This is a genomic window from Erythrobacter sp. S267 (genome assembly GCF_057365045.1).
In genome coordinates, this window is the sequence record NZ_CP200298.1 from 842,325 (window position 1) to 954,377 (window position 112,053).

Consider the following 112,053-nt stretch of genomic DNA (forward strand, 5'->3'; position numbering starts at 1 on the left):
ACTTAGGGTCAGGCCCAAGTAAACCCACCATTGAGGCGCCGGAATGACGAATATATCGGGCAGAAACGCGCGCCGGGAAGGCTTTCTGCCTTTCAAAGCGCGGCTTTTGTTCGAGATGGAAGTCATTCCGTCGTCCTGAAAGGATTTGACCAAAATGGCCCATCACAGCGTCGCGAAGGCTTGAAAGACCGCCGGTATTTCTGCGCCTTTGCTCCTCGTGCTGGACCATTTTGCTTCAAACCTCAAAGGTGGGTTTACTAGGTCCTGACCCTCACGGAAGGTCTTAGATGTAGGTGGGAAGGGGCGGATTTCCAGCGATCAGAGGTCGGCCTATCTGAACGCACCAAAAAACCTGCATGGTAAATGCAAAAGCCGGAGCAGTGCGCGTAACGCACCACCCCGGCTTCTAAGCACATCCACATGCCTGTGAAGCTTGGTTCCATAGGCGTATGGCTGGAACGACGGTTTCGTGTGGTCTTCGCCGTGTCACTGTCTCCAGCGACTGTGCCGGGATAGCTGACGTGCCCCTAACAAAGGGCCTCGGAACGGAGCTAATGCAAACTTAACCACGCTCTTGGCGAGGGGGATGCGGAGGAAAGTCTACAAAACAGACTTGCCAAGCGTTGCCACCCGTGCGAGCCATGCGGGCAATACACGGACCGGGAGAACAAGCCATGGCGAAACGCGCCGAACTGATCTTCGATATTGTCAGCCCCAACGCCTATTTGATCTGGTGGCCGCTGCGCGACATCATCAAGCGGACCGGGGCAGAGCTGGACGTGACGCCGGTTTTCCTCGCAGGGATGCACAAGCAGACGGGTAACGCGCCGCCCTTCATCCGCGATGCAGAGGTGAAGGGGAAAAACCAATATGCGATGCTGGAGATGAACCGCTACATCGCCAAGCATGAGCTTTCCAAGTTCAAGATGGCGGCGAATTTCCCGTTCAACTCGATCATGATCCAGCGTCTTTGCTACGCCGCCGATCAGGATGGTCGCGGGGTGCAATTTGTCGAGACAATGCTGAAAGCGGTGTGGGAAGAGGGCGTGGATGCGACCAGCCCAGAGGCCGTGATGGCCACACTGGGTGAGGCTGGCTTTGACACGTCCGACATGGCCGCGCGCATCCAGACCGATGAAGTCAAACAAGGCCTCGTCGCCAACACGCAAGCCGCCGTTGATCGCGGCGCCTTCGGCATCCCGACGATCTTCACCGGGCCTAAGGATGGCGAGCAAGAGATGTTCTTTGGCAAAGAGCGCCTCGCACAGATCGAGGAAGAGCTGGCAAAGGGGTGAATGCGGGCGCTCTCCCCTCTTGCCTTTTGCCAATGAATTCATAGGCTGACCGTTGCTCGTTTAACGGGGAACAGGGTTCGCAATATGAAGTTTCGCCGATGGGCGTCAGCGGCACTGCTATGGCTCGCCACTCCGGTTTTGGGGCAGGAGGCGAGCGAGCAGTCGCATCAAATCGACCACAACGGAGTGGCGGCGTTCGATCCCGAGGTAACGCGGCTTTCCGATCTGGCGATCAAAGTTGAGCCCGCGCGCCCGAGGCTAATCCCCACAGCACGCTTCGCATCTCGCAGCGCTCTGCGTAATTTCGCAGTCTCACCAGACGGGGTTCACCTTGCGGTCGAGCAGGTTTGGGATGGCGATACCAATCTGATCGTGATGGACACGCAGACACAGCGGTCGCTCCATGCTTACAACATCGCCTCTCACCAACGACTCGACTGGTTTGTCTGGGCAGGCAATGACAAGTTGATAATCTCGGTCTCAATGCCGGGGATTTACTTCGGTGTGTTAGGCCGTGTGAACCGTCTGTTTGCACGCAACATTGTGACAGGCGAGTCCTGGATGCTCGAAACGCCTGAAAGTCTGCTTTTTGGCGGTGATTTGGTCCATTTAGCTGAGGATGGCTCCTTTGCATTGGTCTCGCAGCAACGCTCCATCCGCAGCGCGCCTTCGGTGTATCGCTATAACCTTGAGCCGGGTGCTGAGCGGGAACGAATTGTCCGGCAGCGAAGAGGCGTCTGGACTTGGTATGCCGATGATGCAGGCGTCGTGCGGCTTGGGATGGGTTGGCGCAACAAACGGCTCCGAATTTACTACCGCAGGAACGCAGATGAAGACTTTGAATTGGTCGACAAACTGCGTGCCGATGACGAGCGGACGCGTTCTTGGAATGTGGCTAGGATCGTGTCGGGTTCCGATGAAGGCTTCGTCCTTGAGGAAAATGAAGCAGGACGGGTAGGCGTGCGGCGTTTCGATTACAGCACAGGCGAGACGATTGCGACCTTTTACGAAAATCCGGACTGGGACGTAACCGAGCTGTGGGTCAAACGCGACGGCAGTCCGCTTGCAGCCCTTTACACCGACGATCGCGATCAGATTGAATGGTTCGATGACGAAATGCGAACACTCTACCGCGATTTGGGCAAAGCGGTGGGCCTGCAGGACCTGCGAATTGTCTCGCGATCGCGGAACAATGAGACGATGCTGATATGGGGAGGGAGCGAGGCTGACCCTGGGGCAATATATCTCTTTTTCCCACAAGAGCGCAGATTGGATTTACTCAGCAATTCTCGCCCCGATATCGACTTCACGCAGCTCGTGCGGCCATTGCCAATACGCTACCGGGCGCGAGACGGGTTGGTCATCTCCGCCTATCTCACACTTCCACGCGGGCGAGAGCCGCGCAACCTCCCACTTATCGTCATGCCCCATGGAGGCCCGTTCAATGTTCGCGATAAGCTGGTCTACAATGACGAAGTGCAGTTGCTGGCCAATCGCGGCTATGCAGTTTTGCAACCTAACTTTCGCGGCTCTAGTGGCTATGGCGACGATTTCTACGAGCTGGGCGAGGGCGAGGTTGGCCGCGCCATGCAAGACGATCTTGACGATGCGATGGATTGGGCGGTGGCGCAGGGCATAGCCTCCCCATCGCGCGTCTGCGTCGTAGGCGGCTCCTATGGCGGATATGCAGCGCTTTGGGCGGTGCTGCGCAATCCGGAGCGCTATGTCTGCGCGGCGAGCTGGGCGGGGGTGACCGATCTGGTTGCCATGCGCCGGTATGACCGCAAGTTCCTGAGCCGCGAAGGGCGAAGGCGCTGGCGTCAACAGATCGAGGGTGATGACTACTTCAACCTGCGCGATGTCTCGCCTGCGCGCCAGGCAGAGCGGCTCAATCGTCCGGTGCTGCTGGCGCACGGGACGCGCGATGTCGTCGTGCCGTTCTCGCAATTTGTGAAGATGCTTGAGGAAGCCAAGGACGCGCCTATGCCGCCCACGGCTCTCATCGTGCATGGTTCGGGCCACTCCTTTGGCAAGCCGAGGGATGAGAAGATCTGGTACGACGCGCTCGATGCGTTTCTCGCTGAGCATAATCCGGCAGATCAGCTCGACGCTGAGGGGAATTGGGTTCCACCCGAAGACCCGCGCGAGGCGGGGCGCTTTACGCCGTTGGAGCTTCCGTCAGAGGCGGCGGATGAAGCGGCGCTGGATGAGACGGCTGACGCACCGGCAGCGGTTAACTAGCCTATAGCGCTCTCTAAATTTTGTGCGCCGCGCACAGATCAGGCCAATATTTGACCATGCGCGTGAGGTTGGCCGGCTGGTTCAGAAATCCAGCAAGATCGGCATGAAGTATAGTTTCAAGCCGGCTGAGTTTTTTACCAAAGGGTTGTGACAGGCTCCACAGAATTTGGTGCGAATACTTATTCACCGTCAACTTTTTGGCAATTTCTGGCAGTTTCACTGATCCGCCGAATGGCGTAGGCCACCCGGCGGAGTTCAGTTCACGGAGCCATTCTCAGTCCCGTTTTCGCCTCCCAGCCGGCGCCTAAACTGCTGAAATCGGGCCTTTAAAAATTTGCCGTTCGGCCAGGGGGATTTTGCGCGTCGTACGGCGTGTTGGCGGTGCCGGATGCCAGCTGGGCCGGGGTCTGGAACGCGATCCAGAAACCGCCCATTATAACTTTCATGGAAAGCCTTTATCATCTCGCCGCGACGACCAATGGGGTCACTGTACGCGTCAATGTGACGTATCTGGCTGAGGAATCGCAACCGCAGTCAGGCAAGTGGTTTTGGACCTATCACATTCGCATTGAGAACAACTCTGACGAGCATCTGCGTTTGCAGTCCCGTCATTGGCGGATCGTTGATGAGCGCGGCGGGGTCAAACACATCGATGGCGACGGCGTGCTGGGAGAGCAACCGCTGCTCGCGCCTGGTCAGAGCCATGATTATGTCTCGGGCTGTCCTTTGGCGACGCCTACAGGTTCGATGGAAGGGTTTTATGTTTTCACGAAGGTGGACAATACCCCGGTTGAAGTGCGCATTCCCTCCTTTTCCCTCACATCGCTAGAGAACGCATCAAATCGGGTTGAGAAGTAGACCCCCCCGTGCGCAGGATGTGCGCAGGATGTGCGCAGGATGTGCGCAGGCAGGCACAAAGGTCAGCTCCAAGCGAAGCTCTGACCTAACCGGGCTGACACTTCTTGACTTCATTGCCATTGCGCAACAGCCCGAGTGCCTATGGCTCCAGTAACGGTCTCTTTCACTTCGTCTGCTTCACTCTGGGTGGGCGCAGCGGAAAGGGCGAGATCGTGATGCACTTAGTGAGCTGGACGCGGAGCCTGTTGCGCGGTGTGCAACGTGGACCTGCCTGCCCAGATATTTATTCACCGGCGCACTTGCACGCGGACCACACTTCGCTACCTTCGAAGACATGAAAGGTCTTTTTCAGCACGCAGCGACCACCGACGGCGTCGTCGTCCGGGTGAATGTCACATACCTTCCCGAACAGTCTCACCCTGAAGCGGGGAAGTGGTTCTGGGTCTACCACATTCGCATCGAAAATGGATCGAATGAGCCTATTCGCCTCAAGTCACGCCACTGGCGGATTACCGATGCGCGCGGCGCTGTGAACCATGTGGATGGCGAAGGCGTGGTGGGCGAACAGCCTCTGCTTGAGCCGGGTGCAAGCCACGATTACGTCTCCGGCTGCCCGCTGACGACGCCGCATGGCTCGATGGAGGGCTTCTACGTCTTTACCAAGGCCGATAGCAGCCCGATGGAAGTGCGCATTCCCTTCTTCCCGCTGGCCGCGCCGGAAAAGGCGCAGGGCGAAGTCAACAAGTAATCGCCGCTTAGTGCAGTAGGGCCTAGCGAGGCTCGATCCGGAACTCTGTGCCATAGGGTTTCGCGTTCACCCAGCGCTTGCGGAAAGTCTTCCCGCCGAATTTGAGCGACCAGGCCAGCTCGATTGCGAACAGCGACAGCCCAACGCCCAGATCGAAGTCTTTCGCCTTTGCCGTGGCGACCCAGCGGTCGTGCAGCTCATCAACATGGTGCGGGTCCATCGCGTCTTCGATATCGGGCACGCCCTTGGCCTCCAACACCTGCCGCAAAATGCCGGTCAGGTGATGGTGGAGAATGGTCTTCGGGATGACCTCATCCGGGTCGAGGCCGGCGGCGGTGCACATTGTGTGGAGTTGCAATTTGACCATCTCGTTCATCCGCGCATGCCCTTCGAATTTGAGCATTGGGAAATAGAGCGACAGGCGATGAATCTCCCGGATTTCCGCAACTTGCTTGACCCAGGTCTGCTGGAACCGCTCAAGGTTCTGCGCCTTGCGCCCAGCCGCGATCTGTGCGGCGGCATTGGGGGCTGTTGAGGGGGCGGACGGCTCGATTGTGGTGACGAAGCCGGGCCGCAGCAGATCGACGAAACCCTGTTCCTCCGACAACCTCGTTGTGTGGGGCGATAGCGCAACCTGCAAACCACGACGTGTTGCGTTTTCCCGCACGGCAGGCACTAGGATCTGGACAAAACAAGCCGCAATCGCCCACAAACCCACCGCGTCCTCGGCGCGCCGAGATAGGGAGGCTGGATGTGGATCGTAAGGCCGCCTGATTCTGGAAAAGAGCTGGTCCAGACCCGTCAATCGCGCAGGGCGTTTTGCATTGTCCGTGATCCCGCTTCCCGTTGGAAACTCCTGCCCGTCTTTGATTTCGCGCAGCAAAAGGCCTTGGTCTTGGTCGGGAGTCGGAGCGCTGCGGCAAACAAGCCTGATCATGAAGGTTGCCTCTGACCGGAGCGCTTCCGAAGCTCGATCGAGCTCATCTGCAATATGGTCCCAGCCTTCAATCCCAGGTTCGAAAGTGTCAGGCGCGATCAGGGCTGCCAGTTTTGTAAAGCCATTCGCATCCGCTGCTTCCCCGCAGACGGCGAAAGCCCGCGCACCATGGCCGCCTTTGACCAGCCCGCGAACCCCCTCCTCAAACTTCGCCAGCGCCGTCTCATCAGCCAGCGCAAAGCGGCTCATCAGCCACACTCCAACTGGACGTCGACCCCGCTGAAGTCGAGCTGCTCAAGGTGTTCAGGCCGGATCCAGAAATAATACGCGCCCACATCGCCCCAGCACCAGTCCATCGCGTTGTCGCTGGCGATTTGGATCAGGAGCAGTTCCTTGTGGTTCGGGTCTTCAATCGGGTCGCTCTGCACCCCGTCATGATAGCCGCCCATGCGATGCGGCATGTTGTTTTCGAGCTTGCGCCACGATAGCTCGCGGGAAGCCGCGTAGCCTTCGGGCAGGAGGTGGCGCTTGGCGGGATCGAGGTAATATTCGGTCGCGATCTGCTCGATGCCCTTGGGCGAGGGGAGTGTGATCACTTCGCGGCGGTTGGAGAGGAAGACGGGGAAGTCATCCTCGGCATAGCGGCTGTGGCGCAGTTCCAGATAGTCGAAGCTCTTGCCTGCAAAGGTATCGCAGAGCTGTTGCCAGTGATCCTGTGACAAAGGCTCATCCGCTGGAGTCTTGCCCAGCATCGTGTCGATCTGGTCGCAGCCCTTGGCGAGCTTTGCGCGCCACGCCGTCCATTGCTCGAACCGGGTCTCGGTATCCGCGATGATCTGCTCGGCTGAGCTCTCGGCATATTGCGTGATGGCGCTCTGCGTGAAGGCGAGGTTGTCCTCATAGCTATCGTTGCGCTGATCGGGCTCCATGGCTTCCAGCCGCTCGAGCCGTTCGTGCAGTTTCACCATCAATTTGCGGTGACCGCCATCTTCAAGCAGCATTTCGCGCGCTTTGTCGTCGACTGGCGCTCGCTCCTCGCGCCGCAATTTCGTCGCCAGCGCCTGCACCGATTGCCGCGCTTGCCCAAAGGTGAGCGGACGGATCGCCGGAAGCTCGCCTTCGAAGTCTGGGCCATATTGCGGATCAGTGAGCGGCACATCGGCGTAGAGGATATCCGAGAAATTGTCCGGGCTGGCCTTTTTGTAAGTGTGGTGAGCGCCCTCATGCACGGTTAGCTCGTTGGGCATTTCGACAATGTCGAGCGGCCAGCGCCGCCAGAAGGCTGGGATATCCTCTTTGTCGAGCCAGCTATAGCTGCCGCCCGTATAGACGCGATCATGGACCGGGCCGATATCGAAGGGCGGCTCGCGGGTCTCGCCCAATTCGGTGGTGTAGATGACCCGCTTCTCGTCCTCGATATCCGCCCCGCAATTGTTGGGATTGATAAAGAACAGCAGCCAGCCGGTGCGCGGGCCTTTTCCGCCCCACAGGTCAGCGGGCAGGTCTTCGCAGGCAATCTGGGCGAGGAAGTGGTGGGGAACTTCGCCCTGATCGGGATATTCACTGTTCACACCGCGCGGCCACTCGACGCCTTCGGGCATCATCGGCAGCCCGCCCAGCCAAGAACGCGGTTCCTCGTCGCGCACGGGAACCTGACGGCGCAGGATAGCGGTGACGGGTTCGCCGTTGGGGTGGGTCGATGCAGCAGGCTCAGCTTGAGGGACAGGGGCCTCGACAGCGGGCGGCGCAACGTCCTCTACTGGGTGATCGAGCGGCTCTTCCGGCTCACTATAAAGATCATCGGTTTCTTCGAGTGGCTCAGCGGTCTCAAGCGGTGTTTCCGCTGCTGTGTTAGCGGCCACCAAATCCTCTGCCTGTGATGTGTCTTGGTCCTGCTGTGGCGGCATTTCCTGCCCTGTCCCTTCGGACTTGTAACGGCGCAGGCGCTCGCTCGCCGAACGCGGCTCTGCGGGAGCGGCTGGGACCGGTTCGGGTTCGGGATCGGGGGCAGGAGCCTCTTCAGCTTCGATCCGGCTCGCAGGCTCTGCCTCCACGTCAAAAGCGTCCTGCGCTTCTTCCGCGTATTCGGCTTCAAACTCCTCTTCGGCCTCTGCCTTCGCAGCGGAACGCTTGTCCCACCACTTGGCAAAGCCATTGATAAGCAGCCAGGCCACAATCAGCAGCACAAGCGGGGCAAATCCGTAAACGAGCTCCATGGCTCCAACTCCCTGAGGGTCCGTAAGGTGACGGTATCTAACCGGAAAACCTTCACAAAGGCCAAAGATGGTTAAGCCGGGGTTGCGGGCGAGCACAGCTTGCAGCGCGCCAACCGCTTCTATCTTGCAGAGCTGCGCGCACGGGCTTAGGCGTCTTGCCCGTGAAGCGGACCCATCTCCCCTTGAATGCCCTGCGCGTCTATGACGCAGCGGCGCGGCACCTGTCGTTTACGCGTGCAGCGGATGAGCTGGCGGTGACGCCGGCAGCCGTGGGCCAGCAGATCCGCGCGTTGGAGGATCATCTGGGCGTTGTCCTGTTCCGCCGCACGTCCAAGGGGTTGGAGCTGACGCCAGAAGGCGAAGCGGGCCTTGATGCTTTGCGCGAAGGCTTCCTGCGCTTTGAGGAGAGCGTCGCCGCGATGCAGGCAGGGCAAGCGTCCGACCGCTATACAATTGCCGCCCCGCGCGAATTCTTCGCCGCATGGCTCGCGCCCCGGCTCGCACCGTTTCAGGCGACGACACCGGGGGTGCAATATATCCTCGCGCCTGACGAAGGCTCTGACTTTACCGAGGCAAACCTTGACCTTGCGATCCGTTTCATCGCCGGGCCGGGGGAGTTGGAGGGTATCCAACTCGCGCCCGCATTGAAGGTTATGGTCGCGGCCAAAGATGCGCGCGATGCGTGGATCGATTGGCCCGAAGCAGGCCTGCCCGAGGACGTGAAGGCCTGCGTCAAGACCAGCTCAGCGGGGCAGGCGATGAGCTCGGCGCTCGCAGGCATGGGCCGCACGGTCTTGCCACTGGCGCTGGTTGAGAGCGCGCTGGAAGCAGGACGGCTGGAAGCACTGGGCGAACCCGAAGAGAGCAAGCGCGCCTACTGGCTCGTCGCTCCGCTGCCGCAATGGCGTAGCAAGAAGGTGAAGGCGCTGGTCGCGCATTTGGCCCCGCAATAGAACTCAGAAATCCCCGACGTCACATTGCAGGCAGGTGATGCCTCGGCGTCGCCACACGTCGACGACTTGTTGGCGTTTCTCGCCGGTGACCGCTTTCGCGCCATACGTCCACGAAAGCGGACCTTCTGCCTACGACCCAAGAGCGATAATTGCACGACGGCGTGAGAACCGGACAGTCTAAGTCCAGGATTTCCGCCGAAGAGGTATCACCCTGCTCGACTACCCCCACTATGCGTGCTTTCGTACGTGCGCTTTGCAGCCCGGGTGCGATTTGGCTTGCGGCCCGCAATGCCTTAGTCTGCCTGATTAAGGGGCGCACCGGCACCGCGCGGTCTGGCGGACTGCTCGCACCATAAAGAGGAGGACGCGCATGACAGCGAGGGTTTTTACGAGCGCAGCATTACTTGCAATGGGGTCTGTGGCAGCGCTCGGCGGGCCGCAAGCCGCCCGCGCGCAGCCGGTTGTCCTCGACGATGACGACAGGTGCGCTAAGCTCGGATGGCTAGTTGGGACGTGGACCTCCTACAGCCCCTACCAGAGACAGGTCCAGACAGGCGGCACGCTGGTCTTTTCGCTCAGCGGCGGCACCGCGGTCGGACGGATCGGGCAGCTCAATTCCGACATGGAAGATAGCGGATACACACAGGGCCAAGTGGTGTTTCGCGGCTTCGACGAGGTCTATTTCTACGGCGATGGCGGTACGACCCGGTTCCAGTCGTTCGACGGCGAATTTCTGCAGGTCGATGGCGACGCGTCCGAGTGGCGCTCGGACACGATCGGCGTCGCGCAAAACGGTCACCTTTACATGACCCCGCCCGCGATCTCGCACCTTGCAGGTGGCGGGCACTTCATGAAGTCGTCGGGCGCGCGAGCAGGCGAGGAGTGCGGGCCGGAGTCCGAGGCGCCGCCGCAGGAAGTTCCCACGCAAGCAAGCCGCGAGACGATGCTGCGCGAAATCCTCGAACCCGAAGACAGTCTGCCGCCGGTGATCCTCAATCCGGACCCTTGCTATGATGACGACCTTCCGCGCGAATCGCTCGCCGAGGTGATGCAGGATTGGCAAGACGACATCGAACGCGAAAAGAGCGAGGAAGTAAGGCGGTCACTCAACACCGTTCGTTACCCGCTGCGCGAGATGCTCGATTCGATCATTTTCGCCCTGATGTTCGAGCCTGTTCCTGAACAGCGTGTCGCGCTCAGAGAGCAAGGCGAGGAGTTGCGAGATATCCTGCGGCGCATCGATGACGAATATGCATCGGAAGCTGCATCCCCGACACCGCCAGAAGAACAACAAACCCGCAGTGAATGCCTGATCAAGACCGATACAGTTCTGATCGATCTTGAACGCAGAGCTGCAATACGCCGAACCGCGCAAGCGAGCGACGTGGGTCAGCCGGGTGATCAATCTCTAGAAATTGTCTCGGTGAGACAGGACGTGCAGGGGCTCGTACCAGGCCTTTACTTGGGCGAGGACGAAGAAACACAGCTTGCCAATCTGCGCGACCTTAAGACGCGCATCGAAAGCCTGCCTGCCGACGATCCGGCGAGCGCGGAATTGGAGCGCAACTACCGGCTGCGTTATTCGCGACTGGAACAGGAATATGCCGCGGTTCGCGAGCTTCAAAGATCGAGCGACCTGACCCCGGAACTGGCCGAAGATTATGCCATTCGCGAGAGACGACTCTTCGATCGATTGGAGGAATTCGGTCGGGAAGGCGATGCGGGGATCAACGAGGTGATCGAGAACATCAATGACGCTCGTGCGTCCGGCGATCCCCTGGTTGGTGAGGGTTTGAGGCGCATGACCGCGGACTACAGTGAGATCCTTGAAGAACTCGATCGAACCCCCGAAGACCTCCTGCGCTCACGCGCGGGGTCGCAGCTGCAATCCGCGCTCGATCGCGCATTCGTCGAAGGGTGGTCATACGACACGGACAGCCGGCAGATCGTTCCCAATTCGCCTTCACTGGAATAAAGGAACGGCGCGAAAGACACCTGGCGCTTTGTCGGATTTGACCTGGGTCGCCTTACCTAACAGGAATACGCCGCATTTCACGGCACCACAGACTTAGGATCCGGAACTCGCCTTGGCCCCTTTTCCTTGGCGGACGCTCGCTGGACGAGGTGTTCGCGCAGTTCGACAACGAGTACTATGTCATCTTCGAGCACGTGCTCGAAGATATAGCGCATTGCAAAACGCTTTAAGGCTCGACCGTCCGCTCCCACCCCCAAGAAAGGTCATTATCCGCTGCAATGAGTCCCTCGAAATCGGCCTCAGAAATCCCCGACATCGCATTGCAGGCAGGTGATGCCTCGGCGCCGCCACATATCGACGACTTGCTGGCGATCATCGACGGTGAAGAGGATGCGCTTACCCTCCGCCAATAGCTTATCGAGGATTTCCTCCTTGATGATGTGATCGGCGCGCGAATCCTTCTCGCGGCGCATCAGGATCCGGTCGAAGGGGATTTCGTTCCAGGTCAGCCAGCGCTCCGTAATGGCGCGCGAAGGCTCGCTTCGACCGGTGACAAGGATCACTTCGTATCCGGGCGTATCCCACAGCGTTTTGTACAAGGCGACGATGGGCGGGTTGGGCGTGTCGTCTCCCATTTCCGCGTTGAAGGCTTTCCAGTTGGGAGGGTCTTCGTCGAGGAAGGGCCTGCGATGCTCAATATCGGCCAGAGTGCCGTCAATATCGAACAGGACGGTCTTGGTGTGATCGGGTTCAGTCATGGGAGTGGCTTTTCTAACGTCCGGCCCGGTTTGGCCAGAGCGGACTGGCTTGCACGCGGGGGCCCAAATCGTAGATAAGTCTGCGCCATGACAGTCGCCACCCTTCAGACGCAGCGTTTTACCCTGCGCCCTTTGCAGCGCTCTGACGCCGCGGCGCTGTTCCCGACATTCTCGGACAGCGCGCAATGCCGCTACCTCACCCGCGACGTGTTCGGCAGTGAGGAGGAGCTGTGGGGCTGGCTCGCCGATCCGGATTGGAACGGACGGACTTGGATCGCTGAGGACGCGGGCGGAGCGGTCGCCGCGCGGCTGGTCGCGGTGCCGGGCCACGCTCCTGGCGTCGAGGAAATCGGCTACATCACCTGCATGGACCGCCAGCGCCAAGGCGTCGCGCGGGAATGCGCCAAGGCCCTGATCGCGCATCTGTTCGCTCTGCCGGAAGGGGAGGGAGGCGCCCGCAAGCTCACCGCCGAAGTCGACCCCCGCAACACCGCATCCGTCGCGCTGCTAGAGGCCCTCGGCTTCACCCGCGAGGCACACCTGCGCGAGCATGACGTGACCCATATCGGGGTGTGCGATGTCTATCTCTACGGGTTGCTCAAGGGGGAGTGGGCAGGGGCATAGTTTTTGGTTGTGTTCGCCCATCCGGGCGAACTCCTCGGTGCTGTTCCCTCCGCTCCTCTGCGGGGCACCTGCGGCTCGGCCGCGTGGCCTCGCGGTTCGCGTTGCGAACCGTTCTGGCGCTAGTCCTCTGGCTTGGTTGCCTCTCGCTCCTCCTCCCGTTCCGCTTCCCATTTGGCCTCAAGCTCCTTGCGCCATTCGCGCATCTTGCTGTTGATTGAGGCGTGGACCTTGCGGATCTGATCGGGGTCGGTGGCGCGCTGGCGCTGCTCTTCCTCGTAGTCGGCCTTCACCCGCTCATAAACCGGATGGCCGGGACCGATGTCGCTGAGCAACTGCGTGTTCGCATCATAGCGCTGCGCCCGCCGGTTCCTCAGGAAGAACATCACCAGCGTCTCATTATGCCGCACCTCGGTCCCCACGACCTTGCCGGCGGAGACCACCATCCGCTCCTCGCCCTCAATCGCGCGGGTGAGCGCCGCATCCTCCACCCGAGAGACCCCGCGATCCACCGCCTCCTCCCACGCGGCCCGAAACCCTTCCGCGCCCGGACGCTGCCGCAGCTTGTAGAGCGCCTCGATGCTCTTCCCGATATGCCGCGCCGCCGCCTGCACGATGCCCGTCGCGGCGAGATGCGCGATGAAGCGGCGCTGGAGATCAGGTGTGATGGAGTTCGAGCGCGGCGCGACATGCGGCACGGGGTCGAAGGCCAGCAGCGGATCGTCAGGCTCCAGCGGCGAGGGCGTGTAGGCGAGGGCGGAGGTCGCCTGACGAGGCGTCTTGCGGGTGGGGAGGGAGGTCATAGAGATTCCTTTGATTGGCGCCCTCAGACGCCGGGCGGCGGGCATCCGCCCGCCTTGGCTTCGCCGCATAAGCGGCGGCGCGCGGTCGCGCGCTGGCTCGCCTGGTCGGCTCGCGACCAGCGATACCCGAGCGGTTGGCACCAAGCGGCTGGGCGCGAGGTAGAGGCGTGGCACCCAGAGGCTAGGCGCAAGGTGGCAACGTAATCGCGGAGCACGGCGCGCAGCGCCGCAAGGGCGACCGCCCGCCCGGAGGGGTGGCCCCGCAGGGGTCGGGCCCCCGGAGGATAGCCTAAGGGGGGGCCGGATGGCCCCGCCGGCGCTTGAGGGCGATAACAAAAGACTCAGCGCCAAACGCTATCCTCTCGTCCATCGTCATCGCGAGATGCCGAAGGCGCCGTGGCGATCCAGCTTCTGACCTCGCGCCTAGGCGAACTGTCGGGAGCTGGATTGCCACGCCTGCGGCTCGCAATGACGAAATTGAGAGGGGGTGGCTCGGTTTTACCGACAAAAGAACCCCCGCAACACCGCCTCATTGCGCGCGCGGTTGGCGGCTACGCTGGGAGGGGTCGGAGGATTGTTCCCAATCCGCCCCGCCTCCACATGCGCAAGCCACGAAGCGGCATGGGCTGCATCATCAGGATCAAGCGGATTGTAATCCCGCCCCTGAAGCGGCCGCTGCATGGGATCGTGGGTGGGAGAGCGAAACTCGGGCGTGTTGCGGTATTCGGGCATGGGGTGGTCCTTTTGCTGTGGGGGTTGAGCGAAGGACTGGGGGATTAAGCAGATTTTTGGCGTGTAGGAAAATGCTAAGCTAAACCGACCGCTGCCAAGAATGCATTGGCGGTCATTGTTGGGAACGGTACATGCGCGCCCACATCATGAATCGTTGCAAATCTTGAAGATCGCGCGTCTGAGATGACACCGAAGGATTGCTCGATCGCGATCGCCGCCATGAAGACGGTCGTTTGATCATGCTTCCTCAAAGGCGGACAAAAGGGAGCATTCACGATGCTTCTGCATCGGGCGAACACGTTGCCCTGCTCGGGCTCGAAGAGACAACTCTGGGCCTTAGTAAACGGATCGCGGAGAAGCGGATGACTCTTGAAAAGCTCTTCTTCCGTATGACAAAAGTAGAGCGTCTTTTTTTCACACATCCTCGTGAAGAGGGAGATAGCCGCGTTATTTTGTGACTCGTACGCTGGAGCCGCGGTCCGATAGTCTATCAACCATCCCAAGGTTTGCGGAAGCGGCATCGGGTCTCAGCTCAACGCAGCCGCTATCCGTTTTTCTGCAAGAGTGAACGCTTTGTCCTGTTGTTTGAGGGCTAAACGTATAGTTTTGAAGACGTCACTACTGTCAATTTCCCGAGCTGATATAGCTCGGCTTGCTGCGTAAGCCGTAAGCGTGCCAATCTCACCTATTCTCTTGGCGTGCGGCACCCCATACGAGATGTTCTCCGCCTTCCGCTCTTCATCTTTCTCGAATTTATAAGAAGACCTCAGCTTAGTGAGTGTCTTTTTCAGCTGGCTTTCAGTGATGTAGTCCAGTTCTTTCAAGCGTATCGCAGCGGCAGAATTGCTAAGTAAGGTCTTTCTCGAAAGAAAATTTGCTAGGGTAAGAGGCTCCGAGATTTCAGCACGCCCAGCCTTCTTGAGAAGCTCCTCCACTTCCCTACTCGGCGCAAGAAATCTCGCCGCAAACTTGTTGCACTTAGTCTCGATCTGGTTCTGATGCTGGAAAGGGTCAGATACGCCTTCCTCGCCGAGGAGTGCATGCGCATACTCGTGAGCAAGAGTGAACAGCTGCGCTCGCTTGGAGAACACAGAACGATTTACGAAAATATTCGGGAAGGAATTAGACGGCGAGAAATAAAAACCTTTGTAGTCCTCAGCCGGTGCCTCTCCAGACCTAACAATTCGACCATGACACTCGATAAATAATTTGAGGGCAGAGTAGAACTTTGTGGTTCTCGATCCCGCAAGATTTAGTTGTTTCTCTCTTGATTGATACCATTCTTCGAATTCGCCTCTGAGGTCTTCGGCTGCATCTAAGCCAGCTACGCCTCTATAACGAGAGGATTCGATGGTTAAAAAACTGCCCGAAAAACTGCCAAGGAATTCAGCGGCAAACTCCGAAAGGGTTTCAGAGAAGAGAATTGCTCTATATCCTTTTGGCGATAACTTAGCCATTCTTGGATGCCGGTTCCTGAAATCCTTCGGAGGAGGAGGAACATTTGGGATTGAGCTCCCAGAAAGCATGTAGGCGGGGACGCCATAGGTCTGAGCAAGTCGACTTGTTTGTTTAAATGAAGGATAGCTTATGCCGGCCTCAAAATCACGCAACCGGCGAGCAGAGATATGTGTATGACTAGCGACGTCGATAAGAGACAGTGCTCTCTGTTCGCGAACACTTTTCAAAATTTTCGGGTTTGTTTCTACAGTCACGAGGTTTTCTATGGCTAATTTTGGCGACTTTTCAAGCCTTCTCGAGCTTGGGGTCGGAGTAGGAATAGGCTTAAGTTTTTTTCGTGTACCAGTCGATCTACGATTACGCGATATGGACAGAAAACTTACGGCGGAAATCGGTATGTCGGAGGGAGTTGAACATTCAAAGGCGATAGTTCGTGTCCGGGAGCTTCACGGATTGAGCGGTGAACGTCAGCTTTTGGAGCGGGATCTCGCTTGGCCGATCAGATTTTCGATTGGTTGGTCTATAGTTGGAGGGTTCTTGAATCTCGCGCTTCTCCTAGTGGCCGCATTCCATGTTGACTCCGAGGCGCCACCCATTTTCGCATGGTTGGTTATCGGGACGTCAATCGGTTGGTATGTCTTCCTTTATGTAGCTCTCGAGATACTTGCTTGGAACGAAGTTCGCCCTTTGCAACAAAAGATTGATAAGGCGATTGCCAAGAGCAGCGTCTAATCCCTTGACCCCACCCCTCACCGGCGCTAATGGCGCGCCTTCTGTTGGTGGGGTTCTCCCTTCCAGCGCATAGATTTGAGCTGAACAATGGCAGGCTCGCTTTCTTTAAGAAGCTGGATCCCGGATCAAGTCCGGGATGACGGTTTAAGAGGTAAGCACCTGGCAGAGTAATCCGGCGGCTTTGGCCATTTGTCGGGTGGAGCGTTTCAGGCTCGTGCATTTCCGGCCCGCGTTGCAAGAGCGGCGCTCGGCGCTTCGCACGATACTGTTTCTCCCCACTCGCCGAGACCAAGGACGCCAAATACGTTTGGTTTGCACCAAGCTGGATGGCCCTCGGCATTGCGCCGCGATCCCTTCAGCAAAAGTGGGAACCGGTTTGAGCTCATCAGGGAAAGTGGGAACCGGTTTCCCGCCCGGATGAGCGAAAAAGTGACGCGCCCGGAAGGGTCGCTAACGAGCGAAGCGAGTATATTTATATGCCTACTATCAACCAGCTGGTCCGCAAGGGCCGCACTCCGCAGAAGGCCAAGTCCAAGGTCCCTGCGATGGAGCAGAACCCGCAGAAGCGTGGTGTTTGCACCCGCGTCTATACTACGACGCCGAAGAAGCCGAACTCCGCTCTGCGTAAGGTTGCCAAGGTGCGCCTGACGAACCAGCGTGAGGTCATCTCCTACATTCCGGGCGAAGGCCACAACCTGCAAGAGCACTCGGTTGTCCTGATCCGCGGCGGCCGTGTTCGTGACCTTCCAGGGGTCCGCTACCACGTCCTGCGCGGCGTGCTCGACACGCAAGGTGTGAAGGACCGCAAGCAGTCGCGCTCTAAGTATGGTGCGAAGCGGCCTAAGTGACCTGTCCGGGGGACAGGTCATCCTGAAAAGCTCGCTTTCAAGCGAGCGCGGTTCAGGATCCATCCCCCGCGCCGAGGTTGCTGGATTGTAAACCAGTAAGATTTTTTTGCCGACCTTGCTCCCAGAGATGGATCCCGGCCTTCGCCGGGATGACGAGTTAAGGAAAGGCTGACAGGAGACACAAACATGTCACGTCGTCGTAGGCCCGAAAAGCGGGTTATTCTTCCCGATCCCAAGTTTGGTGATCAGGTTCTGTCCAAATTCATGAACAACCTCATGCTCGACGGTAAGAAGGCCGTTGCTGAGGGGATCGTGTACACGGCTCTTGATGCGGTTGAGGCGAAGGCCAAAGCTGATCCGGTGCAGCTGTTCCACGATGCGCTCAACAATGTGAAGCCTCAGGTCGAGGTCCGCAGCCGCCGTGTGGGTGGTGCGACCTATCAGGTGCCGGTTGAGGTTCGCCCCGAGCGTGCTCAGGCGCTGGCTATTCGCTGGTTGATCGGTGCGGCTCGCTCGCGTCCGGAAACCACGATGAGCGCGCGTCTCTCCGGTGAGCTGATGGATGCCGCGAACAACCGTGGCAACGCTGTGAAGAAGCGTGAAGATACGCACCGCATGGCGGATGCGAACCGCGCGTTCTCGCATTACCGTTGGTAAGAATTGTGGACGGGCAGGGGGCGGTGTCTTCCTGTCGTCACAAACGTAACTATATGGGGCGCGAACCCTCTCTCGCCCTTCCAAACCCAAGGAATTAGATATGGCCCGCGATTATCCGCTGGAGCGTTATCGTAACATCGGCATCATGGCGCACATCGATGCCGGTAAGACCACGACTACCGAGCGTATCCTCTATTACACCGGCAAGTCCTACAAGATCGGCGAAGTGCATGATGGCGCTGCGACGATGGACTGGATGGAGCAAGAGCAGGAGCGCGGGATCACGATCACGTCGGCTGCGACGACGTGCTTCTGGAACCCGGAAGATCCCGACATGGACCCGATGGGCGATCCCAAGGAGCTGCGCGCGAATACGCCGAAGCACCGGATCAACATCATCGACACGCCGGGCCACGTCGATTTCACGATTGAAGTCGAACGCTCGCTTCGCGTCCTCGACGGCGCGGTCGCGTGTTTTGACGGTGTGGCAGGGGTTGAGCCTCAGTCCGAAACCGTGTGGCGCCAGGCCGACAAGTACAATGTCCCACGGATGTGTTTCATCAACAAACTCGACCGCACCGGAGCTGACTTCAAGTACTGCGTCCAGTCGATCATCGACCGTCTGGGTGCGACGCCGGCTGTGCTCTATCTGCCGATCGGGATTGAATCGAGCCTCTCGGGCCTCGTCGACCTCGTCAACAACCGCGCTATCACGTGGAAGAACGAAGATCTGGGTGCGGAGTATTCCTTCGGCCCGATCCCCGACGACATGGCTGATGAAGCGGCAGAGTATCGCGAGAAGCTGATCGAGCTTGCAGTTGAGCAAGACGATGACGTGATGGAAGCCTACCTCGAAGGTGAAGAGCCCAGCGCACAGACGCTCAAGGCGCTGATCCGCAAAGGTACGCTGAACCAGAGCTTTGTTCCGGTTCTGTGCGGCTCGGCGTTTAAGAACAAAGGCGTTCAGCCCCTGCTCGACGCTGTGATCGACTACATGCCGTCACCGCTCGACGTTGATGCGATTAAGGGCATCGTCCCTGGCGCAGAAGAAACCGAAGCGGAGCGTCCGTCTTCGGATGATGCGCCGTTCTCAGCGCTCGCGTTCAAGATCATGAACGATCCGTTTGTCGGCTCGCTCACCTTCACCCGTATCTATTCGGGGCAGCTCTCCAAGGGCACCGTGATGAACTCGGTCAAGGAGAAGAAGGAAAAGATCGGTCGTATGCTGCTCATGCACTCGAACGAGCGTGAGGACATTGATGAGGCGTTTGCTGGCGACATCGTCGCGATTGCGGGTCTGAAGGAAACCACGACCGGTGACACTTTGTGTGATCCGGGCAATCCAATCATTCTTGAGCGGATGGAATTCCCCGATCCCGTGATCGAGCTTTCGGTGGAGCCGAAGACCAAAGCTGACCAAGAGAAGATGGGCGTTGCGCTCAACCGTCTTGCAGCTGAGGATCCCTCGTTCCGGGTCAGCACCGACCACGAAAGCGGTCAGACGATCATCAAGGGCATGGGTGAACTTCACCTCGACATTTTGGTTGATCGCATGAAGCGCGAGTTCAAGGTCGAAGCAAATGTCGGTGCGCCGCAGGTGGCGTATCGTGAATCGCTCGGTCGCGAAGTCGAAATCACCTACACGCACAAGAAGCAATCGGGTGGTTCGGGTCAGTTTGGTGAAGCCAAGGTTGTCGTCACCCCGGGTGAACGCGGCCAGGGCATCATCTTCGAAGACGAGATCAAGGGCGGCAACATTCCGCGCGAATATATCCCGTCGGTTGAAAAGGGCATGCGCGAGCAGGCTGAGAGTGGTCACCTGGTCGGCTTCCCGATCATCGACTTCACGATCCGCCTGATCGACGGCAAGTACCACGATGTTGACTCCAGCACGGTGGCATTCGAGATCACGGGTCGTGGCGCTATGCGCGAAGCGGCGTCGAAGTCTGGGATTAAGCTGCTCGAGCCGGTGATGAAGGTTGAAGTTGTGACGCCTGAGGAATATCTCGGCGACGTCATTGGCGACCTCAACTCACGTCGTGGTCAGGTGCAAGGTCAAGACACGCGCGGTAACGCGATGGCTGTCGACGCTTTCGTGCCGCTGGCCAACATGTTCGGCTACGTCAACGAGCTGCGTTCGTTCACCCAAGGGCGCGCGCAATACACGATGCAGTTCAGTCACTATGACGAAGTTCCGTCAAACGTGGCTCAGGAGATCAAGGAGAAGCTTGCGTAATAGCGCAAGCAAGGCTAGGGGCGGCGCCTGATTCAGCGGGCCCGCCTTTTCTCCCGCTAGAAGTAAATTCAAAAAGAAGGTTATTGAGAAATGGCGAAGGAAAAGTTTGAGCGTAATAAGCCGCACGTTAACGTCGGCACCATCGGTCACGTTGACCACGGCAAGACCACGCTGACCGCGGCTATCACCAAGGTCCAGGGTGCTGCTGTTGACTTCGGCAACATCGACAAGGCTCCAGAAGAGCGTGAGCGCGGGATCACCATCTCGACCGCCCACGTTGAATACGAAACTGACGCGCGTCACTACGCACACGTCGACTGCCCGGGTCACGCTGACTACGTCAAGAACATGATCACCGGTGCTGCTCAGATGGACGGCGCTATCCTGGTTGTGAACGCTGCTGACGGCCCCATGCCGCAGACCCGTGAGCACATCCTGCTCGCGCGTCAGGTCGGCGTGCCGCAGCTTGTTGTGTACATGAACAAGGTTGACCAGGTCGACGACGAAGAAATCCTCGAACTGGTTGAACTGGAAGTTCGTGAACTCCTCAGCGAGTATGGCTTTGACGGTGACGATATTCCAATCGTCAAGGGTTCGGCTCTGGCCGCTCTCGAAGGCCGCGATCCTGAAATCGGTGAAAACTCGATCAAGGAACTGATGGAAGCTGTGGACACTTACATCCCGCAGCCCGACCGTCCGGTCGACAAGGACTTCCTGATGCCGATCGAAGACGTGTTCTCGATCTCGGGTCGTGGTACGGTTGTCACCGGCCGTGTTGAAACCGGTGTTGTGAACGTTGGCGACGAAGTTGAAATCGTTGGCATCAAGGACACCACCAAGACGACCGTGACCGGCGTTGAAATGTTCCGCAAGCTGCTCGACTCGGGTGAAGCTGGCGACAACATCGGTGCTCTGATCCGCGGCGTTGGCCGTGAAGAAGTTGAGCGTGGTCAGGTTCTCGCTAAGCCGGGTTCGGTTACGCCGCACACCGAGTTCAGCGCAGAAGTCTACGTGCTGTCGAAGGACGAAGGCGGCCGTCACACGCCGTTCTTCGCCAACTACCGTCCGCAGTTCTACTTCCGCACCACCGACGTGACCGGCGAAGTGATCCTTCCTGAAGGCACTGAGATGGTTATGCCTGGCGACAACGTGACTATCGGCGTCAAGCTGATCGCACCGATCGCTATGGATGAAGGCCTGCGCTTCGCAATTCGCGAAGGCGGCCGCACCGTCGGCTCAGGCGTGGTTGCTAAGATCACCAAGTAAGCCGCTGCTCGCAAGAGCAACGTGAAATTCGGGGGCCGGAATGCGAGAGTGTTCCGGCCCCCAATTTATGTGAGGAGGATTCCGGTCAATCGCATCGGGTCTGCGCCTCGCCTGTTGACGCGAATTTAGCGGGACAAATGGGTTGCCAGAATCCAACAGTCCCGATATAGGCGCGCCAACCGCAGCGGAGATTCGTTTCCGTTGTAACGAAATTTGATAGGGCCGCCCGTTGATGGGAACTGAGACGGGGCCGGCCTTTTGTTTTTGAGAGAGGGCAACCTCTCTTTGGCTCTTTCGCATTGGTATAGGTAATGGAAGCACAGAATATCCGTATTCGCCTCAAGGCATTTGACCACCGCGTTCTCGACCAGGCGACTGGCGAAATCGCAGACACGGCGCGTCGTACGGGTGCTCTTATCCGTGGTCCCATTCCCATGCCGACGCGTATCGAGAAGTTCACCGTGAACCGCGGCCCGCACATCGACAAGAAGTCGCGCGAGCAGTTCGAGGTGCGCACCTACAAGCGGCTGCTCGACATCGTGCAGCCCAACGCTCAGACGGTTGACGCGCTGATGAAGCTCGATCTTGCTGCTGGCGTTAACGTAGAGATCAAACTGGCCTAAGCCACTGATCTCACCGTCCTTCAGGCAGGACGTTAAACCGCTCTGAGAATTTGGAGCTCCATGGCTCCGCTGGTCGAAAGACCCGCAAGACATATGGATACCGCCGGTTGTTACCGGGCTGAGTCCTCCGTCTCGCCAAACCACTCCAAATGGAGTGGGGCGGCATCAGCCCGGACGGGGCTCAGAAAAAATTTGGGTTGGCACGCACCTTTGGGATGGTCCTTTGGGTGCCTCTGTAAGGAGTAAAGACGATGCGCACTGGCGTGATCGCAAAGAAGGTTGGGATGACCCGCCTCTTCCAAGAGGACGGACGGCACGTGCCTGTTACCGTTCTCGCTCTGGAAGATTGCCAGGTTGTCTCACACCGCACCGCAGACACTGACGGCTATTTCGCCGTTCAGCTGGGCGCGGGTGAAGCGAAACAGAAGAACGTTGCAAAGCCGCAGCGCGAGCATTTTGGTAAGGCCGGTGTCGGCCTCAAAAAGCGCGTCGCGGAATTCCGTGTTGAAAGCGAAGACGGCCTTGTGCCGGTGGGCGCGCTGATTAGCGCTGACCACTTCCTTGCTGGGCAAAAGGTCGACATCACCGGCCACACCCAGGGTAAGGGCTTTGCTGGTGCTATGAAGCGTTGGGGCTTCGGTGGTCTTCGGGCTACCCACGGTGTCTCGATCTCTCACCGTTCGCACGGTTCGACGGGTAACCGGCAGGATCCGGGCCGCGTGTTCAAGGGCAAGAAGATGGCCGGCCACATGGGCGACCGTCAACGCACCCAGCAGAACCTCGAAGTGGTTCGCACCGACGCTGATCGTGGCCTGCTCTTCATCAAGGGTTCGGTCCCTGGTTCGAAGAATGGCTGGCTGCTTGTTCGCGACGCCGTGAAGGTTTCCGCTCCCGACGATCTGCCGTTCCCCGGCGCTGTTGTCGATACGAGCGCACCCGTGACGGAAGAGCCTGCCGCAGAAGCTCTGGTTGAAGAGACCGCAGCTGTCGAAGCAGTCGCAGAGGCTCCCGCAGCTGACACTCCTGCACCCGAGGCTGATGCCCCGGCTGCGGAAGAGAAGAAGGAAGACTAAGCCATGAAGGTGAAGGTCCAAAAAATCGACGGGAAGGCCTCGGGCGATATCGAACTGTCGGATGACGTGTTCGGTGTGACCCCGCGCGCAGACATCCTGCACCGTGTTGTCACTTGGCAGCTCGAGAACCGCCGCGGCACTGCTCGCCCAACGCGTGAGCGTTCGGACGTGGCCCGCACCGGCAAGAAGTTTGGCGCGCAAAAAGGTTCAGGTGGCGCACGTCACGGCGACCGTGGCGCTCCGATCTTCATCGGTGGTGGTAAAGCCCACGGTGCTCGCAAGCGTGACTTCAACCAGTCGCTCAACAAGAAGATCCGTGCTCTCGGCCTCAAGATGGCGCTCAGCACCAAGGCCAAGGACGGTCTGGTCGTTGTCGACAAGCTTGAGCTTAAGGATGCCAAGACGCAGGTCCTCAAAGGCCACTTCGACAAGCATGGTTTCGCAGGCAAGGTGCTGGTGATCGACGGTGAAGCCGTTGACGCTGGTTTCAAGCAAGCCGCAGGCAACCTGAAGGGCGTCAACGTCCTCCCGGCTGCGGGTGCCAATGTCTACGACATCCTCAACCACGACACGCTGGTCCTGACTAAGGATGCGGTCGCTAAGCTGGAGGCGCGCTTCAATGGCTAAGGCTAAAGAAATTGATACGCGGCACTACGACGTGATCCTCGCTCCGCACATCACTGAGAAATCGACCATGGCGTCGGAATCGAATGCGATTGTGTTCAAGGTGGCGCTGGACGCGACCAAACCGCAGATCAAGGAAGCGGTGGAAGCCATTTACGACACAAAGGTCGTATCGGTGAACACCACTCTCACCAAAGGCAAGACGAAGCGCTGGCGGGGCAAGCCCTACAAGCGCACCGACTTCAAGAAGGCGATTGTTCGCCTTGCCGAAGGTGAGGGCATGATCGACTACACTCTTAACCTTTGAGGCGGATCTAGATCATGGCACTCAAGAATTACAAACCGACAAGCCCGGCTCGCCGTGGCCTGATCCTGGTCGACAAGTCCGGTCTCCACAAAGGTGGTCCGGTCAAGTCGCTCACGGAAGGCAAGCGCAAGACCGGTGGCCGCAACAACAAGGGTCACGTGACCTCGCGCGGCATTGCTGGTGGTCACAAGCAGAAGTATCGCTTCATCGACTTCAAGCGTCGCAAGTGGGATGTCCCCGCGACCGTCGAGCGGATCGAATACGACCCTAATCGCACCGCTTTCATCGCACTGCTGAAGTACGAAGATGGCGAGCTGGCCTACATCATCTGCCCGCAGCGTCTCGCTGTTGGCGACACGGTGGTCGCTGGCGAGAAGACCGACACGAAGCCGGGCAACGCCATGCTTCTGGGTCAGATGCCGGTTGGCACAATCTGTCACAATGTCGAGATGAAGCCTGGCAAGGGCGGTCAGATCGCTCGCAGCGCAGGCGCCTATGTCCAGCTCGTCGGTCGTGACCGCGGCATGGTCATCGTGCGTTTGAACTCGGGCGAGCAGCGTTACCTGCGGGCCGATTGCATGGGCACGGTTGGCGCGGTTTCGAACCCTGACAACCAGAACCAGAACTTCGGCAAGGCCGGTCGCACTCGTTGGAAGGGCCGTCGCCCGCTGACGCGTGGTGTTGCAAAGAACCCGGTCGATCACCCGCACGGTGGTGGTGAAGGCCGCACGAGCGGTGGCCGTCACCCGGTTACCCCGTGGGGCAAGCCGACCAAGGGTGCTCGCACCCGCAAGAACAAGCAGACGGACAAGATGATCATCCGTTCGCGTCACGCGAAGAAGAAGAGGTAAGACACGATGGCACGTTCCGTCTGGAAAGGTCCGTTTGTCGAACTCAGCCTGCTGAAGAAGGCAGAGGACGCACAGGAAGCAAGCAACACCAAGCCGATCAAGACTTGGTCACGTCGCTCCACCATCCTCCCGCAATTCGTCGGGCTGACTTTCAACGTCTACAACGGACAGAAATTCATTCCCGTTTCGGTTTCGGAAGAAATGGTTGGTCACAAGCTTGGTGAATTTGCGCCGACGCGCAACTTCCCCGGTCACGCGGCTGACAAGAAGGGCAAGCGATAATGGGTAAGGCAAAGTCTCCCCGCCGCGTTGCGGATAATGAGGCGCTGGCAGTCGGCACGCAAATTCGCGGCTCGGCTCAAAAGCTCAACCTCGTTGCGCAGCTCATTCGCGGCAAGAAGGCCGAAGAGGCCATGAACATCCTCGCTTTCTCGAAGAAGGCGATGGCGGTTGACGCCAGCAAGGTGCTCGCATCCGCGATCGCCAATGCGGAAAACAACCACGATCTCGACGTCGACGCTCTGGTCGTTGCCGAGGCTTCAGTGGGCAAGGCCTTCACGATGAAGCGTTTCCACACGCGCGGTCGTGGTAAGTCGACCCGCATCCTGAAGCCGTTCAGCAAGCTGCGCATCGTCGTTCGCGAACAGGAAGAGGCATAGAGCATGGGCCAGAAGAGTAATCCGATCGGTCTGCGTCTTCAGATCAACCGCACTTGGGACAGCCGCTGGTACGCCGAAGGGCGCGACTATGCCGGTCTTCTTAAGGAAGACATTGAGATGCGTAAGTACATCTTGAAGAACCTGCCGCAGGCGGCGATCTCCAAGGTGGTTATTGAGCGTCCGGCAAAGCTGTGCCGCGTTTCGATCTATGCTGCTCGCCCCGGTGTCATCATCGGCAAGAAGGGTGCAGACATTGAAAAGCTGCGCGCCAAGCTGTCGACCATGACCACCAGCGAAGTGAAGCTGAACATCGTTGAAATCCGCAAGCCGGAAATCGACGCGAAGCTCGTCGCTCAGGGCGTGGCTGACCAGCTCGTCCGCCGTGTCGCCTTCCGCCGCGCTATGAAGCGTGCGGTTCAGTCGGCTCTGCGTCTGGGTGCTGAAGGCATCAAGATCGTTTGCGGTGGCCGTCTTGGCGGCGCTGAAATCGCCCGTGTTGAATGGTACCGCGAAGGTCGCGTGCCGCTCCACACTCTGCGTGCCAACATTGATTACGCTGAAACCGAAGCGCTGACCGCTTACGGCATCATCGGCATCAAGGTCTGGATCTTCAAGGGCGAGATTCTCGCTCACGATCCGACTGCGCAGGACCGCCTTATGATGGAAGCTCAGACTTCCGGCGTGCGTCCCGCTCGCTGATTGCAGGATTTAGGAAAGAACCATGCTGCAACCGAAGAAAACCAAGTATCGCAAGGCCTTTAAGGGCAAGATCAAGGGCGATGCCAAGGGCGGCACCACGCTGAACTTTGGCGCCTATGGTCTCAAAGCGCTTGAGCCTGAGCGGATCACCGCACGTCAGATCGAAGCTGCTCGCCGGGCCATCACCCGCGCGATGAAGCGTCAAGGTCGTCTGTGGATCCGCGTCTTCCCTGACGTGCCGGTTTCGAAGAAGCCTGCTGAAGTTCGTCAGGGTAAGGGCAAGGGCTCGGTCGAATATTGGGCCGCCCGCGTAAAGCCGGGCCGCATCATGTTTGAACTCGACGGCGTGCCGGGCCCAGTGGCTGCGCTCGCTTTCGAACGCGCTGCAATGAAGCTGCCGATCAAGACCAAGGTCGTTGCCCGCTTTGGCGACACCTCGCACCTGGGAGGTGACAAGTAATGGCTTCCACCGAAGATCTCCGCGCGAAGACCGATGATCAGCTTTCTGCTGAACTTACAGAGCTTAAGCGCGAGCAGTACAATCTGCGTTTTCAGGCTGCGACCAATCAGATGGAAAAGACCCATCGGATCAAGGAAGTGCGCCGCACAATCGCGCAGATCAAAACGCTGCAGAACGAGCGCTCTGCTGCAGCAGCAGCTAAGGCGTAAGGAGTAGACAATGCCGAAACGTATTCTGATCGGGACTGTCACCTCTGACAAAACCGACAAAACCGTGACCGTTCTGGTCGAGCGTAAGGTGAAGCACCCCCTTTATGGGAAGATCATCCGTCGCTCGAAGAAGTATCACGCGCATGATGAGAAGAACGAATTCACCATGGGTGACATCGTTCGGATCGAAGAGACAAAGCCGATCTCCAAGACCAAGACCTGGGCCGTCAAGGACCGCGTCGTGGCCGGCGGAGTGCAGGCGATCGAAGCTGACCTTGATGTGGCGGAAGCCACTCCGGGCGGCGAGTAATCTGACGCGCCCCTCGCTAGTTGGAGGGGCAACCAAGACGGAACTGCTGAGCCCCGGTTGGTATCGGGTGTCCCAGCAAGCCAAGAGAAGGAAACGGATCCATGATCCAGATGCAATCCAATCTCGACGTCGCGGACAATAGCGGCGCAAAGCGCGTCCAGTGCATCAAAGTGCTGGGTGGCTCTAAGCGCCGGTTTGCCTCCGTTGGCGACGTGATCGTGGTCTCTGTGAAAGAGGCCCAGCCGCGCGCTAAGGTGAAGAAGGGTGACGTCCACCGTGCCGTCATCGTTCGCACCAAGAAGGACGTTCGTCGTCCCGATGGCAGCGTGATCCGCTTCGACAGCAACGCCGCTGTCCTGGTCAATAAGAGCGAAGAGCCAATCGGCACTCGTATCTTTGGCCCGGTGGTGCGTGAACTGCGCGGTCGCGGCTTCATGAAAATCATTTCGCTCGCTCCGGAGGTGCTCTGATCATGGGTGCTGCAAAGATCAAGAAGGGTGACGAAGTCGTCGTTCTGGCTGGCAAGGACAAGGGCCGCACCGGCACCGTGTCGAAAGTCATGCCGAAGGAAGGCAAGATCGTGGTTGAAGGCGTGAACGTCGCAACCCGTCACCGCAAACCGACCCAGCAAAACCCGCAGGGTGGTATCGACCGCACGCCGGCTCCGATGCCTATCTCCAAGGTTGCAATTGCTGATCCCAAGGATGGCAAGCCCACCCGCGTCCGCTTCGAAGAGAAGGACGGTAAGAAGGTGCGCGTTGCTGTGAAGAGTGGGGAGGCCATCGATGGCTGATTATACGCCTCGCATGAAGGCCAAGTACGATGACGCCATCGTCAAGGCCATGACTGAGAAATTCGGCTACACGAACCGTCTTCAGGTCCCGAAGCTTGAAAAGATCACGCTCAACATGGGCGTGGGCGAAGCGAGCCAGGACAAGAAGAAGGTCGCGATTGCCGCTGAAGAGATGGCTCTGATCGCTGGTCAGAAGCCTGTCATCACCCGCGCGAAGAAGTCGATTGCTCAGTTCAAGCTGCGCGACGGCATGCCTATCGGTTGCAAGGTGAACTTGCGCCGTGACCGTATGTATGAATTTCTCGACCGTCTGGTGACGATTGCGATGCCGCGTATTCGCGACTTTCGTGGTCTGAATGCCAAGTCGTTTGATGGCCGTGGCAATTACGCCATGGGCATCAAGGAACAGATCATCTTCCCTGAAATCTCGTACGACAAGATCGACAAGGTTCGGGGTATGGACATCATCATCACCACGACCGCCAAGACCGACGAAGAAGCTCGCGAGCTGCTGCGTCTGTTCGGCTTCCCCTTCCAGGGCGAGGCAGGCGATCAGAAGGAAGCGGCGTAAGCCCGTTTCCATGACTGAAATTCAATAGGAAGAGAGCTTAAGTCCAATGGCGAAACTGAGTTCGATCAACAAAAACGAGCGTCGTAAGAAGCTCGTCCAGAAGTACGCAGCGAAGTACGAAAAGCTGAAGGCTATCGCTAATGATGAATCGCTTGATGAAAGCGAACGTCTGATTGCGCGCCTGAAGATGGCTGAGATTCCGCGCAATGCGAATCCCACCCGTGTTCGCAATCGCTGCGCCACCACCGGCCGCCCACGCGGCTATTATCGCAAGTTCGGCATCAACCGTATCGAACTGCGGAATCTCGGCAACCGGGGTATGATCCCGGGTCTGACCAAGTCGAGCTGGTGAGGAATTAACAGATGGCTATGACCGATCCACTGGGTGATATGCTCACCCGCATCCGCAACGGCCAGCGCGCGAAGAAGGACTCTGTCCTGTCGCCCGCGTCCAAGCTGCGTGCGAACGTTCTCGAAGTGCTTCAGCGTGAAGGCTACATCCGTGGCTATTCAGAAGACGAGACCGGCAAGCACCCTGCGCTGCGGATTGAACTGAAATATTTCGAAGGCGAGCCGGCGATCAAGCACGTCGCGCGCGTCTCCAAGCCGGGCCGCCGCGTCTATTCGGGAAGCCAGGAGCTTCCGGTTGTACGCAACGGTCTTGGTATCACCATCGTCTCGACCCCGCGCGGTGTCCTTTCGGACGCTGAAGCTCGCGCAAGCAAGGTCGGCGGCGAAGTTCTTGCGGAGGTCTTCTGATGAGCCGCATTGGTAAAAAGGCGGTCGCAATCCCTGGTGGGGTTACGGCCAGCATCGACAACGGCACGCTGACTGTGAAAGGCCCCAAGGGCACTCTCACGCTGGGTCTGTCTGATCTGATCGACTACAAGGTCGAAGGTGACGAGATCCAAGTCAATCCGGCTAACGACACGAAGCAGGCGCGCTCCTATTGGGGCATGCAGCGCACGCTGGTTGCCAACCTGGTTGAAGGTGTGACCGAAGGCTTTTCCAAGACGCTTGAGATCACCGGTGTCGGCTATCGTGCCAACGCACAGGGCAAGAAACTGAAGCTTGAGCTTGGTTTCAGCCACGATGTGATGCTCGACGTGCCGGAAGGCATCGAAGTCAAAACGCCCGATCAGACCACGGTCGAGATCTCTGGCATCGACAAGCAGGCCGTTGGTCAGTTTGCCGCCGAGATCCGCGAATGGCGCAAGCCTGAGCCGTACAAGGGCAAGGGCATCAAGTATCGCGGCGAGTATATCTTCCGCAAGGAAGGGAAGAAGAAGTAAGATGGCAAAACTTTCTCTCTTTGAACGTCGCCGCCGCCGTGTTCGCACCGCTTTGCGTGCTCGTGGTGGTGATCGTCCACGTCTGTCGGTGCACCGCACTGGCCGTCACATCTACGCGCAGATCATCGACGATGCTGCTGGCAAGACTGTTGCTGCTGCTTCGACTTTGGGCGCTAAGAAGTCGGGCGCGAACGTTGATGCCGCAACGCAGGTTGGCAAGGACATTGCCGCCGCTGCGAAGAAGGCTGGTGTGACCACTGTCGTGTTTGATCGCGGCGGGTTCCTGTTCCATGGCCGCGTGAAAGCGCTGGCCGATGCCGCTCGTGAAGGCGGGCTGGAGTTCTGATGATGGCTGACGAAAAGAAAACTGAAGAAGCCGCAACCGAAACCGCTGCACCCGAAGCGGCTGCTCCTGAAGCAGCGCCTGCGGAAGCGGCACCTGCTGCTGAAGCTGCTCCGGCAGAAGCTGCGCCTGCTGAGGCTCCGGCCGAAGCTCCCAAGGCGGAAGAACAGCGCGGTCGTGGTGGACGTGGTGGTCGTGGCGGCAATGATCGTGGCCGTGGCCGCGGTGGCCGTGACAACCGTCGTGGCAAGCGCGAAGAAGAAGATGATGGCATCATCGAGAAGCTCGTGCACATCAACCGCGTCTCAAAGACGGTGAAGGGTGGTAAGCGCTTCGGCTTTGCTGCGCTCGTCGTGGTTGGCGATGGTCAGGGCCGCGTTGGCTTTGGCCACGGTAAAGCGCGCGAAGTGCCTGAGGCTATCACCAAGGCTACCGCTGCGGCTCGCAAGAAGATGATCCGCGTTCCGCTCAAGGAAGGCCGCACGCTGCACCATGATGGCAATGGCCGTTTTGGTGCCGGCAAGGTTACCGTTCGCACCGCGCCTCCGGGTACTGGCATTATTGCCGGTGGTCCGATGCGTGCAGTGTTCGAGAGCTTGGGTGTCGCTGACGTTGTGACCAAATCGGTCGGTACGTCGAACCCTTACAACATGATCCGCGCCACCTTCGAGGCGCTGCAGGACCAGACTTCGCCGAAGTCGGTTGCTCAGCGTCGCGGTAAGAAGGTTGCCGACCTCTTGGGTCGTGGCGGTTCGAGTGCAGCTGAGGCGGAAGTCGACGCTGCTGCAATCGCGGAGTAAAATCAGATGGCTACCATCAAGATCAAACAGATCGGTTCGCCGATCCGTCGTCCCGAGAAACAGCGCCAGATCCTGATCGGCCTGGGCCTCAACAAGATGCACAAGGTCGTTGAGCGGAAGGACACTCCTGAAGTTCGCGGCGCGGTCGCCAAGATCCCGCATCTGGTTGAGATCGTGGACTAAACCAAAAAATGGGGCCTCGCGTGACCGCGGGGCCTCAACCTTTCAGCGCGAAGAAAAGCGAAAGCGAGTGCAATTATGAAACTTTCAGACATCCGTGACAATGAAGGCGCCCGTAAGGGGCGTATGCGCAAGGGCCGTGGTATCGGTTCGGGCAAGGGCAAAACCGCAGCGCGCGGTCAGAAGGGCCAGAAGAGCCGTTCCGGCGTCGCGATCAAGGGCTTCGAAGGCGGTCAGATGCCGCTTCACATGCGCCTGCCAAAGCGTGGCTTCAACAATCCGTTCGGCAAGGACTATGCCGAGGTGAACATTGGCATGGTCCAAAAGTGGATCGACGCCAAGAAGATCGACGGCAAGAAGGACATCACCGAAGAAGTCCTGCGCGCAACCGGTCTGGTTCGCGGCGGCAAGGACGGTGTCCGTCTGCTGGGCAAGGGCGAAATCAAGGCCAAGGCCAAGTTCGTTGTTACCGGCGCCACCAAGGGCGCGATTGCAGCTGTTGAGAAAGCTGGCGGCAGCGTCGAAGTGACCGCTCCGGCCAAGACTGAAGCAGCCGAATAAGTTCGAATATCATCTCCCGGGCCGTCGGCCAGACGCTGTGCTGATGGCCCGGGATGATGAAAAGTGAGCCTTGGGGTTCGACATTCGACCCCGCTCTTCCTATTTAGGCTCGCGTGGTTGGGAAACTCCGACCAAAACTTGTAGGATCGATACCGAAAAATGGCTTCACGCGCCGATAATGTCGCAAGCAATCTGAACCTGGGCAACTTTGCTCAGGCGACTGAGCTGCGCCAACGCATCTGGTTCACCATTGGTGCGCTGATCGTTTTCCGTTTCCTCAGCTTTGTGCCGCTGCCGGGCATCAATCCGCTCGCGCTTGATGTTTTGGCTGAGTCGCAACAGGGCGGTATCCTTGGCATGTTCAACATGTTCACCGGCGGCGCGCTGGCGAATATGAGTCTGATCGCACTGGGCGTGATGCCATACATCACGGCATCCATCGTGGTGCAAATGGCCTCGGCGCTGCACCCGACACTTGCCGCTCTCAAGAAAGAGGGCGCTACGGGCCGTCAAAAACTCAATCAATACACCCGCTACGGCACAGTCTTCCTGTGTGCGATCCAGGGGTGGTTCCTTGCTACGGGCCTTGAGACCCTCGCCAGCGCGCAGGGGCTCGAAGCCGTGGTGAACCCCGGCTATGGTTTCCGCGTGGGCGCCGTTATCAGCCTTGTGGGCGGCACTATGTTCTTGCTTTGGCTGGGTGAGCAAATTACTTCACGCGGGATCGGTAACGGCGTTTCGCTGATCATCATGGCAGGCATTGTTGCCCAATTCCCGACCTTCGCGATGAACATGTTCGAAGGCGGCCGCACCGGCTCAATCGCTCCGACCATCATCATCAGCTTCCTCGTTATGGTTGCCGTGCTGATCTTGATCATCAGCTTTGTCGAGCGAGCGCAGCGCCGCTTGCTGATCCAGTATCCCAAGCGCGCAACCCAGCAAGGCATGATGCAGGCAGACCGCTCGCACCTGCCGCTGAAGCTCAACACCGCCGGTGTTATCCCACCGATTTTCGCAAGCTCGCTGCTGCTGCTGCCGCTGACGATCTCCCAGTTTGCCGGCCAATCGATAGATACGTCCAGCACTTCGGGCAGCATCATCCAGACGCTGAACCAATATCTTCAGCATGGTCAGCCGATCTACATGCTGCTCTACGCGGTCGGGATCATCTTCTTCTGCTTCTTCTACACCGCCGTTGTTTTCGATCCGGAGGACACCGCGGACAATCTGAAGCGCAATGGTGGTTTCATCCCCGGCATCCGCCCAGGCAAGCGGACCGCTGACTATCTCGAATATGTTCTCACCCGCATCACCGTTGTCGGCGCGATCTATCTGACCGTCGTCTGCGTGGTGCCCGAGTACATGATCGCCCAGACCGGCATTCCGCTGTTCCTTGGCGGAACCAGCTTGCTGATTGTGGTCAATGTGACCGTTGATACGATCAGCCAGGTCCAGTCGCACCTATTGGCGCACCAATATGGCGATCTCATCAAAAAGGCTAAGTTGAAAGGCCGCATGCGCTGAGGGTAAGAACCCGCAGACGTTGTCAGCCGTTAAGAGATAAGAAAGCGCGCCAAGGGGTGCACCCGGCGCGATTTGAGGGGACTGTTTCTTGAACATCATTCTTCTTGGACCTCCGGGGGCAGGCAAGGGCACGCAAAGCGCTGGCCTGGTTGAGCGCCACGGCATGAAGCAGCTTTCCACCGGCGACATGCTGCGCGCAGCGGTCAAGGCAGGGACGCCAGTAGGCCTCGAAGCGAAAGCGGTGATGGATCGCGGTGAGCTGGTTTCTGACGAAATCGTCTCTTCGCTGATCGACGAGAATCTGGCCGCAATGCCCGCCGAGCAGGGCGCTATCTTCGACGGCTATCCACGCACGGCGGCTCAGGGTGAACAACTCGACGCTTTGCTGGCCAAGCATGGACGCACTTTGGATCATGTGATTGAGCTGGAAGTCGATGTCGACGCTCTGGTTGAACGTATCACGGGCCGCTTCTCCTGCGCCAATTGCGGCGCCCTTTATCATGACACCGCAAACCCTCCTGCCAAGGAAGGCGTGTGCGATGTCTGCGGCCACACCGAATTCAAGCGTCGCCCCGACGACAATGAAGAGACCGTGCGCACCCGCATGGAAGAATACCGCGCCAAGACCGCGCCAATTCTTCCCGGCTATGAAGCACGCGGCATTGTGACCCGTGTTGACGGCATGGCCGATATCGATGCGGTTGCCGGATCTATCGACGCCATTCTGGGCTGATAGCTCTTCCCTCCCGCATCCAGCTTCTCTAACCCTGTCTGCGGACTAGGGAGGCTTGCTTTGCGTAAATTCCAACTGACTTGTGCTGCTGCCGTGTTCGCCGCGAGCACCGCTGCGCCTGTCGCTGCTGAAGTGGTGCAGGCGGGCGACAACCACTTCATCACCCGCAATGAAGCCATCGTCGAGGCGAGCCTGACTGAAACTTGGCTTGCGCTGATCAGCCCGGCAGGCTGGTGGTCGAGCGAGCACACTTGGTCAGCCGATGCCGCCAATCTGACGCTGACGCCTCAGGCAGGCGGCTGCTTCTGTGAGAAGATCCCGGAGGTCAACGAACCCGACCGCTTCACGCTGGAAGGCAGCGTTGAGCACATGCGGGTGATCCAGGCCTATCCTGAAGTCGCTTTGCGTATGACCGGCGCGTTAGGGCCGCTTCAGAGCGAGCCTGTCACCGGCATCCTCACCATTGCGCTTAGCGAGGTCGAGAATGAGGATGGCGTGACCGGCACAAAGATCGTGTGGGAGTACAATGTCGGCGGCCAGATGCGCTATCCGATCCCGGTGATCTCAAACGCGGTGGACGGCGTGATGACGCTGCAACTGACGCGGCTTGCTGACAATCTCGGCACGATCGTCGCTCCGGCAGCACCGGCACCGCCGCCTCAGCCAGAGCCGGAACCTGCGCCCGAGGATGAGCTGTCGGATGACGACATCATTCCTGAGGACAGCCCTAGGGACAGCAACGCGCCGATTGTGATCGACCCTGAAGCGGTGCTTGAGGCGCCTGCGGAAGAGCCGAGCGGTCCTTCGGCGGTGGATGAGGCGTTTGACGATCTAAGCGGGCCGGGCTGACCAAGGCAGCGCCGCCGGTGCAAAGTCGGCGCGGGCGCGTTCTCAACAGCATGACAAGCCAACGCTGGGCGGACCCGAGAATGCGGGCTTGGCGCCTGTGGGTTCGGCCTCTGCAGGCTCGGACATATCCGGGCCGCTATCATCGCCATAGGTCGGCGCGTCTGACAGCGTGTGGAACATCTCCCAGATCACATTGCTGGGGTCTTTGGTCCAATGCTTGTTGCCATTGGCATAGCAGCAATGCGCATCTTTCTCTGGAGCCGAGGCAATCTCCGCCGCATCGAGGCGCGCATGCAGGTGTTCAAGTTCCGCTTCGCTACCCGCCTGAATGCCGACATGGTTGATCCCGGTCTCAAACCCCTCGCGGTCGCTGATGGCGAGGTTGATGCGCGGGTCGTCGATCTCCCATTTCACATAGTCGTCTTTGACCACAGCAGGTTCTGCGCCAAAAAGGGCGGAGTAGAAGGCCGTCGACGGCTCAATCGCATCGACGCTGATATGGATGTGCAGGCGTTTCATTTCAGGGGACTCCTTTGGTTGTCTTCAGGGAGGGCAAATTCGCCGACGATCTCCGGCACACCCGAACAGCAATCCTTCATCAGAAAGCCGAGCAGCGCGCGAAGCGTGTCGTAATTGGCGCGGTAGATGATGGAGCGACCGTCTCGCTCGGACGAGACCAGCTGCGCAGCGTCCAACTTGGTCAGATGGGCGGAGAGCAGATTGGCGCTGATGCCAAGCTGAGATGCGATAGCACCAGCAGGCAGTCCGGCATCTCCAGCGCGGACGAGCAGCTTGACAGTGTCGAGTCGCGTTTCCTGAGAAAGCGCTCCAAAACAGGCGAGGGCGGTCTTCATTTCCATAGTTCAACGAATATTGAAACGATTCGGGTATGTCAAGAGTGGACGGGTGGCGCGGCGACTTTGACCGGCGCTTTGCCAGCGTGTATTCATGCTCTTGAAACACCTTCTTAGTGGCCCATATTGGTCGCTCGGTCGTTTATGCGTGGCTGAGGTGTTGACGGATGCTCCGCAGTGCCCTAAGCGCGCGGCTCATTCGACACGTTCGAGTCATTGGGAATCAGTCCGGTCAGGCACTGCTGATACAGCTTTGTGCCATCCGGGCTTTTGCCGTTTCAGGCCAATCTGGCCGGCTGTGACGAAGGCGTGTTGGTGTTTTGAGCGTTGAGATAGGGCAGGCGGGCCATTGGCTTCGTGAGTTCCCTGTGGAGCATGGAGAATTAAGTGGCTCGTATTGCCGGGGTAAACATCCCCACAAACAAGCGTGTGATTATCGCGCTGACCTATATTCACGGAATTGGCCGCACAACGGCTGTCCAAATCGCCGACAAGCTTGGCATCCCGCACACCGCACGCGTTCAGGACCTCACCGATGAGGAAGTCCTGCGCATCCGCGAAACGATCGACGCCGACCATACGGTTGAAGGCGATCTGCGTCGTGATACGGCGATGAACATCAAGCGTCTGATGGACCTGCGTTCGTATCGTGGTCTGCGTCACCGCAACCAGCTGCCCGTTCGCGGTCAGCGCACGCACACCAACGCCCGCACCCGCAAGGGTAAGGCCAAGCCGATCGCTGGGAAGAAGAAGTAAGCTTGCGGGGTAACCCGACGAAGCTTTTCCCTTCTCCCGATAGAATAAGGATAAACGAACAATGGCACGCGAACCCGCCAAGATCAGGCGCCGTGACAAGAAGAACATCACCAGCGGCGTTGCGCATATCAACGCCAGCTTCAACAACACCATGATCACCATCACCGATGCTCAGGGCAATGCGATCAGCTGGTCCAGCGCAGGCATGATGGGCTTTAAGGGATCGCGCAAATCGACCCCTTATGCCGCTCAGGTGGCTGCTGACGATGCAGGTAAGAAGGCGGCGGAACACGGTGTTCGCACGCTGGAAGTCGAAGTGAAGGGTCCGGGCTCTGGTCGTGAGAGCGCTCTGCGCGGTCTCGCTGCTGTGGGCTTCAACATCACGTCCATCCGTGACGTGACGCCGATCCCGCATAACGGCGTGCGTCCTTCAAAGCGTCGCCGCGTCTAATCCCGTTTAGGTCGGTGGCAGTCCAACGGGGCCGCCACCTTCCAACCGGGGTCGCAGGGCTGACGAGCGCGCGATCCCGACCTTGAAACTGAACCGCTTACGTAAGCGAACAAGGGGAAATCCATGTCCGTCAATATGAAGAACTGGCAGGAACTTAAGAAACCCAACGCTCTCGAAATCAAGGAAGGCGGCGACAAGAATCGTAAGACCACCTTCGTCGCAGAACCGCTGGAACGCGGCTTTGGTCTGACTCTTGGTAACGCGCTGCGCCGTGTGCTGCTGTCCTCGCTTCAGGGCGCGGCCATCACCTCGATCAAGATCGAGAACGTATTGCACGAATTCTCTTCGCTGGCAGGCGTCCGCGAAGACGTGACCGACATCGTCCTCAACGTGAAGCAAATCGCGCTGAAGATGGAAGGCGAGGGGCCCAAGCGCCTGCAGCTTTCGATGACCGGTCCAGCCACCGTCAAAGCGGGTGACATTGCTGTCACCGGCGACATCGAAGTGATGAACAAGGATCTTGTCCTGTGTCATCTCGACGAAGGCGCGACGCTGAACATGGAACTGACCGCTGACGTGGGCAAGGGCTATTCGCCTGCTGTCCAGAACCGTCCGGCCGATGCGCCGATCGGTCTGATCCCGGTCGACTCGCTCTACAGCCCGGTTCGCCAGGTTAGCTACAAGGTTGAGAATGCCCGTGTTGGTCAAGAGCTTGATTTCGACAAGCTCTCGTTGACTGTTGAGACCGATGGCACCGTCACCCCGGAAGACGCCGTGGCCTATGCCGCGCGCATCCTCCAGGACCAGCTGACGCTGTTCGTCCACTTCGAAGATGGCATTCCGCAGCCGCAATCGGCGATGATCGGCCAGGCCGCAACGCCGCAAGAAGACGATGCGAACCAGCTCAACCGTTACCTCCTCAAGAAGGTCGACGAGCTGGAACTGTCGGTCCGCAGCGCAAACTGCCTCAAGAACGACAACATCATCTACATCGGCGATCTGGTCCAGAAGACCGAAGCCGAGATGCTGCGCACCCCGAATTTTGGCCGCAAGTCCCTGAACGAGATCAAGGAAGTGCTGTCGTCGATGGGTCTGCGTCTGGGCATGGACATCCCCGGATGGCCGCCTGAGAACATCGAAGAAATGGCCAAGAAGCTCGAACAAGAGCTGCTGGGCTAACCAAGGTTTCGGCGGCGCACCTCAAGCGCCGCCAGCTTTGGGGTACCTTACACGGCCCCTCAACGAACCGCTGATCCCTTCAGGGAAAGTGGGAACCGGTTTCCCGCCCGGAAGGGTCAGCAAACAAAGGATGGAATTATGCGTCACGGAATTTCTCAACGTAAGCTTTCGCGCAAGTCGGGCCACCGCAAGGCTCTCTTCCGCAACATGTCGGCGGCTCTGATTAAGCACGAGCAGATCTTCACCACCGAAGCCAAGGCGAAAGAACTGCGTCCCTATGTCGAGAAGCTGGTCACTCTGGCCAAGCGCGGCGGTCTTTCGAACCGGCGTCTCGCCATGACGCGCCTGCAGGACGAAACCCAGCTGAAGAAGCTGTTCGAAGTTCTGGCAGAGCGTTACAAGGACCGCGACGGCGGCTACACCCGCGTGATCAAGGCCGGCCCGCGCGCCAGCGACAGCGCGATGACCGCTGTGATCGAGTTCGTGGATCGCGACGAAGACGCCAAAGGTCAGGACTCTGGTCCGAACATGGCTGAAGTCGACGAATACGCCGAAGCGCAAGCCTAAGCGCTGGACGTTTCGACCAACGACAAAGAGGGGCTGGCGGAGAGATCCGCTGGCCCTTTTCTTTTGGGCGCGCATGGCTAGGCTCTGCGTCCATGAACAAGCTATACCTCAGTGCCGCAGCTGCGGCCTCCATCGCCGCTTTCTCCACCCCAGCCACAGCCCAATCCGCGCAAGAGCGGTTGGATGCACGCTATAATCAGGCGCTTGCCGCTGGCTACAAGGCGCTGTTCCTGTGCAGCGCGATTGCCAATGCGGAGGCCAATGGCACTACGCGCACGCCAGAGAGCGTCCATGAGTGGGAGCTGACCGGCGTGAACTCGCGCTATGACGACTTCATCCGCGAGCTTCCCTATGAAATCGTGCGTCGCCCCACCGGCCAGATCGCCCATGTTCAGGTCGAATGGGACGACGACATGCCTGACCGCGTCGCGATGTATTTCGGGACAAGCACGGGTTGCTCAATCATGCCCATTGGTACGCCAGAGGATTACAGCGATCCTGAGAGAGGCATTCCTCGCGCAAGTAGTGATGTTGGCAATGAAGAGACAGGTCGCCTGCCGATTGCTGAGGCGAACAACCGTGGTCTTACTCGGCATATGAACGCTGCCATAGAGGGCGACGGCTATGGAGAAGGCGCGCGTACAACTGCGATTGTCGTCCTTCAGAACGGTGCAGTGCGCGAAAGTCGCTATGCGAATGGATATGCTTGGAACACGCCGCAACGCACATGGTCGGTCGCCAAAAGCATCGCGGCGACATTCGTCGGCATGGCAGCTTTGTCGGATGTGCATGATGTTCAGGACCCGGTGAACCTTAACTATTGGCGTGGCGGCGGCGCTGCTGATCAGCGTCGGACGATCACGATTGATCACGCTTTGCGCATGGCCTCGGGGCGTTACTCCGACACGCCGGGCAATCGCACCGAACCAATCTATTGGGGCGGATCAACGGTTGATGAGCGCGCAACGCACTGGCCGCTGATTCATCAACCGGGCACGGTCTATCGCTATTCGAACAACGACACGCTGATGGCGATCAAGGGGATCGAGGAGTATATCGGATTCAACGGTGTCGATGAGATGATCCGGCGGATCGGCATGGAGCACACCTATATCGAAACCGACTCGCGCGGCGGTGCGGTGCTGTCGAGCCAGGTCTGGACCACAGCAGAGGACCTTGCGCGATTAGGTCAGCTTTATCTCCAAGACGGCGTGTGGGAAGGAGAACGCATCCTGCCCGAAGGCTGGGTGGATTATGTCTCCGACCCCAGCGGTCCTCAGCCAGAAGGCACCAATTGGGGCTATGGCGCGGGCTGGTGGACCTTCCGCCGCCCGGAAGGCAATGCGTTTGAGGGAATTCCCGATGACGCCTTCGCCGCGCGCGGCAATCGCGGGCAATATGTCGTCGTTGTGCCGAGCCGTGATGTCGTGATCGTCCGACGCGGGGAGGACATGGTCGGAACCCGATTTGATATCGCGGCCTTTACGCGCGACGTACTTGGGGCGCTTGGAGACTGAGCAATGCGGCTCGTTACGCCGCGATACATCCATTCATGTTAGAAGGTATAAATCTGAACATCTGCTGCAAGCCTCGGTCAGATTGACCTCAGAATCGTTCATCTAAAAGGGTTCCACAGTGAACGGAAATGGTTCCACCCACTGAAAACCCGAGGATGAACCCACATGACGACTTTGAAACAAACTCTCACAAAGGGTGCGCTCGGGACTGTCGCGGCTGGCGCGATGGCCCTTGCCACTGCAACCCCTGCCGCTGCGAATGATCGCCACCGCGATCGTGGTGTCGACGCCGGTGACGTAATCGCAGGCGCTCTGATTATTGGCGGTATTGCCGCTATTGCTGGAGCCTTCGACGGTGATGGTGATCGCAACTATCGCGACCGGCGCTACCGTGATCGCAACTATCGCGACAACCGTGGCTACCACAATGACGGCTTCCGTGGTCGTCGCGGAGCAGAGCAGGCGATTGAACGTTGTATCCGCACAGCAGAGCGCCAAGCGCGCAGGTTTGGCGGATGGCGCTTTGCCGACGTGACGCAAATCCGCGACGTTGACCGCACCCGCTTCGGCTTCCGCATTCGCGGCCGGATGGAGGTGCAAGGCAACCAATTCCGCGGACGCAATTTCGACCGTGGCCGCTTCACCTGCTACGTCGAGCGTGGAAACCGTGCGCAAATCGACTTTAGCGGTATCCGCGGACTGCGCTAAGCCCACCAAAACGCCTCTGATTGAGGCGAAATGACCCACCACCAAGATAGGCGGTTCAGGTAGCGTCAAGCCTGGACCGCCTATCGCGCGTTCAGCTAGAGCGAGTGGTGGACGCTCACCTTAACATTTTGGTGAAGTCAAACAGGAGGGGCCCCCATGGCTCAAAACTCACCCGCTTATCTCTTCAAATCACGCAGGATCGGCGCGCTGGCTTGTACGGTCGCGGCCGTCTCCATGGTCGCGACACCGGCCTATGCTGCCGAAGCTCTGCCCGAGATCACGGCGGAGCCAGTCAGCGCGGTTGGGCTTGAATGGTCCGACACGCTGCTCGACCCGACGCAGTTTGATCCTGAGGCTGAGACTACCGAATATTGGGGCCGCCGTTGGCGTGGTCGGCGCTATCGCCGTAACCGCATCCGGGGCGGAGACATCTTGGCAGGCGCGCTGATCATTGGCGGTATCGCTGCCATTGCAAGCGCTGCGAACAACAACAACCGTCGCCGTGACCGTGATGTAGTCGTGGTCGAGCGGGAGCGTTCGCGCGATTATGAGGATCAGCGCGATGATCGCCGCACCAATCGCAGCACGAATTCCGGCTCGGGCATCGACAATGCCGTTTCCATCTGCCTCAACGAGATTGAGCGTGATGTCCGCGTCGACAGCGTCGATGGTGCAAGCCGCGCGGCCTCTGGCTGGATCGTGACCGGTACGCTCTTCAACGGCTCGGGCTTTTCCTGCCAGATCGACAATAATGGCCGCATTTCAGGCGTCGACTACGGAGGATTCTCCGGCGTGAGTGCGGATGAGGCCGAGGGTCAGTGGTCAGAGCAAAGCTATGCCAGCGCCCGTGCTTCCATGCCGACACAGCGTCCGAGTGATCCGGCAACGCTCACCTATGCTGAGGCTGATGAGGATGCTCGTCCTCTGGTGGATGTCGCTGAAGATCAACCGTTACCGGCCTATCCCGGCGGTCCGCTTCCGGGCGAGGAAGATCTGGGCGGTTAATCAATCAGAGCTATCTCTGAGGCGGGGCGTCACCTTCGGGCGGCGCCCCGTTTTTCTTTGAACCATAGGTCGGCAACGCCAGCTCGAACCGAATTGCCGCGCTGCGGAGGGCAAAGCCTGCAACCAGTGCGACGATCCAGATCATCCAATTGGCAAGGCCAAGGCCGGGCGCGAACTGCATACCCAGTACGGTCAGAGCAGCGCTCAAGGCCGCGGCGGTGACGTAGAGTTCAGGCTGCATGATGATCGACGGGCGGCCTGCGACCACGTCGCGGATGACCCCTCCGACGCAGCCCGTGATGATACCCATCAGGATCGCCGGAATTGGCGGGATGCCGTATGCGATCGCTTTCGCGCTGCCGAGCACCGCATAGGCGGCGAGGCCGAGCGCGTCAGCGTAGTCGAGCAGCTTGCCCTCCCACCACTTCATCGGCGTGAACCATGCGGCAAGCGCGGTGCCCAGGCAGACCGCCGCCACCCACGGATCGGTCATCCAGAACACCGGCGCGTCGATCAGCAGATCGCGCACTGTCCCTCCACCCACACCGGTGACGAGGGCGAAGAAGGCCATGGTGACGAAGGTCTGCCGCTCACGCGCGGCCACGAGCGCTCCCGACAGAGCGAAGATCGCAATGCCGATCAGGTCGAGCACGTCGAGGATAGGGGTGAGGACGGCCTCGTTCATACGCGCGCCTTCACCTTGGACTTGCGCCGCCGGAACATGAGCACACAGCCGAGCAGGGCGCCGGTCAGCGACAGACCTGCGAACAGGATCAGGATCGGGTGGCTGGTGTCTTCACGCTCAGACATGTCCATGATGTGGATCCCCCAGGCAAAGTCGAACCAGCGCCACCAGCGTGTGCGAACCGCTGCGATTTCTCCTGTATCGCGCCCGACATAGATGTGGGTGCCGTCCTCCAGCGCGACTTGCCACACGGGCATTGGGCGGCGGAAGTCGAAGGGCACGTCCTCAGCAGCGAAGAAGGTGACGGCGCGGACCTGATCTCCGCCCACGATCCGCTTTGCGACCAGCGCACGGGCAGCTGCAGCGTCGAGGGCGGGAATTGCCTCTCCGCTCTCCATATCGACCCGCGTGGTTGCTCCGTCGAGCGTGGTCAGGATCGCCACTGCGCGCCCGTCCTGCATGGTCACGCGCATCTCTTTCAGCTGTGCGTCCTGCGTGGCAAGATCGCTGTCCGCTAGCACCAGAGCGGCTTCCTCCTGAGCGATGCGCAGATGCTCTCCGCGCACTTCCTCAATCGGCTTGATGACCATGAACAGCCCGCTGGCGAGCCACATAACAATGGGCACACCAACCAGCCAGCTGAGCCAGATATGCCACTGCGCAAAGCGTTTCAGGAGAAGGGTTTGTGCCATCCGCCGCCCATGAGCCTTTGCGCCTATCCGTGCAAGATTTTCCCGATCTCGCCCGCCGCATGGATGCAGTCGAGGTCGCTCATAAACGGCCCCATGACCTGCATTCCGCAGGGCAGCAGAGACCCTTCATATGTGCCGCTGCCAATCGGCAGAACGGTCGCGGGCAGGTTTGGGAAGGTCGCGATGCCTGCCCATGCGAGGCCAGCGGCTCCGGGAAGGTCCTGGCCGTTCACTCGGATGGTCCCATCAAAAACGCGGCCTTCCAGATGCGGCACGGCCAGCACGGGGGCAGGCGGAGCGAGGACAAAGTCGTAGCTCTCGAATAGCTGTGCCCACTCAAACGCCTTGGCCGCCTGCGCGTCGAGCAGATCAAACCAGTCGGTCGCGGTTGCACGTGTGCCGTTCTTTGAGGGAGCTCCGCGCGCCATCGCGATGTTGAGCATGCGCATATAGGCATCCTGCTGCCCCTCGAGATCGGGGATCAGGTCGCTGCTGCGATCGACTTGAGTGCCTGCCGCGATCAGAGCTTCGATGGCGGCTTCGGTCGGCTCGGCAACCGAGGCATCGACAGGCGCTCCGGGATATTCGGTGATGGCGAGCAGGCGGCACTCTTTGAGCGGTTTCCCTTTGCGAGCGAGCGGATATTGCGCGGCCACCTCCATCATCAACGCCAAGTCTTCTGCGTTGCGTGTGATCGGTCCGGCAATGGAGAGCGCGCCATCATGCGCCGCGACAAAGCCCTTTCGACGCGCCATTTGCGGGTGGTCGTGGCCTTGCTTGGAGACGAGACCCCAGCTCGACTTATGCCCCCACACACCACAGAAATGGGCCGGCACGCGGACCGAACCACCGATATCGGTGCCGAACTCGCAAGCGACCATTCCGCTTGCCACCGCTGCCGCGCTGCCTCCGGAGGAGCCTCCGGGAGAGCGGGTCACGTCATGTGGGTTGTTGGTGCGGCCATAGACCGGGTTAACGCTCTGCCAGTCGGTGAGGTCGACCGGCACGTTGGTCTTGCCGACAATCACTGCGCCCGCCGCCTTCAGCCGCCGCACCAGATCGCTGTCGCGCGGAGCGATGTAGTTGGTGAGCCGCTGGTGCCCCCAGCAACTTTGCAAGCCCTCGACGTCGAAGCTTTCCTTGACCGTCATCGGCACGCCGAAAAGTGGTTGGTTGGGGGAGGGGCCTGCTGCATCCATCGCCTTCGCGCGCTCATAGGCCCGCTCAAAATCCGGCACGGCTAGCGCGTCGATCTCCGCATCCAGCTGCTCGATCCGAGTGATCGCCGCGTCCACCGCTTCGGTAACGCTGATCTCGCCCGCGCGGATCGCCGCAGCAGTCTCAGCCGCGCCGGGTTTATCAGTCAGTTGCGGATAGGTCATTGCCGGTCACTCCCACTCTCCAAGTTGCTTGTTAACGCATCAAAGTGAGGCAAAAAAGCGATCTTCCGCAGCGTAGTCGAAGGGATCAAAGGGATAGCTTGCGAGCACTGGAAACGCCGCGCGCCAATCGGCGGGGTTGAAGTCGCAGAGCCACTTCACCGTGCGATTGACCTCTGTTTCGTAGTCAAATGCATTTTGGCCTTTCCGAAGCTTATCGCAGTTCAGGGTTAGCGGCTTTCCTACTGACCAAGGCGTTCGTCCTAAGTTGCCGTCATTTTCAAGCATCACAAATTCAGGTGCGCAGTCCATGTGCCGCGCAATGCACTGACCAATTTCTGACACTGAAAGAGCGGTTTCGTCGCCGACGTTATAGGTTCCGCCGACTTTGCGTTTGGCAAGCCTGACTGCATACCAAGCGAGCTCCGTCACGCTGCTCGTTTGGAACCGAGATTCCCCTCGATACATCAGCGGAATGCGCGCGCGTCCATCGAGTATGCGCTTCACAAACCACCACTCGCGAGGATGGCGAGAATAGGGGCCATGAATGGCCGCTGGCCTAAGGATCGTCACACGATCACCGAAGAGCTCGCGCGCTTTGTTCTCCATCCGCACTTTGCGCGTGGAATATGTCTCTGGCCCGGGAGGAACGACCGCGTTGGTTTCCGAAATTGGCCCGTCAAACTCGGGCCACCCATTCTTCGCGGCTTCGTCCAGCGTGCGTCCTTGCGCATCGCAATAGACGCTCGCGGAGGAAATCAGGACGAGGTGACCGATCTTGTCCGGATCGTATCGAAGCACGTCCTCTTCATCGAATGCGATTGTATCGAGCACAATCTCCGCTTCGGGGACGGGATCCTGGCCTTTGACGTAGTGATCGAAGCTGTCCGCGATGCCCGGCTCGTCAACCCATGCAGGCTGCGAGCGCGCACAAATTCTTACGTCGCTATAGCCCTCAATCCAGAACTGGCCCCAAGCTGCGTGAGCAATTTGGCCTGCGCCGATGATTGCCGCTTCGTGGACCATCCGATCACATATGGATCGGCTTGCCTTGGACCGCCATTGCCGCTTCCTTGAAGGCTTCGGCGTGGGTCGGATGGGCGTGGCAGGTGTAGGCGATGTCTTCGGAGGTTGCTCCGAACTCCATCGCTTGTGCTGCCTGAGCGATCATTGTGCCGGCCAGTGTGTTGATCATCCACACGCCCAGCACGCGGTCGGTTTCGGCGTCCGCGATGACTTTTACAAAGCCATCGGGGTCGCGGTTTGCCTTCGCGCGGGAGTTAGCCATCATCGGGAACTTGCCGACTTTGACCTTGCTCTTGTCGCCGCCCACAGCCTCGATCGCTTGCTCTTGCGTCAAGCCAACGCCTGCGATTTCGGGAGTGGTGTAAACGACGTTGGGGATCACATCGTGGTTCACAATGCCAGTTTCGCCTGCGATGTTCTCTGCCACCGCGACGCCTTCATCCTCGGCCTTGTGCGCGAGCATGGGGCCGGGGACGACATCGCCGATGGCCCAGATGCCTTCAATGCTCGTGCGGAACTCGTGGTCGATCTCGATCTGACCGCGATTGTTGACTTGGAGGCCCGCCTTGTCGAGCGCCAGGCCGTCTGTGTTCGGACGACGACCGATTGAGACGAGCACGTGGCTTGCCTCAAGCGTTTGTTCGTCACCGCCTTCGGATTTCTCGATGGTGAGCGAGACTTTCTTGCCCTTGACCTCGGCGCCGGTGACCTTGTGGCCGAGCATCCATTCGAGGCCCTGCTTTTTGAAGATCTTGTTGGCTTCCTTGCGCACTTCCTCGTCCATGCCGGGGAGGATTTGGGGCAGGAATTCAACCACAGTGACCTTCGCGCCGAGCCGCCGCCAGACCGAGCCAAGCTCCAGCCCGATGACCCCGCCGCCGATGACGACGAGGTGCTCTGGCACCTCGGAAAGCTCAAGCGCGCCGGTTGAGTCCACAATGCGCCCTTTGGCGTTGTCGACCTCGACACCGGGGAGGGGAGTGACGCTGGAGCCGGTTGCGATGACGATGTCTTTCGCGGTCACGGTCTGATCGCCGACCTTGACGTTGTGCGCATCCTCAAAGCTGCCGAGGCCTTTGAGCCATGTCACTTTGTTTTTCTTGAACAGAAATTCGATCCCGCCGGTCAGCTCGCCCACGGCCTTGGTCTTCTCGTTCATCATTTTGGACAGGTCAAAGGTGGCTTTTGCATCGATGCCCCAAGTTGCGAAGTGACCGCCTTCGGCCTCTTCGAACAGTTCGGAGGCGTGGAGGAGCGCTTTGGAAGGGATGCAGCCGACATTGAGGCAAGTGCCGCCCAAGGTCTCGCGGCTTTCCACACAGGCGGTCTTCAAGCCCAGTTGGGCTGCCCGGATAGCGGCAACATAGCCACCGGGGCCAGCGCCAATGACAAGGCAATCGTAATCGTAGGAGTGGTCAGCCATGGTTTGAATGATCCCGTTCGTCAGGCTTTGAGTCTGTAGTGTCCAGCGGCCCATTTAGGGCCTCTTGTTGCGTTTCGCTATCGCTAGTTTGGCTTACGTCTTCAATACGACCTTCGGCCCACTCGACCGTGCGGCCATAGTGTCCGGTGACAAGGTCGGTTTTGACGATGCGCGCAGGGTTTCCGGCGACCATGCAACGGTCGGGAACGTGGCCGTTCACGACTGTCCCAGCGCCGATAATGCAGTGATCCCCGATAGTTACACCCGCCGTGATGATCGCATTCGCACCGATGAAGCAGCATTTGCCGATCTTGGTATTGTCGTGATGCGCGCCGACATAATCGTGGGTGAAGATGCGCACTCCGGGCGTGACGATGGTGTAGTCGCCGATATGCACGCCTTTTGGGTAGGTGTAGTCGAGCGTTGCTTTGCTCGAAATCCGCACGCCTTTGCCGATGCTCATGCCCCAGACATGGCGCAAATATACGCGGCGCATCGCGGTGAGCATAACGTAGAGCTGTTTGCGGATCGCGGTGAGCATAGCGCCTTTTAGCCCTCCACCCGGCGCAAATGCCAGTAAATGCCGATCGTCATGAACTTCTCCAGCGCGGGGATGATCGAAGGGATTAGCAACGCTTGCATGGCCAGGCGTTTCAAGGGCGAGGAGGAGAGATTGCGGCGGGCGGAGATAACCTCCACCGGCAGGCCTTCCAGCGCCGCGCGGAAATCGGCGGGGGTGGCTCCGTTGAAGCCGAGTTCCTGAATTGTCTCGGGCGTGTTGCCGTCCGCATCCTTGAGCCGGTCGAGGAAAGCGCGGTTGTTCCTCGGCAAATGCGCCCATGGTGTTTTGGGCGCGATCAGCCGGTGGTGGCCGTAGGGCGAGTGCCAAAGGGGCGAGAAGCCGATGAACAGCTCTCCGCCCGGCTTGCAGGCATTGACGACAGCGCGCAGCGTGTCGGGCAAATGCATCACATGCTCCATCACGTCGGAGGAGACGACGATGTCGGCTGGTTCAACCTCGACCTCGCGGATGTCTTCGCAGCGGAAATCGACGCGGCCATCCCACTGGCTCGCGACCTTCCACTTGGCGAAATCGGTCGTGTCGGGGTTGAGCTCTATGCCGGTGGCCGAGGAGGCTCCGGCCTCCATCAACATCTGCACCATTGCGCCGCGACCCGAGCCGAAATCGAGCACGCGCTTGCCGGTGACGTCAGGCATGCCTCCGAAACGCTTCCAATATTCGGGCAGGCGCTGGTGGAGCGTTTCAGCGAAACGGCGCTCGTGGAATTCTAGCTGGTCGAGAAGGCTGGGCCCGCGCTCCTCTTCAGGGCGGAGCATGCGTTCATAGGTGCCGCGCCAAGGATAGCCCTGCTTGACAGTCTCGGAGCCGGGTTCTGGATACTTTGCGATGAGTTGGTTTTGCACGGCTTTTGGCTGAGATCGCAGCCATGGCCAGAACGTGTGCCAGTAATCCTCGCCGTGACCCATGCGCCAACCGATTGAGCCAAGACCGATCTCCGGCGCGTAAACCCAAGGCGGGGGCAGCAGGCCTTCCTCATCGCGGTAGCTGTCAGCATGGCATTTGGGATCGTAGCGAGGTACGCCGAAGGTTTCGTAGAAGCGCCCGTCGCATGGGGCCGGCGGCATATGCGTCTCGCGGTATTCGGCCTGCTCCTCCTCCGGAAGAAGGCAGAACCATTCGCGCCATTCATTGAGATAATCGGACTTCGCGATGATCCAATGCGCGTCTTTGAACAGGTGGGGCTCGGCGACCCAGGGAGGGCTCATCTCCGCTGCCATCAGCGACCCATCAGGCAAAGCCCGCCACTCATCCTGCGGGAGGCGTTCCTGCTTCGCCTACGCATTGGGCAAGGATGCCCTCGATCTGCGCGTCGCTGATGTCGGTGATGAGACCATAGCGCTCCATGCTGGCGTCGATGGCGCAATTGCAGATCGCGATGGCGTCATCCATGGGCACGTTCACCTTGGCTTGCTCAATACAGGCAGCGACCTCAACCGAGCGGTAGTTTGCGCGCGCTTCCTCCTCGCTCTCAGCCGCGCCACATGCGGTGAGGGCGACTAGGAGCGGGGCGGTGATCCAGGCAGAGGTCTTCATCTTGGTATTCTCCCCTTCAAAGAAGCGCGATCAAAGGTCGATCAGCATCCGGGTCGGGTCTTCAATCGCTTCCTTGATGATCTTCAGCGCCGTAACAGCCTCGCGCCCGTCGATCAGGCGGTGGTCGTAGCTGAGCGCGATATACATCATCGGCTTGATCACGACCTCGCCATTCACGGCAACCGGGCGATCTTCGATCCGGTGGAGGCCAAGCACGGCGCTCTGCGGCGGGTTGATGATCGGGGTCGACATCAGGCTGCCGAACACGCCTCCGTTGGAGATCGTGAAGGTGCCGCCGGTCATGTCGGCCATGGTGAGCGAGCCTTCCTTGGCGCGCTTGCCGTAGTCGGCGATGTCTTTCTCGATCTGAGCAAAGCCCTTCGCTTGGCAATCGCGCACGACCGGCACCACGAGGCCGTTCGGAGCCGAGACCGCGACCGAGATGTCGACATAGTCGTGATAGACGATCTCATCGCCTTCGATGTAAGCGTTGACGCTGGGCACGTCCTTCAGCGCAAGGCACGCAGCCTTCGCGAAGAAACCCATGAAGCCTAAGCGAATGTCATGCTTCTTGGCGAACAGGTCCTTGTACTTGGTGCGCGCTTCGATGACCGCGCTCATGTCCACATCGTTGAACGTAGTGAGCAGCGCAGCCTCTTCCTGCGCGCCTTTCAGACGGCGCGCGATGGTCTGGCGCATGCGGGTCATCTTGACGCGCTCTTCGCTTCGAGCGCTGTCGGAACCAGCATGTGCACGCGGAGGAGTAGCAGCAACAGGCGCAGCGGTAGCGACTGGCGCCTTATCCTTCGCCTTGGCCGCGGCGAGCACATCTTCCTTGGTGATGCGGCCGCCTTTGCCGGTGCCCTTGATCGTGGAGGGGTCAACGCCGTGCTCCAGGACCGCGCGGCGCACGGCGGGGGAGAGCGTCTCGGCTGCTGAGGTCGCGTCCTCACTCGCGGCCGGGGCAGGTGTGTCCGCTTTCGCCGCTGCTGGAGCTGGCGCCGGTGTAGCTGCCGTTTCGCCTTCCTCGATCACCGCGATCACCGCGCCGACCTCTACCGTGTCGCCTTCCGCCGCGCGATGCTCGGTAAGCACGCCCGCAACGGGCGAGGGGACGTCAACCGCGACCTTGTCGGTCTCAAGCGATGCAATCGGCTCATCCACGGCAACCGCGTCGCCGGGCTGTTTGAGCCATTCGCCAATCGAACCTTCAGTGACCGATTCCCCGAGTGCCGGGACAGTGATTTCAGTGGCCATTTTGCGTTATCCCTGAATGAATACTTGAATTACTGAGCAAGCCCGAGCGCATCAGCGACCAGCTTTTCCTGCTGTGCGACATGGCGCTTGGCGAGGCCCGTTGCGGGCGAGGCAGATGCATCACGGCCCGCATAGATCGGACGCATGCCGGTGTGACCTGCCTTGGTGAGCGAATCCTCGATCTGGTTCTGAACGAAGAACCACGAACCGTTGTTCTTCGGCTCTTCCTGACACCAGATCACCTCCTGCAAGTTTGTCATCCGCTTCAGACGCACAGCGAGCGGATCGCCGGGGAAGGGATAGAGCTGTTCTATCCGAACGATAGAGACGTCTTTCAATCCTTTCGCATCGCGCTTTTCGATGAGGTCATAGGCGACCTTGCCCGAACACAGGACGAGGCGCTTGATTGTCTTGTCATCCGCGCTGTCCGGCTCCATCGAGGGGTCGGATTTGATTCGCTTGAACTGCGCTTCGCCGAGGAATTCCTCGCGGCTGGACTTCGCCATTGGGTGACGCAGCAGCGATTTCGGCGTCATGATGATGAGCGGCTTGCGGAAAGACCGCAGCATCTGGCGACGCAGAACGTGGAAGTAATTCGCCGGCGTCGTGATGTTGCAGACCTGGATATTGTCGCTGGCGCACAGTTGCAGGAAGCGTTCGAGGCGAGCAGACGAGTGCTCCGGACCCTGACCTTCATAACCATGCGGCAACAGCATCACGAGGCCGTTGGCGCGCAGCCACTTGGCCTCACCGCTGGCGATATATTGATCGATCATGATCTGCGCGCCATTGGCGAAGTCGCCGAACTGCGCTTCCCACAGCACGAGAGACTTGGGATCGGCCATTGCAAAGCCGTATTCAAAGCCGAGCACGCCATATTCGGACAGGGTGCTATCGTAGACCTCGAACTTGCCGTGGGGCAGGGTCGTCAGCGGGATGTATTTGTCCTCGGTCTTCTGATCGACCCAGACAGAGTGGCGCTGCGAGAATGTGCCGCGGCCTGAATCTTGCCCGGACAGGCGGACATTATAGCCCTCCATTACGAGGGAGCCGAATGCGAGCGCCTCTGCAGTCGCCCAGTCGAAGCCTTCGCCGGTCTCAAACATCTTGGCTTTTGCTTTGAGAACACGGCCCAAGGTCTTGTGAATATTCACACTCTCGGGAACTTCAGTCAGCGTGCGCCCCAGCGCGTCAAAGGTCTTGCGCTCAATCGCTGTTTCTACGTTGCGCCGCGCGGTTTCATCGTCGGCAGGCTTGTTAAGACCGGCCCAGCGCCCTCCGAACCAGTCAGCTTCGTTGGCCTTGTAGCTCTTTGCTGCCTCAAATTCCTCCTCGAGATGAGAAACGAATTCTGCGGCGACTTCCGCGCGGTGGCCTTCGTCGATCACACCCTCTTCGATCAGGCGTTGTTCGTAGACGCGGCTGACCTTGGGGTGTTTGGCGATGATGTCATACATCAGCGGCTGAGTGAATTTGGGCTCATCGCCCTCATTGTGGCCGAAGCGGCGATAGCACCACATGTCGATCACAACATCGCGCCCGAACTTCTGGCGGTATTCGACCGCAAGCTTGCAGGCGAAAGTCACAGCCTCTGGATCGTCGCCATTGACGTGGAGGATCGGTGCCATGACGCCCTTTGCGACGTCGGATGGGTAGGGCGAGGACCGCGCGAAATTGGGCGAGGTCGTGAATCCGATCTGGTTGTTGATGATGAAGTGGAGACAGCCGCCCGTATCATAGCCGGGGACGCCGGAGAGCGAGAGGCTCTCCCACACCACGCCCTGACCCGCAAACGCCGCATCGCCGTGGATCAGCACGGGCAGCACCTGCTGCTTCTGCGTCAGATCATCGCGGATCGCCTGCTGCGCGCGGCTCTTGCCCAGCACAACCGGGTTCACCGTCTCGAGGTGCGAGGGGTTGGGCGTCAGCGACATGTGGACTGATATGCCGTCAAACTCGCGGTCGGTGCTGGTGCCGAGGTGGTATTTCACATCGCCTGAACCGCCGACATCGTCGGGGTTGGCAGAGCCGCCGGAAAATTCGTGGAAGATCACCTTGTAAGGCTTGGCCATGACGTTAGCGAGGACGTTCAGACGCCCACGGTGCGCCATGCCGTAGATGATTTCACGCACACCGGCTGAGCCGCCATGTTTGATCACCGCCTCCAGCGCTGGGATCATCAACTCCCCGCCATCGAGGCCGAAGCGCTTGGTCCCGACATATTTCTTGCCGAGGAATTCCTCATATCCTTCCCCGCGAAGGACAGCGGCTAGGATCGCCTTCTTCCCTTCGGGCGTGAACTGGATCGTGTCGCCGGGGCTTTCGAACTTGTCCTGCAGGAAGCGCCGCTCTTCAGTGTCGGCGATGTGCATGTATTCAAGGCCAACCTTGCCGCAATACACTTCGCGCAGGCGGCTGTAGAGCGCGCCGACCGTGGTCCAGTAAAGGCCCAGCACCCCGCCGACAAAGACCTCTTCATTCTCCTTGCCCGCAAGGCCGTGGAAAGCGAGGCTGAGGTCTTGCGGTTCGACTCGCTTGCTCGACAAAGCCAGCGGATCCAGCTCCGCCCCCATATGCCCACGCACACGGTAGAGCCGCACCAGCGTCATCGCCGCGATGGAGAGGCTAGCCGCCTTCTCAATCGCTGCGGGATCGGCTGCCTTGCCCGCAGACTTCGCCGCCTTGGCAATCGTATCCTTGGCTTCGAGCAGCATCTGCGTCGGGTCCATCGCAGCTGTGCGGTCGGCGTCTGCCTCTGACACTTCGGCAAGCCACTTGGGATTGCCCCAGGAAGGACCGGGTTGCGGGCCTTCCTGATCGGTCATTTCGGGGACGAAGTTCAGAGGTTCTTCACCCATAGTACGTTCCTTGGGGAGGAGTGAGGGGAGGGGGCAAGCGGTTTACGCCAGCTCTTTCAACATCGCGTCGAGCGTGGTGCCCAGTTCGGATGGCGAGGGGCTGACGCGGATGCCCGCATCTTCCATCGCCGCGATCTTGTCGTCCGCGCCGCCTTGGCCGCCTGACACAATCGCGCCTGCGTGACCCATGCGGCGACCCGGAGGCGCTGTGCGGCCTGCGATGAAGCCAACGGTTGGCTTGGAGCGACCCTTTGCGGCTTCTTGCTTGAGGAATTCCGCCGCTTCTTCTTCTGCCGATCCGCCGATTTCGCCGATCATGATGATCGACTTGGTTTCAGGGTCATCGAGGAAGAGGTCGAGCACGTCGATAAAGTTGGTGCCGTTGACGGGGTCGCCGCCAATGCCGACTGCTGTCGTTTGGCCAAGACCAACCATCGTGGTCTGGTGCACCGCCTCATAGGTGAGCGTACCGGAGCGTGAGACGACGCCGACCGAGCCCTTCTTGAAGATCGAACCCGGCATAATGCCGATCTTGCACTCATCCGGCGTCAGGACACCTGGGCAGTTTGGACCGATCAGGCGCGATTTCGAGCCGGTGAGAGCCGCCTTGGCGCGCACCATGTCGAGCACCGGAATGCCCTCGGTGATGCAGATGATCAGCTCTATCTCGGCATCAATCGCCTCGCAAATCGCGTCTGCTGCAAAGGGCGGGGGGACATAGATGCAGCTGGCCGTCGCACCTGTTGCTTCTTTGGCTTCCCGCACGGTGTTGAACTGCGGCACGCCGATATGCTCGGTCCCGCCTTTGCCAGGCGTGACACCCGCAACCATCTGCGTGCCATAATCGATGGCCTGCTGCGTGTGGAAAGTGCCGGTGTTACCGGTCATCCCTTGGGTAATGACCTTGGTGTCTTTGTTGATGAGGATGGACATGGATGTGTCTACCTTTTCGTTGGGTTAACTGTTGGGTGCCGCTTCCGGCGCTGTAACTGCGATGATGTAATAAGAGCCACCCGGCGGTGGCGGAGCCAGTTCAAATTCGATGTCGAACCGCTCAGTCGCGATCGTGACGAAGGAGTAAGGGTCAGGATTGTCAGTGCGGAACGCGATGAAGCCGTGTTCACCCTCAATCGCTGCACGCGTGCCGTTCACCAGAACCTCACGGGTACGACCGTTGTCACGCTCCCCGTCGAATTCCTGATCCAGTAGGCTCGCAAAGACGAGGCATGCTTCGCCCGGCACATAATGAAGTGCGACCTTTTCAAACCGATGCACCACTCGGTGATAACGAGGCACGATGCCGCGCGAGTTGGGAGTGCGCTCGGCATATTCCCAAGTTTCAACCGGCACGAAGCTGGCTGGGTCTGGCTGGTCGAGAAACACGTCGACGCAAACTTGAGTGGCTGCGATGATGTTCTCAGGCGTGTTGTCCGGCTTATCCGACTGCGCATGCGCCGCCGAGCCAGCCATCAAGGCCAGCGCGGCGAGCATGGATGCAGTGGAAGATGCCAGCTTAGGCAAGCGACCCATCCAGGCCCTTACACGCCTCAAGCAGCTCTTCGACTGCGTCGGTGGAGACCTTGAGGTTGGCTTTCTCTTCGTCGCTGAGCTCGATTTCGACCACTTCTTCGGTGCCGCCGGCTCCGATCACAGTCGGGACGCCGACATAGAGGCCATCGAGGCCGTATTTGCCTTCGACATAGCTGGCACACGGCAGGATGCGCTTCTGGTCGCCGAGATACGCTTCAGCCATGCTGATCGCGCTGGTGGCGGGAGCGTAATAGGCTGAGCCGTTGCCGAGCAGGCCGACAATCTCGCCGCCGCCTTTGCGGGTGCGGACGACGATTTCGTCGATGCGGTCTGCGGACACGCCTTTGATCTTGGCATAGTCGTCGACCGGAATGCCGTTGATTGTGGTGTAGCTCTTGACCGGGACCATTGTGTCGCCGTGTCCGCCGAGCACGAAGGCGTTGACGTCCTTGACGCTGCAATCGAACTCCCACGCGAGGAAGGTTGCAAAGCGCGCGGAGTCCAGCACGCCTGCCATGCCGACCACTTTATTGTGGGGCAGGCCGGAAAATTCACGCAGAGCCCAGACCATCGCGTCGAGCGGGTTGGTGATGCAGATGACGAAGGCGTCGGGGCAGTTGTTCTTGATCCCTTCGCCGACCGCTTTCATGACCTTGAGGTTGATGCCGAGCAGATCGTCGCGGCTCATCCCCGGCTTGCGCGGAACGCCTGCGGTGACGATCACCACGTCGGCGCCCGCAATGTCAGCATAGTCGTTCGAGCCGGTGATCTTAGCGTCAAACCCTTCAACCGGTCCGCATTGCGACAGGTCGAGCGCCTTACCCTGCGGCATGCCTTCGGCGATGTCGAACAGGACGATGTCGCCCATTTCTTTCTTCGCAGCGAGGTGGGCGAGCGTGCCGCCGATCATGCCAGAGCCGATCAGAGCAATCTTTTTGCGGGCCATTAGGGATGCGTCCTTTCCAAACAGTCGGGACGTCGAAGTAGGTCCAAGGCGGCTGTAAAACCGTTGAGGCGGCCAAGAGCGGTCGTCCCACTCACCCTCGTCACCCGTTACAAGAGCGGATTAGGGGGCTGAAATGGCGAATGCAACCGGGAAAACCCCTGCTTCGCCAACTATCTTTGCAAACAGTTCGCAGTTGCAATAAGTGGATGCCGGACGCACAATCGCCCTGCTTGTCAGAGATTTCGTTCTAGTCGTGGATTCAGCGCCTCGCTTACAAGGTCGCTGGTCAGCGGCAATCAGCCCACGGCTCGCTTGCCGCCCTTTTGCTCGCGCTCTTGGCTAAGCAGCATGGTGGCGAGGTAGTCCGGCACTGCGCGGCTGAAGTAATAGCCCTGTCCCAAGTTACAGCCCGCTTTGCGCACGACATCAACCTGCTCGATGGTCTCCAGACCCTCTGCGACGATGTCCATTCCCAAGGTCGCGCCCATCTCCGCCACGGCGCGGATGATGGCGTTGCTCTTCTTTCCAACCTGCGCACCCGAGACGAAGCTGCGGTCGACCTTAATCTTGGAGAAGGGGAAGGTGTTGATGTAGCCCAACGACGAATAGCCCGTCCCAAAATCGTCAAGCGCAAAGCGCACGCCGATTTCGGACAATTCTTCGATGAAGGCGGCGGTGGAGTGGTTGTCTTCGATGAAGAGACTCTCTGTTACCTCCAGCTCCAGCCTGCGCGGATCAAGGCCCGCTTCGCGCAGAGCGTTGCGCACGCCCAAAGCCGCACCGGGCGCGCGGATCTGCAAAGGTGACAGGTTGACCGCGACCGTCACATCCTCAGGCCAACGCGCTGCAACGCGGGCGGCCTGTGCGGTGATCCAGTTGCCGAGGGTAACGATTACGCCGGTCTCTTCAGCCACGGGGATGAATTCGTCCGGCCGCAGCTCGCCCTTCTCAGGGTGGAACCAGCGGACAAGCGCTTCGAATGTCTTGATCCGGCCTGTCTCCAAATCGACAATCGGCTGGAAGAAGATCGACAGCTCATCACGCTGGATGGCGAGGCGCAGCTCGTCCTCAATCTCACGCCGACGCACAAGATCGCGGGTCATTGAGCTGTCAAAGAAGCAAGTCTGCGCGCGGCCACCAACCTTGGCGTGATAAAGCGCCAGGTCAGCGCGCTGCATCAGTGTATCGGCATCGGTGCCGTGATCCGGCAACAGCGCAACACCCAGCGAGGCGCGCACCTCCAACCGGTCGCCTTCGATGCGGAAGGGACGCATGATCTCAGCATGGATTTCACTGGCGAGGCGCTCAGCTTCGATGCGGTCTTCGATCGGGCAAAAGATGATGAACTCATCACCGCCAAAGCGAGCGACGGTCGTGCCGTCGGGAGACACTTCTTTCAGACGGCTCGCCACTTCGCACAAGACGGCGTCACCCACAGGGTGGCCAAGCAAGTCGTTAACTTCCTTGAACCGGTCAAGGTCGACCCAGATCAGTGCCAGGCGGGTGTCATCAGAAATATCGCGCAGGGTGTTTGCCATTGCGTGGTTGAGGCCCGCACGGTTGGCCAGATCTGTTACTGCATCGGTTCGGGCGGCGATCTTCATGGTTTCCGCCATTTGCGCGCTGGTCTCCGCCGATGCGACGGAGTCGCGCAGAACCTTGGCAATGTTGAGACAGATTGAGACCATCGCCGGGATCAACATGAGGATCGTGATCCCCAGCGCGATAAAGCCAATTCTCGCGGTCCAGAAACTGGCAATGGCAATCGGCACACAGGTCAGGGCCAACTGACCGATGCCGATATTGAGCCGGCCCGCATTGCGCGTGCAGACCCCGATACCGTAACCAAGCGCATTGGCCACCATCAGCACTTCAACTTCGGTCTGGGTGCCGATCAAGATCACCATGGCGGCAGTGCAGCCAATCGCCAAAGCGTAGCTGAACGCGCCAATCTCGTAGACCGTTTCAAGCGTTGCGGTGCTCTTGCTGTCGGTATCCGTAGAAAGCCCTATGGCAGAGGCTACACGGGCGATAGCAATCACTGTCAGAACAGCGGCTGCGACGTAGAGTTCCGGGATGTTTGAGATCCAGGCCGAGACCACAGAAGCGGCGATCCCGCACAGCGCCCCCAGCGCCAGGCTGGATGGCTGAGCGTATAGCGTTTTCACCAGCGTACGGCGGACCTGCTCGGAAACTTGGTCCGATCCGCTGCTTCGCATCGACGCCGCACGAAGCCGCGTCAGAAGGTTGGTGACTGCCATAACTCACCCGCGATAGGCGCAAGTGGTCAAAGCTTGGTTAACGTGCCGCCTGCTGCGTGCTCTCAGGCAGCGGTGGCAGGAATACAGTCTGATTGTGATGAAGAGCGTCGAATGATGCCGCTCAATTGGGATCAACTCAGAGAGCGATCCCGGACCCGCTTACTGCGCGAGGCGCGCCGCTTCCGCAGCCAAACGCCGGTCGAGCGTCCGAGTAATGCCCAACCACCAATCATAGGCTTGGCGGTCGCCATCGAAGAAGGCCTGTTCGGCCTGAGCCCGCGCTTCACGAGCAGCGCCAAGGCCATGTTGAGCAAAGTGGCGCAGGGCAGCGCGCAACATCTGCTCACTGGGTTGTTTGAAGCCAGCTCGGCGCGCAATCATCGCGTCAGCCCCAGCCGAGCCATTGTCGTTCGCCACGCGCTCCATCGCCCGTGCCACCAGTGCCTTGGCAATGGGGGAGCATGCCGGGGAGTGGCCCGGAGCATTGGCAGTAGCAAAATGAATGAGCATGGTGGGTGTAGAATCCATCTGCGAGGGCGTTCGAAGGATGCTCCGCAAACCTCTGAAACCGTTCATTTTTTGACCGGTGTCCAAGCCTTGTGGCGCAGCAACTTCTGCGTGAGGAGAGGGCTCTACAACCGGGCCCGCTAAGGGTTAGTGTTGAGCTAAGGTTTAGAGCGCGTTAACGCATTGCTCCGGGGGTCGTCAGCCGAGGAAAGAGCCGTTTTGGATCAGTCCTTTATGGGGCTGGAGTGCGCGTGCTTTCCTGCGCTTCTTCGCTCGCCAGAGCTGTTGCATCTTCTTGCAAAGCGGCGCGGGCTGCATCGCTCTTCCATTGGCCCGCTTGCGCATAGTCCTCGCGCACCTGACCGACGCCGCCAAAGGAGGGATCGGCGAGGATGGGGCCGGGCGTCATGCTGGCCGTGTTTGACGCATCCGAACCTCCGATAGAATTCGCGCCAGACGTTTGGGGAGCTGATGTTGCTTGGACTGTGTTCGGCGCGCTTGGGGTGCCCGCCACAGCGCGGCTGCGCTCCAGAACGCCGGGCTCAACGCCTGCATACCGCCCCGAGAAAGCGCCAGCCGTGCCCGCTGCGCCGCGATTGCGGTAGAAGCGGTGCGCGCCGATGGTGCCGACATGGTCAAGGCTGCTCGCCCAATAGGGATTTACCCAAAGCGTGTGATAGTGGGTCGCATAGCCAACCGGCGCATAGACGCTGCCGGATAGCGCTTCCCCGGCGATGGAGCGTGCCTTCTCCCAGCTGCGCCCGCGTGGTTGTCGGCGCAAGGAGCCATCGCAGGTGAAGGTGAACTGGCAGCCCGTGCTGCGCTCTGATCCTTGGTAGACCACACCGCACACGCTGCCCGGCCAGTTGCGGTGCGCCACCCGGTTGAGCACAACCTGTGCGACTGCGCGTTGGCCTGCTTCGCTCTCACTCGCCGCTTCGTACCAGATCGCTTGGGCTAGGCATTCCTCGGCACGCAGATGGCTGGCGCCAGCGGCACTGAAGAAGGGGCGAGCGGCGGGCCCTGCGTCAATCTCAGCGCCCAATTCATGTCCAGCTTCACCCGCACCAATTTCGAGCGGATCGCTGGTCGGCAGTGCAATCAGTGTTTGCGAGGGCGGATCGGCGAGGAAGAAGAAGGCGGAGCCCGGAAAGCTCATCCCAGGCTGCTCAAATGGCATTGCATCGCCCAGAGCGGCCTGATCGGAAGGTGCACCGCTTTGCAACAGCTCTTCTTCTGTCGCAGCGGCGCCAGGCAGAGCGCCAAAGTCGCCAGGAGCGGCCATCGCAGGCACTGCCATTGCGGCGAGCAGCACCAACAGACGCTTGCGCCATGGGCGGCTCGTGGGCGGCGTGGCGGTGTAGGCGAACCCAGCTTCGTCAAAGGCGTCGGACTTTTGCATCCGCGCCGCACCCTCGGATGCACTTGCATCGGGCAGGTGAATCACTGCCGGGGGAGCATTGCGTTGGGCCTTTGCGGCCAAGAGGGATCGGAACGTCGTCATAGCGCGCTGACGCGCGTAGCTGGGGCAGGGCTTTGGCGCGAGCAGAGTGCCGGGGGGCGTCCCGAAAGCGAACAGCCCGCGCAAAACCATTAACGCCTCTCAAACCGAGGCCTCTTGTGAGAACACCCACACCCGCTTATCGGCTGGTGCGATGGGAGCGCGCGGGACAATCAGCCTCACCAAGGGTTTCAAGGCAGCTTGTGTCGCTGGAGCGGCATTGGCGCTTGCCGCCTGCGCTCCGGGATCGACCGAGACCCAGAACGACAGCGATACGACCACCTTTGTCAGCCTCAACCCCTGCCTTGATGCGATCCTGTTGGAGGTCGCTGAGGAAGAGCAGATCCTCGCGCTGTCGCATTACAGTTTTGACCCGGCGGCCAGCTCGGTCGATCCGGCGCAATTGGAAGGCTTTCGCTCAACCGGCGGGACGGCTGAGGAGATCATTGCGCTCCAGCCCGATGTCGTCCTCGCCAGCAGCTTTGTCGCGCCTGCCACCAAGGCCGCTTTGGAGCGCGCTGGTCTTCGCGTTGAGACCTTCGACAGCCCTGCAAGTATCGCTGAGAGCATCGCCCAAATCCGCGCGATTTCTGCGCTTAGTGGAGATGAGACGAGAGCGCAGGCTTTGGTCGATGCGCTAATGCAAGTCTCTCCGTTTACGGACCGCCGTCCCATCTCAGCCTTGCTGTGGCAGCCGGGGCAGATTGTCGCGGGCGAAGCGTCGCTGGTGGCAGAGCATCTCGCTTGGGCAGGCCTCACGAACCACGCCGCGGATTTGGGACTGGATCAGGCGGACCACATCGCGCTTGAACAAGTGCTGGCCGATCCGCCGCGTATCCTGCTGGTCGCCGGAGAAAGCCACGGTCAGAGCCACCCGCTGCTCGCCAAATCGCGCACGACGATGCGGGCAAGCTTTGACCCCGGACTGTTCTACTGCGCTGGCCCAAGCATCCCGAAAGCGCGCGCGCGCCTTTCCGAAATCCGCGCTGAGTTTGAACGCACACGTTATCAGGCTCCCGAATGATCAGCCGGGCGAGCCTTATCTTCGCAGGGCTTCTTGCCGTTGTTCTACCATTGTCACTGCTCGCTGGCCGTGTGTGGATTGATCCGTTTTCTGGCGGAGAAGGGACAGCCAACGCCGCGCTGATCCTGATGGAACTGCGCCTGCCGCGCGCGGTGCTCGCCGTTGTCATCGGAGCGGGGCTGGGCGCGGCGGGCGCGGCCATGCAAGGCTATTTGCGCAATCCGCTCGCTGATCCCGGCCTGTTCGGCATCGCGCCCATGGCCGCTTTGGGAGCCGTGCTGAGCTTTTGGATCGGTGCAGCGGCCACAACCACATGGGCGGTGCCCGTGGCCGCTTTGGCCGGAGCCGCTCTTGCCATGATCCTGCTTGCCACTATCGCGGGACGCAGCGTGTCGGATGGGCGGGCAGGAGCGGGCGGAGGAATTGCGCTGTTCACGCTCGCTGGCCTGATGGTCGCGAGCCTGGCTGGCGCGCTCACCGCGCTCGCCATCACCATGGCGCCCAGCGCCTTTGCGATGAGCCAGATCGTGATGTGGCTAAATGGCGCGCTCACCGACCGGTCGTGGGCCGATGTGTGGATCGCCGCGCCGCTTACGCTGGTAGGCATCGCCGTGCTGATAGCAGCTGGACGGAGCCTCGATACGCTGACCTTGGGCGAGGCGGCTGCGCGTTCGCTCGGCATGGACCCGCGCAGGCTCTTGATCCTGCTGGTGGTGGGGGTTGGGCTGACCGTCGGCTCCGGCGTTGCGGTGGCTGGCATCATCGGCTTTGTCGGGCTGATCGTGCCTCACCTCGTGCGCCCGCTCACCAACCGCATGCCCAGCTCGCTGATCGTGCCGAGCGCTCTGGCCGGAGCTGTTCTGGTTCTGGTGGCGGACAGCGCCGTCCGCGTGCTGCCTTTTGTCACTGAATTACGGCTCGGCATTGCGCTGTCGCTGATCGGCGCGCCGTTCTTCCTTTGGCTGCTGATCCGCATGAGGAGGGGGACGCTGTGACGCTGGCGTGCGAAAACCTCTCGATCACGCGGGGCGGAAAGCTGGTGGTGAACCAGATCACGGCCTCGCTTGAGCCGGGTCACATCACCGCCATTGTCGGGCCAAACGGTGCTGGCAAAAGCTCGCTCCTGCTGGGGCTTGCAGGGTTGTTGAAGCCCGCCGCCGGTACGACGACACTCGATAGCGAGAGCCTCTCCGCAATCTCTCCGGCCAAGCGTGCGAAAAGGCTCGGCTTTCTCCCGCAAGAGGCCGAGGTTGCATGGGATGTATCAGTCGAGGCGCTGATTGCGCTCGGCCGCCTTCCATATCGCGATGCGCGCAGCGAGCCGGTGGATGCAGCAATCGCGGCGATGGCTCTCGAGGATTTACGCAGCCGCCCGGTCAGCCAGCTGTCGGGCGGAGAGAAAGCGCGGGTTCTGCTCGCCAGAGTGCTTGCCGGAGAGCCGCAATGGATCCTTGCGGATGAGCCGCTCGCAGCCCTGGACCTCGCGCATCAAGTCGCTCTCATCCAGCACCTACGGAGCAGCGCAGCGCAAGGTGCAGGCGTTGTTGTCGTGCTCCACGATCTGGCCACAGCGATGAACCATGCGGACCGCGTGCTGGTGTTGAGAGAAGGGCGGTTAGTCACAGATGGCGCGCCCGATCAGGCTCTTTCGCAAGAGACCATCGCCAATGTCTGGGGCGTTGCCACGCAGTGGAGAGGGGAACCGGGTCGACGAGCACTAACAGTGCGGGATCATGGATGACCGGTGCAGCGTCCTCACATGGTTCCCTGCGCGCTCAGTCGACCCGGCGCGACGGGCCAGAACCCGCCGCTATCTTTGCTTCGGTCTGCGCCAAAGCCTTGGGTTGCGACCCTAAGAACCAAGAGCAGAAAGGACCTACAAAGAGGGTTGCACAATGGCGGCAATGGGTCAGCTGCATAACTTCATATTTTCTGTAGCCCCCCAAAATGGCGGAATTCTGGGATTTTCGGGCTGGTTAAAAGCAAATAGACATGCGTTAAGCTTGCCCAGAATAGCCTTGATTAACAGCGGCCTTGTGCTCGAACCCGTTTCGCGCTGCTTGCTTTGAGAAAGAGACAGGCGGATAGGTGGGGGATGAGCGTAGATATTAGGTCGCAAGAGGGGTTAGAGGCATGGCTTGCCGACAAGCCGATTGACTTCGCGCATACCGTTGGTTTGAGGGCTGCACTTAGAATTACACCTTTGGTCGCTGATACAAATGAGTGGAGCGATGAGGGTCCGCGTCAGAGCTGGGTGTTAACAACATTTCGCGCTCTTGCGTTGTCCAATGCTAGCCAAAGATCTTCCGAGGATGAGGCGCGGTTCGAAGTAGCTATTAACGCTGCGTATGAAGCCTCATTTATGGGACCCGCGCCTGTTTTTGTGTTCGCCTCCAACGAAGCTGTTGGGGCGGGTGACGCAGCGGCGTTTTGTGCGTCGGGGCATTATCTGCAGGCTGCAGTTAATGCTGCTTCGAAGCCGGAAGGAGGCGATCTTTCAGCCTGGTTTGCGATCTCCGATGACTGCAAAAGGCTCGATCGCACGAGAGACTTTGTTGAACTTGCGCGGGCGCCGCTTTGGATTTCAGAACCGTCATGGTTCCGTCCCAGTTGGAAGAATGCCTCGGCTTGGCTATCTCGCCCGGAAGACAACTTCGAAATCTGGCGCGAGTGGTACTACGGCCGCCTCGAAGGTCTACCTCACGCCTTCGCCGACTTCGACGATGAAGCAGACGAGAACTTCTACCGCTGGATCGTCGAGCAAGACAACGACTGGTGGTCCCGCGAACCCGCCATTGTGAACGCTGACATCAAAGAGTTCGTCGATAGCCTCCGCAAGCCGGAACCTCCAAGCGACGAAGAGCTTCTTCAAAACCCACGCGCCTTTACCTTCTCACTCGACAAAGAAGGGCGCAGCGAGCTTGACGAGGAATTGCTCCCGAACGGGTTGCAAGGCGATGCGGACGAGCGGGACAATCACAGTGAAGTTCTGCGCCTGATTGAGAATGCCGCAATCGCGACCGCTGGCGACACCAATGCAAAGGACATGGGCGATCCAACGGAGCTGCTTAAAGAGGCGATTGGTCCAAGCATCGAGGAGCTTCGACCGCGCCTCTTTGTCCTTCGCGCTCGTGAACTGATCCGTCAGGTGCAAGAGCGAGAAGACGGAGCCAGTATGAATCCCCAGCTCTCAGAAAAGCAACGCGACGCCTATCTGCCGCTGGTGGCTGCGCTTGAGATGATCGCGGAATTCAGTCCCAAACTTGCCGAGCTATGGCACGGGAAGATGGGACAAAGCGGCGCGCCATTAACGCGCGAAATGCTTGATCTGATCGCGGAGGCACTGCGCACCTCCGGCCAAACGACGAACCTTGCTCAATCAATTGTTGAGGCAAGCAACCGACTGGTGAAGCCGGATGCGCCAGAGGACGATCCCGCTCGCATTGCCGCGAGCGAGACCAGCCGCAATGTCGTCCGCAAGATGGGCGGCGGCCTTAAAAAAGCAGGTGACGGCGCGCGCGCTGTTGAGAGCATGGCGAAGCTTGGTGAGCGCGGGATCAAGATTTGGCGAAGCGTGAAAGACCATCTTCCCAATGATGAGACGATTGCCCGTATCCTGGAGTGGATCGCCCGCTTCTAAACCTTGCGTTTTCCCGCAACCATCTCCCCCCTCGCGCGTTGAAAGCCCGTGACCCGCCACCCAAGTGGTGGAGCAATCGCGGCGCTGTCACTTGCGCCTCTTGACCAATGCGAACATTTCCGGAACAGACGCCCGCATGAGCCTTACCAAGATTTCCGTCCGTGGTGCGCGTGAGCACAATCTCAAAGGCGTCGATATCGACCTGCCGCGCGATGCTCTGATTGTCGTCACGGGGCTGTCGGGCTCTGGCAAGTCGAGCCTCGCTTTCGACACGATCTACGCGGAAGGGCAGCGGCGCTATGTGGAGAGCCTCTCCGCCTATGCGCGCCAGTTCCTTGAGATGATGCAGAAGCCCGATGTCGAGCATATTGACGGCCTCAGCCCCGCTATCTCGATCGAGCAGAAGACGACCAGCCGCAATCCGCGCTCGACCGTCGCGACGGTGACGGAGATTTACGACTACATGCGCCTGCTCTGGGCAAGGGTGGGCGTCCCGTATTCGCCGGCGACGGGCAAGCCGATCTCTGCGCAGAGTGTCTCGCAAATGGTCGACCGCGTGATGGACCTGCCCGAGGGGACGCGTGCCTATCTGCTCGCGCCCGTCGTGCGGGGTCGCAAGGGCGAGTACCGCAAGGAGCTGGCCGAGTGGCAGAAGGCGGGCTTCACCCGTGTGCGCATCGATGGCGAGCTCTATCCGATTGAGGAAGCCCCCGCGCTCGACAAGAAGTTCAAGCATGACATTGAAGTGGTCGTCGACCGGATCGCGGTGAAGGATGGCTTGCAGACGCGGCTGGCGGACTCGTTCGAGACAGCGCTGAAATTGGCCGAGGGGCTGGCTTATGTCGACCTTGCTGATGGGGTCGTGCCGGGCCGCGAAGATGAGGATGTATCCGGCGGAGCGATGAAAGGCGCTGGCATCCCCGCCAACCGCATCGTCTTCTCCGAGAAATTCGCCTGTCCGGTCAGCGGCTTCACCATCGAGGAAATTGAGCCGCGCCTGTTCTCCTTCAACTCGCCGCAAGGGGCCTGTCCGACCTGCGACGGGATCGGCGAGAAGCAGCTGTTTGACGAGCAGTTGGTGGTCCCCAACGAGGGCCTTACGCTCAAGCAGGGGGCGATTGCGCCATGGGCCAAGTCCAACCCGCCATCGCCCTATTACATGCAGGTGCTCAGCTCCCTTGCGAAGGCCTATGATTTCGACATTCATACGCCGTGGAAAGAGCTGGAGCCGGATCAGAAGATGATCATCCTCCATGGCACGGGCGGAATGCCGGTGCAGCTCACCTTCAAGGACGGGCGCAAGGAATACACGGTCAACAAAGCGTTTGAGGGTGTCATTGGCAACCTCAACCGCCGCATGATGCAAACCGACAGCGCGTGGATGCGTGAGGAGCTGGGCAAGTTTCAGACCTCGCAGCCTTGCGAGACCTGCGGGGGCAAGCGCCTCAATGAAAAAGCGCTGGCGGTGAAAATCCCTAGCGCCAAAGGCCCGACCGACATTGCCGTCCCGGTCACGATGAGCGTCGCTGATGCCAAGGCGTGGTTCCTCGACCTCGACAGCCACTTGAGCGATCAGCAGAGCCAGATCGCACGCCCGATCCTGAAAGAGATCAATGAGCGGCTGGGCTTCCTCGACAATGTCGGCCTCGACTACCTCAACCTAGACCGGACTTCCGGCACGCTTTCGGGCGGGGAGAGCCAGCGCATCCGCTTGGCATCACAGATCGGTTCCGGGCTGAGCGGCGTGCTTTACGTGCTGGACGAGCCCTCCATCGGCCTCCACCAGCGCGACAATGACCGGCTGCTCGCAACGCTCCAGCGGCTGCGCGACCTTGGCAATACGGTGATCGTCGTCGAGCATGACGAAGACGCGATCCGCACCGCCGACCATATCGTCGATATCGGTCCGGGAGCCGGCGTGCGCGGCGGGGAGATCGTCGCGCAGGGCACGCTCAAGCAGATCATGAAGTCCAAGAAGTCGCTCACCGCCGACTATCTCACCGGACGGCGAGAGATCGCTGTCCCGCAGACCCGCCGCAAGGGCAATGGACACAAGCTGACGGTGAAGGGCGCGAAGGCCAACAACCTGCAGGACGTGACCGCGTCGATTCCCTTGGGCACCTTCACCTGCATCACCGGCGTCTCCGGCTCGGGCAAGTCCTCCTTCACCATCGACACGCTCTACGCCGCCGCCGCCCGCACGCTGAACGGCGCGCGCGTCATCGCTGGCAAGCATGATAGCGTCGAGGGGCTGGAGTTCTGCGACAAGGTGATCGAGATCGACCAGTCGCCCATCGGCCGCACCCCCCGGTCGAACCCCGCGACCTATACCGGCGCCTTCACCCAGATCCGCGACTGGTTTGCAGGCCTGCCCGAAAGCAAGGCGCGCGGCTACAAACCCGGGCGCTTCTCCTTCAACGTCAAAGGCGGGCGCTGCGAGGCGTGCCAGGGCGACGGCGTCATCAAGATCGAAATGCACTTCCTCCCCGACGTCTACGTCACTTGCGAGGAATGCGGCGGCAAACGCTACAACCGCGAAACGCTGCAGGTGAAGTTCAAAGGCCACTCCATCGCCGACGTGCTCGACATGACGGTTGAGGATGCGGCCGAGTTCTTCAAGGCCGTGCCCCCCATCCGCGACAAGATGCAGATGCTGAACGAGGTGGGGCTGGGCTATATCAAGGTCGGCCAGCAGGCGACGACCCTGTCAGGCGGCGAGGCGCAGCGGGTGAAACTGGCGAAGGAGCTGTCCAAGCGCTCCACCGGACAGACGCTCTACATTCTGGATGAGCCAACAACGGGCCTCCACTTCGAGGACGTGCGCAAACTCCTAGAAGTCCTCCACCGCCTGGTCGAGCAAGGCAATTCCGTAGTCGTGATCGAGCACAATCTCGACGTCATAAAGACCGCCGACTGGATCGTGGACCTGGGACCGGAAGGCGGCGTGCGCGGCGGCGAGGTCGTGGCCGAGGGCACGCCAGAGGACGTGGCGCAGGAGCCTCGGAGCTTTACGGGGCAGTATTTGAAGCCGATGCTGGAGAAGGCGGGGGCGCGGGAGGCTGCGGAATAGTATTCACAGGTTGCGGATAATTTTTGTAAGCCTAACACTTGTATTCCGCTGACTTGATTACCATTATCACATCGCCTCAGGACTTGGGCTTGAGGGATCACTGTTTGGGATGTCAAGTGCGCCTTTGAGCGCCACGACGAGAGACATTGTGACTTTGAATGTTACGATTGTCTTTACTCCTAAGAACAGCGTGGATGTAATCATCGTTACAACGATATTATACCACACTAGGTACTGTCGAACCGGCCTCAGCTGCCGGGAGTAAGGTCGTTAACCCGGAGGATAAATGGGACGCACGGTATCCCCTGCCTCCGGGTACGCACCTGAAGAAGACGAGTTCGACCCCCGCATTGATGATTTCGTTTCGAAGGAACGTAACTACACGCATTTCGACCTCCGACTGTCCGAGGCGGAACGCGAAGGGATATCGTTCACTGCTGAAGAGATTTGTGCCCACTCGTTCTGGCCGTTGCTAGCTTATGACTCGGTGGAACGGCGAGCCAAGAAGGATGACAACGGGAAAATATACTTCGAAGAGAAGGCGCGACCGATAAAGTTCGCTTCGCACTTAGATGCGGCCTTACTTGAGTGGTATTCGAAGGCGCTTTCAAGAAACTACGAGCAGTGGCTTCACGATCAGGCGTTTTGCTCCTCAATCTTGGCCTATCGGTCCGGTGTTGGCGACAACATAAGCCACGCAAAGGGCCTCTTCGATGAGATTCGTGAGCGCCGAGAATGCACCGCAATTGCCGTCGACATTAGCGGCTTTTTCGACAACATCCGCCACGATGTGCTGCTTGACGCGGTTAAGACTGTTCTCGACTCATCGCGCTTGTCGGATTTTCACTTCAAGGTCTTTAGTCGAATGACCAAGTTTTCTTGGGTCGAGTCTGACGCCTTAGAAGCGCGGTTGGGTAGCGAGTATGGAAAACTCGGCCGGATCTGCTCAGCTAAACAGTTCCGAACATTAGTCCGACCAAAGCGTGGTTCTTTAGTGCATGAGAACACTCATCCGTTCGGTATTCCTCAAGGGACGCCACTCTCTGGACTTTATGCAAATATCAGCATGCTGGAGATTGACGAGGCTCTTCACCAACTGGCGTTAAGGCTTGGTGGGACCTACAGGCGTTACTCAGACGACATTGCAATTGTGGCGCCGGGAATCATCAACCCGGATGATGTTGTCGCCAAGATCCAGATTAAATTGAGTGCAGCTGGATTGAGTCTCAGCAGCCGTAAAACCGAAAGTAGCCAGTTTTCTGTTACGTCAGGGCAGCAATACGCTGACAAGCCATTCCAGTACCTAGGCTTTACGTTTGATGGTCAACGTACGCTTATCCGCCAATCCTCGCTAAGCCGCTACTATTCCAAGATGCACAATGGTATCCGCGCAAAGGTTCGGGCCGCCCATTCGAAAGGTGTGCAGCGCGACGAAGTCTATCTTCGTGAACTCTTCCGAAGATACACGCACTTTGGCCGGTCCCGAAATTTTCCACGCTACGCCTACCGCGCGTCAGAAACGCTCGATGCACCGGAGATTCGCCTTCAAATGAGGAATCACATGACGGTCTTCAAGAAAGCTCTCCGTCACTATTTGGACCGAGCATACGGCTAAGTGGATGCGGCGGTTTTCGTAACCGGCATTTTCCTACACGCCCTAAACTGCGTATCTGAAAGAGTCCAAACGGCCCGAAGGGCCGCAAGCGCGACTGCGCGCCCGCAGCGACGCGGCCTTTAGGCCGTGTGAGCGAGGATATCGCACGCCGGATGGCTGCGCAACACAAGGACTCAGCCAACCATGACCCAGCAACTCCCCGTTCCCACTCACACCGCCACTCCCATCCCGCAGCGTTTCTCCCGCGCAGCTCAGGCGCTTTTCCTCGACAAGCTGGCGCAGTGGGGGAATGTGCGGGCGGCGGCTCGGGGGGCGGGGGTTTCTCGTTCGACCGCCTATCGCATGCGGCGGGCCTGTTTGCGCTTTGCTGAGCTGTGGGATGCAGCGCTCCTCCTGGCGCGGCCGCAGGTGGAGGAGGTGCTCGCCGACCGGGCGCTCAACGGGGTGCAGGAGACGGTCTTCTACCACGGAGAGGAGGTCGCGACCCGCACGCGCTATGACGCGCGGTTGTTGCTGGCGCATATCGCGCGGCTCGATAGTATGTTTTCTTAGCCTCAAACGCCGGCGCGGACATCCGTCCGCTTAGGCTTCCGCGCCATAAGGCGCGACGGCCAGTCGGCCTTGCGGCGGCTAGCGCCACCGTAATCGGAGATCCAGAAGCCGGAAACCTCCGCCGGTCGGTTGTAAGCGGATTTTGCCTCTGGACAGTGTGCCAAGTGTGTCAAACGCGAGGGGGAGGACGCGCGGAAGGGACAGGCCGGAGGCAGCGCAAACCAGGGGCGCAAACCTAGGGCGCGAGCAGTTCCATCTCGACCCGTGCATGGCCGCTCTGGATCATGCCGATTTGCTCTGCCGCGCCTCGGCTGAGGTCGATGGAGCGCCCTCGGATGAAGGGGCCACGGTCGTTGATGCGCACTGTGACGGAGCGGCCATTGCGCGGATTGGTGACGCGCACGAGTGATCCGAAGGGCAGGGTACGGTGCGCGGCGGTCATGGCGCGCATGTTGAAGCGCTCTCCATTGGCGGTCAGGCGGCCATGGAAGCGGCGGCCGTAATAGGAGGCGACCCCGGTGCCGAGGTCGCGCAGGACTTGGCTCTCCTCCAGCGGCGGCTCAAACGTGTCGAGGTTGACCGCGTCGCCGGGCACATGCGGGTCGATGGCGCTGCGGTCGATGGGTTCGACCACGCCTTCGAATGCGTCGGCGAAGGAGGCTTCATCAGGGATCGATTCGGTGGCGGCCTCATCAGACAATTCCGGGGCGGACAGCTCTGCGATCGGCATGGCGGTCGGGCCAGAGCGTTCGGCGTCCTGCGCTACGCTCCCCGCACTGGTAGCGGCGAGCATGGAGGCAAAGGCCAGGCGCAATGCACCGGGCAGCGCGTCGCAGCGCCGTTTGAAGGGGTCGATGATGTCGATGCTCTCTCCCATCGTGGGAACTTATATACCGATGGGTAAAGCGCAGGCAAATCGGGCGCCAACCATAGGTCGCAAATGTCATGCGATCAGGCGCAAATGGCTGCGCAAGAACCGTTGAGGAGATGGATGAGATGGTGAGGAAAATCGCAAGCGAGCCCAACGAGCGGGGCCCCAAAAGCAAATGGGGCCGGCATTGCTGCCGACCCCACTCTTACCAGCGCGTGGTCGCTGCGGTTGTGCTGGTCTTTGGGCGAACCCTCAGTCCTGCTCTCCTCTCAGCGCGCTTGGCGCTCGGCGTTGTTCCGCGTCCAGCTGCGTTCTTCTGGTCTTCCCCTTGCGGTTCCGTCCTTTGTTACGCCGCCTTGCTTCGCGGTTCGTCACCGGCGCTCGCACCGGCATCCGACGCTGCTTCGTGACTGCCTTCTGCGAGTTCAAGCCGAAGCTCTCTCCCGTTTCCAACAGCCCCTTGTCAGAGCCGAGACCAACGACACCTTAGCGGTCAGCGGGTCAAACATTGTGTGTCCGCACCCGAAAGTGCTTTCCTACAACTATCGCCAGCCAGTATCGCGGCCTTACGATGACGTCGCTTCTCTCTTGCCTCAAACAAGTCGGTTTGTTTCCAGTCGAAACCTTCATCATACCGGCTCTCAGCCAGAAAGTGGACAGTCGCCACCGTATCCTTGGTTCATGAAAAACTCTTAAAAACAGTGCCTTGCGGCTTGTCTCTGAGAGCCTTCTTGTTCCGAAGACATGATCAAATTGAGCCCGAATCCGCGTTTCGGCAAGGTCGAAACTTGCGACTTTTCCACTTTTGCAAAGATGAGCTGTGGAGGACGGTGGACAACTCAACGGTTCATCGCATTTGACACTTGGGAGCGGGAACCAAATGGCTCCGGATCGAATGGGCGTCGAATGAATGGCTAGTCAGGCTTTGCGAAAATTGCGGGTCCGCGAAATGCAGATCCTGCGACTCGGATAAGCGAGTCGCTTTGAATCACTCGCGACCTACCGGTCCCGTTTCGCTAGCAGCTTCAGGCGCAGGGCGTTCAGCTTGATGAAGCCCTCTGCGTCGTGCTGGTCATAGGCGCCGGCATCGTCCTCGAAGGTCACGTGAGCCTCCGAATAGAGCGAATGAGGCGACTTGCGGCCGACCACGCTGGCGAGGCCTTTGTAGAGCTTCAGGCGCACCGTGCCGGTTACCTTCTGCTGGCTGAGGTCAATCGCGGCCTGCAACATCTCGCGCTCCGGTGCGAACCAGAAGCCGTTATAGATGAGCTCGGCATAGCGCGGCATCAGCTCGTCTTTCAGGTGGGCCGCGCCGCCGTCGAGGGTGATCTGCTCGATCCCGCGATGCGCGCGGGCATAGATCTCTCCGCCCGGGGTCTCGTACATGCCGCGGCTCTTCATGCCGACGAAGCGGTTCTCGACGAGGTCCAGGCGGCCAATACCGTGCTTGCGGCCCAAGTCGTTGAGAGCGGTGAGGAGCGTCGCAGGCGACATCGTCTCGCCATTGAGGGAGACGCCATCGCCCCGTTCAAAGCCGATCTCGATATATTCAGGCGTGTCGGGCGCGTCCTCCGGATGATCGGTGCGAGAGTAGACATAGTTCGGGGTTTCCTCCCACGGATCTTCGAGCACCTTGCCCTCGGACGAGGTGTGGAGGAGGTTCGCGTCAGTCGAGAACGGGCTTTCGCCGCGTTTGTCGGTTGGGACCTTGATCTGGTGCTTCTCAGCCCAGGCGATGAGCGCGGTGCGCGAATTGAGGTCCCACTCGCGCCACGGAGCGATGACATGGATGTTCGGGTCGAGCGCATAGGCGGAGAGCTCGAAGCGGACCTGATCGTTGCCTTTGCCAGTCGCACCGTGAGCGATGGCGTCGGCGCCGGTCTCATGCGCGATCTCGACGAGGCGCTTGGAGATCAGCGGGCGGGCGATCGAGGTGCCGAGCAGATAGTCGCCTTCATAGCGGGCATTGGCGCGCATCATCGGGAAGACGAAGTCGCGCACGAACTCTTCGCGCAGGTCTTCGATGAAGATGTGATTGTCCGGAATGCCCATCGCGCGGGCTTTCTCGCGCGCGGGCTCAATCTCTTCGCCTTGGCCCAAGTCAGCGGTGAAGGTGACGACTTCGCAGCCGCGCTCCACGCTGAGCCATTTGGCGATGACAGAAGTATCGAGGCCGCCGGAATAGGCGAGGACTACGCGTTTGATGTCGGACACTGGCAAATCCTTGAGGGGCAAGAGAGTTGCGGCGCGGCTAGCAGGGGGAGGGCGTCGCTTCAATCCTCTCTACAGATTTAGAGAGTACGAAACTTGCGAAGTTGGCTCTGACGGCCAATCTCTAGAGCCAGAGAGTAAGACGAGAGGGATCGCAAATGTGGGCTAAAGCGCGTGAGATGGCCGAGATGGCTCCGCCAGAGCGCAATCGCTGGGTCGATTTCCTGCGCGCGCTGTCGATCATGGCGGTGGTGTTTGGCCACTGGCTGATGGCGGGGCTCTATGTCGATGAGACAGGCGTGCTGCAGAACATCTTTCTGATCGAGACACAGCAATGGACGCATTGGCTGACCTGGGTGTTTCAGGTGATGCCGGTCTTTTTCCTCGTCGGAGGCTATTCCAACGGGGTGAGCTGGACTGCGACGCTGAAGAAGGCAGAGCCGGGGCAAACCGGCGTCTACCGCGACTGGCTCGCGAGCCGCGTCCAGCGCCTGATCGCGCCAACTTTCCCGGTTCTGCTGGTGTGGGCGGTGCTGGCAGTAGTGATGACGCAGGTGGGCATTGACCGCGAGCAGATCAGCCTTGCGACGCAGACCGCGCTGATCCCGGTGTGGTTCCTTGCGGTCTATCTGCTGGTGACGGCTTGCACGCCGCTGGCGCTGAAGGCTTGGAAGCGATTTGGCTGGTTGAGCTTCGCGATCTTCATTCCGATCACCATCGGCGTCGACTACCTGACTTTCGCCCACGACGTGCCCTATCTGAACTTCACGAACTTCCTGTGGGTATTCCTGGGCATGCACCAGTTGGGCTTTGCGTGGCGTGAGGGGAAGTTTGAGAACACTTTGGTCTCTGGCGTGTGGTTCCTTGTGGGGCTCGCGGTGTTGGTCTCGATCACGGTCTATGGGTTCTACCCCGTCTCCATGGTCTCCGCACCGGACGGCTTTTCCAACTCGTTGCCGCCGACGCTGGCGCTGTTTGCGCTGGGCGTGGTGCAGACCGGGCTGGTGCTGACGCTGGAGAAGCCGGGGCGGCGGATGCTCGACAACATAACCGTGTGGACCGCGACGGTGCTGATGAACGGCATGATCATGACGGTCTATCTGTGGCACCTCACCGCCTTTGTGCTGGTGATGACCGTGTGCTGGCTGGCGCTCGGAGGGATCGGCCTCGACACCATTCCGGGCAGCGGCGCATGGTGGGCATCGCGGCCCCTTTGGCTCGGCATCTACATCCTCGCTTTGCTGCCGATGATCGCGGTCTTCGCGCGCTATGAGCGGGTGTTCCAGCCAATTCGCGGAGGGCGGACAGTGCCACGCGCCCGCGTAGTCGCTGGCGTGCTGCTGATCTGCATCGGGCTTGGAGCAACTGCAGGCATAACCATCGCCAGCCCAGAGGGCATAACCGGCCTGCGCATCTGGGTGGTGGCCGCGCCGTTTGTTGGCGCTGCTCTGCTAGGGTTTGGGCCAGCCTACCGCCCGTCGAAGGAAACCCGAGAAGGGGCGGGGTAGGCTACTCCGCCGCTTCCTTCAGCCCTTCGTCAAAGCGCCAGCTGGGGATTTCTCCGCGTTCGCGCAGGGCTGCGCTCTCTGCCTCGATATATTCGCGAGTCATCGGGATGGCTGAGCGGTCCTTCACATATTGTAGCTGCCAATTGACCATCGTGCCATTGCGGAAGCTCTGCTCAGCTCCGGCCAGGTAGAACAGCCACATGCGGTAGAACACCTCGTCATACATCTCGGTGATTTCCGCTTGGTGCTGGACAGTGCGGTTGTACCACTCTTCCAGCGTGTGGCTGTAGTGGTAGCGCATCGCCTCGACGTCCATCACCTGCCAGCCATTCTTCTCGCTCTCGGTAACGAGCTCGGAGAGGGCAGGAATGTAGCCGCCGGGGAAGATGTATTTGCGGGTCCAGGCATCGGTATAGCCCGGAGGACCAGAGCGGCCGCAGCAATGCGAGATCATCACCCCGTCGCTCTTCAGAAGCCGGTTGGTGTGCTCAAAGAACTGCGGATAGTGGATTGTGCCCACATGTTCTAGCAGGCCCACGCTGGAGATACGGTCGAACTCACCCGTCACATCGCGGTAATCCATCAGCTCGAACTTGACCTTGTCGGCCACGCCCAGCTCTGCCGCGCGCTCATTCGAGAACTTGATCTGATCAGGGGCGAGGGCAACGCCCAGCACTTCGCAATCATACATCTTGTTGAGGTAGAGGGCGAAGCCGCCCCAGCCGCAGCCAATGTCGAGCACGCGCATCGGCTTGCCGCCATTATCCTCGGGCCGCTTGAGGAACATCTTGGCGGCCAGATGCGCCTTCTTGTCCATCTGCGCTTGCTCAAGCGAGGTGTTGAACGGGTCCTCGCGATAGTATGCCATCGTGTACTGGCGATCCTCGTCGAGGAACCGCTCATACAGCTCGCGCGTCAGATTGTAGGTGTGCTCCGCGTTGGAGCGGGCGGAAGAGCGCAGGTTGATCCCGTCGACGGCGGCTTTGATCTTCTGCACCGCTTTGCGCATCGGACCCTTGGCCTTGAGTGAACTGTCACCCAGCCGCTTCGCATTCATCGTCACCAACAGGATCATGTCGCGAATGTCGTGGGGCTCTTCAACAACCAGCCAGCCCCACATGAACGCTTCGCCCGCGCCCATTTGCGGGTAGCGCACGATGTGGTTCGCGGCTTTCTTGTTGGTCAGTTTGATCCGGATCGGGCCGGGCCGTCCGCCAACCTCAGGAGGATATTCACCGCCGGGTCCGTAAGTGTGCTCGGAACCATCGTGATCGGTGACGATCAGCTGTCCGTGCTTGATCGCCTTGCTGAGAAACTTGTCGAGTAGCCACATAAGTAAACGCAGTCCCCTTCTGCTGATTGGCGTTTGGTTTGGCGCGCCATGTGTTACGATGTCAAATGCTTATATGTGGAGGGAGCCATGAGCACGAGCAAAACTGCGCCAACCGACCAATCGGTCGCGGACTTCATCGAGGCGGTCGAGCCAGCGTCCAAGCGTAAGGATGCCAAGGTTCTCGACGCGCTGTTCCGCAAAGTGACGGGTGAGCAGCCCACCATGTGGGGGCCGAGCATCATCGGCTATGGCAGCTACCACTACAGATATGAGAGTGGGCGCGAAGGGGACTCAATGCGCTCTGGCTTTAGCCCTCGCAAGGCCAAGCACTCACTCTACCTGATGGGCCGCTATTGCGACGAGGCGACGGGCAAGAAGGTCGATGCGCTGCTCGATAAAATGGGCAAGCACAAGACTGGCGCGAGCTGTGTTTACGTCAACAAGCTCGCTGACATCGACTTGGGCGTGCTCGAGGAGATTGTCGGCGAGTGTTGGGACGCGATGAACCGAGTCTATCCCGAATGACAATTCGCGGCGAGGCGCTTCGCAAATGGCCGGCTTGTGCTCTTGCCGTGTCCTCGATTTGCTGCATCAGTGCGTGCGCGTCGGGCGTCCCCCGCTTTGCGGCAAGTGCCAAAGCCGATACTGCACCTCAAACGGCTCAGCTGGATCTATGGCGATATCGTTTGACACCAATCGAGGGAATTACATTCCACGACAACGGCGTCACGGTTGTCTGGGAAACCCGCCTCAGCCCGGCGAAGTATGAAACGAAGGAAGCCTGCATGGAAGCTGGCGAACGCAGGGTCGGAGAGAACGGCTGGAACCTCATGTTGAACTGTGAGCAGCTGCCTAAGCCAATCCCTGTCTTGGCAGTGGAGGATCGCCTACCTTCGGACCCTTAGATCCCCGCATACCACTGGTAGTCGCCGACATCTTCCCAGAAACCGCCTTTGCCGCCGTGGATGTCTTCGAAACTGGCGACGGCTTCGATGGCGGTCAGGTATTTGGCGTGTTTGTAACCCAGCTGCCGCTCAATCCGCATCCGTAAGGGTGCGCCGTTCTTTTCGGGGAGCGGCTCTCCGTTCAGCTCGTGGGCGATGATGGTCTGCGGATGGTAAGCGTCGACCAGATCGACGCTCTCATAATAGGCGCGGTCATAGAGCGTGTCGGCGCAGCGAAAAAGGATGAACTTGGCTTCCTCTCGAATGCCGGCGGCGTCGAGCAATTCGGATAGCTGAGGCCCGGTCCACTCGGCAATCGCGCTCCATCCCTCGACACAGTCATGGCGGGTGATCTGGGTGCGTTGGGGGAGGGCTTTGAGCTCTTCTATGCTAAGGCTGAGCGGCGTGTCGACCAGTCCGCGAACCTCCAACCGCCAATCGGCAAAGCCTTTGGCGAGTTGGTCGCGGTAGGCGGGTTCGTCGATCCGAACGGTGCCATTGCCTTTGACGTCCGGTGAGCGTTCATCCGGCGCATATTCGGGGGCAAGGGCCTGCCGATTGGCGAGCGCGCGGTGGGCAGCGCGATGCCAGTCTTCGGCGACGTCGAACAGGTCGCTGGCGGGGCCGGTCTCGGCAAGCTGGGTGCAAGCGGCGGCAGGAGCGGCGACAAGGCCAGCGAGCAGGCTGCGGCGTTTCATATCGGTCATGCTTCGTGTTCTCCGCCTGTAATCATGGCCCACACTTGGCGTATCGGACCCGAGACCAGCACCATCACCAGATGCACCACGACAAAGCCGAACAGCGCCCAGCTGAACAGGAAGTGCAAGCTGCGCGCGCTTTGTCGCCCGCCCAGCGCATCGACTAGCCATGGCGCAATCGGCTCAAACCCCGGACTGATGGCAAGGCCGGTGAAAATCATCATTGGCAGGATCACGCCCAGCACGAAGCCATAGGTGATCTTTTGCAGGACATTGTAGGAGCCATCCTCCGCAGCGAAACGCCCCTTCAGATGCCCGCGAATATCGGCGAGGATCGCACGCGGCGTCCAGTCGCTCAGCCGCGTTGCGATGTCGCGCCCGAAGTGCCGGTTGATGAGGCTCGCGATCCACATGCCGAGCAGGCCGAGCGCGAAGATCCACGCAAAGGTGTTGTGCCAGTCGCGTGCCTCGGCAAGGTCGTAGCGCTGCGGGATCGTCGCCCATCCGGGGAAGCGCACCACAGTTGTCCAGGCATCGGCGGGATCGAAGCCGTAGTCACCCCAGTAAAGGAACCGGTGCGCGTTGGAGATGTTCAGCCCCGACATGAACAGCACCACGCAGGCCAGCGCGTTGATCCAGTGCCAGATGCGGGTGGAGAGGGCGTGGCGTTTCGCGGGTTTCTTCATTCCGCACCCTCACGCGCCAGATAGATAACGTCGCGCGGTTGGCTTAAAATGTGCTGACCGCTGTCGATGAACAGGCTCGACCCGCTTTTGAGCGTGCCTGTGGCGAGGAAGAGCGCCGCATCGACGATCTCATCCGCGCCGGTCTTGCGCTGGAGCAGGTTGAGGCGGTGGGAAACATCGGTTTCATCCTCGGTCTGATCGTGGCTCGCCAGAATAGCTCCGGGAGCGATGCCATAGACCCGCGCCGTGTCGTCCCCACGCGCTTCAGCCGCTTGGGCAAGCATCGGAATGGTCGAGGCGACTGCGTGTTTGGACATCGTGTAGCTGAAGAAATCGGGGTTCGGGTTCTCCAGCTTCATATCGGTGATCTGGATCACGCAGCGCAAAGCACGGCTCCTGGCCTTGGCGAGGAACGTCTGCGCCATCAGCGTTGGGGAGAGAGCGTTGACCTGCATCGCTTGCCGGTTCGTTGCAGGATCGAGTTTCGTCGCACCGTCATAGTCAAAAACCGATGCGGAATTCACGATCACGCGCCAATCGGGCAGTCGCGCGGCGAGTTCCTCTACCATCGCCACTGCGTTTTCATCGCTCGACAGATCGCAGCCCACAGTCTCAGCGCTCGGCAAAGTGGCCGCCAGCGCATCGGCTTCCTCGCTTGAGGAGCGATAGTGGATCACCACGTGCAAGCCCGCAGCCGCAAAGCCTTTGACGATGGCGGCCCCGATCCGGGTCGCGCCGCCTGTGACCAGGATCGCGGGAAGAGAAGGAGAAACGCTCATATACCCAAGGCCCTAACAGCGAGCATGGGCTTCATCAATTGAAACGCCGTGGTCCAAGCTGGACCACGGCGTTTCATTTGCTGTCACAAAACAACAGCGATCAGCGGCAGCGCAGGCTCCCCCGGTCGATTTCGCGACCGAGCAATCCGCCTGCAATTGCGCCAAGCAGCGTACCCGCAGTCCGATCGCCGCGCGTGTCGATCGTGCGGCCAAGCAAAGCGCCAAGGCCTGCGCCGATCACAAGGCCGGTGGTGCCATTGTCTCGCTGACAATAGTACTGCCCGTCACGGCCCCGCCATACCCGGTCTCCGCGGCGCAGACGGCGGGGTTCGTGATACCGGCCGCGCCGGTCGTAGACGCGGCTCTCGCGCCATCCGCGCCCGCGCCGATAGCGCCGGTCATCATCGTCCCAATCGTCATCGTCCCAGTCGGGATCCTCGCCATAACGAAGGCTCGAGCCGAAATCGAAGTTGAGCGAGCCGGGGGCGACCATCATGTCGTGACTTGCGCCTGGGTCGGCGGTGACAGGGAGTTCTAGAGCATTGGCTGGAACGCTGATTGCAGCGAGGGAGCCAGCGGCGGCGATAAGTGCAATGTGTTTCATGGGTCAGGTTCCTTTGCGGCCTATTCATCGAAGGCCGAACCTGATTTGTTCATTTAAAGCGAACGCTGGATGAACGGCTCGTTGGTTTTGCGGTCACAAAGACGGGACGCTCTTTTGCTGCGACGAGCAGCGATGCGCTCAGCCAAGCTTGGCCTTTGCCCGCTCGCGCAGCTTTGGGGCGAGGGTTGGGAGCGCGGCCAGCTCGGCCAGCTCATCCTTCGTCGCCTTGCCCGCGACCAGCGCCATGAAGGTCCGCTCGACGCTCCAATCGCGCGCGCCCTCTTCGATGCGTTCAAGGGTGTCGCCCGCCTGCGCTTCGCCGATTTCGAGAACCCGGAAATACCAGCCTGATCGGCCTGTTTTGATGATCCTTGCGACCATGCCTTTGTGTCCAAAGCGGCGCTCGATCTTCCAACAGGGTTGGCGTGGTTGGCTCACCTGAATGAGAGCGCTGCCCAGACGGAACGTGTCGCCGATATGGACCTGCGCCTCAGTCAACCCGCGCACGGCAAGGTTTGACCCGAAAGCGCCCGGTTCTTCGAGCAGTTCGAGCTCGCCTATCTCTTCGCGCCAATAATCATGGTGGTCGAGAGGATAGAGGTGCAGCGCCATCTCTGGCCCGCCATGCACGCGTCGGTCAGCCTGCTCGTCGGGCGCAAAGCCATCCTCCAGAATCTGGACGAGCCCTTCGCGCGGGCGCTTGGCAAAAGCACTCAGCTCCGCGCCGTTAAAGGGGCGGGCAGTGCCGGTGCAGATGGCTTCGAGCGTGTGTTTCATGGCTTGGTCGCGGTCACGGACAGCCAAGCGCGCATGACGCCATCAGCGCCTTTGCCTTCCCATGGATCGATCTTGATCCCGGTGAAACCTGCCGCCTTGAACTGAGCTAAAAGTGTCTCGCGTTGATGGCGCGTGTTTAAGCGGCCACGGTCATCGCGAAATTCGTCTTCGCCCTGTTTAAAGCTCGCATAGGCTGAGCCACCCTTGATCAAAGCCCGGTGCATAGCCCCTAGAATTGAAGGGAGGGCGGCCTTTGGGGCATGGAAGAGGCACGCATGAGCCCATACGGCGTCATAAAGGTCCTCTGCCTCCAATTCGTCAAAGCGCATGTGTCGCGCCTCGACATTATGCCTCTCCCTCGCTTTCCTGACCATTGCAGCGGTGCCATCGGTTGGGTCGACGCGAAAGCCCCGCTCAATCATCCGCGCTGCATCGCGGCCCGTGCCGCAGCCCAGCTCAAGCACAAATGCGCCCGGCTCCAATGTGTCTAGGAAGGCGTCCAAATGTCGGCTGTGAGAGCTGTCGAAAGCTAGCGTGTAATAGGGAACGCTCTGCTCGTAGTGATCGATCGTTGCGCGATCGTAGCTCACGCTTGCTCGGCTTGCGCTGCGGCTGCCTCACGATCCCGTTCAGCCCGGCTCTTCTTTTGTGCGGCTGTCTTCAACTGTCCGCAGGCTGCATCAATGTCTCGGCCACGAGGCGTGCGGACAGGCGCGCTGATGCCGCCTTCGAAGACGATGTCGCTGAACGATTTGATCCGCTCGGGAGTCGAGCATTCATATTCTGCGCCCGGCCACGGATTGAACGGGATCAGATTGACCTTGGCAGGCAGGTTGAACTGCTTGAGCAACCGGACAAGCTCGCGCGCATCTTCGTCGCTGTCATTCTTGTCCTTCAGCATCACATATTCAAACGTGATCCGCCGAGCATTGGAGGCTCCGGGATAGTCGGCGCAGGCTTGGAGCAGCTCTTCGATCCCGTATTTCTTGTTGAGCGGCACGATCTCGTCGCGCACATCTTTGGTCACGGCGTGGAGTGAGACCGCTAGGTTTACCCCGATCTCCTGACCGCAGCGTTCCATCGCCGGGATAACGCCGCTGGTGGAAAGGGTGATGCGGCGCTTGGACAGGGCCAGCCCATCGCCATCCATCACCAGGTTGAGCGCATCGCGCACATGGTCGAAATTATAAAGCGGCTCACCCATGCCCATCATCACGATGTTGGTGAGCAGGCGGCCATCAGCTGTGTAGTGGCCGGCATCCTCGTCCGTCTCCAGCCCGTCCATCACGCCTTTGGGCCATTCGCCCAGAGCATCGCGGGCCAGCATGACCTGTCCGACGATCTCTCCCGGAGTGAGGTTGCGCACAAGCCGCATCGTGCCGGTGTGACAGAAGGTGCAGTTTAGCGTGCAGCCGACCTGACTGGAAACGCAAAGGGTCCCGCGATCCGCATCGGGGATGAAGACCATCTCAAAATCGTGACCGTCATCGGTTTGGAGCAACCATTTGCGCGTGCCGTCAGAGCTATGCTGCGCCTCGACGATGTTGGGGCGACCGATCACAAAGCGTTCGCTCAGCCATGGACGCATCGTCTTGGCAATGTCAGTCATTGCGTCGAAATCAGTGACGCCGCGGTGGTAGAGCCAATGGAACACCTGCTTGGAGCGCAGCTTTGCCTGACGGTCGTCGAGACCAGCCTCAGCAAACAGCTCCCGAATGCGCGGGCGAGGCAGGCCGATGAGGTCAATACGACCATCCTCGCGCGGCGTGATATCACGCGCGACGGGCACCGGGTCCACCTGCCCGGGGATAGTCATGAGGGTCGTATCTGCCATGATTGGACGCGCATATAGGCGCGGGGCGCGCGTTTGACCAGATGCGCGTTTGGCCAGTCGGCTTAGGCGCAGCCCACGACCGCCGCGTCAATCGCTGTGGCAACGCCGGCGAGGTCATAGCGATCGGTGAAGGCGCGGCCGCGTTCGTCGCGTCCCGATACGCTCATCCGAGTGGCGGAGCGCACGGCAGCAATGATAGCTGCGTCCATGCGGGCATCTTGAGCCCAGGCGTTGCGGCCATTGGCGGCGAGCTGGAAGCGTTCGTCTCCGATCCGCAGAGTGACTTCGGCACCCTCGGCCACGGAGCGCGACAAGCGGATGTGGAGCTGGGTGCGGATACCTGCGTCGGGCCAGCTGGCAATGCTGGCGAAAGGACCGGCATCGGACGATTCGCGCGGTTTGGCGATGGCATAGCAGCGCGCAGGGCTGTCATCGCGGAATGCTCCCCATGCGCCGTAGATGCCAAGGCTGTCCTTTGCGGCGAGGGGGGCTGTCAGCGTGGCGGCGATAGCCAAAGGGAGGAGAAATCTAGTCATAGCTGATTGCCATTACCTCCCACTCTTTCAGACCGCCGGGCAGACGGACAGTGCGCAACTCTCCGATAGAAGCGCCTTTCAAGGCTTTGGCAATGGGAGAGGACCAACCGACCAGACCCTTGCCCGCATCCTGCTCGTCGTCGCCCACGATGGTGATTGTGCGGCGTTCATCGTCCTCATCGGCGAGCTCGACTTTGGCTCCGAAAAACACGCGCGACCGGTCGGATTGCTGCGCCGGATCAATCACGCGGCACGCCTTCATGCGCTTGGCGAGATAGGCCAGCTCGCGGTCGATCTCACGCATGCGCTTGCGCCCATAAAGATAGTCGCCGTTCTCCGAGCGGTCGCCATTGCCCGCCGCCCAGCTGACGATCTCGACAATCTCAGGCCGTTCGGTGCCAAGCAGATGATCATAGCGCGCCTTGAGCGTCGCCATCCCCGCCGGGCTGATCGGCGGGCCGGAATTGAGCTTGGAAGGAGCGCTCACGCAGGACTTGCCTTACGGTAGGAAGCTATCGACCGGGCGAGGGATACCCGCTTGTTGCGGATACATATGCGAATAGCTCACCGCATTGCCGATGACGCGCATGACGTAGTAGCGGGTCTCGAAATTGGCGGGGATCTTCTCGACCCAGGTCACCCAGTCGATATCACCTCGGCGCGGATCACCGTTAAGGCGTAGCCACTGGTTCACGCGGCCGGGTCCTGCATTGTAGGCGGCCACGGCAAGCGGATAGGCGCCGCCATAATAGTCCATCATCCGCGCGAAATAGGCATCGCCCAAAGTGATGTTGTAATCGGTGTCGGAGAACAGGCTCGCTGAGAGATAGCGCCGCCCAATCATCCCCGATTGCTCGCGCGCAGTGCCCGGCATCAGCTGCATAATCCCGCGGGCGCCTGCATGGCTTTGGCGGGTGCGGTCAAACTCGCTTTCCTGACGGCTGATCGCGTGGACCATCGTCCAATCGTTCACGACCGGAGTGGGGTATGTGGGAAAGCCAATCCGCTCATATCCCGCAAAGCCATTCGCGCCCGCTTCCATGCCGACGACGACCGCCATTTCTGGCAGGTTCAGTTCTTTTGCCAGAGCCTCGACCATGAGCAGTTCTTCCTCGGTCTTTGGCATATTGCCGATCGCTTGGAAGAAGCGCCGCTCGGTCTGCCAACGCCCACGATTGTTGGCGATGTGACGCAAGGCTTTGACGAGAGAGCGGTTCTCGAATTCGTGGGCAACGTCCACATCCACCGCCGTCACGGCTGGCAACTCAGCAAAGTCAGGCATCGGCTTGCCCAGTGCGCTGATCGAGAGCTGGCCGTAATAATAGTGCGGATACTCAGCGGCCATCTCGAAATAGCGCACCGCGTCTTGCTCAAGCCCGGCTGCACGCGCGGCGCGGCCTGCCCAATAGAAGCCCTTCGAACGGGTCAGAGGCGTGCGCGCTGCTTGGCCATAGCGCAGGAACAAGGGCGCTGCCGCTGCTCCATTGCCGAGCCGCCACAAGGCGTTCGTGCCGCCCTTCCACATCAGATCGGTGTAGCGGTCGCGCAGGGCGAAAGAGCCCTTGGAAATGTCAGTGCCCGGTGCAAACAGATCGTCGGTTTTGCTCGCAATCTGCACCGTCGTCGTCGCGCCTGCCGCCGTTGCAACGGTGAGCATGTCGCCGACCATCTCCGCCGGGTCATGCGCGGGCGCTGCAAAGGCTGGACGGTTGGCGAGCAAATTGATCGCCGCCTGTGTTTGGCGCTTCGACTGATAGTAATTGACGAGGTTGTGGACGTAGCCTGCGTCGGTTTGTGCGTCCGCCGGGACCGCCAGCCCCGCCGCGCTCGGCAAGCTTCCACGCACCAGAGCAATCCGCGCCATGGCGAGGTCGCGGTCTTCCGGCGCCAAGTTGATGATCTGCCGCTCTGCCGCGGCTGCCTCACCCTGCCACAGCAAAGCATCGACGCGGGCGCGGTGATCGTCTGTGGTGAGCTGGCTACCATAGAGGCCGAGGATATAGGCCTCTGCCGGTTCGCTCATATCCCCGCCGCGCCATGCCGCGCGGGCAACATCGAAGGCTTCCTCACGTTGGACCGCTGCGAGGGTTAGAGCATACAGCGCGCGGCCATGATTGGTGAGCGGCGGGTTGGCGTCGAAAAAGGCCAGCACATCCGCTTGCGCTGGCACCGCATCGTCGAGCGTCCGCTCGGCCTTGATCCGCAGCACTTCGGTGCGCGGAAAGTCAGGATAGGCGAGGATGAAGCTGGCATATTCGTCAAAGGAATATTCCCCGGTCCCATGCAATTGTTCCCATGTCGCAATCGCTGAGCCGATCTGGCTCGGCGCTTTTGCCACAAGATTGCTGCGTGGGCTGTCGGGGCCCATCTGCGCAGATGAAGGCGTGGCAAGTGCTCCCAAAGACGCCGCAGCAAGAGCCGCGATCGCGATAGGGCGTGAGAGCAAATTGCTGACCATGCTGGACATAGTGCGGGGAGGCTCCTTATCAGGCGCTGAACAGAGGTAGGGGAATGTCAAAACGTCCCCCCATGTTCCATACTTATTTGTTTTAAGACAGGGAAAAAGCAATGTTCAGCGGCTCGATACCCGCTCTGGCGACTCCTTTTAGCGGTGGATCGTTTGATGAGGCTGCGTTTCGCAAGCTCGTCGACTGGCAGATCGACAATGGCAGCTCTGGCTTGGTGCCATGCGGGACCACTGGAGAAGCCTCGACGCTGAGTAACGCAGAGCACCACCGCGTGATCGAGGTGTGCATAGAGCAAGCCGCAGGCCGGGTGCCAGTTATCGCGGGTTGCGGGTCGAACGACACGCGCAATGCGGCGCTGCATATGAACTTTGCAAAGAAGGCAGGCGCGGCGGCAGGCCTTTGCGTTGCTCCCTATTACAACCGTCCGAGCCAGGCGGGCCTGATCGCGCATTTCAGCTATCTGGCGGAAGAGTGCGACCTGCCCATCGTGCTCTACAACGTGCCCGCGCGCACCGTGACAGACATAGAGGACGAGACCGTGGTTGCTCTCGTCAAGAAATACCCTGAGCAGATCGTCGCCATTAAGGACGCCAGCGGAGACCTCTCCCGCGTCGCTGACCACCGCATGGGCATCGGGCGCGAGTTTTGCCAGCTGTCAGGCAATGATGAACTGTGGCTGCCGCACAATGCGGCTGGGGGTAGGGGAGCGATCTCCGTCACCGCCAATGTCGCGCCCGCTCTGTGCGCTGAGTTTCAGGAAGCAATCAACAACAATGAGCTTAAGAAAGCGCGCGACCTCAACGACCGCCTCTTCCCGTTGCACTACGCGATGTTCTCAGACGCCTCGCCAGCGCCGGTCAAATACGCGCTGAGCCGCGTCCACGACTGGTTCTCCCCCGAAGTGCGCCTGCCGATTGTCGAGGCGAGCGCGGAGTCGCGCAAGGCTGTCGATGCCGCGCTGGAGCATGCGGGATTGGTTTGATGCTCGGCTACGCCATTCATCGCGCCCGAGACTAAAGCACTTCGTCTTCGTCCAGCAGCACTTCGGCAAAATCGTCCGATTCGGTGGCGTAGATCGCATCGGCTAGGTCTTCGATCCGGGCGCCGACGCGTTCGGGGTTGGCGACCTGTGCGATGTGGAACAGCGCGTCGCCCTGATGAACCACTGGAAGCGTCGCGTGACCGATGATGATGCCGTCAATCGGACTAACGATCTCGAGTGGTTCCTCCCCAAAAAGCCCAGCGACAGCGGCGAGCAGATCGCCCTCTCGCACAGCATCGCCTGATTTGCGGACCCGGTGCGTGACCCCGCCGCGGGGCGCTCTGACCCATTGCGTCTTTTTTGAGCGAGCAGGCAGAGCCGGTTCGGTGAGGCTGATGTCCTCGCCGATCATTCCCATCTGGTGAAGCACACGGACAACGCCGGCGACGCCGGTTTCGATTGAGAAGCGATCAAAGCGCAGCGCCTCTCCCGCCTCCATCAGCAGCATGTCGACGCCTTCCTTGGCGGCCAGAGCTCGCAAGCTTCCGTCACGCAGGGGGCTTTCGATAATCACAGGCGCGCCAAAGGCGGTGGCGAGCTCGACCAGTCTCTTGTTGCCAGCCGCGATGCGGATCTGCGGCAGGTTGTAGCGGTGGACGGCGGCAGAGTGGATGTCGATGCCAAGGTCCGAACGGCTCACCACTTCGTTGAAGAACACATGCGCGACCTGCCCGGCGAGCGAACCGCTCGAAGTGCCGGGGAAAGACCGGTTGAGGTCGCGCCGGTCGGGTAGGTAACGTGTATGGGCGAGAAAACCGAATATGTTCGCCACCGGAACAAGCAGCAGCGTGCCGGAAAGCTGTTCAGGAGATATCATGTTTGCCAGGCGCTGGATCACGGCGGTGCCGACAATCTCATCGCCATGAATTGCGGCACTGATAAAGACGCAGGGCCCAGGCTTGGCACCATGGACCACCCGGACCGCAAGCTGTGAGCTGAAACCCGTCGCCATGGTTGTGATTGGCAAGCCGATATCGACCTGTTTTCCCGGCGCGATGACCTCACCGCCGATTTTGAACCCCTTTGGCTTTGCGACTGCTTTGGCTGGTGTATTTGACGCGGTCATTGTGGATTGATCCCCTTGGCGGCCCGATTGTGCTCAAAAACGTCGGTTGGCAAGCGCGAAGTCGCGTCCTATCTGCCACCCCACCATGGCACGCCCCAAACCCGAAACCTTCGACAAGCAAAAGACCGTCGCGGAAAATCGCCGCGCGCGGTTTGATTATGCGATTGAGGAGAAGTTTGAAGCTGGCCTCGCTCTGCAAGGGACCGAGGTGAAGGCTTTGCGGGCGGGGCAAGCGACGATTGCGGAAAGCTATGCCGAAGTGCGCGATGGGGAGGTGTGGCTGATCAACGCCAACATCCCCGAATATTCGCACGGCAACCGCCTCAACCACGAACCGCGCCGCCCGCGCAAGCTGCTGTTGAACTCGCGCGAAATCGGGAAGCTGTTCGGCGCGGTCGAGCGCAAGGGCATGACGCTGGTGCCGCTATCGGTCTATTTCAACAGAACGGGCCGGGCAAAAGTCGAACTCGCGTTGGCCAAGGGTAAGCAGGCCCATGATAAGCGGCAATCGATCAAAGAACGCGATTGGAAGCGCGACAAGGCGCGGCTGATGCGCGATCGCGGCTAGGTTCGAATCGCCAAAAGCTTAGCGGAAAAAATTCCCGCAATAGGCAATTCACCCATTGGTCAGATGCAGCGTGATACCCATATCGTCACTCATGGTGCTCGATACGCTCTTTGGCGAAGGACGCTTGCAATCCTCTAGCGCGAGGCGCAGGGGAGCCGCGATCCTATGAGCGCCCATTCTTCCTCTCCTGGGTTCTTCTCGAACCCCTTTAAGTGGACCAGCCACAAGCTGGGTCGCCACATGCCCAAGCGTGAGGAGATGGCGCGCAACAAGTATCTGCGTCCCATTGCGCACCGGTTCCTGTCGCCAGAGCTGTGGCGCTTTACCCGCCGCTCGGTCCCCCGCGGCGTGGCGTTGGGCCTGTTTGCAGCCTTTATCATACCGGTGGGGCAGATTTTCCTCGCCGCGTTTCTGGCTCTGCCTGCGCGTGCCAATGTGCCGCTCGCTGCGATGGTCACGTTTGTGACCAACCCGCTCACGATCGCCTTTTGGGCTGTGGTCGCCAACCGGGTTGGCAATTTTATGCTGCAAATCGACGCAGTGACTGTGGAGATGTCTTCCTCCAAGATGGGGACGTCTTGGTGGGGCTCAATTGTTGACTTCTTCCAGATGGCTGGCGTGACCGTTGTGGGCTTCTTTGCGCTTGCCGTGGTCAGTTCCTCGCTCGGCTATCTCTTTTCTGGCGCGATCTGGCGCCTTATCGTTGCACGCAGGCGGGCAAAACGTCTGAAAGGGATGGAAGACCGTCTCGACCAGCGTCTCGGCGCTGAGTAAGCTGTCGGTCTTCGCCGTGAAAGCTCAGTTGCCTGCGCTTTGACATTGCCCATTCGTTAGAGCGGTAGCCTGTCCCAAGTGAACTCCGAACTCGCCCATCCCATGTTGCGACCTGCCGATACTGACGAGGGTTCGATATCCGAGTCGGGCAAGCGGCTTATGATAGCCGTCGCACTGGCTTTGCTGGTGAGCGCTGGCGTGCTGTTCGCTGTGACTTCCGACTGGGTGCTGACGGCGGCCTATGCGGCGGGGCTTGTCGTGCTGCTGCTTGGCGCGCTCGCTTTTGAGCGGATGAGCGGGCAGGCCACGGTCACTCAGCAAGCCGCGCCCGATTGGTCAGTCACCGTCGCTGCGATTGAAAGCCAGGGCGGCGCGTTCGGCGGTGCTGGGGGCAATGGCCTCGCCATCGCCATCACCGACCGCGCCAATCGCCTCGTTTGCGCCAATAGCCTGTTTGTCGAGCAATTCGGGAGTGAGACCGCTCCGCCCGCCTTGGACATTGACCGGCCTGAGCTGGAAGCGATGACCAAGCTCGCGCGGGAGACCTGGCGCGATGGGATGGGCGCCATGGAACGGCTTGCGACCCAAAGCGGTGAATGGCGGGTCCAGGTTACTCGGGCAGGGCGCGGCGACGATCACCTGATCTGGACGTTCCAGAAGACGCTCGCACCGCAGCGCGATGCGCTCGCCGATATCAATCTTGGCGGGCTGCTCGGCACTATGCTGAGCCGCGCGGGGATTGAGGCGGCGATCACTGGCGCGGATGGCGCGATCCGCTCGGTCAGCCCCGGATTTGCGCTGCGTGCCTCGGGCGATGAGAGCGCGACGCTTGCGGGGCAGGACTTCGTCTCCTTCCTGCGCGCGGATGAGCGTGACCGCATCTTCTTTGCAAGGGAAGGTCGGGCGGGCACTCCGCAAACCCTGATTGACGTGCCTTTAAGCGAACCCTCTGCGGCTGGTGAAGCCCCTGGCCCGGATGATGGCGCGACCTTGATGCTGCTCGTCGATGGCGGGGTTGGTATTGGCGGAGCGTGGGATGGTTCTAGCCAAGCGGGCGTTGCCCAGTTGGAGGCGCTGTTGGCGCAGCTCCCGCTCGGCCTTGCCATGACCGACCGCGATGGACGATTCCTGTTCGGCAATGACGCCTTCCTGCGCTCGGTTGAGCGGGAAGGGCGCGGGCTTCCTGCATTCCCCACCGATCTTGTGGTGAGAGAGGATAAGGCCGCACTCTCCGACGCCGTGCGCCGTCACGGGCGCGGGCCTGCAACCAGCGGCGATATGGCCGTGCGGCTGGTTGGGCAACCGGATGAGCCTGTCTCCATGGGCCTTGCCGGAGTGCGCGGGCTGGGTGAGGCAGCGGTGCTGCTCAGCCTTGCGGACACGTCGGAAGAGACGCAGCTCAAACGGCAGGTGGCGCAAGCGACCAAGATGCAGGCGGTCGGCCAGCTCGCAGGCGGCGTCGCGCATGATTTTAACAATGTCCTCACCGCAATCATCGGCACGTGCGACCTCATGCTACTGCGCCACACGCCGGGCGATAGCGACTATGACGACATCCAGCAGATCCGCGCAAATTCCAACCGAGCCGCCTCGCTGACGCGCCAATTGCTCGCCTTCTCGCGCCAGCAGACCTTGCGGCCAGAGATCCTCCAATTGCCCGACGTGGTGAGCGAGGTTGGCCCGCTGATCACGCGGCTGCTTGGAGAGAAGATCGACTATTACGTCCAGCATGACCGCAATCTGGGTGCGGTGCGGGCTGACCCGCAGCAGCTTGAGCAGGTCATCATGAACCTTGCAGTCAACGCGCGCGACGCGATCAACGCCAACGGCCCGCATGGCCGCGCGGTCAATGGCAAGAAGCAGGGGCGCATCTCTCTCCTGACCCGCTCGATCGGAGCCAGCCAGGTGGTTAAGCTCGGCTCGGAAGTCCTGCCGCCGGCGGATTACACTGTCCTTATTGTCGAGGATAATGGCGGCGGCATCCCGACCGAAGTACTGCCCAAACTGTTTGAACCCTTTTTCACGACCAAGGAGCTGGGCAAGGGCACCGGCCTCGGCCTCTCCACCGCCTACGGTATCGTCAAGCAATCGGGCGGCTTCATCTTTGCGGACAATGTGAGTGATGCAAATGGCCGGCCCAAGGGCGCTCGCTTCACGATCTACTTCCCGGTCCACAAGGGCGAGACGCCGCGCCGCGCTGAGCCTGAGGTTGAAGAGGCCTCGTCAGACTGGTCAGTCGGCGGGCGTATCCTGCTGGTCGAGGACGAAGACATGGTCCGCGCCGTCGCCGAGCGGGCTCTGTCGCGCGCAGGCTACCAAATCGTCGCCTGCGCAGACGGGGAAGAGGGGCTTGCCGCGATCAAAGCGGACGAAGATTTCGATATCGTGGTGAGCGATGTCGTCATGCCGGGAATGGACGGCCCCGCCATGGTCCGTGCCATTCGTGAGCTTCATCCCGACATCCCTGTGCTGTTCATGTCCGGCTATGCCGAAGAATCGCTGCGCAAGGATATCGACGTGCCCAACATGCATTTCCTGGCCAAACCGTTCAGCGTTGCCGCCATCAGCGACAAGGTTGGAACAGTCATGCGCAGCGCAAAGCACTCAAAAGACGCATAAAACCGCCTTCTGGAAAAAAGTTTTGTTCCGCTCTTGTTCTAATGGAACAAATGGGATACAAAATGTCCAACAGGGGGCGACATCGGGGTCTCTCCAGTAGCTGGTTAAAACTCGATAACCGGCTCTATGCTTTAGAAGGAGCGCATGCGATGGCTACTCAATTGAAGCTGGTAGAGAAGGAAAAAGGCGTGGACCGTCAAAAGGCACTTGATGCCGCTCTTGCACAGATTGATCGGGCGTTTGGTAAAGGCTCGGCGATGAAACTCGGCTCGAAAGAGGCGATGGAGGTCGAAGCCATTTCGACCGGTTCGCTGGGGCTGGACATTGCGCTTGGAATTGGCGGCCTGCCCAAAGGCCGCGTGATTGAGGTTTATGGCCCGGAAAGCTCAGGCAAAACGACTCTGGCGCTGCATGTCATTGCAGAGGCTCAGAAAGCGGGCGGCACGGCGGCTTTCGTCGATGCAGAGCACGCGCTTGACCCGGTCTATGCGAAAAAGCTGGGCGTCGACATCGATGAACTGATCGTCTCGCAGCCTGACACGGGTGAGCAGGCGCTTGAGATCACCGACACTCTGGTTCGCTCCAATGCGGTTGACGTGCTGGTGGTGGACTCGGTGGCGGCTCTGGTGCCGCGCGCTGAGATTGAAGGCGAAATGGGCGACTCGCATGTGGGCCTCCAGGCGCGCCTGATGTCGCAGTCGCTGCGTAAGCTCACCGGCTCGATCAACCGTTCGAAGTGCATGGTGATCTTCATCAACCAGCTGCGCATGAAGATCGGCGTGATGTACGGCAACCCAGAGACGACGACGGGCGGTAACGCGCTTAAGTTCTACGCCTCGGTTCGCTTGGACATTCGCCGCACCGGCCAGATCAAGGACCGCGATGAAGTGATCGGCAACTCGACCCGCGTCAAAGTGGTCAAGAACAAGGTCGCCCCGCCGTTCAAACAGGTCGAATTCGACATCATGTATGGTCAGGGGATCTCCAAAAACGGAGAGATTCTCGACCTTGGTGTCAAAGCGGGCATCGTTGAGAAATCGGGCAGCTGGTATTCCTATGACAGCGTGCGGATCGGGCAGGGGCGTGAGAACGCCAAGACCTACCTGAAAGAAAACCCCGAAGTTTGCGACAAGTTGGAAGCCGCCATTCGCGGTAAAACCGATGAGGTCGCCGAGGAGATGATGACAGGGCCGGACGCGGACCCCGAAGACTGATCCTCAAGCGGGCGCTCTGCCGCGCGACAAGCGTCATAGGTGGAGCACTACAAGAGCGGGTTTCTCCCGCCGCCCGGAAACACGGAATGCCGGCGTGGACCCATCCTTTCCCCGAGGAATACGGTTCGCGCCGGTTTTTCGTTGGGGTTTTTCGTTGGGTTTCGGCGTTTGCGGATGTTGCTTCGCCGGTTGGCACCCGATGAGGCGGGCCGCTCTGCAACATCGATCAAACGAATATCACTTACGCTCGCGCTATGGCTTGTCGCTGGGCGCAGCTTTGCCTAACTGCGCTCTATGACTTCGACCAACGATATTCGCCGGTCCTTCCTCGACTTCTTCGGAAGCGAAGATCACGTGGCTGTGCCCAGTGCGCCTCTGGTGCCGTACAACGACCCCACGCTCATGTTCGTGAATGCGGGCATGGTGCCTTTCAAGAACGTCTTCACGGGTCTTGAGACACCTCCGGGACCGCGCGCGACTTCCTCGCAGAAATGCGTGCGCGCTGGCGGCAAGCACAATGATCTCGACAATGTCGGCTACACGGCACGCCACCACACATTCTTCGAAATGCTCGGCAACTTTTCGTTTGGCGACTATTTCAAAGAGCAGGCGATCCTCAACGCCTGGACCCTCCTGACCAAGGAATGGGGCTTGGCACAGGACAAGCTCCTTGCGACCGTTTACCACACTGATGACGAGGCGTTCGACCTGTGGCGTAAAATCTCCGGCTTGCCCGAAGATCGCATCATCCGGATCTCAACCAACGACAATTTCTGGTCGATGGGGGAAACCGGGCCTTGCGGGCCGTGTTCGGAAATTTTCTACGACCATGGCGACCACATTCCCGGAGGCCCTCCCGGCAGCCCGGATGAAGACGGCGACCGTTTTATCGAGATTTGGAACCTCGTCTTCATGCAGTTTGACCAATCGGCGGACGGCACGCGGAGCGACTTGCCCAAGCCCTCGATCGACACCGGCATGGGGCTCGAAAGGATCGCTGCGGTCATGCAGGGCGTGCATGACAATTACGACACCGACACATTCAAAGCGCTGATCGCGGCTTCCGAAGGCCTTACTGGCGTTGCTGCAAACAGTGACACCACCGCCTCGCACCGAGTGATCGCGGACCACTTGCGTTCGACCTCGTTCCTGATGGCCGACGGCGTGCTGCCCTCAAATGAAGGGCGCGGCTATGTCCTGCGCCGGATCATGCGCCGCGCGATGCGTCATGCGCATCTGCTTGGGGCGAGCGAGCCTCTGATGCATCGCCTCGTACCCTCGCTCGTGACCGAAATGGGCCAGGCCTATCCCGAATTGCAGCGCGGTCAGGCGCTGATCGAAGAGGTCCTGCTGCGCGAAGAAACGCAGTTCCGCAAGACGCTGGAGAAGGGCCTCAAGCTGCTCGACGAAGCGACCGGCGACATGGCGGAAGGCGGCACCCTCGACGGCGAGACCGCCTTCAAACTCTATGACACTTACGGCTTCCCCTACGATCTCACCGAAGACGCTCTGCGCGCTCGCGGGATCTCAGTGGACTCCGACGGGTTTGACGCTGCCATGACCCGCCAAAAGGAAGCCGCGCGTGCAGCCTGGAAGGGCTCAGGCGAAGCGGCTTCGGGCGAGGTTTGGTTCGACATTGCGGAACGCGAAGGCGCAAGCGAGTTTACCGGTTACGCCGCGACCTCGGGCGAGGGCCGCGTGGTGGCCATCGTCAAAGACGGCGCGGAAGTTGCGAGCGCGAAGGCGGGTGACGCGGTCGTCATCCTCACCAACCAAACGCCTTTCTATGGCGAGAGCGGTGGCCAAACCGGCGATACCGGAGCGATCTCGACGCCTGATGGGTTGATCGCGCAAGTGACAGACACCAGCAAACCGCTTGGGCGCTTGCACGCGCATCATACGACGATCACCGCTGGCGAGGTCAGCGTGGGCGACAATGTCCAGCTGGAAGTCGACGCCGTGCGGCGCGATCAGATCCGCGCCAACCACTCGGCAACGCACCTCGTTCATGCCGCTTTGCGCAACCAGCTGGGCGACCATGTGACCCAGAAGGGTTCGATGGTCGCACAAGAGCGTCTGCGGTTCGACTTCTCGCATCCCAAGCCGCTGTCGCCCGAGGACATTGAGGCCATTGAGGCTGAAGTGAACGCGGAAATCCTTGCAAATGAGCCGGTCTCCACGCGCCTGATGAGCCCTGATGACGCCGTTGAGGCAGGGGCTCTGGCGCTGTTCGGCGAGAAATATGGCGACGAGGTACGCGTCCTTTCCATGGGGCGCGCGGGCTCTGCTGGCCGCAATTACTCGGTCGAGCTCTGCGGTGGCACCCACGTCACTGCGACGGGCGATATCGGCCTGTTCCGGATCGTCTCTGAGAGCGCCGTCTCCTCTGGCGTGCGCCGCATCGAAGCGTTGACCGGCGATGCTGCGCGCACCTGGCTTGTGGACCGCGAAGAGGCGTTGAAAGCTGCGGCCAGCGCCATTCGCGCAACCCCAGAAGAGGTGCCTGCGCGGATTACGGCGCTTCTTGATGAGCGCAAGAGGCTTGAGAAAGAGTTGGCAGAGGCGAAGAAGGCGCTTGCGCTGGGCGGCGGCGGCAATGCGGGGGGCGATTCTGGCCCGTCTGACGACGAGGTCGGCGGCATCACCTTCAGCGGCCAGGTGCTCGAAGGGTTGAACCCCAAGGAACTGCGCCCGCTGCTTGATGAGACCAAGGCGCGGCTCGGCACAGGGATCGCGACGATTGTCGCGGTCAATGATGGCAAGGCCAGTATCGCGGCTGCCGTCACCGATGATTTGACTGAGCGGTTCAGCGCGGTCGATCTGGTGCGCGCAGGGGTCGAGGCCTTGGGCGGGAAGGGCGGCGGTGGCCGTCCCGACATGGCGCAAGGCGGCGGTCCTGATGGCTCAAAAGGCGCAGAGGCAATCGCGGCGGTGCGCGCATTTCTTGAAAGCGCTTAGTCTGCCGCGTCACCAGCGGTGCTGGAGCGCAATTTGGGCCGTTGGTTGAGCCCGCCTTGAACCTCGATCTGCTCGCGATATTCGTCGCGCTTTTCGTGGATTGAGGCGATCACCGGTCCCATCGCGACGCCGATATCGACCAATACGGCTTCCGACAATTGCAGCGAGCTTTCGAGCGTTTCGGGCACGGCATGGCTGGCCCCGGCGCGGTAAAGCAGCACGGCGTGATCAGTGTCGCGCGCGCGGGCGACGATCAGCAGATCAGGGTGGCTGGCGCGCAATTTTGCGACGAGCCGCTGGGCAAGCACAGGCTCATCCATCGTCAAGACCACGGCGGGAGTGGTCGCCAAACCCAACCGGTCGAGCGCATCGCCCCGCGCTGCGTCTCCGAAAGTCGCGCGATACCCGTCGCGTCTTGCTCGGTCGATAAGGTCGGGATCGGAATCGAGCACCACATAGGGTTGGTCATGCGCGGTCAGCATGTCGGCGATCATGCGTCCGACGCGTCCGCCCCCGATGATGATGGTGCGGGCTTCCTCGTGGTCATCTTCTTCTGGCAGTTCAGGAGCCGCCTCCACCCGCCGGGCGATCACGCGGCCCAGCTTTGCTAGCAGCGGCGTCACCGTTAGGCCAATGGCAGTGACAACTTGCCAGAATTGCGCGGTCTCTGTGTCGATGACCAAGGCGGTGGTGGCAGCGGCGAGGACGATCAACGTCGTTTCGCTGGGGCTCGCCATCAGCACGCCGGTCTCTGCCGCAGTCGAGCGCCGCGCGCCCATCATGCGCAGCAGCACGCCGGTGACGATAGCCTTGAACACGAGCACGCCCACCACTGCGGCAGCGATAGTGCCAAGGTCTTGCCAGATTTCGGCAAGGTTGATGGTCATCCCGATGGTGATGAGGAAGACGCCCAGCGCAAGGCCCTTAAACGGCTGCATGATGCTTTCGACTTCGCCGTGATACTCAGTCTCTGCGATCAACAGGCCGGCAATCAGTGCGCCGACGATGGGTGAAAGACCGGCAGCCGATGTCGCAAGGCTCGCGCCGATGACGACGAGGAGCGAGGCGGCGAGGAACAGCTCGGGGCTCTTGGTGCGGGCAGCCTGGCTGAATAGGCGGGGCAGGGCGACGCGCCCCACGACCAGCAGGACAAGGATAACGAGACCACCTTGGACCAGCGTGGTGGTCAACCCGCTCACCCCGTCGGCAGCGGCATTGGGTGCAAGCGCGCCGAGGATGAAGATGATCGGGACGATCATGATATCCTCAAACAGCAACATCGACAGCGCCGCGCGTCCGACCGGGCTCTTCGTGCCCGATATCGGCAGCACAATCGCGGTGGAAGAGAAGGCCAAGGCAAAGCCCAGGGCAAGTGCCGCCGTGCTGCTCATCCCGCTGTAATAGCCAAAGAAAGCCGCCGAGACGCTGCCGATGATCAGCAGCTCCAGACTGCCAAGACCAAACACCAATTTACGCAATTGCCACAGGCGGTTGAACGACAGCTCCAACCCGATGGCGAACAGCAGAAGGATAATGCCGAAGTCCGCGAAGGGGGCTAATCGTTCCGGGTCGGATATGGTTATATGTCGCAGCCAGTCATACTCGCCCACCAATGTGCCAAGCCCATAAGGGCCGACCAGAATACCGATCAGAATGAAGCCGATGATCGGCGTGATCCGAAAGCGCGCGAAGACCGGGATGACGATCCCCGCCGCGCCCAGAATCACGAGCGCGTCCGACATAACCGGAGAGAGGGTGAGTTCGCCTGCCATCGGTCAGGAAGTACTGCAATGCGTGCGGACTGTCATCCGCCGCCATGACCGCGCGCGCCAGAAATATCCGAAGCCTCTGGAAGATCGGGCGAGGGCGGACCATCTGTCTCGCCCAGAGGGTCAGATATATTGCCAACGCGCTTGTCCCATTTGACCTGGTAGAGATCAAAGCGGCGGTCGGCGAGGTTCTGCACGGTTCCCTCTGCGCGCGCCCATTGCAGGTCGGCAAGGTTGACGTCGCTGATGGTCAGCGTTTCGACATTCTCGCTTGCCTCTGCTGCGATGCCGTCGCGGGCGAAGGGAAAGTCGCACGGGGTAAGGATGCAGCTCTGCGCGTATTGAATGTCCATATTGGCGACATTGGGCAGGTTGCCGACATTGCCACTCATCACGACATAGCATTGGTTTTCAATCGCGCGGGCCTGCGCGCAATACCGCACTCGCATATAGCCTTGGCGGCTATCGGTGCAGAAGGGCACGAAGATGATCCGCGCGCCTTCGTCGACTAGCCTGCGGGCAAGCTCTGGAAATTCGCTATCGTAGCAGATGAGCACCCCGATAGGGCCGCAATCGGTCGGGATGGCGTCGATGGAATCGCCGCCCTTTATGTTCCACCAATAGGCCTCATTCGGGGTCGGGTGGATCTTCTCCTGTGCGTAGATCGACCCATCGCGCAGGCACACGTAAGCGACGTTGTGGATATCGCCATCAGGCATACGCGTGGGGTGTGATCCACCGATAATGTTGATGTTGTAGGCGAGCGCCATTTCTGACAGTCGTGACCGGATGCGCGGCGTGAACTCCGACAGCGTCTCAATCGCTTCCTGCGGGCTTAGCACATCCTCCTGCGCAGAGAGCAGCATCAGAGTGAACAGCTCCGGAAACACGATGAAGTCGCTTTCGTAATCCGCTGCAACATCAACGAAATACTTCACCTGCTTCATAAATTCATCGAAGTCTTTGACCGCGCGTGCCTGCAATTGGCAGGTCGCAATCCGCACGCCTTCGACATCGCGGGGCAAGCGGTGCTTCTTGGGCGCGTCTCCATCGACATAAGGGTTGCGCCAGACCATGCGCACCGCGTTGCCACGGCTCGCTTTGTCCTCAGGCAGATACTTGGGCAGGATGCCCGCCGGCTCGAACCCATTGGCGAGCTGGAAGCGCAGCACCGGGTCGTGGACCTTCCCTTCAAGGATCAGATCGAGATATTCAGCCGGGTTTTCCGCGCGGTTGGTCTTGCGCCGCTTGGCCCGCGCATAACCCGGCATCCGCCCGCCGAAAACGATGCCAGTCAGGTCCAGCCGCTCTGCCAGAGCGCGGCGTTCCTCATACAGTCGGCGTCCCAGCCGCGTCCCGCGCACTTTGGGATCGACGCAAAGTTCATAGCCATAGAGCCAGTCGCCCGTCGGATCATGGCGCGAGCCAAACCCATTGCCGGTCACCTCGTCCCAGGTGTGATCCGACAGAGCGACTTTCTCATCCAGCCGCATCGACGCGCAATATCCGACGATCTTCCCGTCGAGCACCGCAACGAAGCAGCCTTGTGCGAAGTTGTTGATCTGCCCGCGAATCTCGCCCTGAGTGTAGGCGGGCAGGTCGTCATAAGCGCGGCGAACCAGGTCGCCGATGGCGCGCACATCCTTGAGCTTGGCTTGCCGGACTTCCAGCCGGGCCTTTGATCCGTTCGCCATGCTCTCAATCTGCGCTGAGCCTGAATGTCAGGCCCAGTTCGCCATCTCCTTTTCAAGGTTCTGCACAATCGCCTCGAAGAACTGCTCGGTCGTGAGCCAGTTTTGCGAGGGGCCGATCAGCAGCGCCAAATCCTTGGTCATTTGGCCGTTCTCGACCGTTTCAATGCAGACCCGCTCCAGCGTCTCGGCAAAGCGGACCACGTCGGGCGTCTCGTCAAACTTGCCGCGATACATCAGGCCGCGCGTCCACGCGAAGATCGAGGCAATCGGGTTGGTCGAGGTCGCCTTGCCTTGTTCGTGCTGGCGGAAGTGGCGGGTGACAGTGCCGTGCGCGGCCTCTGCCTCGACCGTCTTGCCGTCAGGCGTCATCAGCACCGAAGTCATCAGGCCGAGCGAGCCGAACCCTTGCGCAACCGTGTCGGACTGCACGTCGCCATCATAGTTCTTACAAGCCCAGACGAACTTGCCCGACCATTTGAGCGCGGATGCGACCATGTCGTCGATCAGGCGGTGCTCATAGGTGATGCCGGCTTCCGCGAACTTGTCGGCAAACTCGTTGTCGAACACTTCCTGGAACAGGTCTTTGAAACGCCCGTCATAGGCTTTCATGATCGTGTTCTTGGTCGAGAGGTAAACCGGCCACTTGCGGTCGAGACCGTAGTTCATCGAGGCGCGCGCAAAGGCGCGGATCGAATCGTCGAGGTTGTACATCGCCATCGCGACGCCGGAGCTTTCAAATTCGAACACTTCGAGGTCGAGATTGGTGCCGTCTTCGCCCTCGTAAACAAGGCGCAGCTTGCCCGGACCCGGGATCAGCGTGTCGGTTGCGCGATATTGATCGCCAAATGCGTGACGGCCAACCACAATCGGGTGGGTCCAGCCCGGAACCAGACGCGGAACGTTGTCGATCACGATCGGCTCACGGAAGACGACGCCGCCCAGAATGTTGCGGATCGTCCCGTTGGGGGAGCGCCACATTTTCTTCAGGTCAAACTCTTCAACGCGCGCTTCATCAGGCGTGATAGTCGCGCATTTCACGCCCACGCCATGCTCTTTGATGGCATTGGCAGCGTCAATGGTGATCTGGTCGTCCGTCTCGTCGCGCTTTTCGATAGAGAGGTCGTAATATTTCAGGTCGACATCGAGATAAGGCAGGATCAAACGCTCCCGGATCCACTGCCAGATGATCTTCGTCATCTCATCGCCGTCGAGCTCGACAACGGGGTTCTTAACCTGAATTTTTTGCATGGCTGTTGCCTTCATCCTTTTGGCTGATTCCACACAACAGAACTGTCTGATGTGATCCCTCACGCGCGCTCTAGCAGAGGTGGAGCGGGGTGCAAGTGGGTCACGGAAAAGGGGCGGCGCTTCGCTTGGAAACGCCGCCCCATTGGTGTCGGTCTAAAGCTGTGTGGTTACTCGCCCATCCGGCGCGTTTCGAGGATGTGCTCGCTTGCCACAAGTGAGGCAAAATCGGCTCGGTTGATCGGAATAGTCTCACTCTCATCCCAAGTGATATTGGAAAGATCGCCGCGCAGATCATTGAGGCTGCCATCAGGCTCTGGCCAGGCGCCGCTTTCCGTGACGACCATGACGCGGTCGTCGCTAACTTCGACGACCTTCATCAGACCGTAAGCGCTGGAGACTTCGTCGGTTCCGGTGCCAAACTCATGGATCGAAAACTCATCCAGCTTTGCCGCCCAGAGGTCACCAACCGCGGGGTCAGCGAGATAGGGGTCGAGCGCAGCCGCGGAATAATCGCCGTCCGCACCGGTTTCGGTGGCTGGAGCCGCATCACAAGCAGCCAGAAACAGAGCCCCGCTGGCAGCCACAAGGCTTGCAGTGCATGTTTTGAAGATAGATCGTTTCACTTTACCCTCCCGATGAAATTTTTCGGCCTTTGACAAGGGTTTGTTAGCCCAGACGCGCCGCGTCAACACCTGTTACAATCATTTGCAGGTGGAAACGTGGCATTTGCAGGTCGAAAAAACGGGAGAGAAGGAGATGATGGTGGGCGTACCAAGATTTGAACTTGGGACCCCTACGATGTCAACATAGTGCTCTACCCCTGAGCTATACGCCCGCACCATCATCTTGAGGCTCAACAGCGGCGAACACAAAGTTGTCGCTGCGAGAAGCGGCGCGTTAGCGAAAGCTCGAAAGGCTTGCAAGCGATTCGGTGCTGTTTTTGAGGTTTCCGTAGCCACCCGCTCCCTCCACCCTTCCACCCGGATTGTCACACCGGGCTATGATCCGGGTGGAAGGGTGGAGGGAGCCGGCGGCATGGCCGCCGTCAAAAGCGTTACACCGAAGCCTGACGCTGCTCTTCGAATACGCGTTCCACTTCCAGCACAAGATCGCGCAGATGGAATGGTTTGGAGAGCACTTTTGCATGCGGCTGCTCTCGGCTTGCGCGCAGGGAAACAGCTGCGAATCCGGTGATGAACATCACTTTGGTGCGCGGAGAAATCTCTGCACAGCGCTGGGCCAGCTCAATTCCGTCCATTTCGGGCATAACGATGTCGGATAACAGCAGGTCAAACTCCTCCGCTTCAAGCAGGGGAACCGCTTCTGTACCGCGATCAACGCTCTTAACCTCGTAGCCCGCATTGACGAGGGCGCGTTCGAGATAGCTGCGCATGGCTTCTTCATCCTCGGCAAGGAGGATTCGTGGGGGGAGGTTGACGCTCATGAAGGTGTGATAGCGCCATTCGCTTAAGAAATCTTTGGCGTTCACCCCGGTTGCCCTGCTTTGAGACGGGCCTGTCGAAGCGGTTATCATACAGACTTAACGTGCAGCGCATTGCGCAGCGCGCCAGATGAGCGACACTGAGGCTTTGACTCCCACGAGGAAAGTGGGCAGCAAAAGCGTGATGTCGGTCCCAACCTCTTCTCCTGCATACCCAATTTCCAGGCTTACTTCGATGGGAAGCGCCGATGATTTCGCGGTTTCGCGGGGTGGATCGGTCGCGGGCTTTGTCGATCCTGACGCGAGTATCGGGGGCGATGTAAGGGGCGGGGCGTTTCTCCACGTCACTCCAAAGGCCATGCCGCTGCCGGTGTTGATTTCCGTACCGCATGCAGGGCGCGCTTATCCCGGTGAGGTTCTGGCCGATATGCGCGATGCGGGGCAGGCGCAATTGAGGCTGGAGGATCGCTATGTCGATGCCGTTGGCGTCGAAGTGGCCCGCGCGACGGGTACCGGTCTGCTGATGGCAGAGGCACCGCGCGCAATGCTGGACCTCAACCGCTCGGCTGAAGATGTGGATTGGGAGATGATCTCTCCCAAATCCCATCGGATGCGCCGACCCCAACCCCAGTCACAGGCAGCGCCGGGCGGCAAAAATGCTCGCGCGCGCAGTGGGTTAGGGCTGGTACCACGGCGTCTTCCCGGTTTTGGTGAGGTCTGGCGCTCAAAACTGCCGAATGCCGAATTGGAGCGGCGGATTGACCAGATTCACCGCCCCTATCACGAATTTCTGTCAGCAGAATTGTCCCGCATTCGCGACGAGTGGGGAGCGGCTCTGCTGATCGATTTGCACTCCATGCCGCCCTTGCGACGGCCCAGCGGAGAGCAACGCGCGCCGCAGATTGTGCTGGGTGACCGCTATGGCTCATCCTGCCACAGCGTTCTCTCCTCGCGCGCCTTCCGCTATCTCGACGCGCAAGGATGCTGCGCGTGGCACAATCGGCCCTATTCTGGCGGTTATGTGCTGGACCGCCATGCCAAGCCATCGCGCGGCATTCATTGCATGCAGGTGGAGCTGTGCCGTTCGACCTATCTCAATGCGGCTTTGGCTGAGCCAGTACCGGCGCTTAAGGACATGGCCGAACTGCTGGCGGGCCTGGTGCGAGAGCTAGGCGCACAAACCGCGCGGCTCGGATCGCAAGGGCAGATGGCGCAGGCGGCGGAGTGATTTTGAGCTTTTCCGCATAGGTCGCAGAGGTCAAAACGGATGTCTTGATCGCACCCACAAAAAAGCCGCCTCGTGCGGTTAAAGGGGGGGGGGGGGGGAGCACGAGGCGGCCAGGTTCAGGGAGGAAAACGTCCAAAAGGACGCATCCAGGTCGGCTCATGAGGGGATAGCCGACCATGTTTCCAAAATAGGAAAGGGCGACCTACGTTCAAGCCGTAGGCCGCCCTTAGTATATCGTTACTGGTGGCTTTTGCGCGAGGCTTTGCGCCCAGCCCAATTAGACTTCAATCAAGCAACCTGAGTCGGCACCTTGCCCGCAGCGCTCTGCTTTTCGAAGACATTGCGCATCACACGCAGCGAGAACAACTGTGCGTGCATCAGCATCAGCATGCCGTTCTTGTTGAGTGTTTCAACGGTCGCAGCGTCCAGTTCGCGCAGCTTTTCTTCATTGACCATCTGGAAACCGGTGTAGCTGAACGGCTTGTCCGGCATGTCGTTGCGAGTGATGTCGAAACGACCGTCGCGCAGCAGGTCAAGCTTCTTGAGCTCTTCCATAAACTCCTTCGTGCGTTGCCCTGCTTCTTCAAACCGGCGGCAGAATTCGAGCACGCCATTGGTGTAGTCGGTCGGAACCTTCTCAGGCATTTGCTGGCCTGCTTCGGCGAATTTCGCTTTGTCTTCGTCGGTAGGCTCACGGAACAGCTCCTGGCCTTCGTCCTGCTTGCCAACGACGCCGGATTGCGGGTCAAAGCAGAGCGACATTTCGTCGCTGTCCTTTTGCAGCTTGGCGAGGATGAAGGGGTAGCGGCTGATATAAGCGGGGGCGTAATTCCCCTGCTCAAACTTGTTGTCCTCATCCACGAAGACGTTGACGCCTTCATTCAGGCCCATCAGCGCGATCGGAAGCGGGTTCTCGCCGCTCGTGAAAACGATCGGATAGCAGCGGGCTGCATCGACGAATTCGTCGCAGGTCAGCGGAATCGCGTGGGTGTTGGCAATGAAAGATGCGTCCGGGAAGCTCGTGACCTTGTAATCACCGTGGTCGCGGCTGTTGAGCGGAAGCAGGTCTTGATAGAACAGCGGAAGTTGCGGCTGCGGCGCGGTGGCCATGAATTCTCTCCGAAATGAGGAAGTGATAAACTGTTGCGCGCTCTTCAGCTCAGCGACGATTTGCGGTGCAAAACATCCCTCGTGAAGCTCACGATGGCGGGCGCTTTAGGCGTTCGCGGCGATACGTGCAAGCGCGCGGGGGAAGTCAGGCGGCATATGGGGTTTTTTTAGGTAGGTGGAACGAGCTTGCCCGGATTGAGCAAGCCGTGGGGGTCGAGCGCGTCTTTCACCTGCCGCATCATGGAGAGCGCGACGGGATCGCCCAGCCGACCAAGCTCGGTCACCTTCATCTGTCCGATGCCGTGTTCAGCGCTGATCGACCCGCCCCATTCGGTTACAAGGTCATAGACCTGCGAGCTGACGACTTTACCCTCATTCTCCTCCCACACGCCCGGCACTGCACCTTTTGGCGCAAGGACGTGGAAGTGGACATTACCGTCGCCCAGATGGCCAAAGGCCGCCACTTTGGTGCCGGGATGGGCGGCTTCGATGGCGGGCGAGGCGGCAAGGATGAATTCAGGCATACGCTCAACCGGCACAGAGATATCGTGCTGCATGGCCGGTCCCAGCGCCCGCTCAGCGGCGGAGATCGAAATCGCGCAGGGTCCAGAAATCCTCGGCCTGCCGCTCATTGCTGGCAATGACCGCATCGGCGAGCAGATCTTCCTGCGCCGCGGCCATAAGCGCGTTCTCCAACCGCTCCCGCAGCGCCGTATCGTCTCCATCGACTGCCACACATTCGATCAGCGCGTTCCAAGCGTGCTTTTGCTGCAAGGGAGAGCGCGCATCGGGCAGGTGGGCAAGAACGCTGTCGAGGCAGTGGGCAGGCACCACCTCAAACCCTTCAAGAGTGTCGCCCAGCGCGCGGTCAACCCGGCGCAGCAATGCGCGCGCATCGGTAATTGAGGCGAGGCCGACCCAAGCGGTTGCACGGGCGCGCGGCGCAGGCAGCAACCGCAAGGTCGCAGCGGTGACGATGCCGAGCGTCCCCTCCGACCCGATCAACAGCTGCTTCAAGTCAAAGCCGCGATTGTCTTTTTTGAGCACGGTCAGCGCATCGAACAAGCTGCCGTCGGCCAGTACCGCTTCGATCCCCAGCACCTGCGCGCGCATCGTGCCGTGGCGCAGAACCTGCGTTCCGCCTGCGTTGGTTGAGACAAGCCCTCCGATCGTCGCGGATCCCTTGCCCCCCAGCGTCAGGGGGAAGCGCATATCCTTAGCCTCAGCCGCTTCTTGAAAGGTCTGGAGAATGACGCCAGCCTCGCACACCGCTTGACCTGCTCCTGCATCAAGCGAGCGGATCGTGTTCATCCGGCGCATGGAAAGGATGATTGAGGCTCCGCTTGCGTCGGGAGTGGCGCCGCCCGCCATGCCGCTATTGCCGCCTTGGGGAACGATGGGCACGCCGTGCTTGGCGCAAAGCTTCACCAGCGCGGCGACTTCAGCGGTTGAGGCCGGGGCCGCCAGACCCAGTGCCGCTCCCGAATAGCGCCCACGCCAATCGGTCAGCCATGGGTCCAGATCCTCCGTCATAGTGGTGAAACCCTTGGGGCCCAGCAATTCAGAGGCGTCTTGGCAAAAGATATTGGTGCGAGTCTTGGTCGTCATCATTGTTGCGCTCATGCCACACAATAGCGCGAATACGCTATCGGTAAATCGTGTGACGGGGCAGGGTTAAGCCAGCGTTCAATCGCAAACGCTAGCTGTTGCGACCACTGCACGGGGGCGTTTGTGCAAAGTTTGCATGCAAGCGTCCAGTCGGCCGTCCAGTGATTTGTCGGAAGGAAACCAACACACCGCCATGCCCAGCCTGCTTCCCTTTGCAGCGCCCTTCGCTTTGCTGCTCCCTTTGTTGGGGCAGAGCAGCGTGGTTGTGCCTGTCGGAGGAACAGGATTGCTGAATGCGGGCGAGGAACTGACCTCCACGACGCCTGACAATGAACATCCGCCGGAAAGCGAAGAGCAGGCCGCTTCGCAGAGCGATATTAATCCGCTGAGCGCCTTCTATGCCTCGCAGAACGTCAATCAGGTGCGCATCCAGCAACGCGTTACGATCCGCATTTCTCCGCGTCGCCCGTCGACCCGTAATGAGCTTTTCGCTGATCTGCCTGCCAATGGCATTCCGGCCGATTTCGAAGAGCGGGAGATGGCGCGCTGTGTCCCCGTCTCTGGCATCGCCGCTGTGCAAACTGGCAACGGCAATCGGCTGATCCTGTACCTGCGCGATGATCGGATTGTGACCATCAATCTGGAACGATCCTGCCGTGCGCGCGATTTCTACTCCGGCTTTTATGTAGAGCGGAATGCGGATGGTCAGCTGTGCGTTGACCGCGACCTTCTCCAATCGCGCAGCGGCGCGAAATGCGAGATTGAGCGGATGCGGCAATTGGTCGCGGTGGAAGACTAAGCCCTTACTCGGTAAGCGCCTTAGACTGCGAAAGCGCCGCTCTCCCAGCGTTTCCCTAGGGCATTCCTTGACTTTTCAGCCATTTTTCGCCAATCGCCGCTCGACTGTCTGCACGGGGCGACTGCGCAGACACATTGGTTTATCCGCAGCGTCCAGCGCTGCCCTTATCCGGACATTTTGACCCGCATGACTTTTGCCGATCTCGGCCTATCTGACGAATTGTTGAAAGCGGTTGAAACCGCTGGATACACTGAGCCCACCGCAATCCAGGCCGAGGCGATCCCCGCCGTGCTGATGATGAAAGACATCATCGGCATCGCCCAAACAGGGACGGGCAAGACCGCCAGCTTTGTGCTGCCAATGATTGACGTCATGGCTTCGGGTCGCAGGCGGGCTTTGATGCCGCGCTCGCTGATCCTTGAACCGACGCGTGAGCTGGCAGCGCAAGTCGCTGAGAATTTTGAGAAATACGGGGCGAACCACGATCTGAAAATGGCGCTGCTGATCGGCGGCGTGCAGATGGGCGACCAGCTCAAGACGCTGAACGAAGGCGTCGACGTGCTGATCGCGACGCCGGGCCGGTTGATGGACCTGTTTGAGCGGGGCAAGATCCTGCTAAACGGCTGCGAATTGCTGGTGATCGACGAAGCCGACCGGATGCTCGACATGGGCTTCATCCCAGATATCGAATTCATCTGCGACAAGCTGCCAGAGACGCGTCAAACGATGCTGTTCTCGGCCACTATGCCGCCTCCGATTGAGAAGTTGGCGAAGACGTTCCTCAACAATCCCAAGCGGATAGAGACGGCGCGCGCCGCTTCCACCAATCAGGACATCACCGCGTTCAAAGTGCCGGTCAAGGCGCGGCAAAAGCGCGATACGCTCGAATGGCTGCTCGCCAATGACCATATCGAAACAGCGATTATCTTCGCCAACCGCAAGACGACCGTGCGCGAGCTTAACAAGCATCTTCAGAAGCGCGGTTTTGCCAGTGGCGAGATTCATGGCGACATGGATCAAAGCTCACGCCTGAAGGAATTGGACCGGTTCAAATCGGGTGATGTGAATATCCTCGTCGCCTCTGATGTTGCCGCGCGCGGGCTCGATATCAAGGGCGTCAGCCACGTCTTCAACTTCGACACGCCATGGCACCCGGATGACTATGTTCACCGGATCGGGCGCACGGGACGGGCAGGGGCCAAGGGCCGCGCCTTCACTCTTGTCGCGGATGAAGACGCGGAAGCCATCGACAATGTCGAAAAGCTGACGGGCGCCAAGATCAAGGTGTTCGGCAAAGAAGACGTGCGGGTTGAGCTCGCCGATCCTTCCGAGCGCAAATCGAAGCCCAAGGCCAAGTCTGACGAAGCGTCTGAAAGCGCTCCTTCGGATGACGATGCGCCAGCGCCCAAGAAGCCTCGCTCGCGCCGTGCAAAGCGCGATGACGACGCGTCAGACTCGAAAGCCGAAGCGCCTGCACCCAGTCCCAAGCGCCGCGAGAAATCCGACGCTGCGGCTGAAAAGCCCGAGCCCAAACCGCGCCGCCGCAAACGCGACGAAGATGATGCTCCAACCGAGCCGGGCGAATGGAACGGCCCCAAGCCGGGCTTTCTGGACTTTGGGGCTGGCTGAGCCACCCGTTACGCTGGTGGCACGGCCTTAAGCTCAGCATTGCCGAATATCCCGGAGCGGATCGAAGTGATCGGCAGTGCTCTAACGCCTAGCCAACCACCGTCACAAAGCTGTCGATCACGCGCTTTTCGCCTGCGCCTTCGAAATTGATCGTCAGTTTGTTGCCTTCCTGATCGATGACGCAGCCTGTGCCGAATTTTGCGTGCTCAACCATCGCGCCGATGGCGATGTCGGAGCGGGCGGGGGCGGCGAAGCTGGCGGCGCTGCGGCCGGGTTCGGCGACGCGCTGTTGCTTGGTTTCGTAGCCGCTCTCGATTGCTCTGCGCCATCCCGGACCGCGCGACTGGGCGCGTTCTGGCCGGTCTCTTGCGACATGGGCGAAGGGGTCTTCGTTCTCGCTCCAATTGGCCTGCCATAAAGACGCGCCGCCGGTCAGCGTTGTTTCCTGATCGATATGTTCTTCAGGCAATTCTTCGATAAAGCGCGAGGGGATGGAGCTGGTCCATTGGCCGTAAATCCGCCGGTTTGCCGCATGCAGGATCGTGCAGCGCCGCCGCGCGCGCGTGATCGCAACGTAAGCGAGGCGGCGTTCTTCTTCGAGGCTGGCGAGGCCGCCTTCGTCAATCGCACGCTGCGAAGGGAAGACGCCTTCCTCCCACCCCACGCAAAAGACATGATCGAACTCCAGCCCCTTTGCGGCATGGATCGTCATGATCGTGACGGTTTCCTCTTCATCGCCGCGGTCATTGTCCATGACGAGGCTGACATGTTCGAGGAAATCGCCGAGCGTCTCATACTCCTCCATCGCGCGGGCGAGTTCGGAGAGGTTCTCCGCACGGCCGGCGCTTTCGGGCGAGCGGTCCTTGGCGAGCATGTCGTTATAGCCGCACTCGTCCAGCACGAGGCGAAGGAGGTCCGCCGGAGACATCTCCTCCACCGCCTCACGCCAGGCGAGGAATTGCCGCAACAATCCGCCAATGGTGTTCGCCGCCCGCGTCGGCAGCTCGTCGCTATCCGCCAATTGCAAGGACGCCGCCGCCAAAGGCAGGCCGGATTTGCGCGCATGGCTGTGCATCCGCTCAAGCGTCTTGGAGCCAAGCCCGCGCTTGGGTTGGTTGTAGATCCGCTCAAACGCCAGATCATCCTGCGGCTGCGCAATGACGCGCAAATAGGCGAGGGCGTCGCGAATCTCGGCCCGCTCGTAAAAGCGGAAGCCCCCGATGATGCGGTAATTGATGCCGGTCTGGATGAAGCGGTCTTCGAACTCGCGGGTTTGATACTGCGCGCGCACGAGAATCGCGACCTGATCGAGCGATGCGCCTTCGCGTTCGAGCCGCTCAATCTCCTCACCCACTTTGCGCGCTTCTTCGGGCGCGTCCCAGACGCCGATCACCTTCACGGTGTCGCCGCCATTGGTCTCGGTCCACAGCGTCTTGTCATGCCGCTCAGAATTGGCGCGGATCAGGCCGGAGGCAGCGCCTAGAATATGCGGAGTGGAGCGGTAATTCTGCTCCAACCGGATCACAGCGGCGCCCGGAAAATCCTTTTCAAACCGCAGGATATTGGCAACCTCTGCGCCGCGCCATGAATAGATCGACTGGTCGTCATCGCCGACCACGCAGATATTCTTGCGCGTCTGAGCGAGCAGCCGCAGCCATAGATACTGGACAGCATTGGTGTCCTGATATTCGTCGACGAGGATGTATTTGAAACGCTGCTGATATTCGGCCAGCACATCAGTGTGAGCGCGGAAGATGTTGAGCACATGCAGCATCAGATCGCCGAAATCGCAGGCATTCAGCGCCTTCAAGCGATCCTGATAGAGCTGATAGAACTCTCGGCCCCGGCCATTGGCAAAAGCCTCACTCTTACCTGCATCAAGGTCATCGGGGTTCAGCCCGCGGTTTTTCCAGCGGTCGATCAGCCCGGCAAGCTGGCGCGGAGGCCAGCGCTTCACATCCTCATCATTGTCGGTGATCAGCTGCTTCAAGAGCCTGATCTGATCGTCCGTGTCGATGATCGTGTAATTCGATTGCAGCCCGACCAGCTCTGCATGGCGGCGAAGCATCTTGGCGCAGATCGAGTGGAAGGTGCCGAGCCAAGGCATGCCTTCACCGGGATTGCCCAAATGCCCCTCAACCCGCTCACGCATTTCGCGCGCGGCTTTGTTGGTGAAGGTGACGCAGAGAATCTCGCTCGGCCAGGCGCGGCGGGTTGCCACCAAATGCGCAAGGCGAGCGGTCAGCGCAGCGGTCTTCCCCGTGCCAGCGCCCGCCAGCATCAGCACCGGTCCCTCGGTCGTCAGCACAGCCTCACGCTGCGGCGGGTTCAGCCGCGCGGCATAGGCTGGGACGTTCTGCTCAGCCGAGGGTAGGGGGACAACATTGGTCATAAAGCGTGATGCGAACAATTAGAGAACAATTGACAGAGAGGCAACCTTGCATATCTCCGCAGTGAACGCATCTTGCGCGGACGCAGTCTCCCCCGATTTCGCCCCGATTTTCGACCTATCGCGTTTTGGCGTCGCCTCCCGCTCACCTGTGCGAGGGGCGCGATGCGGGGCGTGCAGATGCCTTTGCAGCCAGCGCCGACCCTGCCATCACGGCACTCGTTCGTTGCGCTTGGAACCAACCAAAGGAGCATTCCATGCGTCAATCTCATTACCTCTTATTCGGAGTCGCCGCTGTGGCGCTCACCTACGTCGCCGCTTCGCCAGGAATGGCGCAGGCGCCCGACGCAGCAGAGGTGTCCACTCCCGCTGATCCGACCATGACTGAGGAGCAACAGGCCGAACACGACAGCTGGCCCCCGGAAAAGCAGAGCGAATATGCTGTCTGGCCGGCAGAGACCAAGGGCTATTACTGGTCGCTCTCTGCTGAGCGTCAGAAGATGTTCTGGGCCTTGGCCAATTCGGACAAGATCGCGCTCACCGCGATGACGGGGCCGGAGCGGGACGCGGCCTGGGACCAGATTGAGGCGCGCGCTGGCCCACCTCCTTCTGCGGGCTAAGCGGCTCTTTCCAGCTGCAAAAGCCACAACTTCGCCTTGCCGACCTTGCGCTCAGATTCCACGCTGAGCCCCTTGATCTGCGGTGTCTCCTTGACGCTCGTTTCCAGAGCGATCCAGGTGGCATCGCCGATCCAGCCCAACCGCAACAGCCGGTCGAGGGCAACCTCGCCCGCGTTGGTGAAATAGGGAGGGTCGGCAAGGATGAGGTCGTAGGGTTGCGAAGCGGCCCTGAGCGCGGTCGCTGACCCTGCATCCACCGCCGCCCGGTCGCGTGCGCGCAGCGTTGCAACATTGGCGCGGATCGCGTCGAGGGCGGGGCGGTCTTGCTCAACGAACAGACAATGCGCTGCCCCTCTGGACAGCGCCTCCAACCCCAGCGCGCCTGACCCTGCGAAGAGATCAGCGACGCGCAATTCCTCAAAGCTGCCAAGCCTGCTGGTCAGCATCGAAAATAGCGTCTCGCGCGTGCGGTCGGCGGTGGGCCGGGTCGCATCGCCCTTGGGCGCCGTCAGCTTCCGCCCGCGCCATTCGCCAGCGATAATCCGCATTACTTCGCGCCTTTCAGTGAAGCGCGGAAGCGGTCGAGGTCGCCGGTGCGGATGCGCGCGGCCTGACCCCGGCCAAGCTCTCCCAACAGGAACGGCCCGTATGCCACCCGGATCAAGCGGTTCACTTTGAGCCCGAGATATTCGAGCACCCGGCGCACCTCGCGATTCTTACCCTCGGTGATGGTCATCTCGATCCACTTGTTCTTGCCTGATGATCCCTGTTCAAGGTTGGCGTCGATTGAGCCATAGCGCACGCCTTCGATCTCGACGCCCTCACTCAGAGCTTCAAGTTGATCCTGCGTCACATCGCCAAAGGCGCGGGCGCGGTAGGTGCGCGGGATGCCAGACGAAGGAAGCTCCATCTGCCGCTTCAGCCCGCCATCATTGGTAAGCAGCAGCAGCCCTTCGGTGTTCATGTCCAGCCTCCCAATGGGCATCACGCGCGGGGCGTCCTTTGGCAGGGCATTCACCAGTGCAGAGTAAATCGTCGCACGCCCCGCCGGATCACGTTCCGCGGTGAGGAGACCGGTGGGCTTGTTGAAGGCAAACAGCTGCGTCGGCTCTGG

At 60.1% G+C, this 112,053-nt stretch carries 111 protein-coding genes, 1 tRNA gene and 2 pseudogenes (1 of these 114 cut by a window edge); 63 read left to right on the forward strand and 51 right to left on the reverse strand.

Annotation, left to right across the window (positions count from 1 at the left end):
• Positions 1-674: 674 nt before the first annotated feature.
• Both AC0V6X_RS03785 and AC0V6X_RS03790 read left to right on the forward strand, forming a co-directional pair.
• Complete coding sequence (locus AC0V6X_RS03785) at positions 675-1,295, forward strand: DsbA family protein (protein ID WP_486183261.1); 621 nt, start codon at positions 675-677, stop codon at positions 1,293-1,295.
• 84 nt (positions 1,296-1,379) lie between these two features.
• Positions 1,380-3,536: an alpha/beta hydrolase family protein gene (locus AC0V6X_RS03790; RefSeq protein ID WP_486183262.1), complete on the forward strand. Its 2,157-nt coding sequence runs from the start codon at positions 1,380-1,382 to the stop codon at positions 3,534-3,536.
• 13 nt (positions 3,537-3,549) lie between these two features.
• On the opposite strand, the gene AC0V6X_RS03795 is transcribed toward AC0V6X_RS03790, so the two are convergent.
• Positions 3,550-3,756, reverse strand: coding sequence for a hypothetical protein (locus AC0V6X_RS03795; protein ID WP_486183263.1), 207 nt, complete (start codon positions 3,754-3,756; stop codon positions 3,550-3,552).
• 224 nt (positions 3,757-3,980) lie between these two features.
• Here AC0V6X_RS03795 and apaG (AC0V6X_RS03800) point away from each other — a divergent pair, with 224 nt between their 5' ends.
• Complete coding sequence (apaG, locus tag AC0V6X_RS03800) at positions 3,981-4,394, forward strand: Co2+/Mg2+ efflux protein ApaG (protein WP_486183264.1); 414 nt, start codon at positions 3,981-3,983, stop codon at positions 4,392-4,394.
• Positions 4,395-4,728: 334 nt separating this feature from the next.
• Complete coding sequence (gene apaG, locus AC0V6X_RS03805; RefSeq protein ID WP_486183265.1) at positions 4,729-5,142, forward strand: Co2+/Mg2+ efflux protein ApaG; 414 nt, start codon at positions 4,729-4,731, stop codon at positions 5,140-5,142.
• 22 nt (positions 5,143-5,164) lie between these two features.
• On the opposite strand, the gene AC0V6X_RS03810 is transcribed toward apaG (AC0V6X_RS03805), so the two are convergent.
• Together AC0V6X_RS03810 and AC0V6X_RS03815 are read right to left on the reverse strand one after the other, a co-directional pair.
• Complete coding sequence (locus AC0V6X_RS03810; RefSeq protein WP_486183266.1) at positions 5,165-6,328, reverse strand: hypothetical protein; 1,164 nt, start codon at positions 6,326-6,328, stop codon at positions 5,165-5,167.
• Positions 6,328-8,295: a DUF1963 domain-containing protein gene (locus AC0V6X_RS03815; RefSeq protein WP_486183267.1), complete on the reverse strand. Its 1,968-nt coding sequence runs from the start codon at positions 8,293-8,295 to the stop codon at positions 6,328-6,330. Before AC0V6X_RS03815 ends, AC0V6X_RS03810 begins: the two co-directional genes overlap by 1 nt.
• Positions 8,296-8,456: 161 nt before the next feature.
• Between AC0V6X_RS03815 and AC0V6X_RS03820 the strand changes: the two genes are divergently transcribed.
• Positions 8,457-9,248, forward strand: coding sequence for a LysR family transcriptional regulator (locus AC0V6X_RS03820; RefSeq protein WP_486183268.1), 792 nt, complete (start codon positions 8,457-8,459; stop codon positions 9,246-9,248).
• 3 nt (positions 9,249-9,251) lie between these two features.
• Here the strand turns inward: AC0V6X_RS03820 and AC0V6X_RS03825 are convergent.
• Positions 9,252-9,320 (reverse strand): annotated as a pseudogene (locus AC0V6X_RS03825) (phosphatase domain-containing protein); the annotation flags it as partial.
• Positions 9,321-9,618: 298 nt separating this feature from the next.
• Between AC0V6X_RS03825 and AC0V6X_RS03830 the strand changes: the two are divergent.
• Positions 9,619-11,223: a hypothetical protein gene (locus AC0V6X_RS03830; protein ID WP_486183269.1), complete on the forward strand. Its 1,605-nt coding sequence runs from the start codon at positions 9,619-9,621 to the stop codon at positions 11,221-11,223.
• A 299-nt stretch (positions 11,224-11,522) separates the two neighbouring features.
• On the opposite strand, the gene AC0V6X_RS03835 is transcribed toward AC0V6X_RS03830, so the two are convergent.
• A complete protein-coding gene (locus AC0V6X_RS03835; RefSeq protein ID WP_486183270.1) occupies positions 11,523-11,981 on the reverse strand; it encodes a phosphatase domain-containing protein in 459 nt (152 codons plus the stop codon).
• Between the two features lie 87 nt (positions 11,982-12,068).
• Between AC0V6X_RS03835 and AC0V6X_RS03840 the strand changes: the two genes are divergently transcribed.
• The gene (locus AC0V6X_RS03840) at positions 12,069-12,605 is read left to right on the forward strand and encodes a GNAT family N-acetyltransferase (protein ID WP_486183271.1); all 537 of its coding nucleotides are present in this window, start codon (positions 12,069-12,071) and stop codon (positions 12,603-12,605) included.
• 119 nt (positions 12,606-12,724) lie between these two features.
• On the opposite strand, the gene AC0V6X_RS03845 is transcribed toward AC0V6X_RS03840, so the two are convergent.
• The gene (locus AC0V6X_RS03845) at positions 12,725-13,405 is read right to left on the reverse strand and encodes a hypothetical protein (protein ID WP_486183272.1); all 681 of its coding nucleotides are present in this window, start codon (positions 13,403-13,405) and stop codon (positions 12,725-12,727) included.
• A gap of 498 nt (positions 13,406-13,903) precedes the next feature.
• Entirely contained in the window at positions 13,904-14,137 is a 234-nt protein-coding gene (locus AC0V6X_RS03850; protein WP_486183273.1) for a hypothetical protein, read from the reverse strand.
• 197 nt (positions 14,138-14,334) lie between these two features.
• Between AC0V6X_RS03850 and AC0V6X_RS03855 the strand changes: the two genes are divergently transcribed.
• Positions 14,335-14,595: a hypothetical protein gene (locus tag AC0V6X_RS03855; RefSeq protein WP_486183274.1), complete on the forward strand. Its 261-nt coding sequence runs from the start codon at positions 14,335-14,337 to the stop codon at positions 14,593-14,595.
• Between the two features lie 69 nt (positions 14,596-14,664).
• On the opposite strand, the gene AC0V6X_RS03860 is transcribed toward AC0V6X_RS03855, so the two are convergent.
• Positions 14,665-15,849, reverse strand: coding sequence for an XRE family transcriptional regulator (locus AC0V6X_RS03860; RefSeq protein WP_486183275.1), 1,185 nt, complete (start codon positions 15,847-15,849; stop codon positions 14,665-14,667).
• Positions 15,850-15,859: 10 nt separating this feature from the next.
• Here AC0V6X_RS03860 and AC0V6X_RS03865 point away from each other — a divergent pair, with 10 nt between their 5' ends.
• The 29 genes from AC0V6X_RS03865 (at position 15,860) to AC0V6X_RS04005 (ending at position 34,795) form a co-directional block, all read left to right on the forward strand.
• The gene (locus tag AC0V6X_RS03865; RefSeq protein WP_486183276.1) at positions 15,860-16,327 is read left to right on the forward strand and encodes a hypothetical protein; all 468 of its coding nucleotides are present in this window, start codon (positions 15,860-15,862) and stop codon (positions 16,325-16,327) included.
• A gap of 476 nt (positions 16,328-16,803) precedes the next feature.
• Positions 16,804-17,175 carry a 30S ribosomal protein S12 gene (gene rpsL / locus AC0V6X_RS03870; RefSeq protein ID WP_007164630.1) on the forward strand — a complete coding sequence of 124 codons (372 nt, stop codon included), beginning with the start codon at positions 16,804-16,806 and terminating at the stop codon, positions 17,173-17,175.
• A gap of 186 nt (positions 17,176-17,361) precedes the next feature.
• The gene (gene rpsG, locus AC0V6X_RS03875; RefSeq protein WP_486183277.1) at positions 17,362-17,832 is read left to right on the forward strand and encodes a 30S ribosomal protein S7; all 471 of its coding nucleotides are present in this window, start codon (positions 17,362-17,364) and stop codon (positions 17,830-17,832) included.
• A gap of 100 nt (positions 17,833-17,932) precedes the next feature.
• On the forward strand, positions 17,933-20,068 hold the full coding sequence (gene fusA, locus AC0V6X_RS03880; RefSeq protein WP_486183278.1) for an elongation factor G: 2,136 nt from the start codon (positions 17,933-17,935) through the stop codon (positions 20,066-20,068).
• 90 nt (positions 20,069-20,158) lie between these two features.
• The gene (gene tuf, locus AC0V6X_RS03885) at positions 20,159-21,334 is read left to right on the forward strand and encodes an elongation factor Tu (RefSeq protein WP_486183279.1); all 1,176 of its coding nucleotides are present in this window, start codon (positions 20,159-20,161) and stop codon (positions 21,332-21,334) included.
• A 311-nt stretch (positions 21,335-21,645) separates the two neighbouring features.
• Positions 21,646-21,957 (forward strand): 30S ribosomal protein S10, encoded by a 312-nt coding sequence (gene rpsJ, locus AC0V6X_RS03890; RefSeq protein ID WP_006831877.1) that lies wholly within the window; start codon positions 21,646-21,648, stop codon positions 21,955-21,957.
• 251 nt (positions 21,958-22,208) lie between these two features.
• Positions 22,209-23,030 carry a 50S ribosomal protein L3 gene (rplC, locus tag AC0V6X_RS03895; protein WP_486183280.1) on the forward strand — a complete coding sequence of 274 codons (822 nt, stop codon included), beginning with the start codon at positions 22,209-22,211 and terminating at the stop codon, positions 23,028-23,030.
• Between the two features lie 3 nt (positions 23,031-23,033).
• A complete protein-coding gene (gene rplD / locus AC0V6X_RS03900) occupies positions 23,034-23,657 on the forward strand; it encodes a 50S ribosomal protein L4 (protein ID WP_486183281.1) in 624 nt (207 codons plus the stop codon).
• Entirely contained in the window at positions 23,650-23,961 is a 312-nt protein-coding gene (locus AC0V6X_RS03905) for a 50S ribosomal protein L23 (RefSeq protein WP_486183282.1), read from the forward strand. Before rplD ends, AC0V6X_RS03905 begins: the two co-directional genes overlap by 8 nt.
• Positions 23,962-23,975: 14 nt before the next feature.
• On the forward strand, positions 23,976-24,812 hold the full coding sequence (gene rplB / locus AC0V6X_RS03910; protein ID WP_067598528.1) for a 50S ribosomal protein L2: 837 nt from the start codon (positions 23,976-23,978) through the stop codon (positions 24,810-24,812).
• A 6-nt stretch (positions 24,813-24,818) separates the two neighbouring features.
• The gene (gene rpsS / locus AC0V6X_RS03915; protein ID WP_486183283.1) at positions 24,819-25,094 is read left to right on the forward strand and encodes a 30S ribosomal protein S19; all 276 of its coding nucleotides are present in this window, start codon (positions 24,819-24,821) and stop codon (positions 25,092-25,094) included.
• Positions 25,094-25,471, forward strand: a complete 378-nt coding sequence (gene rplV / locus AC0V6X_RS03920) for a 50S ribosomal protein L22 (RefSeq protein ID WP_486183284.1) — start codon at positions 25,094-25,096, stop codon at positions 25,469-25,471. The genes rpsS and rplV overlap by 1 nt, the downstream gene beginning before the upstream one ends.
• A gap of 3 nt (positions 25,472-25,474) precedes the next feature.
• Positions 25,475-26,170 carry a 30S ribosomal protein S3 gene (rpsC, locus tag AC0V6X_RS03925; protein ID WP_486183285.1) on the forward strand — a complete coding sequence of 232 codons (696 nt, stop codon included), beginning with the start codon at positions 25,475-25,477 and terminating at the stop codon, positions 26,168-26,170.
• A gap of 22 nt (positions 26,171-26,192) precedes the next feature.
• Positions 26,193-26,630 carry a 50S ribosomal protein L16 gene (gene rplP / locus AC0V6X_RS03930; protein ID WP_486183286.1) on the forward strand — a complete coding sequence of 146 codons (438 nt, stop codon included), beginning with the start codon at positions 26,193-26,195 and terminating at the stop codon, positions 26,628-26,630.
• Positions 26,630-26,839, forward strand: coding sequence for a 50S ribosomal protein L29 (gene rpmC, locus AC0V6X_RS03935; RefSeq protein WP_486183287.1), 210 nt, complete (start codon positions 26,630-26,632; stop codon positions 26,837-26,839). Before rplP ends, rpmC begins: the two co-directional genes overlap by 1 nt.
• Before the next feature lie 10 nt (positions 26,840-26,849).
• A complete protein-coding gene (rpsQ, locus tag AC0V6X_RS03940) occupies positions 26,850-27,149 on the forward strand; it encodes a 30S ribosomal protein S17 (protein ID WP_486183288.1) in 300 nt (99 codons plus the stop codon).
• A 101-nt stretch (positions 27,150-27,250) separates the two neighbouring features.
• Positions 27,251-27,619 (forward strand): 50S ribosomal protein L14, encoded by a 369-nt coding sequence (gene rplN, locus AC0V6X_RS03945; protein WP_010411138.1) that lies wholly within the window; start codon positions 27,251-27,253, stop codon positions 27,617-27,619.
• Positions 27,620-27,621: 2 nt separating this feature from the next.
• A complete protein-coding gene (gene rplX, locus AC0V6X_RS03950) occupies positions 27,622-27,942 on the forward strand; it encodes a 50S ribosomal protein L24 (RefSeq protein ID WP_486183289.1) in 321 nt (106 codons plus the stop codon).
• Positions 27,935-28,513, forward strand: coding sequence for a 50S ribosomal protein L5 (rplE, locus tag AC0V6X_RS03955; RefSeq protein WP_486183290.1), 579 nt, complete (start codon positions 27,935-27,937; stop codon positions 28,511-28,513). Before rplX ends, rplE begins: the two co-directional genes overlap by 8 nt.
• Positions 28,514-28,559: 46 nt before the next feature.
• Positions 28,560-28,865: a 30S ribosomal protein S14 gene (gene rpsN, locus AC0V6X_RS03960; protein WP_486183291.1), complete on the forward strand. Its 306-nt coding sequence runs from the start codon at positions 28,560-28,562 to the stop codon at positions 28,863-28,865.
• Positions 28,866-28,876: 11 nt separating this feature from the next.
• Positions 28,877-29,272, forward strand: coding sequence for a 30S ribosomal protein S8 (rpsH, locus tag AC0V6X_RS03965; RefSeq protein ID WP_486183292.1), 396 nt, complete (start codon positions 28,877-28,879; stop codon positions 29,270-29,272).
• Positions 29,272-29,805, forward strand: coding sequence for a 50S ribosomal protein L6 (rplF, locus tag AC0V6X_RS03970; RefSeq protein ID WP_486183293.1), 534 nt, complete (start codon positions 29,272-29,274; stop codon positions 29,803-29,805). The genes rpsH and rplF overlap by 1 nt, the downstream gene beginning before the upstream one ends.
• Position 29,806: 1 nt before the next feature.
• Positions 29,807-30,151 (forward strand): 50S ribosomal protein L18, encoded by a 345-nt coding sequence (gene rplR, locus AC0V6X_RS03975; protein ID WP_486183294.1) that lies wholly within the window; start codon positions 29,807-29,809, stop codon positions 30,149-30,151.
• A complete protein-coding gene (gene rpsE / locus AC0V6X_RS03980; RefSeq protein ID WP_486183295.1) occupies positions 30,151-30,948 on the forward strand; it encodes a 30S ribosomal protein S5 in 798 nt (265 codons plus the stop codon). The genes rplR and rpsE overlap by 1 nt, the downstream gene beginning before the upstream one ends.
• Before the next feature lie 6 nt (positions 30,949-30,954).
• Positions 30,955-31,131: a 50S ribosomal protein L30 gene (gene rpmD / locus AC0V6X_RS03985; RefSeq protein ID WP_486183296.1), complete on the forward strand. Its 177-nt coding sequence runs from the start codon at positions 30,955-30,957 to the stop codon at positions 31,129-31,131.
• A 75-nt stretch (positions 31,132-31,206) separates the two neighbouring features.
• Positions 31,207-31,689, forward strand: a complete 483-nt coding sequence (gene rplO, locus AC0V6X_RS03990) for a 50S ribosomal protein L15 (protein WP_486183297.1) — start codon at positions 31,207-31,209, stop codon at positions 31,687-31,689.
• Positions 31,690-31,848: 159 nt separating this feature from the next.
• Entirely contained in the window at positions 31,849-33,213 is a 1,365-nt protein-coding gene (gene secY / locus AC0V6X_RS03995; RefSeq protein ID WP_486183298.1) for a preprotein translocase subunit SecY, read from the forward strand.
• An 88-nt stretch (positions 33,214-33,301) separates the two neighbouring features.
• Positions 33,302-33,946, forward strand: coding sequence for an adenylate kinase (locus AC0V6X_RS04000; RefSeq protein ID WP_486183299.1), 645 nt, complete (start codon positions 33,302-33,304; stop codon positions 33,944-33,946).
• Between the two features lie 60 nt (positions 33,947-34,006).
• Positions 34,007-34,795: an SRPBCC family protein gene (locus AC0V6X_RS04005; RefSeq protein ID WP_486183300.1), complete on the forward strand. Its 789-nt coding sequence runs from the start codon at positions 34,007-34,009 to the stop codon at positions 34,793-34,795.
• Between the two features lie 42 nt (positions 34,796-34,837).
• Here the strand turns inward: AC0V6X_RS04005 and AC0V6X_RS04010 are convergent, their stop codons facing one another.
• Together AC0V6X_RS04010 and AC0V6X_RS04015 are read right to left on the reverse strand one after the other, a co-directional pair.
• On the reverse strand, positions 34,838-35,314 hold the full coding sequence (locus AC0V6X_RS04010) for an ArsI/CadI family heavy metal resistance metalloenzyme (protein WP_486183301.1): 477 nt from the start codon (positions 35,312-35,314) through the stop codon (positions 34,838-34,840).
• Positions 35,311-35,649 carry an ArsR/SmtB family transcription factor gene (locus AC0V6X_RS04015; protein ID WP_486183302.1) on the reverse strand — a complete coding sequence of 113 codons (339 nt, stop codon included), beginning with the start codon at positions 35,647-35,649 and terminating at the stop codon, positions 35,311-35,313. The genes AC0V6X_RS04010 and AC0V6X_RS04015 overlap by 4 nt, the downstream gene beginning before the upstream one ends.
• Before the next feature lie 387 nt (positions 35,650-36,036).
• Here AC0V6X_RS04015 and rpsM point away from each other — a divergent pair, with 387 nt between their 5' ends.
• The 7 genes from rpsM (at position 36,037) to AC0V6X_RS04050 (ending at position 41,832) form a co-directional block, all read left to right on the forward strand.
• Positions 36,037-36,405 carry a 30S ribosomal protein S13 gene (gene rpsM, locus AC0V6X_RS04020; RefSeq protein ID WP_486183303.1) on the forward strand — a complete coding sequence of 123 codons (369 nt, stop codon included), beginning with the start codon at positions 36,037-36,039 and terminating at the stop codon, positions 36,403-36,405.
• 61 nt (positions 36,406-36,466) lie between these two features.
• Positions 36,467-36,856, forward strand: a complete 390-nt coding sequence (gene rpsK / locus AC0V6X_RS04025; RefSeq protein ID WP_067598921.1) for a 30S ribosomal protein S11 — start codon at positions 36,467-36,469, stop codon at positions 36,854-36,856.
• Positions 36,857-36,979: 123 nt separating this feature from the next.
• A complete protein-coding gene (locus tag AC0V6X_RS04030; protein WP_486183304.1) occupies positions 36,980-38,035 on the forward strand; it encodes a DNA-directed RNA polymerase subunit alpha in 1,056 nt (351 codons plus the stop codon).
• 138 nt (positions 38,036-38,173) lie between these two features.
• Positions 38,174-38,602 carry a 50S ribosomal protein L17 gene (gene rplQ, locus AC0V6X_RS04035; RefSeq protein WP_486183305.1) on the forward strand — a complete coding sequence of 143 codons (429 nt, stop codon included), beginning with the start codon at positions 38,174-38,176 and terminating at the stop codon, positions 38,600-38,602.
• Positions 38,603-38,694: 92 nt separating this feature from the next.
• Positions 38,695-40,119 (forward strand): serine hydrolase domain-containing protein, encoded by a 1,425-nt coding sequence (locus tag AC0V6X_RS04040; protein ID WP_486183306.1) that lies wholly within the window; start codon positions 38,695-38,697, stop codon positions 40,117-40,119.
• A 165-nt stretch (positions 40,120-40,284) separates the two neighbouring features.
• Positions 40,285-40,827 (forward strand): hypothetical protein, encoded by a 543-nt coding sequence (locus AC0V6X_RS04045; protein WP_486183307.1) that lies wholly within the window; start codon positions 40,285-40,287, stop codon positions 40,825-40,827.
• Positions 40,828-40,983: 156 nt separating this feature from the next.
• Entirely contained in the window at positions 40,984-41,832 is an 849-nt protein-coding gene (locus tag AC0V6X_RS04050) for a hypothetical protein (protein ID WP_486183308.1), read from the forward strand.
• A 10-nt stretch (positions 41,833-41,842) separates the two neighbouring features.
• Here the strand turns inward: AC0V6X_RS04050 and AC0V6X_RS04055 are convergent, their stop codons facing one another.
• From AC0V6X_RS04055 to AC0V6X_RS04130, 16 genes are all read right to left on the reverse strand, one after another.
• On the reverse strand, positions 41,843-42,517 hold the full coding sequence (locus AC0V6X_RS04055) for a trimeric intracellular cation channel family protein (protein ID WP_486183309.1): 675 nt from the start codon (positions 42,515-42,517) through the stop codon (positions 41,843-41,845).
• On the reverse strand, positions 42,514-43,209 hold the full coding sequence (locus AC0V6X_RS04060) for a PepSY domain-containing protein (RefSeq protein ID WP_486183310.1): 696 nt from the start codon (positions 43,207-43,209) through the stop codon (positions 42,514-42,516). Before AC0V6X_RS04060 ends, AC0V6X_RS04055 begins: the two co-directional genes overlap by 4 nt.
• Before the next feature lie 23 nt (positions 43,210-43,232).
• Positions 43,233-44,591, reverse strand: a complete 1,359-nt coding sequence (locus AC0V6X_RS04065; protein WP_486183311.1) for an amidase family protein — start codon at positions 44,589-44,591, stop codon at positions 43,233-43,235.
• Positions 44,592-44,630: 39 nt separating this feature from the next.
• Positions 44,631-45,614: a Rossmann-fold NAD(P)-binding domain-containing protein gene (locus tag AC0V6X_RS04070; RefSeq protein WP_486183312.1), complete on the reverse strand. Its 984-nt coding sequence runs from the start codon at positions 45,612-45,614 to the stop codon at positions 44,631-44,633.
• A gap of 4 nt (positions 45,615-45,618) precedes the next feature.
• On the reverse strand, positions 45,619-47,037 hold the full coding sequence (lpdA, locus tag AC0V6X_RS04075) for a dihydrolipoyl dehydrogenase (protein ID WP_486183313.1): 1,419 nt from the start codon (positions 47,035-47,037) through the stop codon (positions 45,619-45,621).
• On the reverse strand, positions 47,030-47,578 hold the full coding sequence (locus tag AC0V6X_RS04080; protein WP_486183314.1) for an acyltransferase: 549 nt from the start codon (positions 47,576-47,578) through the stop codon (positions 47,030-47,032). Before AC0V6X_RS04080 ends, lpdA begins: the two co-directional genes overlap by 8 nt.
• 8 nt (positions 47,579-47,586) lie before the next feature.
• A complete protein-coding gene (locus tag AC0V6X_RS04085; protein ID WP_486183315.1) occupies positions 47,587-48,825 on the reverse strand; it encodes a class I SAM-dependent methyltransferase in 1,239 nt (412 codons plus the stop codon).
• Between the two features lie 40 nt (positions 48,826-48,865).
• A complete protein-coding gene (locus AC0V6X_RS04090; RefSeq protein ID WP_486183316.1) occupies positions 48,866-49,153 on the reverse strand; it encodes a hypothetical protein in 288 nt (95 codons plus the stop codon).
• Positions 49,154-49,183: 30 nt separating this feature from the next.
• Positions 49,184-50,410 carry a 2-oxoglutarate dehydrogenase complex dihydrolipoyllysine-residue succinyltransferase gene (gene odhB, locus AC0V6X_RS04095; RefSeq protein ID WP_486183317.1) on the reverse strand — a complete coding sequence of 409 codons (1,227 nt, stop codon included), beginning with the start codon at positions 50,408-50,410 and terminating at the stop codon, positions 49,184-49,186.
• A gap of 29 nt (positions 50,411-50,439) precedes the next feature.
• Complete coding sequence (locus AC0V6X_RS04100; RefSeq protein WP_486183318.1) at positions 50,440-53,268, reverse strand: 2-oxoglutarate dehydrogenase E1 component; 2,829 nt, start codon at positions 53,266-53,268, stop codon at positions 50,440-50,442.
• 42 nt (positions 53,269-53,310) lie between these two features.
• Complete coding sequence (gene sucD, locus AC0V6X_RS04105) at positions 53,311-54,201, reverse strand: succinate--CoA ligase subunit alpha (protein ID WP_486183319.1); 891 nt, start codon at positions 54,199-54,201, stop codon at positions 53,311-53,313.
• A 24-nt stretch (positions 54,202-54,225) separates the two neighbouring features.
• Positions 54,226-54,789 carry a hypothetical protein gene (locus AC0V6X_RS04110; RefSeq protein WP_486183320.1) on the reverse strand — a complete coding sequence of 188 codons (564 nt, stop codon included), beginning with the start codon at positions 54,787-54,789 and terminating at the stop codon, positions 54,226-54,228.
• Positions 54,782-55,744 carry a malate dehydrogenase gene (gene mdh / locus AC0V6X_RS04115; RefSeq protein ID WP_486183321.1) on the reverse strand — a complete coding sequence of 321 codons (963 nt, stop codon included), beginning with the start codon at positions 55,742-55,744 and terminating at the stop codon, positions 54,782-54,784. Before mdh ends, AC0V6X_RS04110 begins: the two co-directional genes overlap by 8 nt.
• Positions 55,745-56,040: 296 nt before the next feature.
• Positions 56,041-58,005, reverse strand: a complete 1,965-nt coding sequence (locus AC0V6X_RS04120) for a putative bifunctional diguanylate cyclase/phosphodiesterase (protein WP_486183322.1) — start codon at positions 58,003-58,005, stop codon at positions 56,041-56,043.
• Between the two features lie 159 nt (positions 58,006-58,164).
• The gene (locus tag AC0V6X_RS04125) at positions 58,165-58,515 is read right to left on the reverse strand and encodes a hypothetical protein (protein WP_486183323.1); all 351 of its coding nucleotides are present in this window, start codon (positions 58,513-58,515) and stop codon (positions 58,165-58,167) included.
• A gap of 229 nt (positions 58,516-58,744) precedes the next feature.
• Positions 58,745-60,106 (reverse strand): cell wall hydrolase, encoded by a 1,362-nt coding sequence (locus AC0V6X_RS04130; protein ID WP_486183324.1) that lies wholly within the window; start codon positions 60,104-60,106, stop codon positions 58,745-58,747.
• A gap of 61 nt (positions 60,107-60,167) precedes the next feature.
• Here AC0V6X_RS04130 and AC0V6X_RS04135 point away from each other — a divergent pair, with 61 nt between their 5' ends.
• From AC0V6X_RS04135 to AC0V6X_RS04165, 7 genes are all read left to right on the forward strand, one after another.
• Positions 60,168-61,037: an ABC transporter substrate-binding protein gene (locus AC0V6X_RS04135; RefSeq protein ID WP_486183325.1), complete on the forward strand. Its 870-nt coding sequence runs from the start codon at positions 60,168-60,170 to the stop codon at positions 61,035-61,037.
• A complete protein-coding gene (locus AC0V6X_RS04140) occupies positions 61,034-62,032 on the forward strand; it encodes a FecCD family ABC transporter permease (RefSeq protein ID WP_486183326.1) in 999 nt (332 codons plus the stop codon). Before AC0V6X_RS04135 ends, AC0V6X_RS04140 begins: the two co-directional genes overlap by 4 nt.
• Positions 62,029-62,778, forward strand: a complete 750-nt coding sequence (locus tag AC0V6X_RS04145) for an ABC transporter ATP-binding protein (RefSeq protein ID WP_486183327.1) — start codon at positions 62,029-62,031, stop codon at positions 62,776-62,778. The genes AC0V6X_RS04140 and AC0V6X_RS04145 overlap by 4 nt, the downstream gene beginning before the upstream one ends.
• Positions 62,779-63,399: 621 nt before the next feature.
• Complete coding sequence (locus AC0V6X_RS04150) at positions 63,400-64,677, forward strand: hypothetical protein (RefSeq protein WP_486183328.1); 1,278 nt, start codon at positions 63,400-63,402, stop codon at positions 64,675-64,677.
• Between the two features lie 136 nt (positions 64,678-64,813).
• Positions 64,814-67,747: an excinuclease ABC subunit UvrA gene (uvrA, locus tag AC0V6X_RS04155; RefSeq protein WP_486183329.1), complete on the forward strand. Its 2,934-nt coding sequence runs from the start codon at positions 64,814-64,816 to the stop codon at positions 67,745-67,747.
• A gap of 286 nt (positions 67,748-68,033) precedes the next feature.
• Positions 68,034-69,362, forward strand: a complete 1,329-nt coding sequence (gene drt2, locus AC0V6X_RS04160) for an antiviral reverse transcriptase Drt2 (RefSeq protein ID WP_486183330.1) — start codon at positions 68,034-68,036, stop codon at positions 69,360-69,362.
• Between the two features lie 183 nt (positions 69,363-69,545).
• Complete coding sequence (locus tag AC0V6X_RS04165) at positions 69,546-69,914, forward strand: hypothetical protein (RefSeq protein ID WP_486183331.1); 369 nt, start codon at positions 69,546-69,548, stop codon at positions 69,912-69,914.
• A gap of 235 nt (positions 69,915-70,149) precedes the next feature.
• Here the strand turns inward: AC0V6X_RS04165 and AC0V6X_RS04170 are convergent, their stop codons facing one another.
• Both AC0V6X_RS04170 and AC0V6X_RS04175 read right to left on the reverse strand, forming a co-directional pair.
• Positions 70,150-70,791 (reverse strand): septal ring lytic transglycosylase RlpA family protein, encoded by a 642-nt coding sequence (locus AC0V6X_RS04170; protein WP_486183332.1) that lies wholly within the window; start codon positions 70,789-70,791, stop codon positions 70,150-70,152.
• Between the two features lie 993 nt (positions 70,792-71,784).
• A complete protein-coding gene (locus tag AC0V6X_RS04175) occupies positions 71,785-72,999 on the reverse strand; it encodes an argininosuccinate synthase (RefSeq protein WP_486183333.1) in 1,215 nt (404 codons plus the stop codon).
• Positions 73,000-73,154: 155 nt separating this feature from the next.
• Between AC0V6X_RS04175 and AC0V6X_RS04180 the strand changes: the two genes are divergently transcribed.
• The gene (locus AC0V6X_RS04180) at positions 73,155-74,504 is read left to right on the forward strand and encodes an acyltransferase family protein (RefSeq protein ID WP_486183334.1); all 1,350 of its coding nucleotides are present in this window, start codon (positions 73,155-73,157) and stop codon (positions 74,502-74,504) included.
• 1 nt (position 74,505) lies between these two features.
• Here the strand turns inward: AC0V6X_RS04180 and AC0V6X_RS04185 are convergent, their stop codons facing one another.
• On the reverse strand, positions 74,506-75,837 hold the full coding sequence (locus AC0V6X_RS04185) for a class I SAM-dependent methyltransferase (protein WP_486183335.1): 1,332 nt from the start codon (positions 75,835-75,837) through the stop codon (positions 74,506-74,508).
• Positions 75,838-75,924: 87 nt separating this feature from the next.
• On the opposite strand from AC0V6X_RS04185, the gene AC0V6X_RS04190 reads away from it, so the two are divergent.
• Positions 75,925-76,362, forward strand: a complete 438-nt coding sequence (locus AC0V6X_RS04190) for a DUF1801 domain-containing protein (protein WP_486183336.1) — start codon at positions 75,925-75,927, stop codon at positions 76,360-76,362.
• 376 nt (positions 76,363-76,738) lie between these two features.
• Here the strand turns inward: AC0V6X_RS04190 and AC0V6X_RS04195 are convergent, their stop codons facing one another.
• The 10 genes from AC0V6X_RS04195 to AC0V6X_RS04240 form a co-directional block, all read right to left on the reverse strand.
• Entirely contained in the window at positions 76,739-77,488 is a 750-nt protein-coding gene (locus tag AC0V6X_RS04195; RefSeq protein ID WP_486183337.1) for a molybdopterin-dependent oxidoreductase, read from the reverse strand.
• Positions 77,485-78,165, reverse strand: coding sequence for a cytochrome b/b6 domain-containing protein (locus tag AC0V6X_RS04200; protein WP_486183338.1), 681 nt, complete (start codon positions 78,163-78,165; stop codon positions 77,485-77,487). The genes AC0V6X_RS04195 and AC0V6X_RS04200 overlap by 4 nt, the downstream gene beginning before the upstream one ends.
• Positions 78,162-78,944 carry an SDR family oxidoreductase gene (locus tag AC0V6X_RS04205; protein ID WP_486183339.1) on the reverse strand — a complete coding sequence of 261 codons (783 nt, stop codon included), beginning with the start codon at positions 78,942-78,944 and terminating at the stop codon, positions 78,162-78,164. Before AC0V6X_RS04205 ends, AC0V6X_RS04200 begins: the two co-directional genes overlap by 4 nt.
• A gap of 100 nt (positions 78,945-79,044) precedes the next feature.
• Complete coding sequence (locus tag AC0V6X_RS04210; RefSeq protein ID WP_486183340.1) at positions 79,045-79,548, reverse strand: glycine zipper 2TM domain-containing protein; 504 nt, start codon at positions 79,546-79,548, stop codon at positions 79,045-79,047.
• A gap of 138 nt (positions 79,549-79,686) precedes the next feature.
• Positions 79,687-80,325, reverse strand: a complete 639-nt coding sequence (locus AC0V6X_RS04215) for an MOSC domain-containing protein (RefSeq protein ID WP_486183341.1) — start codon at positions 80,323-80,325, stop codon at positions 79,687-79,689.
• Positions 80,322-80,915 (reverse strand): class I SAM-dependent methyltransferase, encoded by a 594-nt coding sequence (locus AC0V6X_RS04220; RefSeq protein WP_486183342.1) that lies wholly within the window; start codon positions 80,913-80,915, stop codon positions 80,322-80,324. The genes AC0V6X_RS04215 and AC0V6X_RS04220 overlap by 4 nt, the downstream gene beginning before the upstream one ends.
• A complete protein-coding gene (gene rlmN / locus AC0V6X_RS04225; protein ID WP_486183343.1) occupies positions 80,912-82,159 on the reverse strand; it encodes a dual-specificity RNA methyltransferase RlmN in 1,248 nt (415 codons plus the stop codon). Before rlmN ends, AC0V6X_RS04220 begins: the two co-directional genes overlap by 4 nt.
• A gap of 62 nt (positions 82,160-82,221) precedes the next feature.
• Positions 82,222-82,695, reverse strand: a complete 474-nt coding sequence (locus AC0V6X_RS04230) for an invasion associated locus B family protein (RefSeq protein ID WP_486183344.1) — start codon at positions 82,693-82,695, stop codon at positions 82,222-82,224.
• A complete protein-coding gene (locus tag AC0V6X_RS04235; protein ID WP_486183345.1) occupies positions 82,688-83,182 on the reverse strand; it encodes a GreA/GreB family elongation factor in 495 nt (164 codons plus the stop codon). Before AC0V6X_RS04235 ends, AC0V6X_RS04230 begins: the two co-directional genes overlap by 8 nt.
• Positions 83,183-83,194: 12 nt before the next feature.
• Positions 83,195-85,162 (reverse strand): lytic transglycosylase domain-containing protein, encoded by a 1,968-nt coding sequence (locus tag AC0V6X_RS04240; RefSeq protein ID WP_486183346.1) that lies wholly within the window; start codon positions 85,160-85,162, stop codon positions 83,195-83,197.
• Positions 85,163-85,263: 101 nt separating this feature from the next.
• Here AC0V6X_RS04240 and dapA point away from each other — a divergent pair, with 101 nt between their 5' ends.
• Positions 85,264-86,145, forward strand: coding sequence for a 4-hydroxy-tetrahydrodipicolinate synthase (dapA, locus tag AC0V6X_RS04245; RefSeq protein ID WP_486183347.1), 882 nt, complete (start codon positions 85,264-85,266; stop codon positions 86,143-86,145).
• Between the two features lie 31 nt (positions 86,146-86,176).
• Here dapA and AC0V6X_RS04250 read toward each other — a convergent pair whose 3' ends face one another.
• Entirely contained in the window at positions 86,177-87,271 is a 1,095-nt protein-coding gene (locus tag AC0V6X_RS04250; RefSeq protein ID WP_486183348.1) for a succinylglutamate desuccinylase/aspartoacylase family protein, read from the reverse strand.
• Positions 87,272-87,356: 85 nt separating this feature from the next.
• Here AC0V6X_RS04250 and smpB point away from each other — a divergent pair, with 85 nt between their 5' ends.
• The 5 genes from smpB (at position 87,357) to alaS (ending at position 95,404) form a co-directional block, all read left to right on the forward strand.
• Positions 87,357-87,839, forward strand: a complete 483-nt coding sequence (gene smpB, locus AC0V6X_RS04255) for an SsrA-binding protein SmpB (RefSeq protein ID WP_486183349.1) — start codon at positions 87,357-87,359, stop codon at positions 87,837-87,839.
• A 240-nt stretch (positions 87,840-88,079) separates the two neighbouring features.
• Complete coding sequence (locus AC0V6X_RS04260; protein WP_486185509.1) at positions 88,080-88,613, forward strand: DUF2062 domain-containing protein; 534 nt, start codon at positions 88,080-88,082, stop codon at positions 88,611-88,613.
• A 159-nt stretch (positions 88,614-88,772) separates the two neighbouring features.
• On the forward strand, positions 88,773-91,232 hold the full coding sequence (locus AC0V6X_RS04265; protein WP_486183350.1) for a response regulator: 2,460 nt from the start codon (positions 88,773-88,775) through the stop codon (positions 91,230-91,232).
• A 149-nt stretch (positions 91,233-91,381) separates the two neighbouring features.
• A complete protein-coding gene (recA, locus tag AC0V6X_RS04270; protein WP_486183351.1) occupies positions 91,382-92,446 on the forward strand; it encodes a recombinase RecA in 1,065 nt (354 codons plus the stop codon).
• 294 nt (positions 92,447-92,740) lie between these two features.
• Positions 92,741-95,404 (forward strand): alanine--tRNA ligase, encoded by a 2,664-nt coding sequence (gene alaS / locus AC0V6X_RS04275; RefSeq protein WP_486183352.1) that lies wholly within the window; start codon positions 92,741-92,743, stop codon positions 95,402-95,404.
• Here the strand turns inward: alaS and AC0V6X_RS04280 are convergent.
• The 6 genes from AC0V6X_RS04280 to cpdR all read right to left on the reverse strand — a co-directional run bounded on the left by AC0V6X_RS04280 (position 95,401) and on the right by cpdR (position 101,559).
• The gene (locus tag AC0V6X_RS04280; protein WP_486183353.1) at positions 95,401-97,176 is read right to left on the reverse strand and encodes a cation:proton antiporter domain-containing protein; all 1,776 of its coding nucleotides are present in this window, start codon (positions 97,174-97,176) and stop codon (positions 95,401-95,403) included. The two genes, alaS and AC0V6X_RS04280, sit on opposite strands and share 4 nt — an antisense overlap.
• Positions 97,177-97,208: 32 nt before the next feature.
• Positions 97,209-98,867, reverse strand: a complete 1,659-nt coding sequence (locus AC0V6X_RS04285; protein WP_486183354.1) for a GNAT family N-acetyltransferase — start codon at positions 98,865-98,867, stop codon at positions 97,209-97,211.
• Between the two features lie 27 nt (positions 98,868-98,894).
• Positions 98,895-100,115, reverse strand: a complete 1,221-nt coding sequence (locus AC0V6X_RS04290; RefSeq protein ID WP_486183355.1) for an NADP-dependent isocitrate dehydrogenase — start codon at positions 100,113-100,115, stop codon at positions 98,895-98,897.
• 167 nt (positions 100,116-100,282) lie between these two features.
• Entirely contained in the window at positions 100,283-100,738 is a 456-nt protein-coding gene (locus tag AC0V6X_RS04295) for a hypothetical protein (RefSeq protein WP_486183356.1), read from the reverse strand.
• Positions 100,739-100,875: 137 nt separating this feature from the next.
• Positions 100,876-100,950 (reverse strand) — tRNA-Val (locus AC0V6X_RS04300).
• Positions 100,951-101,169: 219 nt separating this feature from the next.
• On the reverse strand, positions 101,170-101,559 hold the full coding sequence (cpdR, locus tag AC0V6X_RS04305) for a cell cycle two-component system response regulator CpdR (RefSeq protein ID WP_486185510.1): 390 nt from the start codon (positions 101,557-101,559) through the stop codon (positions 101,170-101,172).
• Positions 101,560-101,791: 232 nt separating this feature from the next.
• Here cpdR and AC0V6X_RS04310 point away from each other — a divergent pair, with 232 nt between their 5' ends.
• The gene (locus tag AC0V6X_RS04310; protein WP_486183357.1) at positions 101,792-102,784 is read left to right on the forward strand and encodes an N-formylglutamate amidohydrolase; all 993 of its coding nucleotides are present in this window, start codon (positions 101,792-101,794) and stop codon (positions 102,782-102,784) included.
• Positions 102,785-103,072: 288 nt separating this feature from the next.
• Here AC0V6X_RS04310 and AC0V6X_RS04315 read toward each other — a convergent pair whose 3' ends face one another.
• Together AC0V6X_RS04315 and AC0V6X_RS04320 are read right to left on the reverse strand one after the other, a co-directional pair.
• The gene (locus tag AC0V6X_RS04315) at positions 103,073-103,894 is read right to left on the reverse strand and encodes a SapC family protein (RefSeq protein ID WP_486183358.1); all 822 of its coding nucleotides are present in this window, start codon (positions 103,892-103,894) and stop codon (positions 103,073-103,075) included.
• Between the two features lie 167 nt (positions 103,895-104,061).
• A pseudogene (locus AC0V6X_RS04320) lies at positions 104,062-105,502 on the reverse strand (FAD-binding oxidoreductase).
• Positions 105,503-105,695: 193 nt separating this feature from the next.
• Here AC0V6X_RS04320 and AC0V6X_RS04325 point away from each other — a divergent pair.
• Entirely contained in the window at positions 105,696-106,301 is a 606-nt protein-coding gene (locus AC0V6X_RS04325; protein ID WP_486183359.1) for a hypothetical protein, read from the forward strand.
• Between the two features lie 186 nt (positions 106,302-106,487).
• A complete protein-coding gene (locus AC0V6X_RS04330; protein ID WP_486183360.1) occupies positions 106,488-107,930 on the forward strand; it encodes a DEAD/DEAH box helicase in 1,443 nt (480 codons plus the stop codon).
• Positions 107,931-108,018: 88 nt separating this feature from the next.
• Here the strand turns inward: AC0V6X_RS04330 and AC0V6X_RS04335 are convergent, their stop codons facing one another.
• A complete protein-coding gene (locus AC0V6X_RS04335) occupies positions 108,019-110,322 on the reverse strand; it encodes a UvrD-helicase domain-containing protein (RefSeq protein WP_486183361.1) in 2,304 nt (767 codons plus the stop codon).
• Positions 110,323-110,576: 254 nt separating this feature from the next.
• Between AC0V6X_RS04335 and AC0V6X_RS04340 the strand changes: the two genes are divergently transcribed.
• Positions 110,577-110,939 (forward strand): hypothetical protein, encoded by a 363-nt coding sequence (locus tag AC0V6X_RS04340; RefSeq protein WP_486183362.1) that lies wholly within the window; start codon positions 110,577-110,579, stop codon positions 110,937-110,939.
• Here AC0V6X_RS04340 and rsmD read toward each other — a convergent pair.
• Both rsmD and AC0V6X_RS04350 read right to left on the reverse strand, forming a co-directional pair.
• Positions 110,936-111,487 (reverse strand): 16S rRNA (guanine(966)-N(2))-methyltransferase RsmD, encoded by a 552-nt coding sequence (gene rsmD / locus AC0V6X_RS04345; protein WP_486183363.1) that lies wholly within the window; start codon positions 111,485-111,487, stop codon positions 110,936-110,938. The genes AC0V6X_RS04340 and rsmD overlap by 4 nt on opposite strands.
• Positions 111,487-112,053 carry the 3' portion of a pseudouridine synthase gene (locus AC0V6X_RS04350; protein WP_486183364.1) on the reverse strand. The gene runs 210 nt beyond the window's last position, so the window shows 567 of its 777 coding nt (coding positions 211-777); its start codon lies beyond the right edge, outside the window; the stop codon is at positions 111,487-111,489. The genes rsmD and AC0V6X_RS04350 overlap by 1 nt, the downstream gene beginning before the upstream one ends.

Excerpts from the sequence above, each read along its gene's own strand:
- AC0V6X_RS03845 (WP_486183272.1), bottom strand. The coding sequence starts at position 13,405 with ATGACCTCCCTCCCCACCCGCAAGACGCCTCGTCAGGCGACCTCCGCC.
- AC0V6X_RS04340 (WP_486183362.1), top strand. The coding sequence starts at position 110,577 with ATGCGTCAATCTCATTACCTCTTATTCGGAGTCGCCGCTGTGGCGCTC.
- cpdR (WP_486185510.1), bottom strand. The coding sequence starts at position 101,559 with ATGAGCGTCAACCTCCCCCCACGAATCCTCCTTGCCGAGGATGAAGAA.
- AC0V6X_RS04185 (WP_486183335.1), bottom strand. The coding sequence starts at position 75,837 with ATGTGGCTACTCGACAAGTTTCTCAGCAAGGCGATCAAGCACGGACAG.
- lpdA (WP_486183313.1), bottom strand. The coding sequence starts at position 47,037 with ATGGCTGACCACTCCTACGATTACGATTGCCTTGTCATTGGCGCTGGC.
- rpsJ (WP_006831877.1), top strand. The coding sequence starts at position 21,646 with ATGGAAGCACAGAATATCCGTATTCGCCTCAAGGCATTTGACCACCGC.
- AC0V6X_RS04150 (WP_486183328.1), top strand. The coding sequence starts at position 63,400 with ATGGGACCCGCGCCTGTTTTTGTGTTCGCCTCCAACGAAGCTGTTGGG.
- AC0V6X_RS03835 (WP_486183270.1), bottom strand. The coding sequence starts at position 11,981 with ATGACTGAACCCGATCACACCAAGACCGTCCTGTTCGATATTGACGGC.
- apaG (WP_486183265.1), top strand. The coding sequence starts at position 4,729 with ATGAAAGGTCTTTTTCAGCACGCAGCGACCACCGACGGCGTCGTCGTC.
- AC0V6X_RS04030 (WP_486183304.1), top strand. The coding sequence starts at position 36,980 with ATGTCCGTCAATATGAAGAACTGGCAGGAACTTAAGAAACCCAACGCT.
- rpsS (WP_486183283.1), top strand. The coding sequence starts at position 24,819 with ATGGCACGTTCCGTCTGGAAAGGTCCGTTTGTCGAACTCAGCCTGCTG.
- rplP (WP_486183286.1), top strand. The coding sequence starts at position 26,193 with ATGCTGCAACCGAAGAAAACCAAGTATCGCAAGGCCTTTAAGGGCAAG.
- rpmD (WP_486183296.1), top strand. The coding sequence starts at position 30,955 with ATGGCTACCATCAAGATCAAACAGATCGGTTCGCCGATCCGTCGTCCC.
- apaG (WP_486183264.1), top strand. The coding sequence starts at position 3,981 with ATGGAAAGCCTTTATCATCTCGCCGCGACGACCAATGGGGTCACTGTA.
- rpsN (WP_486183291.1), top strand. The coding sequence starts at position 28,560 with ATGGCGAAACTGAGTTCGATCAACAAAAACGAGCGTCGTAAGAAGCTC.
- AC0V6X_RS04230 (WP_486183344.1), bottom strand. The coding sequence starts at position 82,695 with ATGACTAGATTTCTCCTCCCTTTGGCTATCGCCGCCACGCTGACAGCC.
- sucD (WP_486183319.1), bottom strand. The coding sequence starts at position 54,201 with ATGTCCATCCTCATCAACAAAGACACCAAGGTCATTACCCAAGGGATG.
- AC0V6X_RS03905 (WP_486183282.1), top strand. The coding sequence starts at position 23,650 with ATGGCTAAGGCTAAAGAAATTGATACGCGGCACTACGACGTGATCCTC.
- rpsL (WP_007164630.1), top strand. The coding sequence starts at position 16,804 with ATGCCTACTATCAACCAGCTGGTCCGCAAGGGCCGCACTCCGCAGAAG.
- AC0V6X_RS04070 (WP_486183312.1), bottom strand. The coding sequence starts at position 45,614 with ATGGTCCACGAAGCGGCAATCATCGGCGCAGGCCAAATTGCTCACGCA.
- AC0V6X_RS04135 (WP_486183325.1), top strand. The coding sequence starts at position 60,168 with ATGGGAGCGCGCGGGACAATCAGCCTCACCAAGGGTTTCAAGGCAGCT.
- rpsQ (WP_486183288.1), top strand. The coding sequence starts at position 26,850 with ATGCCGAAACGTATTCTGATCGGGACTGTCACCTCTGACAAAACCGAC.
- AC0V6X_RS04325 (WP_486183359.1), top strand. The coding sequence starts at position 105,696 with ATGCCCAGCCTGCTTCCCTTTGCAGCGCCCTTCGCTTTGCTGCTCCCT.
- AC0V6X_RS03850 (WP_486183273.1), bottom strand. The coding sequence starts at position 14,137 with ATGCCCGAATACCGCAACACGCCCGAGTTTCGCTCTCCCACCCACGAT.
- rplO (WP_486183297.1), top strand. The coding sequence starts at position 31,207 with ATGAAACTTTCAGACATCCGTGACAATGAAGGCGCCCGTAAGGGGCGT.
- AC0V6X_RS04210 (WP_486183340.1), bottom strand. The coding sequence starts at position 79,548 with ATGAAACACATTGCACTTATCGCCGCCGCTGGCTCCCTCGCTGCAATC.
- AC0V6X_RS03865 (WP_486183276.1), top strand. The coding sequence starts at position 15,860 with ATGGCTAATTTTGGCGACTTTTCAAGCCTTCTCGAGCTTGGGGTCGGA.
- rplE (WP_486183290.1), top strand. The coding sequence starts at position 27,935 with ATGGCTGATTATACGCCTCGCATGAAGGCCAAGTACGATGACGCCATC.
- AC0V6X_RS03790 (WP_486183262.1), top strand. The coding sequence starts at position 1,380 with ATGAAGTTTCGCCGATGGGCGTCAGCGGCACTGCTATGGCTCGCCACT.
- AC0V6X_RS04200 (WP_486183338.1), bottom strand. The coding sequence starts at position 78,165 with ATGAAGAAACCCGCGAAACGCCACGCCCTCTCCACCCGCATCTGGCAC.
- rplR (WP_486183294.1), top strand. The coding sequence starts at position 29,807 with ATGGCAAAACTTTCTCTCTTTGAACGTCGCCGCCGCCGTGTTCGCACC.
- tuf (WP_486183279.1), top strand. The coding sequence starts at position 20,159 with ATGGCGAAGGAAAAGTTTGAGCGTAATAAGCCGCACGTTAACGTCGGC.
- rpsC (WP_486183285.1), top strand. The coding sequence starts at position 25,475 with ATGGGCCAGAAGAGTAATCCGATCGGTCTGCGTCTTCAGATCAACCGC.
- rplN (WP_010411138.1), top strand. The coding sequence starts at position 27,251 with ATGATCCAGATGCAATCCAATCTCGACGTCGCGGACAATAGCGGCGCA.
- rsmD (WP_486183363.1), bottom strand. The coding sequence starts at position 111,487 with ATGCGGATTATCGCTGGCGAATGGCGCGGGCGGAAGCTGACGGCGCCC.
- recA (WP_486183351.1), top strand. The coding sequence starts at position 91,382 with ATGGCTACTCAATTGAAGCTGGTAGAGAAGGAAAAAGGCGTGGACCGT.
- AC0V6X_RS03840 (WP_486183271.1), top strand. The coding sequence starts at position 12,069 with ATGACAGTCGCCACCCTTCAGACGCAGCGTTTTACCCTGCGCCCTTTG.
- fusA (WP_486183278.1), top strand. The coding sequence starts at position 17,933 with ATGGCCCGCGATTATCCGCTGGAGCGTTATCGTAACATCGGCATCATG.
- mdh (WP_486183321.1), bottom strand. The coding sequence starts at position 55,744 with ATGGCCCGCAAAAAGATTGCTCTGATCGGCTCTGGCATGATCGGCGGC.
- AC0V6X_RS04140 (WP_486183326.1), top strand. The coding sequence starts at position 61,034 with ATGATCAGCCGGGCGAGCCTTATCTTCGCAGGGCTTCTTGCCGTTGTT.
- AC0V6X_RS04100 (WP_486183318.1), bottom strand. The coding sequence starts at position 53,268 with ATGGGTGAAGAACCTCTGAACTTCGTCCCCGAAATGACCGATCAGGAA.
- AC0V6X_RS04215 (WP_486183341.1), bottom strand. The coding sequence starts at position 80,325 with ATGAAACACACGCTCGAAGCCATCTGCACCGGCACTGCCCGCCCCTTT.
- rplF (WP_486183293.1), top strand. The coding sequence starts at position 29,272 with ATGAGCCGCATTGGTAAAAAGGCGGTCGCAATCCCTGGTGGGGTTACG.
- AC0V6X_RS04120 (WP_486183322.1), bottom strand. The coding sequence starts at position 58,005 with ATGGCAGTCACCAACCTTCTGACGCGGCTTCGTGCGGCGTCGATGCGA.
- AC0V6X_RS04180 (WP_486183334.1), top strand. The coding sequence starts at position 73,155 with ATGTGGGCTAAAGCGCGTGAGATGGCCGAGATGGCTCCGCCAGAGCGC.
- AC0V6X_RS04265 (WP_486183350.1), top strand. The coding sequence starts at position 88,773 with ATGATAGCCGTCGCACTGGCTTTGCTGGTGAGCGCTGGCGTGCTGTTC.
- AC0V6X_RS04205 (WP_486183339.1), bottom strand. The coding sequence starts at position 78,944 with ATGAGCGTTTCTCCTTCTCTTCCCGCGATCCTGGTCACAGGCGGCGCG.
- rplX (WP_486183289.1), top strand. The coding sequence starts at position 27,622 with ATGGGTGCTGCAAAGATCAAGAAGGGTGACGAAGTCGTCGTTCTGGCT.
- rpsH (WP_486183292.1), top strand. The coding sequence starts at position 28,877 with ATGGCTATGACCGATCCACTGGGTGATATGCTCACCCGCATCCGCAAC.
- dapA (WP_486183347.1), top strand. The coding sequence starts at position 85,264 with ATGTTCAGCGGCTCGATACCCGCTCTGGCGACTCCTTTTAGCGGTGGA.
- AC0V6X_RS03830 (WP_486183269.1), top strand. The coding sequence starts at position 9,619 with ATGACAGCGAGGGTTTTTACGAGCGCAGCATTACTTGCAATGGGGTCT.
- AC0V6X_RS03785 (WP_486183261.1), top strand. The coding sequence starts at position 675 with ATGGCGAAACGCGCCGAACTGATCTTCGATATTGTCAGCCCCAACGCC.
- alaS (WP_486183352.1), top strand. The coding sequence starts at position 92,741 with ATGACTTCGACCAACGATATTCGCCGGTCCTTCCTCGACTTCTTCGGA.
- AC0V6X_RS03810 (WP_486183266.1), bottom strand. The coding sequence starts at position 6,328 with ATGAGCCGCTTTGCGCTGGCTGATGAGACGGCGCTGGCGAAGTTTGAG.
- secY (WP_486183298.1), top strand. The coding sequence starts at position 31,849 with ATGGCTTCACGCGCCGATAATGTCGCAAGCAATCTGAACCTGGGCAAC.
- rpmC (WP_486183287.1), top strand. The coding sequence starts at position 26,630 with ATGGCTTCCACCGAAGATCTCCGCGCGAAGACCGATGATCAGCTTTCT.
- AC0V6X_RS04055 (WP_486183309.1), bottom strand. The coding sequence starts at position 42,517 with ATGAACGAGGCCGTCCTCACCCCTATCCTCGACGTGCTCGACCTGATC.
- AC0V6X_RS04170 (WP_486183332.1), bottom strand. The coding sequence starts at position 70,791 with ATGGGAGAGAGCATCGACATCATCGACCCCTTCAAACGGCGCTGCGAC.
- uvrA (WP_486183329.1), top strand. The coding sequence starts at position 64,814 with ATGAGCCTTACCAAGATTTCCGTCCGTGGTGCGCGTGAGCACAATCTC.
- AC0V6X_RS04130 (WP_486183324.1), bottom strand. The coding sequence starts at position 60,106 with ATGGTTTTGCGCGGGCTGTTCGCTTTCGGGACGCCCCCCGGCACTCTG.
- rplV (WP_486183284.1), top strand. The coding sequence starts at position 25,094 with ATGGGTAAGGCAAAGTCTCCCCGCCGCGTTGCGGATAATGAGGCGCTG.
- AC0V6X_RS04260 (WP_486185509.1), top strand. The coding sequence starts at position 88,080 with ATGCCCAAGCGTGAGGAGATGGCGCGCAACAAGTATCTGCGTCCCATT.
- AC0V6X_RS04045 (WP_486183307.1), top strand. The coding sequence starts at position 40,285 with ATGACGACTTTGAAACAAACTCTCACAAAGGGTGCGCTCGGGACTGTC.
- AC0V6X_RS03815 (WP_486183267.1), bottom strand. The coding sequence starts at position 8,295 with ATGGAGCTCGTTTACGGATTTGCCCCGCTTGTGCTGCTGATTGTGGCC.
- AC0V6X_RS04290 (WP_486183355.1), bottom strand. The coding sequence starts at position 100,115 with ATGCAAAAAATTCAGGTTAAGAACCCCGTTGTCGAGCTCGACGGCGAT.
- AC0V6X_RS04315 (WP_486183358.1), bottom strand. The coding sequence starts at position 103,894 with ATGGCCACCGCGCCGCAGCCGCAACTTCCGCTGTTCTATCAAGACCTG.
- AC0V6X_RS04080 (WP_486183314.1), bottom strand. The coding sequence starts at position 47,578 with ATGCTCACCGCGATCCGCAAACAGCTCTACGTTATGCTCACCGCGATG.
- AC0V6X_RS04280 (WP_486183353.1), bottom strand. The coding sequence starts at position 97,176 with ATGGCAGGCGAACTCACCCTCTCTCCGGTTATGTCGGACGCGCTCGTG.
- rplC (WP_486183280.1), top strand. The coding sequence starts at position 22,209 with ATGCGCACTGGCGTGATCGCAAAGAAGGTTGGGATGACCCGCCTCTTC.
- drt2 (WP_486183330.1), top strand. The coding sequence starts at position 68,034 with ATGGGACGCACGGTATCCCCTGCCTCCGGGTACGCACCTGAAGAAGAC.
- AC0V6X_RS04015 (WP_486183302.1), bottom strand. The coding sequence starts at position 35,649 with ATGAAGACCGCCCTCGCCTGTTTTGGAGCGCTTTCTCAGGAAACGCGA.
- smpB (WP_486183349.1), top strand. The coding sequence starts at position 87,357 with ATGGCACGCCCCAAACCCGAAACCTTCGACAAGCAAAAGACCGTCGCG.
- AC0V6X_RS04065 (WP_486183311.1), bottom strand. The coding sequence starts at position 44,591 with ATGACCTATCCGCAACTGACTGATAAACCCGGCGCGGCTGAGACTGCT.
- AC0V6X_RS04240 (WP_486183346.1), bottom strand. The coding sequence starts at position 85,162 with ATGTCCAGCATGGTCAGCAATTTGCTCTCACGCCCTATCGCGATCGCG.
- AC0V6X_RS04195 (WP_486183337.1), bottom strand. The coding sequence starts at position 77,488 with ATGACCGATATGAAACGCCGCAGCCTGCTCGCTGGCCTTGTCGCCGCT.
- rpsG (WP_486183277.1), top strand. The coding sequence starts at position 17,362 with ATGTCACGTCGTCGTAGGCCCGAAAAGCGGGTTATTCTTCCCGATCCC.
- rplB (WP_067598528.1), top strand. The coding sequence starts at position 23,976 with ATGGCACTCAAGAATTACAAACCGACAAGCCCGGCTCGCCGTGGCCTG.
- rpsE (WP_486183295.1), top strand. The coding sequence starts at position 30,151 with ATGATGGCTGACGAAAAGAAAACTGAAGAAGCCGCAACCGAAACCGCT.
- AC0V6X_RS04050 (WP_486183308.1), top strand. The coding sequence starts at position 40,984 with ATGGCTCAAAACTCACCCGCTTATCTCTTCAAATCACGCAGGATCGGC.
- AC0V6X_RS04310 (WP_486183357.1), top strand. The coding sequence starts at position 101,792 with ATGGGAAGCGCCGATGATTTCGCGGTTTCGCGGGGTGGATCGGTCGCG.
- AC0V6X_RS04330 (WP_486183360.1), top strand. The coding sequence starts at position 106,488 with ATGACTTTTGCCGATCTCGGCCTATCTGACGAATTGTTGAAAGCGGTT.
- AC0V6X_RS04010 (WP_486183301.1), bottom strand. The coding sequence starts at position 35,314 with ATGAAACGCCTGCACATCCATATCAGCGTCGATGCGATTGAGCCGTCG.
- AC0V6X_RS04165 (WP_486183331.1), top strand. The coding sequence starts at position 69,546 with ATGACCCAGCAACTCCCCGTTCCCACTCACACCGCCACTCCCATCCCG.
- AC0V6X_RS04335 (WP_486183361.1), bottom strand. The coding sequence starts at position 110,322 with ATGACCAATGTTGTCCCCCTACCCTCGGCTGAGCAGAACGTCCCAGCC.
- AC0V6X_RS04250 (WP_486183348.1), bottom strand. The coding sequence starts at position 87,271 with ATGACCGCGTCAAATACACCAGCCAAAGCAGTCGCAAAGCCAAAGGGG.
- AC0V6X_RS04090 (WP_486183316.1), bottom strand. The coding sequence starts at position 49,153 with ATGAAGACCTCTGCCTGGATCACCGCCCCGCTCCTAGTCGCCCTCACC.
- AC0V6X_RS04060 (WP_486183310.1), bottom strand. The coding sequence starts at position 43,209 with ATGGCACAAACCCTTCTCCTGAAACGCTTTGCGCAGTGGCATATCTGG.
- rplD (WP_486183281.1), top strand. The coding sequence starts at position 23,034 with ATGAAGGTGAAGGTCCAAAAAATCGACGGGAAGGCCTCGGGCGATATC.
- AC0V6X_RS04040 (WP_486183306.1), top strand. The coding sequence starts at position 38,695 with ATGAACAAGCTATACCTCAGTGCCGCAGCTGCGGCCTCCATCGCCGCT.
- rpsK (WP_067598921.1), top strand. The coding sequence starts at position 36,467 with ATGGCACGCGAACCCGCCAAGATCAGGCGCCGTGACAAGAAGAACATC.
- odhB (WP_486183317.1), bottom strand. The coding sequence starts at position 50,410 with ATGGCCACTGAAATCACTGTCCCGGCACTCGGGGAATCGGTCACTGAA.
- rplQ (WP_486183305.1), top strand. The coding sequence starts at position 38,174 with ATGCGTCACGGAATTTCTCAACGTAAGCTTTCGCGCAAGTCGGGCCAC.
- rlmN (WP_486183343.1), bottom strand. The coding sequence starts at position 82,159 with ATGGCAGATACGACCCTCATGACTATCCCCGGGCAGGTGGACCCGGTG.
- AC0V6X_RS04085 (WP_486183315.1), bottom strand. The coding sequence starts at position 48,825 with ATGAGCCCTCCCTGGGTCGCCGAGCCCCACCTGTTCAAAGACGCGCAT.
- AC0V6X_RS04190 (WP_486183336.1), top strand. The coding sequence starts at position 75,925 with ATGAGCACGAGCAAAACTGCGCCAACCGACCAATCGGTCGCGGACTTC.
- AC0V6X_RS04285 (WP_486183354.1), bottom strand. The coding sequence starts at position 98,867 with ATGGCGAACGGATCAAAGGCCCGGCTGGAAGTCCGGCAAGCCAAGCTC.
- AC0V6X_RS04125 (WP_486183323.1), bottom strand. The coding sequence starts at position 58,515 with ATGCTCATTCATTTTGCTACTGCCAATGCTCCGGGCCACTCCCCGGCA.